Here is a 112,041-nt window from a genome sequence, read left to right on the forward strand (position 1 = left end):
TCGGGGGTGAGCCGCGGCATGATCATCCAGATCGAGCAGGCCCGCACCAACCCCAGCATCGGCACGGTCGTCCGTGTCGCCGACGCCCTCGGCCTGAGCATCGCCCGCCTGCTGGACTACGCGGACAGCCCCACCGTGCGCCTGGTCCCGGCGGACCGGGCGCTGCGGCTCTGGGAGACCCCGGCCGGCAGCCACGGCACCCTCCAGGCGGGAGCCGAGGCACCGGGCCCGCTGGAGATGTGGTCCTGGCGGATCATGCCGGGGGAGGGACACGACTCGGACCCGCACCCGGCCGGTACCACCGAGCTGATCAGAGTGGACGCGGGCGTCCTCACCCTCGTGGTGAACGGCGAGGAACACCTCGTCCCCGCGGGCGCCACCGCGAGCTTCGAGGCGAGCGGCCCCCACGGCTACCACAATCCGGGCCCCGAACCGGCCGAGATGACCATGGCGATCTCCGTGCCCGCGCCGCGCTGACTCCGGCGCGCACGGCGGCTGTTAGCGTGCGGGCATGCCCGCACCCATCGGCGACTTCGACGAAGCCCCGCCCGCCACCGAGCGTCTCGACCTCCTCGCGCCGCCGGTCGCCGCCGCCCTGCGCGCCTGGCCCGGCCCGGTCCCCGTCGAGCGGGTGCGGTACGTGGACACCGACCCGGCCAACGCCGACACCGCGGTCTTCGGTGAGGTCTACGGGGTGCCGCCCGAGCAGTCCGCCAACTGCGTCGTCGTCGCGGGCAAGCGGGGCCAGGACGTCACGCTCGCCGGCTGCGTCGTCCTCGCCCACACGCGCGCCGACGTCAACGGCCTCGTCCGCCGCCATCTCGGCGCCCGCAAGGCCTCGTTCGCCGCGATGGACACCGCGGTGGGCGAGACGGGCATGGAGTACGGCGGTATCTCCCCCATCGGGCTCCCGGACCGCTGGCCGCTGCTGATCGACGCGGCGGTGGCCATCACCCCCTATGTGGTGGTGGGCAGCGGGAAGCGGCGCGGCAAGCTGCTGGTGCCCGGCGAAGCGCTGGCCGCGCTGCCCGGCGCCGTCGTGCTGGAGGGGCTCGGCGGCTGAGCGGCCCACCGCGGCACGTCCAGCGACAACGCCGTCGAGTGCTCGGCGAACCCCATCGCCCGGTACATGCCCTCCGCCTCCGTGGTCGCGTGCAGGTCGACCCGGGTGACGCCCTGATCGGCGAACCAGCGCAGCAACGCCTCGGTCGTCGCCCGCGCGTAGCCCCGGCCGCGGTACGCCGGATCGGTGCAGACGTTGAAGACGAAGCCGAACCGGCCGGTCGGGTGCGAGGGCGCGGGCAGGCGCTGCTCGACCGTCCCGACCGCGCAGGCGGCCAGTCCCGTGCCGGTCTGCGCGTCAACCACGAAGGCGCCGAGGCGCGGGGCGGACGACTCCGCAGGCCCGGCGGCGAGCATCGACCGGACCAGCTCGGCTCCGGTCCGCTCCCAAGGCCCGGGCCGCGCATGGCCGTTCATCGCCTCGAACATCAGCCGCCGCAGCCGCATGAGTTCCGGCGCGTCCGCCGGTCCCGCGCTTCGTACCGTGTGCATGCCCGGACGGTAGCCGCCCGGCGGTCCACCGTCAGCCGGATTCCGGCACGTGGGACGCGGCTGCCCGCGCGCCGGGGCGGGACGGGCCGTCGCTTCCGCTCGCCCCGGCCGGCCCACCCACGCCTGCCCGCCCGGTCCGCTCGCCTCAGCCCGGTGACCCCGGCGGGTTCGTCCCGGCCGGCTCACCCGCGTCCGCTCGCCTCAGCCTCGTCACCCCGGCCGGTTCGTCCCGGCCTGCTCGCCTCGGCCCGGTGGCGCGCCTCAGCCCAGCCGGGGTATCTCGATGGCCGGGCAGCGGTTCATCACCATCTCCAGGCCGGCGCGGCGGGTGCGTTCGTACGCCGCCTCGTCGATCACACCCAGCTGGAACCAGACCGCCTTGGCACCGATCGCGACCGCCTCGTCCGCGACTCCGCCGGCCAGACCGGAGTTGACGAAGACGTCCACCACGTCGACCGGGAAGGGCATCTCCGCGAGTGACGCGTAGCCACGTTCCCCGTGCACCGTCTCCGCCTTCGGGTGGACCGGCACGATGCGCTTGCCGTACCGCTGGAGGGCCCGCGCCACGCCGTACGCCGCGCGCCGCTCGTTGCCCGAGAGCCCGACCACCGCCCAGGTGTCGCCGGTCGAGGTGAGGATCCGGCGCACGGTCTCGTCGTCCGCGTGCCGGTTTCCGTTGCCGTGAAGGCCCTTGCCCTCATGGCCGCGCCCGCCCCCGTGGCCTTGCCCCGGAACGCCCGCGTGTCCCTCCCGGTGTCCTTCTACCCCGCTCATGTCGTCCTCCAGCCCCGCGACCTCGTCCGTCGACCCCTCACGCCTGGAGAACGGACCGCGCGCCCCGGCCATTCCCGTCGCCGTGTCACCCGAAATGACGAATTACGCTGGGACGATGCAGGAGCAGTACGAGACGGTCGCCCGTGAGGGCGTGCATGAGACCGAGGTCAACCGGTCCCGCTTCCTCTGCGCGCTCGCGCCCGCCGCGACCGAGGCCGAGGCCCAGGACTTCGTCCGCCGGGTCCGCGCCGAACACCCGGGCGCGAACCACAACTGCTTCGCGTATGTCATCGGCGCCGACGCCGCCGTGCAGAAGGCGAGCGACGACGGCGAACCCGGCGGCACGGCCGGGGCGCCGATGCTCCAGATGCTGATGCGGCGCGACATCCGCTACGCGGTCGCCGTCGTCACCCGGTACTTCGGCGGTGTGAAACTGGGCGCCGGCGGGCTGATCCGTGCCTATGGCGGGGCGGTCGGCGAGGCGCTGGACGCTCTCGGCACCGTCACCCGGCGCAGGTACCGGCTCGGCACCGTCACGGTCGGCCACGCCCAGGCGGGCCGCCTGGAGAACGACCTGCGCTCCACCGGCCGCGCGGTGCGCGAGGTCCGCTACGGCGAGGCGGTCGCCATCGAGATCGGCCTGCCGGAGGCGGACGTCGACTCCTTCCGTTCCTGGCTCGCCGACGCGAGCGCCGGAACGGCGACGTTCGACCTCGGCGGGGAGGCGTACGGGACGGTCTGAGCCGGCGCGCGGCGCATGAGGCCCGGCGCGCGGCGCATAGGGCCCGGCGTCCGGCGCGCGGCGTGTTCGGTGTGCGTGTCCGGTGCCTCGCATACCGCGCGGGACGTCCAAGGACACTCTTCCTGCCCGTATTTCAGGCGCTATGTCCGAACCTGGCCCGCACTTCGCGGCGTTGCCGGCCCCGCTGTCGGACCCCGCCGATAGTGTGCGGATCATGCGGTTGCTGCACACCTCCGACTGGCACCTGGGGCGCTCCTTCCACCGGGTGAACCTCCTGCCCGCCCAGGAGGCGTTCGTGGACCACCTGGTGGCGACGGTCCGCGCCGAGCGGGTGGACGCCGTGCTGGTGGCGGGGGACGTGTACGACCGCGCGGTGCCGCCGCTGGCCGCCGTGGAGCTGTTCGACGACGCCCTGCACCGGCTCGCCGGGCTCGGGGTGCCCACGGTGATGATCTCCGGCAACCACGACTCTCCGCGACGCCTCGGCGTCGGCGCCCGGCTGATGGAACGGGCCGGGGTACACCTGCGGACCACGCCCGGCGGCAGCGCCACCCCCGTCGTGCTCACCGACCGGCACGGAGACGTCGCCGTCTACGGGCTCCCGTACCTCGAACCGGCCCTGGTGCGCGACGAGTTGGGCGCGACCCGGGCCGACCACGCCAGCGTGCTCGAGGCGGCGGCCGACCTGGTCCGCGCCGACCTGGCCACCCGTTCCGCGGGCACCCGTTCCGTCGCGCTCGCGCATGCCTTCGTCACCGGCGGTGTGCCCTGCGACAGCGAGCGGGACATCACCGTGGGCGGCGTGGCGGCCGTCCCCGCCGAGGTGTTCGCGGGGCTGGACTACGTGGCGCTGGGCCATCTGCACGGCTGCCAGAGGATCACCGAGCGCGTCCGCTACTCCGGCTCGCCGCTCGCCTACTCCTTCTCGGAGGCCGCGCAGCGCAAGAGCATGTGGCTGGTGGACCTCGGCCCCCGTGGCGAGATCGCGGCGGAGCGCGTGGACTGCCCCGTGCCGCGCCCGCTGGCCCGCGTCCGCGGCACGCTGGAGGAACTGCTCGCCGACCCGTCGCTGGAGCGCCACGAGGACGCGTGGGTGGAGGCGACACTCATCGACCCGTACCGCCCCGAGGAGCCGATGGCCCGGCTCACCGCCAGGTTCCCACACCTGCTCGCCCTCTCCTTCGACCCGCAGGGCGCCGAGGACGATCCGCTGACCAGCTACGCGCAACGCCTGCGCGGCCGCTCCGACCAGCAGATCGCCGAGGACTTCGTCGCCCACGTGCGCGGCACCGTCCCCGACGAACGCGAACGGGCCGTGCTGAACGAGGCGTTCGACGCCGTGCGGACGCGGGCCGTCGCGGACGAGGCGGTGGCGCCATGAGGCTGCACCGGATGACGATGACCGCGTTCGGCCCCTACCCGGGCGGTTGCGCGATCGACTTCGACGAACTGTCCACCGCCGGGCTCTTCCTGCTGCACGGTGCCACCGGCGCGGGCAAGACCTCGGTGCTGGACGCCGTCTGCTACGCGCTCTACGCGGGGGTGCCGGGAGCGCGGCAGGGCCTGCGCCCGCGCAGCGACCACGCCGACCCGGACGTCGTCACCGAGGTCGTGCTCGAATTCAGCGCGGGCGGGCGGCGGTTGGAGGTCACCCGCCGACCCGAGCAGGACCGCCCCAAGAAGCGCGGCAACGGCACCACCCTGGAGAGGGCGCACAGCGCGCTGCGCGAATACCTGCCGGGCACCGGCGAGTGGAAGGCGCTGAGCCGCTCGCACCAGGAGATCGGCGAGGAGATCACCCAACTGCTCGGCATGAGCCGCGAGCAGTTCTGCCAGGTGGTGCTGCTGCCGCAGGGGGAGTTCTCCCGCTTTCTGCGTTCCGACGCGAAGGACCGCGCAGAGCTGCTCGGCAAGCTCTTCGACACGCGCCGCTTCGAGGCGGTCGAGTCCTGGCTGAACGAACGGCGCAAGGAGGCCGAGGAAGGGGTCCGCGCGCAGGACGAACTCCTGGTGGCGCTCGCCCACCGCATGCGCCAGGCGGCCGGCGACCTCTCGACGCCGCCCACCGCGCCCGCCCCGAAGGCCGCCGCGTCCTCCTCCTCGGCCGCGATGGCCGCCGTGACCGCCGGTGTCCCGGCCGCCCGGGCCGCGACCGCCGACCGCACACGGCGTGCCGATGGGGCTGCCGAGGTCCGCTCCGCGGAGCCATGGCCCCTCCCCGGCCTGACGCCCGGCGACCCCGGCCTCGCGGACGACGTCCTGACCTGGGCCGCGATCACCCGGACCACCGCGCGCGAACGCCACGACATCGCCGCCCTCGCCCTCGACGCCGCCGAGCGGGCGCACCGCGAGGCGGAACGCGCGCTGGAGCGGGATCGCGCGACGGCGGAGCGGCAGCGGACGCTGGCCGAGGCCGAGGACCGCCTCGCCCGGCTGGACGACGAGCGTGACGCGTACGAGCAGGCGCGCAGTCGCCTCGAACGGGCCGCTGCCGCCGACCAGGTAACCCCGGCTCTGGAAGCGCTCGATCGTGCGGCGCGCGAGCAGCATCAGGCGTCCCGTCGGCTGCGGGACGTGCTCGCCGCGCTGCCGCCCGACACGCTGCCGCCTGACGCGGGGGAGCCGCCGTACGAGGAAGCGGGCCTCGCCGAACGGGAGCGCCAGGTGCGGCGTGAACTCGGCCGCCTCGAAGCCGCCCGCGACGCCGAGGCCCGCGCCGAGCGCCTCGCCGCCGAACGCGCCGGTCTGGAGCGCGAGACGTCCCGGGCCGAGGCGCTGGACCAGGACACCGCCCAGTGGCTGGCGGATTGGGACGCGCTGAGGGCCGCGCTGCGCCGCAGGCTCGATGACGCCCAGGAGGCGGCGACCCGTGCCGAGCAGTTGGCCGGCCGCCTGGAGCCTGCCCGCCGCCGTCTGCGGGCCGCCGCCGCCCGCGACGAACTGGCGGCCGCCGAACGCGCCGCGCGAGGACCGCTGCTCACCGCCCGGGAGACCGCGGCCGCCGCCCGCGAACGCTGGCTGGACCTGCGGGAGGCGCGGCTGCGAGGCATCGCGGCCGAACTCGCCACCGCCCTCGTCGACGGCGAGCCCTGCCCGGTCTGCGGCGGCGCCGACCATCCCCGTCCCGCCGTCCCCGGCGCCCACCGCGTGGATCCTGCCGTGGAGGAACGGGCGCAGGCCGCCCACGACCACGCCGAGGCCGAACGGGCTCGGCTGGAGGCCGAATTGGCGGCGCTACGCGAGCGCCGGGCCGCCGCGGAGAGCGAGGCGGGCGACGCCCCTGCCGACGAACTGGCCTCCCGCCTGGCCGCTTTGGAACGCGAGCACGCCGAGGCCCGCCGGGTGGCGGCAGGCGCGCACTCCGCCCGCGAGGAAATGGACCGCGCCGAGCGCGAGCATGCCCGGCGGCTGGACGAGCAGCGCGAGACGCAGGCCAGGGCAGCGGCGCGGCTCTCGCGGCGCGAGGCGCTGGACGGCGAACTCGCCGCGCTCGACGCCCAGGTGGCCGCGGCCCGGGGCGAGCACGGCAGCGTCGCCGAGCGCACGACCCGGCTGGAGTCGCTGGCGTCCGCGCTCTGCGAGGCGGCGGAGGCCGCGCGTGAACAGGCGTCGGCGGCCGACAGGCTCGCCGACGCGCAGCTGCGGCTGGCGGAAACCGCGCGCGAGGCGGGCTTCGCCGACCCGGGTCAGGCGGCCGAGGCGAGGCTGGACGAGACGCGCCGCCGCGAGCTGACCGCGCGCGTCCAGGAGTACGACAGGAGACGGGCGGCTGCGCAGGAGGTCGTCGCCGATCCGGCCGTGCGAGCCGCCGCTCAGCTGCCGCCCGCCGACCCGGCGGCCCGCCGGGGCGAACTGGACGCCGCCATCGAGCGGTTGCGCCGGGCGTCCGCCGCCGAGGCCGCCGCGGCCCAGCGCCGGGCCGAGCTGGACCGGCTCTCCGCGCAGGCGGCGCACCGGGCGGCCGGGACGGCGCCGCTGCGGGAGGAGCACGCCAGGCTGCGGCGGCTGGCGCAGCTCGCGGCGGGGACCTCCCAGGAGAACGAGCTGAAGATGCGCCTGGAGTCGTACGTGCTCGCCGCCCGGCTGGAGCAGGTCGCGGCAGCCGCGAGCGTGCGGCTGCGGCGCATGTCGTCCGGCCGCTACACGCTGGTGCACACCGACGCCAGGGGGCCGCGCCGGGTCAGGTCGGGGCTGGGCCTGCGAGTGGTCGACGCCTGGACCGGCACCGAGCGCGACACCGCGACGCTCTCCGGCGGCGAGACGTTCTTCGCCTCCCTGGCCCTCGCCCTCGGCCTCGCGGACGTGGTGACCGACGAGGCGGGAGCGGTGCGGCTCGACACGCTCTTCATCGACGAGGGCTTCGGCAGCCTCGACGACCAGACGCTGGACGAGGTGCTCGACGTGCTGGACTCGCTACGCGAACGCGACCGGGCGGTTGGCATCGTCAGCCATGTCTCCGACCTGCGCCACCGCATCCCCGTCCAGCTGGAGGTGATCAAGCACCGCCACGGCTCCTCGGTGCGCCACCGCACGGGCGCGGGTCACGCCGTCACCGGCAGCTGCTGAACCGCCCGGGCGGGCGCACGGCTCACCCCGAAGGCCCGCCTCGGTGGGCTCGTCACTGCGGCATGGCGGTCAGTTCGTACGCCCACAGCCCGTCGCGGTCGGCGACACGGGTGTATCCGGCGCGGGAGAGGACCGCCTGGGAGGGCGTGTTGGACGGCTCGGTGGTCGCCACGGCACGCCGCACCCCGGGCCTGCCCAGCGCCCAGCCGGACAGCAGCCGCAGGGCGTCGGTCGCCCACCCCGCGCCACGGGCCGACACCGACAGGTCGTAGCCGATCTCCACCTCACCGTCCAGCGGCGGGCCGTGGAAGCCGATGCCGCCCACCGCCACCTCGTCCTCGGCCCGCAGCACGCAGTAGACGCCCCACCCCGGAACGTAGGTGCCCGCGAGCACCGACTTCAGCACGATCCCGGCGGCGCCCACCGTCCCGTCACCAGGCAGGCCGTCGATCCAGCGCAGGCCCGCGGTCTCGCCGTCCGCGATCCGGGCCGCGTCCCGCGGCAGCACCTCCCACAGGACGACCCGCCCCTCGCGCAGCACCGTCCGCTCCGCCTCGTACGCATCCACCACGAAACACCCCCGTTTCCCCACCGCTGTTCAGACCCGCACCCGCCGCCCTGTCCGGCCGGGCACGGCGGCGGTCCACCGGATCGCGCCGCCGGGCCCGGCCGCGCGGTCACAGCCGCGACAACTCGTCGACCAGGTCGTCGAGACCCAGCGAGCCCTGCGAGAGGGCGGCCATGTGCCAGGCCTTCAGGTCGAAGTCCGCGCCGTGTGCCGCGCGGGCCGCCTCCCGGCCGGTGAGCCAGGCGCGTTCGCCCAGTTTGTAGCCGATCGCCTGACCCGGCATGCCCAAATAGCGGACCAGCTCGCTGTCCAGGAAGTCCGCCGGACGGCCGCTGTGCAGGCCGAAGAACTCGCGGGCCAGCTCCGGCGTCCACCGCTCACCGCCGGAACGGAACCCCGAGTCCTCGGGGATCGGCAGCTCCAGGTGCATGCCGATGTCGATGATGACCCGTACCGCGCGCATCATCTGCGCGTCCAGGTAACCCAGTCGCTGCCCGGGATCGGTCAGGAAGCCCAGCTCGTCCATGAGCCGCTCCGCGTACAGGGCCCAGCCCTCGAGGTTCGCGCTGACCGCGCCCAGCGACGCCTGGTAGCGCGAGAGCCGGTCGGCGACGAACACCCACTGCGCGAGTTGCAGATGGTGGCCCGGCACGCCCTCGTGGTACCAGGTGCTGACCAGGTCGTAGGTGGGGAAGCGGTCGCGGCCCAGCGTCGGCAGCCAGGTGCGGCCCGGGCGGGAGAAGTCCAGCGACGGCGCGGTGTAGTACGGCGCCGCGGCGCTGCCCGCGGGCGCGATCCGCGACTCCACTCGGCGCACCTGCTCGGCCAGGTCGAAGTGGGTGCCGTCCAGCTTGGTGATCGCCTCGTCCATCAGCCCCTGGAGCCAGTCGCGCACGGCGTCCACGCCGTCGACGGCCGGGCCCGCCTCCTCCAGGTAGGCCATCGCCTCCAGCGGCGTGGACCCGGGCAGCACCTTCTCCGCCTCGGCGCGCATCTCCGCGTCGATGCGGTGGAACTCCTGCCAGCCCCACGCGTACGCCTCGTCCAGGTCGAGGTCGGCGCCGGTCCACTCGCGCACCCAGCGCGCGTACCGCTCGCGGCCCACCGCGTCCGGGGCACCCGCGACCGCGGGGGCGTAGCTGTCGCGCAGCCAGTCCCGCAGGTCGCGGATGGCCCCGTTGGCCTCGGCGGCGGCCCCGTCCAGCTCCGTGCGCAGCGCCTCGGGGCCGTCCGCCACCAGGTCGGCGTACCAGCCGCGTCCCTCCAGCCACTGGCCGAACTGCTCGACGACGGTGGCGACCTGGCGCGGCCCCGCGAGCAGGCCGCGTTCGACACCCGCCTCCAGCGAGGCGCGGTAACCGGCCATCGCTCCGGGGACGTTGCGCAGCCGCCCGGCGATCACCGCCCAGTCGGCGTCGGTGGCGGTCGGCATCAAGGTGAACGACTCGCGCACCGCGTGGGCGGGGGAGTGCAGGTTGCTGACCGCGCGCAGTCCCTCCCCCGCCTCGTGCACGGCGAGCGAGGCGGTCAGGCGCTCACGCAGCAGCCTGCCGCAGCGTCGCTCGGCGTCGTCGCTCACGGCCGGTGCGCCGGGGCCCGCGGCCTCGGCGGCGTCCAGCTCGGCCAGGGTGCGCCGGGCGAGGTCGGCGACGGCTTCCAGGCCTTCGGGGGAGTAGTCGGGCAGGCGGTGGTCGTCGGTGCCCAGGCCCAGGTAGAGACCGGTGACCGGGTCCAGCTCGGCCAGGGCGTCGACGTAGCGGTCGGCGATGGCCCTCGGAAGCGCCGCGCCAGGAGCGCTCTCGGCGCTGTCAGGAGCATCAGGTGTGTCGGACATGAAAGCCATCCTGGTACGCCGGTGGGCCTCCCGTCGATCACTTTGGCGTTGATCAGGCGGCATCGATGACCCGGTCGGCGGGCGGGAAGAGGCCCGCTGCCCCAAGCGGAGTTCCGCAGTCCGGTGTTGAGGGCCGTCGCGGCCCGTGCGGCGCGGGCCCGGCGGTCAGCGTTCGCGGGTCGCGCGGTCGCCCGGACGCGCCGGTGCGGACGCGTCCCGGTCGCGCAGTGCCGCTGTGATCACCAGCGTGCCGTCCTCGACCTGGAAGTCCAGCGCCAGTCCGAGCCCGCGCATCGCGGCGACCATCGGGGTGTTGGCGGCCTTGGTCACCGCGTACACGGCACCGGCCCCGCCCTCGCGGGCCAGGGCGACCAGCCGCCGCAGCAGTTCGGCCCCGATGCCGCGGCCCTGCCACTCGTCCTCGACCAGTAGCGCCACCTCCGTCTCGTCGCCGTCCCACAGCAGGTGGCCGAGGGCGACCAGCCGCCCGGAGGCGGTCTCCACGGCGAGGGTGCGGCCGTGACGGGGACTGAGCAGATGCGCGAGGTAGCGTTCCGCGTCGCCCACGGGGCCGTGGTAGCGGCGGGTCAACGTGGTGGAGGAGCAGCGGTCGTGCATGGCGCGGGCGGCGGCCAGATCGCCGGGACCCGCTCGGCGCACGGTGATCTCGTTGCCCTCCGGCAGCGTCAGCACCTCACGGCGGCGCGGCACCCTGGGGCCGAGCCGTGCGTCCAGCTCGACCAGCGCCCGGGCCCGCGCGAACTCGGTCGGCGTGAAGGGCAGGTAGGGCCGCTCGACCACGACGGTGCCGCCGGACGGGTCGCGCAGCCGCAGCGAGAACGGCGTCAGCTCGCCCTCCGCGGGCGGCACCTTCCCGGGCTCGGCGGGCAGCGACCGTATCGTGCAGCGGCCCAGCAACTGGCGCAGTGCGAGCGGGAGTTCCGCCGCGTCGAGGGCGGTGCGGGTGGCGAGGGTGAGGACCCGGGTGGGGGTGTCCACCAGATCGTGGGCGTCGGCCCGCTCCAGCCAGGTGTCCCGGCCGCCCGCGGCGCCGACCGCGCGGGTGATCTCCTGGGCCGGCACCGCGGCGGGCACACGGATCAGGAACTCGTCGACGGTGCCGTCCGAGAGCGGGTGGGTCTGGAGGGTGAGGATGTCCACGTGCCGTTGGGCCAGCGCGTCGCAGAGCCTGGCGAGGCTGCCGGGCGTGTCGCGCACGGTGGTGCGCAGCCGCCACAGGGTCGTTCCACCGAGCACTCTGCTTACGGCGTCCGGCTCCTCGTGAGCGGCGGCGACGGGCAGGTCGGTGCCGGTGTCACCGGGCAGGCCCGTGGCGGTCGTGCCCGGCGGATCGGCGGGCGGCGGCGAATGGCCGTGGCGGCGTGCCCACCATGTGTGGAAGCCGGCGACGGACAGCAGCAGGACCGCGGAGACGGTGAGCAGCGCGGGGCCGCCCGGCCCGTGGGCCATGAGGTTCGCCGCGAGGTCGGCGGCGGCGACCGCGGTGAACACCGCCGCAAGTTCGACCGCTTCGCGCCGCCAGTGGTGCGCGGCGTGCCGGATGCGGCGGCGGCCGGTGGCCGTCGGGTGCGGGAATCGTGTCATGGGGCCCACCCTGCCCAAAACGTGTTGCGTGATCACGAAGGTTTCGTGACCGATGGGTTAAGCGGGGCACTTGTGGGATGGTTGCTCTTTTCCGTACCGTTCCCCCGGTTCTGCCGGGCGCCCGCCGAACCCGCCGGTGCGGGGCGGGAGTCGCGCACCGGAGCGGACGGCGACGAGGGGGACGTCGTCGCGTCGGCCGCCCGTGCGATGGTCGTCCCGTACCGCCGGACCTACGTCTTCCGCGGTGGCCGCCGCGGCGGGGAGAGCCCACGACCACCGGTCAGCGGGCGGCGTCCAGAATGACGCGGGCGACCAGCTGGGGGTCGTCGTTCATCGGCACGTGGCCACATCCCGGCAGCCGCACCAGCCGGGCGTGCGGGACCATCCGCTTCAGGCGCACGCCCTGCCGCCGCGGGAGCAGGCGGTCCCGGGTGCCCCAGGCCACCGTCACCGGCACCCGCGGCGGCACGGCTCCGGTGAAGGGCCGCTGCCCGCGGGCCGCGGCGAGCGTCGCCTCGAACCCGGTCGCCTCGCGCAGCGCCCGGGTCTCGGCCACCACCGCCTCCGGGGCCCTGCGGCCCGGGCGGGCGTAGACGCTGCCGACCAGGGCCGCCCGGCCCGCGCCGCTGCGGGCGAGCCGCTCCACGGCGGCGGGCGGCACCAACTGGGCGCCGCGCCGCATCGCCGACAGCACGGCGGACGCGTACCACCACTCGGCGTCGTTCCAGAAGCCGCCGGGGGAGAGCGCCGCGATGCCCCTGGCCCGTCCGGCGCGGGCGAGGTGCAGCGCGATCAGCCCGCCGAGCGAGTTGCCCGCAACGAAGGGCTGTTCGACGCCCAGCGCGTCGAACAGCGCACCGAGGACCGTGACCGCGCCGTCCATGGTGTACGGCACCGCATCGGGCTGCGCGGGGGAGGCGCCGAAGCCGGGCAGGTCGACCGCGAACACCTCGTGCCGCGCGGCCAGTTCGGCCATCACCGGGTGCCAGGCCTGGCGGTGATGCCCGATGCCGTGCAGCAGGACGAGCGGACTGCCGGCGCCGTGCCGTTCGTACGCCACCGTGAGCGCGGGAAGTCCCGCCGGGGTGACCTCGGCGTAGGAGGTGGGGGTGTCGCCGAGAAAGGCTGCGGCCGTACTCGTCATGCGCTGCTCCAGACAGGGTGCGTCGAGCACTGCGGGCTCGGTGGCGCGTGCGTGCGGACAGTGTCCGGCAGATCGTCCGCGGCGGGAACAGTGCGTCGTCCGCGTCCGCAGCGGCGTGCGGCAGGCCGGGTCCGGTTCGACACCCACATGGACGGTACCTCCCCTTTCGCGAACATCACATGAACGCTGTACGTGGTCGCTCGCCTGCGCGGCGTAAGGAATCGATGATTGGTCTTGACCAAGGAGAGGGGCCGTCCTATGGTCCCCTAGTAGTGAAACAACCCTTAATAAATAAGGGTGGATAAAGGCCCGGTACACGCCGACCGTGGAGGACAGGGTGGGGACCACGCAGCTTGAGGCGGCGCAGGAACCGAAGTACTGGCACCTGAGGACAGTCCTGGCGGACGCGCTGGACTCGGAGTTCACGGTGGGCGAAGTACTGCCCAACGAGCGGGACCTGGCGGCCCGCTTCGGCGTCGCCCGCGCCACGCTCCGCCAGGCGCTGGAGCAACTGGAGTTGGAAGGCCGCCTGCAGCGCCGTCGTGGCGTCGGCACCACGGTCGCGCCGCCGCGCATCGGCGTGGCGGTCGGCCCCACGCACGGCAGCTGGCCCGGTGCGGCCAACGACGCCTGGCGCACGATCGGGTGCGTCGAGGCCCCCGCCCCCGCCGCGGTGGCGAGCCTGCTGAAGGAGGGGCGCCCCGCCCACTCCCCGGCGGACATGGTGCACACCGTCCGCCGGGTGCGGATGTCACACGGCCAGCCGGTCGCCACCGAACTGCTCTACGTCCCGCGCGACAGCGTGCCCGGCCTGCCCGAGTTGCTGCCGCCGGCGGCGCACCCCCGGGCCGTGCTGCGGGAGTTGCACCGGCTGGAGCTGCAGGGCGAGGACCGCACCGTCGAGCTGGGCTCGGCGCGCGCCGAGGACGCCAAGCAGCTGGAACGGCTGCCCGGCGCCCCGGTACTCGTCGTCACCACGCGGTACGTCACCGGTGGCCGGGTCGGCGCGGTCGCCGTCGCCACCTACCGTGCCGACACCTGCCGCCTCACCTTCGGCGACACGGGTGCGGTGGAGATCACGCACCACGACAACGACGAGCGGCAGCAGGCCTCCTGACGAAGCACCGGATGGCGCAGGTGAGTTGACGAGGCGTCAGGAAAACGTCGGGGGCGAGACGTCAGGACCGGGCCGCGGCGGCCGGGTCGACCGCGAAGAGCTGTTCCTCCACGTGGTCGAGGGCGAGCCGCAGCGCCCCGGTCGCCACGACCTCCTCGCCCAGCGCGGACAGCACGACCCGCGGCGGCCGCAGGCAGTAACGTGCCAACTCCTCCCGCAGCGGCTCCACCACGCCGTCCATCCCGGTCGCCCAGCCGCCCAGCACGACGAGTTCGGGGTCGAGGGCGAGGGCGAGCGCGGCCACGTCGTGCACCAGCCGCCGCATGAAGCGCCGCACGGCCTCCCGCGCCCGCTCGTCGCCGTCCTCGGCCAGCGCGAACACCCGGGTCACCGCGGGCTCGTCCAGCGGGTCGAGCGGCGTGTCCGTGGTGGACAGCAGCCGCTCCGGCGTCGCCTCACGACCCAGCAGGTGCAGCGCGCCGATCTCACCCGCCGCGCCCCCGAACCCCCGGTGCAGCCGGCCGCCGATCAGCGAACCGGCGCCGGGGCTCAGCCCCGCCATCACGAACACCACGTCGTCGCTGCCCCGCGCGGCCCCCGACCAGTGCTCGGCGACCGCCGCGGCGTTGGCGTCGTTCTCCACCAGCACCGGGCAGCGGAACGACCGCCGCAGCCGCTCGCCGAGCCGCAGCCCCGTCCACCCGGGCATCGCCGTGCCCAGCGCCACGGTCCCGTCCGCCTCCACGATGCCGGGGCTGCCCACCCCGACCGCCCACAGCGTGCTACGGGCCACCCCGGCCTTGCGCAGCAGCTCGGCGACGGCGGAACGCGCCCGCTCCAGGCGCTCGTCGGCGTCCAGGGCCTCGTCCACCGGGTGGCCGTGCGAACCCAGCACCCGGCCGCCGAGGTCGGCGAGGATCACCCGCACCCGGTGCACACCGATCTCGACGCCCAGCAGGTGCCCCGCCTCCGCGTGGAAGCGGAAGCGGCGCGCGGGGCGGCCCTGGCGGCGCGTGTCGGCCGGTGAGCCGGGCGCCTCCACCACGAGCCCGGATTCCGCCAGCCCCTCGATGACGCCTTCGACGGTGGGCCGCGACAGGCCGGTGTCGTGCACCAGTTCGGTCAGGGTCCGCGGTTGCGCGTCGCGCAACACGTGCAGGACGACCGCCGAGTTGATCCTGCGGAGCAACGAGGGTTCCCCGCCGGTGAGCCGCACCAACGTCACGCCTCCTGACTGAGCGCGTACTTTCCGGACGCGTACGATCCGGTCCGACCGGTGCGCGTGTGGCCGGATCGTACCCGCACGCCCGCACCGCTGCGAGGGCGGCCGGTCCGCTCCCGACCCGCGTCGCCGCACCTCGCGCCACGAGCCATCCGTGTCGGGGGACGCGGGCCGGGGCCGGTGTCAGCCGTCCTCGGCCGCCAGACGCAGCCTGCGGAACTCCTCCGCGAGCGTGGCGGGCGTCCAGTGCGCGTTGAGGCCGCTGGGGTTGGGCAGCACCCAGATCCGGGTGTCGCCCAGCCGCCGTTCCTGAGGACCGACGCGCGCGCCGCGCTCGCCGAACGCCGTGCGGTACGCGGTGATGCCCGCGATCGCCAGCCAGCGCGGCCGGTGCAGCAGCACCCGGGCGGTTAGCAGCCTCCCGCCCTCCCGCAACTCCTCGTCGGACAGCTCGTCGGCCCGCGCGGTGGCCCGGGCGGCGACGTTGGTGATGCCCAGCCCGTACTCCAGCAGCCGCTCCTGCTCCGCGGGCGCCAGCCGCGTGGGCGTGAACCCGGAGGCGTGCAGCGCGGGCCAGAACCGGTTGCCCGGACGCGCGAAGTGGTGCCCGGTCGCCGCTGACAACAACCCCGGGTTGATTCCGCAGAACAGCACACGCAGCCCGCCCGCGATCACATCCGGAACGGTGCGGTCGCGGGCGGCCAGAAGCTCCTCGGGCGTCAGAGGATCGCCCCCGGCGCGTAGGCGGCCGCCCGCGGGTACCGCTCGGTGACCTCCTCGACCCGGCGCACGACGGCCGCCACCTGCTCGGATGCGGCCCCGGTGAACGACAGCCGGTCGGCCATCAGCCCGTCCAGCGCGGCCCGGTCCAGCGGGATCCGCTCGTCCTCGGCCAGCCGGTCCAGCAGCTCGTTGCGCTCTACGCCCTTCTCCCGCATCGCCAGCGCCGACGCGACCGCGTGCTCCTTGATCGCCTCGTGCGCCACCTCACGGCCCACTCCGGCCCGCACCGCGCCCATCAGCACCTTCGTCGTCGCCAGGAACGGCAGGTAGCGGTCCAGCTCCCGGGCGATCACCGCGGGGAACGCGCCGAACTCGTCGAGCACCGTCAGGAACGTCTCCAGCAGCCCGTCGAACGCGAAGAACGCGTCCGGCAACGCGACCCGGCGCACCACCGAGCAGGACACGTCGCCCTCGTTCCACTGGTCACCGGCCAGCTCCCCGGTCATCGACGCGTAACCGCGCAGGATGACGGCGAGGCCGTTGACCCGCTCGCAGGAGCGGGTGTTCATCTTGTGCGGCATCGCGGACGAGCCGACCTGGCCCGGCTTGAAGCCCTCGGTGACCAGTTCGTGGCCCGCCATCAGCCGGACCGTCTTGGCCAGCGACGACGGCGCCGCGGCCAGCTGCACCAGCGTGCTCACCACGTCGTAGTCGAGCGAGCGGGGATAGACCTGACCGACCGAGGTGAACGCCCTCGCGAAGCCGAGGTGCTCCGCGATCCGGTGCTCCAGCTCACCCAGTTTCGCCGCGTCCCCGCCGAGCAGGTCCAGCATGTCCTGCGCCGTGCCGACCGGGCCCTTGATGCCGCGCAGCGGGTAGCGGGACAGCAGGTTCTCGACCCGCTCGAACGCCACCAGCAGCTCGTCCGCGGCGGTCGCGAAGCGCTTGCCGAGCGTGGTGGCCTGCGCCGCCACGTTGTGCGAACGGCCCGCCATCACCAGCTCGGCGTGCTCGGCCGCCAGCTTCGCCAGCCGCGCCAGCACCGCCACCGTGCGGTCCCTGGCAAGCTCGAGGGAGAGCCGGATCTGCAGCTGCTCGACGTTCTCGGTCAGGTCGCGCGAGGTCATGCCCTTGTGGACCTGCTCGTGGCCCGCCAGGGCGTTGAACTCCTCGATGCGGGCCTTCACATCGTGGCGGGTGACCTTCTCGCGCTCGGCGATCGACGCCAGGTCGACCTGCTCCACCACGCGCTCGTAGTCCGCCAGCGCCTGCTCCGGCACCTCGATGCCCAGGTCCTTCTGGGCCCGCAGCACGGCGAGCCACAGACGGCGTTCCAGGATCACCTTCTGCTCGGGGGACCAGATGGTGGCGAGTTCGGCCGAGGCGTAGCGGCCGGCCAGGACGTTCGGGATGCGCGGCTTGGAGGTCACGTCTGCGAAGTCTACTGGGCCCGCGCCGGGCGTCCGCCCAGGCCAGCGCCCCGCCCCCGGCGGCCGGAGCGGCTACGGCTCGAGCGGCAGCAGCTCGGGCCGCTTGGCCGGCCTGCCGTCCCCGGAGGAACGGCCGGTCAGCCGCCTGCCGATCCACGGCAGCAGATGCTCCCGCGTGAAGCGCAGGTCGGCGCCGCGCCGTGCCACCCAGCCCGGCGGTACGAACGGCGGCAACGGCGCCCGCCAGTCCGCCTGCTCCGGCAGCCCGATCGCCTGCCCGACCGCCTCGGCGACCCGCAGGTGGCCTTCGGCGTTGAGGTGCAGCCGGTCCGCTGCCCACATGCGGGGGTCGCCCAGCACGGGGGCGCCGAACAGGTCGACCACCACCGCGCCGTGCCGCTCGGCCAGCGCGTCGATGTGCTCGTACAGCCGCGTCATCCTGGGCAGGAATCGCGTGGCCACCGGGCCCCGCCGGGCCGGGCTGCGCATCAGCACCAGCTGCCGGCAACTGGGCGCCAGCCGCACCACCGCCTCCTCCAGCCGTGCGCACACCTCCTCGACGTCGCACTTCGGCCGCAGGACGTCGTTCAGCCCGCCGACCAGCGTGACGAGGTCCGCCCCCATCGCCGCCGCGGTCTCGGTCTGCTCGTCGACGATCTGCCGGATGAGCTTGCCCCGGACCGCCAGGTTCGCGTACCGGAAACCGGGCGTGGCGGTGGCCAGGCGGGCGGCGAGCAGGTCCGCCCACCCGCGGTACGCGCCGTCCGGCAGCTCGTCGGACATGCCCTCGGTGAACGAGTCGCCCACCGCGGCGAAGCTGGTGAAGGCGGGGAGTGAGGTGTCTATCGGCATGGCAGACCGATCCTAACCGCAGCGCGTTCACGGCTTCGGGGGGCGTTCGAGGGCGGGGGCGAGCGGGGCCCGGGTGACCGTGGCCGCTCCTCGCGGGGCCCGCATGGCGTGCGGCTCGCGGGGTCGCACGGTGTACGCCGGTGGCGGCCGATCACCACACCCGGGGTATCAGGCGCGCCGTGGTCGCCGCGTACGACGTGTAGGCCTCGCCCAGCGACTCGGTGAGCATGCGTTCCTCCACTCGTATCCGGTAGCCCAGCGCCACCAGCGCGCAAGCGACCAGCAGCAACCAGGCGGCGACATTGCCGGACATCAGGGCAAGAGTGAGACCACCCAGCAGCATGCCGCTGTACGCGGGGTGGCGCACCCAGCGGTAGGGGCCGGAGCGGACCACCTGGTGGTCGTCCTGGATGTGCACCGTGCCCCGGAAGAAGCGGCCGAGGGCGACGATGGCCCACAACCGCAGGACTATGCCCGCCCAGGCCACCAGCAGGACGACCAGCCGGACCCCGGCCGACCCGGTCGGGTACGACAGACCGGGCACCGCGTGGGCGACCGGGCCTGCCAGCCGGCTGCCGCCACCTATCATCACCACGAAGAGCAGCAGACTCGGCCATTCCATTCGCTCTGTCCGTCGGCTGCGGGCCAACTGGCGGGCCTGTAAACCGATTTCGGCCGCGGCCCAGACCCAGAGCGTCCACGTGATCATCACACCCAGCGCGTGTGCCATGACGTCGCCTCCCATCCATGGGCGCCGACCGCCGCTGGTCGGTGCCGTCCGATGCGTTCCCGTGGCACGACCATGGCATTGGACCGGGAGGAGCGGTTCCACCCACGGGTGGAGATGAGGGTGGAGACCGCCGGGGACGGGGCCGCTGGCTTCTCCACCCAGGGAGGGAGCGGGGTCCGCTCGGCCAGGAGGAAACGGGCTGCGCTCGGCCCGGGAGGGGGCGGGGCTCGCTTGGCCCGGGAAAGGCGGAGGGGGACCGCGTGGCGCGGCGGAGGCGGTCCGCTCGGCCCGGGGGGGGAGGACCGGGTCTGCTCTACCCGGAGAGGACGGCCCACCCGGCCCAGGCGGAGGAGGCTGGCTACACGGCTCGGAGAGAGAGCGGGCCTGATTGGCTTGGGAAGGGAGCGCGGTCTGCTCGGCTCGGGACCCCTCGGACCGAGAAGAGGAAGCGGTCCGCTCGGCCCGGGGAGACAACCGGGCCCGCTCGGCCCGCGTTGGGGCGGGTTCTGCTCCCGCCCGGGCAGGAGTGGGGCCCCGTCCCCTTTCCCTCCCAGGTGGCAGCGGCACGCGGGGTGGTCCGCGAGCCGGTCTGTGGAGTGGGCTGCGAGGTAGGGCGCGGAGCCTCCGGCCGGGCCTACCCCTCCTCCGCTTCCTCCTCGCGCAGCCGGGCGATCACCGGGGCCATCGCCTCCATCGAGGGCTCCAGCACCGTGTAGTAGGAGAAGCCGAAACGCTCGCGGTGGGACCGCAGTTGGTCGACGATCGCTTCCACGCTTCCGTGCAGGAGCGTGGGGACCCGCAGCAGCTGGTCCTCCGTCAGATGCGGTGCGTACGGGCGCAGGCCCTCGATCGCTTCCGCGCGGTCGTCCGTCACCACGACCCGTTGGACGAGGATGTTGAGTTCGGGCATTTGCGTGCGGTCGCCGGCGAAGTCGAGGCAGGCACCGACACGTTCCTCTAGGCGGTCCGCGTCCAGCAGGCGCAGGCCACCGTCCGGTGCGCCCTCGACGTGCTCCGCGCCCGCGAACGCGGCGATGTCCGCGTGCCGTGCGGCCATCCGCAGCACCCGGTCCCCGTTGCCGCCGAGCAGCAGCGGAGGGTGCGGCTTCTGTTCCGGACGGGGGGTGTGCGCCGGGTCGCCGAGCAGCCGGTGCACCTCCTTCACCGTGCGCTCCAGGTGGTCCACCCGGCTGCCTCGGGTGCCGAACGGCAGCCCCGCGTCGTCGAATTCGGAGCGCACGTAGCCCGTACCGAGCCCCAGCTCCAGCCGGCCCGCGGTGAGCCGGTCCGTGGTCGCCACCTCGCGGGCCAGCAGCGCCGGGTTCCAGAAGCCGACGTTGAGGACGAACGTGCCGACCCTCGGGCGCGTGGTGGCCTGTGCGGCGGCCACGAGCGAGGGGAACGGCGCGGGCCAGCCCAGATGGTCCGGGACCAGCAGCACGTCATATCCCAGGGACTCGGCGTACTGGCACTTCGTCGCCCACTCCTGCCCGGATGCCGCTTCGAGGAAGTTGACCCCGAACCTGAACCGCCGCGCCATGTGTGTCCCTCCCGGTGCCATTCGTTGTTCGCCCGACTTCCGGTCCGTCCACCGGTCGTCCCCGTGGCGTCCGGCGGAGGAGATCGCACGCCAGGGGCAATTGTCAGTGGCGTGCGATAGACAGGTACCCAGTTGGGGCGTGCACGACCACGCGAGAACGGTCGAAGTGGCGCGCGCTCGCGTGACCGCGCCCTGGCCGTGGGGCACCTGCCGAGCGAACGCGGGTGTGCGAACAACGAGGTATGCCGGGGGTGAAGGACGATGGACATGACGGTGCCTCAGGACGCCCGTGTCTGGTTGGCGGCGAGGTTCGGTCCCTCGGCGCGGGAGTGGTGCGACGCGTTGCCGGAGCGCGTCGCCCTGCTGGCCGGGCGCTGGTCGCTGGCCCTGGGCGAGCAGTCGGGCGGTGGTACGTCCCGGGTCGTGCGCTGCCGCCTCGGGGACGGTACGAGCGCGTATCTCAAGCTGACCCCCGATCCTGACGTCGCCCGGCAGGAGGCGGAGGCGCTGCGCCTGTGGGATGGCGGTGGCCGCACGCCACGCCTGCTCGACGCCGCCCCGGCCGAGGGCGCCCTGCTGATGGCGGCGGTCGACAGCGCGGACGGCCGCGCCGCACGCACGCTGGCGGGGATCCTGGGCGAGGAGGCGGACGGTGACGGCGGGCCCGGAGACCGGACGGACGAGTGGATGAAGGACGTGGCCGCGCTGCTGGCGTCGTTGCGTGGGCGGACCCCGGGGGCGGGGACAGGGCTGCCGTCGCTCACCGAGCGGATCGGCTTCCTCTTCGAGCTGACCGCACGCCGGATCGACACGGCGCGGGCGACCGCGGCAGCGACAGCGGCGGCAGCAACCGCTGACGCGCAGGGGATGGCGCCGACGGAGGCGGCTCATGACACCGACCGGGGCGGCCAGGCGGTGACGCCGGAACTGGTCGAGGGCTGCCGACGCGCCGCGCTCGCGCTGGCCCGGTCGGGGCCCGCGTTCCTCGTTCACGGCGACCTGCATCCCGGCAACGTGCTCGACCCGGGCGGTGGTGCCGGGCTGGTCGCCATCGACCCGCGACCGTGCGTCGGCGATCCCGACTTCGACGTCGTGGACTGGGCGCTGGCCGGGGCGACCAGTGAGACCGCCGTGGACGACCGAATACGGCGGCTCGCAGACCTGGTGCCAGGGCTCGACGAGGCGCGAGTACGCGGCTGGTGCCGGGCTACCGCGGTGATCATCGCCGGTCCCCGGGCAGCTCGTGGTGCCCGCGATCCGCACACCCGGCTGCTGTTGGACCTCGCCGCCCTTGCCGATGCTAGCTGATGAGCGCTAGCTTGATGAGCATGGCCAAGACACAGTTGAACGTGCGGGTCGACGAGACGACTGCGCAGGCGGCCCGGGCCCGTGCCGGCGAGCGCGGGATCAGCGTCAACCGCTACATCGAGGAACTGGTCCGTGAGGACCAGGCGGAGAGCGGCCGGACGTTCGTCGAGGCTGCCGCCGACTTCATGAAGCAGTACGAGTCGGTGTTCGCCGAGGAGTTCGGCACCGAGCGTACGGAGCGCGCCGAGCGCCGCCCGAACGCGTTCCCCGACGCGGCGGACCCGGACGCCCCGGGTGGCCAGGACGGGGCGAAGCGGTCGCGCGGCGCCGGTGGGACGGCCTCGGGCGGTACCTCCGCGTGACGTTGCGCATCGACCTCGCCTGGTTGCTGATGATCGCGGAGCACAACATCCCGGGAGATCCCCAGGTCACCGACTGGGGTGCGCTGGTCGCCGCGGTGGCACGGCACGACGCCGAGATCTTCGACACGCCCATCTACCCCGACCCGCGCCTGCGGGCCGCGTCGCTGCTCCAACTTCTGGTGCATGTGCCGGCGTTGGAGCGGTCCAACGCGATGTTCGCCTGCGCGGTCGCTTATGGCTACCTGGTCGCCAGCGGAATGAAGGTGGTCACCTCGCCGGAGCAGGTGCGCGACCTGGCGCGGCTGGTCAAGGGCGGCACGGCGAACCTCGACCGCATCGCGGACGAACTGCGCGGCTGGACGGGCGGCAGCCAGAGCCAGGAGGCTTAGGAGCCTCCCATTCCCGCGCCCATCCCACCGTCCCGGGGTGCCAATCCCGTTCCCGTAGCCGCACATCGCGGGCGGGAGCGGGAGCCAGCGCCGCGCCCGCCGAGGTCGCCGCCCGCCGCTCGCGTGCCGCCGCCCCGCCCCTGCCTGCCCCCTCCGGCCGCTGAGAACCGCGCCCGACGCGTCTTCGCCCGCCGCCGAGAACCGCCCCCGACGGGCCTTCGCCCGCCCCGCCCCTCCACCGGTCCCGCGCTACCCCTCCGCCGAGACCTCCGCCTCCAGGGCGAACGCCTTCGCGTCCCAGCGCCCCTCCAGCGAGGGAGCCAGCCAGTTGCCCGCCGCGCGGCGGAAGGCGTCCGGGGGCAGCGCGCCCGCCCCCTGCGGCACCGCGCCCAGCAATGGCAGGCCGGTGACCGCGGGCAGGTCCGCCACGTTGCAGCGCTCGGCCAGGCCAGGGCGGTCGGGCCAGCTGCCGATCAGCATGCCGAGGCAGTCGAGCCCCCGGCGCCGCAGCTCTCGCGCGGTCAGTTCGCTGACGTTGAGCGTGCCGAGACCTGCCGTCGTCACGACGAGCAGCGGCGCGCCCATCAGCGCCGCGGCGTCGGCGAGCGTGGCGCCCTCGTCGTCGAGCCGGACCAGCAGCCCGCCCGCGCCCTCGACGAGCACGAGGTCGTGTTCCGCGGCGAGCTTGCCCGCGGCTTCCGCGATCCGCTCCGGCCGGACCGGGGCGAGCCCGGCGCGCCGCGCGGCCGTGCCGGGCGCCAACGGCTCGGGGAAGCGGGCGAGTTCCGCCGGTGTCACCGCACCGGCGAGCCGGGCCACCTCGGCGACGTCACCGGGCTCATCGAGGGCGACCCCGGTCTGCGCGGGCTTGAGCACGGCGACGTTTCGGCCGGCGCCCAGGGCCGTCGCCGCGAGCGCGGCGGTGACCACGGTCTTGCCGATCTCGGTCCCGGTCCCCGTGACGACGATCACCGGCATGTGGCGGCCTCCCGCTCCTCGTTCTCCGTGTTCTCAGAGTGCTCAGGGTTCCCGATGCCCTGGCGCGCGAGCCAGGCCCCCTGCCTCCGTGCCGCCCAGGCGGCGAGTGTCCCGTCCATCGCTCACGCCACCCGCGCCGCGGCCAGCACGCCCGCGCAGACTCGCGCCACGTCGTCGTCACCGGTGACGTAGGGCGGCATCGTGTAGATCAGGTCGCGAAACGGGCGCAGCCACACGCCCGCCTGGACCGCCGCCCGGGTCGCCGCCGCCATGTCCACCTCGTGATCGAGCTGGACGACACCGATCGCGCCCAGCACGCGCACGTCCCGAACCCCCGCGATCCCCGTCGCAGGGGCCAGACCCGCGCGCAGTCCGGCCTCGATCCGCCGTACCTCGGCCGCCCAGTCCTGGCCCAGCAGCAGGTCGAGCGAGGCGGCGGCCACCGAGGCGGCCAGCGGGTTCGCCATGAACGTCGGGCCGTGGGCGAGCACCGGCACCTCGCCCTCGCTGATCCCCTCGGCGACCCGTGAGGTGCACAACGTCGCCGCCATCGTCAGGTAGCCGCCGGTCAGCGCCTTGCCGACGCACATCACGTCCGGCGCGACCCCGGCGTGTTCGGCCGCGAACAACTCGCCGGTGCGCCCGAAGCCGGTCGCGATCTCGTCGAACACCAGCAGGACGCCGTGCTCGTCGCACGCCTGGCGCAGCACCCGCAGGTAGCCGGGGGAGTGGAAGCGCATCCCGCCCGCGCCCTGCACCACCGGCTCCACGATCACGGCGGCCAACTCGTCGGCGTGCCGCGCGATCAGATCCCGCAGGTGTGCCTCGTACGACGGGTCGGGCGCGCCCTCGTACCCGCCGGGAGGGGCGTCGGCGAAGACCTGCTCGGGCAGGACCCCGGACCACAGGTGGTGCATGCCGCCGTCCGGGTCGCACACCGACATCGGCTGCCAGGTGTCACCGTGGTAGCCGCCGCGCCAGGTCAGCAGACGCCGCTTGGCGGGGCTGCCGGTGGAACGCCAGTACTGCAGGCACATCTTGACCGCGACCTCGACCGAGACCGATCCGGAGTCGCAGAGGAAGACGTGGCGCAGCGGCTCAGGGGAGATCTCGACCAGGCGGGTGGCGAGCCGGACGGCGGGCTCGTGGGTGAGCCCGCCGAACATCACGTGGCTCATCCGCTCCAACTGGCCGTGGGCCGCCTCGTTGAGCACCGGGTGGTTGTAGCCGTGGATCGCCGACCACCACGACGACATGCCGTCGACCAGCTCGGCCCGGCTCCCGTCCGGGTCCACGACGCGCAGCCGCACGCCGCTGGCCGACTCCACCAGCAGCGGTTCGGACCGGCCGGGCATGGGCCCGTACGGGTGCCACACGTGCTCCCGGTCGAGCTTGAGCAGATCGGCCGGGTCGTACGACTCAGGCATTGGGCGCGAGATCCGTCCCCGCGCCCCGGCGGCGCACCGCCACGAGGTCGGGCCGCCCCGCGGAAGCCTTCTCGGCGGCGTCAGCTCCGGACGCGGTGCCCTCACCGGCGGAAGCCGCGACCCGCTCCTGGTCGCCGCACGTCCCGCGACCGCCGCCGTGCGAGCCGCAGACGCCACCGTGCGAACCACCGTCCTCGGCGTGCGATCCGCAGACGCCACCGTCCTCGGCGTGCGCACCGCAACCGCCGCCCGCGTGCGCCCCGCAGCCGGAGGCCGCGTCCGTGCCGTTCACCCGGTGCTCGGGCAGGGTCGTGGTTCCCGTGCCCTCCACCTCGAAGCCGGCGTCCGCGATCATGTCCAGGTCCGCCTTGCCCGCCTGGCCCTCACTGGTCAGGTAGTCGCCCAGGAAGATCGAGTTGACCAGGTGCAGCGCCAGCGGCTGGAGGGTCCGCAGGTGGATCTCCCGCCCGCCCGCGAGCCGCACCTCCACGTCCGGGCAGACGAACCGGACCATCGCCAGGATCCGCAGGCAGCGCTGGGGGGTGAGGGACCACTTCTCGGCCAGCGGCGTTCCCTCGAACGGGATCAGGAAGTTGACCGGTACCGAGTCCGGGTCCATCTCGCGCAGCGCGAACACCACGTCGACCAGGTCGGCGTCCGACTCGCCCATGCCCGCGATCAGCCCCGAACACGCCGAAAGCCCGGCCGCCTGCGCCTGCTTGACGGTCTCGACGCGGTCGGAGAAGTCGTGCGTGGAACAGATGTCGCCGTAGGTCGCCTCGGAGGTGTTGAGGTTGTGGTTGTACGCGTCGGCGCCCGCCGCCCGCAGCCGGTCGGCCTGGCCGTCGGAGAGCAGACCGAGGCAGGCGCACACCTCGACGCCTTCGTTCTGCTCCTTGATCGCCTCGATGGTCTTCGAGACCCGGTCCACGTCCCGGTCCGTCGGGCCGCGGCCGCTCGCCACCAGGCAGACCCGCTTGGCGCCGCCCGCGACGCCCGCGCCCGCCGCGGCAGCCGCCTCGTCCGGCTTCAGCCAGGTGTACTTGAGGATGTCGGCCTTGGAGCCGAGCCGCTGCGAGCAGTACGAGCAGTCCTCGGGGCACAGCCCGGACTTCAGGTTGACCAGGTAGTTGAGCTTCACCCGCCGCCCGAACCACTGGCGGCGCACCCGGCCGGCGGCGGCCACCACGTCGAGCAGTTCGTCGTCGGAGGTGGCCAGCACGGCCAGCGCCTCGTCGCGGGTCGGCAGTTCGCGCCGCAGCCCCTTGTCCACCAGCGTCTTCAGCAGGTCCATGGCGCCGATCTTCGCGCAGTGCACCGGTCCCGGCCAATGGCGGACCGCACAACACCCGGCCGCGAAGGTGTGTGTATCACCACATGCCGTTGCCGGGGCGCGGGCGGTTAGGTTGCCGGACATGACCCTCGACCCGCGCCCCGACGACCGACCGACGCCCCGGGCGCCACGGTCACCCTCCTGCGCCCCGGCCGCCCGGGACCCGTTCGGCTGGATCGACGAACGCGCGCGGGCCCGCCGCCGCAACGGCCTGGTGCGCACCCTGCGCCCGCGCGCGGCCGACGCCGCGCCGCTGGACCTGGCGGGCAACGACTACCTCGGCCTGACCCGGCACCCCGAGGTCGTCCGGGCCGCCGCCGACGCCGCCCTGCGCTGGGGCGCGGGCTCGACCGGGTCGCGCCTGGTGACCGGCACCACCGCCCTGCACGCGGAACTGGAGGCGGAGCTCGCCGCGTTCTGCGGCTTCGAGTCCGCCCTGGTCTTCGCCAGCGGCTACGCGGCCAACCTCGCCGCGGTCACCGCGCTGAGCGCGCCCGGCGGCCTCATCGTCTCCGACGCGGGCAACCACGCGTCGCTGATCGACGGCTGCCGCCTGTCCCGGGCGACCACCGAGGTCGTCGCGCACCGCGACCCCGACACCGTACGCAAGGCCCTGGGCGGTCACGAGGGCCCCGCGATCGTCGTCACCGACTCGGTCTTCTCGGTGGACGGCGACGCCGCGCCGCTCGCCCGCCTCGCCCCGGTCTGCCGCGCGGCGGGCGCCGCCCTGCTGATCGACGACGCGCACGGGTTCGGGGTGCTCGGCGAGGGCGGCCGGGGGGCGGCCTACGCGGCGGGGCTGGCGGGCGCGCCGGACGTGGTCTGCACGGTCACCCTGTCGAAGGCGCTCGGCAGCCAGGGCGGCGCGGTGCTCGGACCGGCGAGGGTCGTCGAGCACCTGGTCAACGCCGCCCGCACGTTCATCTTCGACACCGGCCTCGCGCCCGCCGCCGCGGCCGGGGCGCTCGCCGCGCTGCGGGTGCTGCGGCGTGAGCCCGGGCGAGCGGGCCGGGCGCACGGTGTGGCGCGGGACTTGTACGACAGGCTGACCGGCGCGGGCCTGGACGCGGTCGCGCCGGACGCCTGCGTCCTGTCCGTGCCGGCGCCCGCGCCCGATGCGGCGCTGCGGTGGGCGGCGGACTGCCGCGACGAGGGGCTGGCCGTGGGCTGCTTCCGGCCGCCGTCCGTGCCGGACGGCATCTCCCGGCTGCGCCTGACCGCGCGCGCCGACCTCACGGACGAACAGATCGACCGGGCGGTGGAGGTGATCGTCCGCACGGCGCCGGAGGGGGCCCGCCGCTGAACTCGGACGTCCGGCGCCCCGGAGCGAGCCCGCCCCTGAGCGCCGGCACACTGCCAGAGGGCCGCGCCGCCCCGCCGCCCGCGGGGGCGCGCGCCGGTCGGGCACTGTGCCCTGTAATGCGCTCTTTCGTCGCAGAGTTCACTGCTTCGAGGGACAGATATGACCATGGCTTGGCGGACCTCACCGTTCGGCGGCAGCATGGATGCCACTCCGGCGGGAGCAGCCGACGACGGTTGTGCCGCTGACATATCCGCCGCGACCCCGGGCCGCGCGAGGAGATGCCGACCGCCGGAGGACCGGAGCCGGCGGAAAAGGAACAGCCTCGCCATGGCAGACCATCAGGTAGCAGCCGTCACCTTGCCGAGCGATCCCGCCTCGGTGCGCGTCGCCCGCGACTACGTGGCGGGAGTCCTCGGCCAGTGGGGCCTTCCCGAGCGGGCCCCCGCCGCGGACAGCGTGCGGCTGATCGTCTCCGAGCTCGTCACCAACGCCGTGCAGCACACCTTCGGCCGCTCGCCGACGTTCACCGTCGACCTGAGGCTCGAGCGCGGCGAGCGGCTGCGCATCGGCGTGACGGACAGTCATCCACGCTGGCCGCAGCGGCTCCCGGCGGCCGTGCAGCAGGACAACGGCCGCGGCATGGTCATCGTCAGGTCGCTGACCGCGGAGTGCGGCGGCCGGATGTCGGTGACGCCCACGGCGGACGGCGGCAAGACGGTGTGGGTCACGCTGCCGTGGACCGTGGAGAGCGCGGCGCCGGACCGCCCTTGCCGGGAGGCGGCCGGTCGCGCGGCCTCGTCGGTGCCGGCACCGGCCACCGCACGGGGCGTCGGGCTGCTCGGCAGATCACGCTGACACCGGCCGCTTCGAGCGTGCACCGGAACGTTTCTTCCGAGCGGGTCCGAGGTCCGCGAGCGGGTCCGAGGTCCGCGCCGAACCCCGGTGTTCGGACTCGGGGCGCCGGGGCCGGGGCCGCGGTCCGAGCACCCGGCCCCGGTCCCAGCCCGAGCACCCGGCCGCAGACCCGGACCCGCCCCGTCAGCTGACCCGCCCGTACCAGACGCTGCGGGTCCAGATGCGTTCCAGCCGGACCCGTGCCCCGGTGTGCGGCGCGTGCCAGATCTTGTCGTCACCCGCGTAGACGCCTACGTGGTAGACGTCGTCGCCGTAGTGGAAGAAGACCAGGTCGCCGGGGGCCCGTGACGAGGCGGGAATGTGCCGGGTGCCGTCGTACTGCTCGGCGGCGGTCCGCGGCAGCCTGCGTCCGGCCTGGCGGAACGCGTAGAGCGTCAGCCCCGAGCAGTCGAAGCGGTACGGCCCGGTCGCGCCGTACTGGTACGGGGACCCCCGCTTGGCCGCCGCGACGTGCAGGGCTTCCATGGCCACGGCCGCCGCGTTCGCGGGTGGCGCCATCCCGGGCGCCAGCAGGCTTCCGGCCAGGGCGGCCGCGGTCAGCACCGCTGTCGTCCCGGTAAGGGAAAGTGCCCTGGCCAGGCATGCGGTGGGAGATATCGGCGCACTCATCGCGCACTCCTTCGTCGACCGCCTGCGAAGGAGTGCCTGTCGGGTTCGGGCAGGCGAAGAATGCCCGGCCGCCGTGGCGGCTTCACCCCAAGGGGTCCTCACGTCCTTCGGACGGACCCCGTACTGCTCGGGTCCTCCGCTCCTGCCGGCTGTGGCGTCGACCTGGCCTCCGGGCGCCGGCAGGACTCGGCGTTCGCCCGGAGCGCCCCGCCCCTTCGGCGGGGGCTTGTCGTCCCAGGGATGATTACGCACAAACCGGAAAAATCTCTAACGCAAAACGCCGTGTTCGTGTCTCTTTGTGATCGAATACGCGCCATTGGTAGTGGTGAGCGCCTGATCGCGGCTTCGGACAACCGCTGCGCCGACCGGGTGACGAGGGCGTGCCCCGCCGGGCCCACGCGGTCCGATCGAGAGGGCCACGCGCCCGCGGGGGGCGCGGGAGTTCCGGCGAGGCGGGCGCGGGACGGGACGATCACGAACGCGATCACGGCGCAACGCATCGGCAGTGCGTGACGGTACCCTGCTCGCGGGCCCGGACCGACGGCGGGCGCCGCGACCTCACGGAGGGTGGGCGTCCCTCCGGTACGGCCGGTGCGCCGACCCGCTCGCGGAGCCGGTCGCTCCGCAGGCCCGTGGTCCACCCGCCAACGGGCCCGGTCTCCGCCGCCCAACCCCGTACGGCCCCGGAGCCCGGAGCCTGGCTCCCGCGTTCGCACCGCCGCCCCTCAGCCGCCGTCCCCCTCGCGTTTCAGCCGCCGTCCCCCTCGCGCTCGGGTGTCTCCCGGGGGATCGAGGGGAGCGACGTCCGGCGTTCGCCGTCCAGGACGCGCAGCGCCCGCACCAGCGTCTCCCGGTGCACCTCGGTCTCGCCGCGTTCGTGCATCAGAGTGAGCGCGTCCCTGAGTGAGGCGGCCTGGCCCACCAGCGCCTGGGCGGCGCGCAGTGCGGCGTACGTGTTCGTGGCGCGGGCCGGGTTGGCGCGGCCCAGCAGATCGGCGAGGGCGAGGTAACTGTCGATGAACTGGCCCTCGGCGCGGGTCAGCGCGGGCATGGGTGGCAGGTCGGGGAGCATGCCGCGATCACCGGTCCTCGGAGGCCGTGAAGGCCTCGCCGTTCCCGGCGACCCGGTCCACCAGCCCGTAGGCGATGGCCTGTTGGGCGTCGAACACGGTCGTGTGCTCCAGGTCCGCGTGAACGCGGGCGCGCGGATGTCCGGTGTAGCGGGCGAGCAGGGTCTCGAACCGGTCGCGCCTGCGGAGCAGTTCGGCGGCGTGCGCTTCCAGGTCGGACGCCCGCCCGTGCAACGGCTCGTCGTACGAGGGCTGTTGAAGGGTGATGCGGGCGCCGGGCAGGACGAGGCGCCTTCCCGGCGTGCCGGCGGCGAGGAGCAGTGCCGCCGCGGGGCCCGCCTGCCCCAGACAGACCGTGCGGATGCCGCAGGACAGATGGCGCATCGTGTCGTGGACCGCGGTCATGGCGCTGAACGAGCCGCCGGGCGAGTTGACGCACAACTGGATCTCGCGGTCCGGCGCGTCGTGGTCGAGCCGGAGCAACTGGGCGATCAGGACGTTCGCCGAGGTGTCGTCGACGGGTGCTCCGAGCATGACCACCCGCCGCGCCAGCAGATGGTCGTAGGGACCGTCACCCTGCGGCGGCAGCGTGCCGACACCGGCCCGTGGCCCCGGTGCTTCGTCGCGCTCCGGTCGTGCGGGGTCTCCGGGACGTCCTGGCATGGGCGGCACCTCCGTGGTCTCGGTCGGGACGCGGTCCCGCGTGGGCGAGCGCGCGGCCCCCGCGAATGAAGTCCCTTGCGAAAGCAGCCCTCGCGAAAGCGGCTTCCGTGCGGCGGCCTTCGCGGAAAGCGACTCTGTGAAAAATGTACAGGATGTACGGTCCGTTATGATGGTGAGCATGGCCCACGAAGTCCCCGTGACACAAGCCCGCGCCGAGCTGGCCGAGCTGATCAACCGCGTCGTCTACGGCGGTGAGCGGGTCGTCGTCACCCGGCACGGCAAGCCGCTTGTCGCCCTGGTCTCCGCCGCCGACCTGCGGCGACTCGAAGACGACGAACAGGCCGACGGCGGCCGGGTGATCAGTTCCGTCTCCACCGTGGGATCGGCCGCGTCCGCTCCCGGCGAACGTCCGCGTTTCGGCATCGCCGCCCACCACGCGCCGCCGTCCCCGGAGGCCTGACTCCCGCCGTCCCGCCCCGGGGGGACTCCGCGCGCCACGCCGGCCGGAGGCTTAACGCTCGTGAAACCAGGCGGACGCGGATGCGTAATCACCCTGCAAAAACCTGGGAACCAGCAGGTCAAGCGGGGCTGGGCCAGGCGTACCGTGCATGGTGCAGTCATCCGGACACCCGGTGTGCGCACCCCTCACGCGCCGGCTCCCGACCCCCGTTCGCTGCGGGCGGGCCGTGCCCGATGACCCATGGCCCGTGAGCGGGACCGGGCAGGACCGAGCAGAACGACGTGAGGTGGTACGCGTGCGACTGACCCCGCATGAACAGGAGCGTCTACTGATCCACGTGGCGGCGGACGTCGCCCGCAGACGCCAGGAACGCGGTGTGCGGCTCAACCACCCCGAGGCGGTCGCCCTCATCACCTCGCACGTCCTCGAAGGCGCCCGGGACGGCCGCACCGTCGCGGAGTTGATGTCCTCCGGCCGCAAGGTGCTCACCCGTGACGAGGTCATGGAGGGCATCCCGGAGATGCTGTCCGACGTCCAGGTGGAGGCGACCTTCCCGGACGGCACCAAGCTGGTCACCGTCCACGACCCGATCGGGTGAACCGGCGGTGATTCCCGGAGAGATCCTCCACGCCGACGAGCCGGTGGTCCTCAACGAGGGCCGCCCCGTGGTCAGGCTCACCGTGCTCAACGCCGCGGACCGGCCGGTGCAGGTCGGCTCGCACTACCACTTCGCCGAGGCCAACCCGGGCCTGGAGTTCGACCGCGAGGCCGCCCACGGTCTGCGGCTGTCGGTCGCCGCCGGCACCGCCGTGCGGTTCGAACCGGGCCTGCCGGTGGAGATCGAACTCGTGCCGATCGCGGGCGAGCGCGTGGTGGCCGGACTGCGCGGCGAGACCGGCGGCCCCCTCGACGGCTGAGCCCGGGCGCCACCGGGCTCGGCCCCGTTCGCCCGCCCGGGCCGCTGCGGCTTACGGCCGACGAGGCGAACGATCGCGTTCGCCATGCCGAACACCCCATCGGGACAAGGGAACTGACGATGGCTCAACTAACCCGTGCCGCCTACACGGACCTCTTCGGGCCGACCACCGGCGACCGCGTCCGGCTGGCCGACACCGACCTGCTGATCGAGATCGAACGCGACCTGTGCGGCGGGCCCGGACGGGCGGGCGACGAGGCGGTGTTCGGCGGCGGCAAGGTGATCCGCGAGTCGATGGGCCAGTCCCGGGTGACCCGTGCCCAGGGCGCCCCCGACACCGTGATCACCGGCGCGGTGGTCCTTGACCACTGGGGCGTGGTCAAGGCGGACGTCGGCATCCGCGACGGGCGGATCGCCGGCATCGGCAAGGCGGGCAACCCCGAGACGATGGACGGCGTGCACCCCCGGCTGGTGATCGGGCCTGAGACCGAGATCATCGCGGGCGGCGGTCTCATCCTCACCGCGGGCGCGGTCGACGCCCATGTGCACTTCATCTGCCCGCAGTTGGTGGACGAGGCCCTGGCGGCCGGGGTCACCACGCTGGTCGGCGGCGGGACCGGACCTGCCGAGGGCAGCAAGGCGACCACGATCACCCCGGGCGCCTGGCACCTGGCCCGCACCTTCGAGGCCCTGGAGTCCTCGCCGGTCAACGTCGGGCTGCTCGGCAAGGGAAACACCGTCAGCGTCGACTCGATGTACGACCAACTCCTCGCCGGAGTCGTCGGATTCAAGATCCATGAGGACTGGGGTGCCACCCCCGCCGCCATCGACGCGTGCCTCACGGTGTGCGCGGCGACCGGCGCGCAGGTGGCGATCCACACCGACACACTGAACGAGGCTGGCTTCGTCGAGGACACCCTCGCGGCCATCGCCGGACGCGGCATCCACGCCTACCACACCGAGGGCGCGGGCGGCGGGCACGCGCCCGACATCATCACCGTGGTGTCCCGGCCCAACGTGCTGCCCTCGTCGACCAACCCGACCCGACCGCACACCGCCAACACCGTCGACGAACACCTCGACATGCTGATGGTCTGCCATCACCTCAACCCCGCCGTGCCGGAGGACCTCGCCTTCGCCGAGTCCAGGATCCGGCCCTCGACCATCGCGGCCGAGGACGTGCTGCACGACCTCGGCGCCATCTCGATCATCTCCTCCGACTCCCAGGCGATGGGCCGGATCGGGGAGGTGGTGCTGCGCACCTGGCAGACCGCGCACGTGATGAAACGCCGCCGCGGCGCGCTGCCCGGCGACGGCCGGGCCGACAACCGGCGGGCCAGGCGCTACGTCGCGAAGTACACCATCAACCCGGCGATCGCCCAGGGCATGGACGCCGAGGTGGGATCGGTGGAGGCCGGCAAGCTCGCCGACCTCGTGCTGTGGGAACCGGCGTTCTTCGGCGTCAAACCGCACCTCGTGATCAAGGGCGGCCAGGTGGCGTACGCGCAGGTCGGCGATGCCAACGCCTCCATTCCCACGCCTCAGCCCGTCCTCCCACGGCCGATGTTCGGCGCCACGGGACGCGCGCCCGCGGCCAACTCGCTCAACTTCGTCACCCCGACCGCGCTGGACGACGGGCTCACTGAGCGGCTGGGCCTGGGCAAGCGGTTCGCGGCCATCCGCGACACCCGCCCGGTCACCAAGGCCGACATGCGGGAGAACGACGCCATGCCCAGGGTGGAGGTCGACCCCGACACCTTCACCGTGCGGATCGACGGCGACGCGGTGGAACCCGATCCGGCCACCGAACTGCCCATGGCACAGCGCTACTTCCTCTTCTGATGGCGACCGCCCCGGGCGCGTCCGCCGCGCTCCTCGTGCTCGCCGACGGCCGCTTCCCGGCCGGGGGCCACGCCCACTCCGGTGGCGTGGAGGCCGCGGTGCGTGCCGGACGGCTCCATGACGCCGCCGCGCTGGAACGGTTCTGCCGCGGCCGCCTGCACACCTGCGGACTGGTCGCCGCGGGACTGGCCGGCGCCGCGGCCTGCGGATACGACCCGCTCGCGCTCGACGACGCGGCCGACGCTCGTACGCCGTCACCGGCCCTGCGCGCCGCCGCCCGCAGGCTGGGACGGCAGATGATGCGCGCGGCACGGGCCGCGTGGCCCTCGGCGGCCCTGGACGACCTGGCCGCGGCCCGCCCGCGCGGCGCCCACCAGCCCGTCGTTCTCGGCGTGGCCGCGGCCTCGGCGGGACTCGGCCCACCGGACGCCGCCCGCGCCGCCGCCCACGAGTCGGTGAGCGGACCGGCCACGGCCGCCGTGCGGCTGCTCGGCCTGGACCCGTTCGAGGCGACGGCGGTACTGGCGCGGCTGGCCCCCGAGGTCGACGCCGTGACCGCGCACGCCGTCCGCCTCGCGGAACGCGTCACGACGGAGGGGACCGACGCGCTCCCCGCGGCCTCGGCACCCCTGCTCGACGTCCTCGCCGAACACCACGCCGCCTGGCCCGTACGGCTCTTCGCGTCATGAGCCCCAGGCGGCAGGCGCCACCCCCGAGCGCCCCCATCCGTAAACCACCGATCGGAGCCACCGTGCACCTCGACCACCCCGAGACCTACCCCGAGCGCCACGCTCCGGCCCTGCACGCGCCGCACGCGCGACCCGGCGGGCGACGCCGCGCGCTGCGCGTCGGGTTCGGCGGTCCGGTCGGGTCCGGCAAGACGGCGACCGTCGCCGCGCTGTGCAGGCTGCTGCGCGACGAGTTGTCGATCGGCGTCGTCACCAACGACATCTACACCCGCGAGGACGCCGAGTTCCTGCTGCGCAACGCCGTCCTGCCACCCGAGCGGATCACGGCCGTGGAGACCGGTGCCTGCCCGCACACCGCCATCCGTGACGACATCTCCGCCAACCTGGAGGCGATCGAGGACCTGGAGGAGGCGGTCGGACCGCTCGACCTGGTGCTGGTCGAGTCCGGCGGCGACAACCTCACCGCGACGTTCTCCAGGGGGCTGGTGGACGCGCAGGCCTTCGTGATCGACGTGGCGGGCGGCGACAAGATCCCGCGCAAGGGCGGTCCCGGCGTCTCCACCGCCGACCTGCTGGTCGTCAACAAGACCGACCTCGCGCCGCTGGTCGGCGCCGACCTGGAGGTGATGGCCCGCGACGCCAAGGCACAACGCGGTGACCTGCCCGTGGTCTTCACCTCGCTCACCGGGGCCGACGGGATCGCGCCGGTGGCCACCTGGGTCAGGACCCGGCTCGCCGCCTGGACCGCGGCGGCGTGACCCCTCCCGTGCTCACCACCACCCCGGGCGCCGCCCCCGCAACGTACGCGGTGCCGCGTCCCACCCTCCCGCCCGGCGGCGTCCACGCCGGAGCCCGCGTCGTCGCCGCCCCAGACGGCCGGGGCGGCACCGCGCTGCCCGTGCTGGACGGCGGCGGCCCGTTCGCCCTGCGCCGTACGCGATCCGGCGCACCCTGGGCGCACGTCACCGTGGTCGGGGCGATGACCGCACCGCTCGGCGGGGACCGGCTGACGCTTTCCGCCGAAGTCCTCGCGGGCGCGAGGCTGCGGGTCGGATCGGCCGCCGCCACCGTCTCCCTGCCCGGTCGCGGCGGCGCCCCCGCGACGTACGACGTCGACCTGAGCGTGGGCGAGGGCGCCGAACTGCACTGGCTGCCCGAGCCGTTGATCGCCGCGGCCGGAAGCGACCTGACCGTGACCACCCGCGTCACCCTCGCCGCCGGGGCGCGACTGGTGTTCCGGGAGGAGCAGGTGCTCGGCCGGGCGGGGGAGCGGACCGGGCGGCTGGTGAGCAGGCTGACGGTGCGCAGGGCCGGGCGCCCGCTGCTCGACCAGGAACTCTCCTTCGGTCCGGGGGAGCCGGGGTGGTCGGGCCCCGCGGTCCTCGGCGGCTATCGGTCGGCCGGTCAACTGCTCACTGTGGCACCGGAGTTCGCCGAACGCGCGCCGGACGTACGGCTCCTGACGGAGGATCCGGGCGGGGGCGAGGGGGTGCTGACCCCACTGGCGGGTCCCGCCGCGCTGGTGACGGCCCTGGCGCACGACGGCCTGACGCTGCGTCGGCTGCTGGACCGGGGCCGGGCGGCCGCCGTGCCCGGCTCGGCGCAACCGGTCAGCCGGTCGGACGCCCCCGGCTCGTCATAGGGCGGACGCCTGGCCAAGCTTACGAAATGATGAAGAAACCTCTGTGTGGGCTGTGCGAATCCTGTGCGATGGAGAAAGGATCGCCCCGACACCGCGTGACCGCCCATGACCACGGCGGCACGCCGGCAAGGAGGGGAAAGTCCTTGAAACGCATCACCGTGCTGGGCGCCGTCGCCACCCTGCTCGCGGGAGCCGTCGCCACCGCCCCGGCCGGGTACGCGGCCGACCGCGGCGCGCCCGGCGTGGCCGAGGCCCGCGGGGCGGCCGTCGCCGCGGCCCGCGCCGCCGAAGCCGGAATCCACTGGACCGCCTGCCCGGCGGACTGGCAGCTCGCCGCGCCCATCCAGTGCGGCTGGGTGACCGTGCCGGTCGACTACGCGAAGCCGAACGGGCCCACCATCAAGCTCGCCGTCGACCGCGCGCGCAGCACCGGCACCAAGGCGCAGCGCCAGGGCTCGCTGATCTACAACCCGGGCGGCCCGGGCGGCTCCGGTCTGTCCTTCCCGCGCCGGACGACCACCCGGAACGCGATCTGGGCCGCCACCGCCAAGGCCTATGACTTCGTGGGATTCGACCCCCGCGGCGTCGGGCACTCCGCGCCGGTCTCGTGCGAGGACCCGGGGGCCTTCGCCAAGGCGCCCAAGCCCGACCCGGTCCCGCGCGACGCCGCCGACAAGCTGGCGATGCGCGGGACGGCCGCGCGGTACGCCGACGGCTGCCACGCGCGCGGCGGCAGGCTGCTGCCGTACCTGACCACGCCCGACACCGCCCGCGACATGGACGTCATCCGTGCCGCACTCGGTGACAAGAAGATCAACTATCTGGGGGTCTCCTACGGGACCTACCTCGGCGCCGTCTACGCCACGCTCTTCCCGACCCACGTACGCCGCCTGCTGGTGGACAGCGTGGTGGAACCCAGCCCCGACCACATCTGGTACCGGGACAACCTCGACCAGGACGTGGCGTTCCAGGGGCGATGGAACGACTGGGAGGACTGGGTCGCCCGGCACGACGCGAGCTACCACCTCGGCACCACCCGCGCCACCGTCGAGCGGCAGTGGCTCAAGCTGCGCGCCACCGCCGCGGCGCACCCGCTGGGCGGTGTCGTGGGCCCGGCCGAGCTGATCGCGTTCTTCCAGAACGCGCCGTACTACGACCAGTACTGGACGATCGTGGCCGGCGCGTGGAGCCAGTACGTGGCGGGCGACGCCAAACCGCTGGTCTCGGCCGCCACCCCCGCCGCGGCCGGGTCCCCGGGCGCGGTCGCCGCGGAGAACGAGAACGCCGTCTACACCGCGGTGGAGTGCAACGACGCCGCGTGGCCGAGGAGTTGGGCCGTCTGGGACCGTGACAACACCCGGCTGAACGCCCGCTATCCGCTCATGACCTGGCCCAACGCGGCGATGAACCTGCCGTGCGCCACCTGGCGCGAGCCGCAGCTCACCCCGCTCGACGTCCGGTCGCACGCGGGCCTGCCCGGTGTGCTGATCGTGCAGAGCACCCGTGACGCGGCCACCCCGTACCCGGGCGCGGTCGAACTGCACCGCAGGCTCGGGGGCTCGGAGATGATCATCGAGCGCGGCGCCGGGTCGCACGGCGTCACCGGCCTAATCAACCCCTGCGTCAACGACCGGGTCACCGCCTACTTCGTCGACGGCAGGCTGGACGGCCACGACGTGACCTGCGCCCCGCACGCCACGCCGCGACCCCCCGCCCGCACCGCCCCGAAGGCCAAGGCCGCCGACCTCCCGACGGCCGGCTGACCCCGGCCCCGCTCCGGCGCACGCCCCTTTTCCGAGGGCGTGCGCCGGAGCGGGCGTGAGGAACAAGGCCGCCGGAGCCGGTGGAACCGCCCAATATCCGCGGGTGCGGGCGACCTTGTTGCGGGAGAGTGGTATCGCGATATAGCTTAACTATGCGCCGGGTCAAGCGAGTCGGCGTCCATCGCTCACCCTGACCGAGGAGGCGCCGCATGTCCTCGACCGCCGTTCCGGCACCGGGTTCCGACTCCGGCTCCCCGGCCGACGTCGGTGCGCGGCGTCCGCGCCTGGCCAAGCTGCCCGGCGCCGCGCCCGACCTGCGCGCCTCCGACGAGGAGCGCGACCAGGTCGCGGGAATCCTCGCCGACGCGCTCGCCACCGGGCGGCTCGCGCCCGACGAGCACGCCGAGCGGCTCGAAGCGGTCTACGCGGCCCGCACCCGCGGCGAACTCGCGCCCCTCACCCAGGACCTGCCGGAGCCCGCCGAAGGCCGGACGGCGCTCGCCCGGCACCTCGACGCGGCGCCCGTGCACGCGGTGTTCAGCAAGATCCGGCGCGGCGGTCAGTGGCCGGTGCCGCCGGAGACCGTGGTGCGCTCGACCTTCGGCGCCGCCGTGATCGACCTGCGGCACGCCGTCTTCACGCGCCACGAAGTCGTCATCCACGCCCACTCGTTCTGCGGAAAGATCGAGATCCTGGTGCCCGACAACGCCCGGGTCCACGACACCGGCACCGCGCTGTTCGGCAAGCGCTCGTTGCCCGGTGGCAGGGAGGCCGAGGGCGACGACGGCCCGGTCGTACGGATCACCGGCCGCTCCCTCTTCGGTCACGTGCGCGTGATGCGCGGCGGCTTCAAGTGGCCGTGGCGGGAGTGGCGTTGAGCGCGTGCGGGGGCGGCATGCCCGCTTCCGCCGCCCGCGCCGCGCGCCCGGCGTGCCGTCAACCGCGCCGCTCGGCCAGCCACTCGTCCTCCGCCGCGTAGTCGAAGAGCGCGTCGCCGTACGAGGCCGCCATGTCCGGGAACGCCTCGCGCCAGTCGCGGTCGGCCAGCTCGCGGGTCATCCACTCCACCGTCGCGGGCATCGACTCCGCGTAGCCGGTGACCGCGCGGTAGCCCAGCTCGCGTTCCGCCGCGGTCATGTCGAGGACCATGGGGTACGGCAGCGCCCACGGGGTGTCGCCCACGTTCTCCCTCGGCGGCTTGCCGTCCACCAGCACCGTCTCGCAGGACCACCCCAGCGCCGCGTCCACCGCCGCGCCGATCTCCGCCACGGTGGGCGCCTGGGGATCGACCGCGTTGAGCACCCGCGCGCCGGGCCTGAGCGCGGCCAGCCGGATCAACTCCGCCAGGTTGGCGGTGTTCACGGTGTGGAAGCGGCTCTCACCGCGGTGGGCCAGCACCCGCACCCGGCGCTTGTCCAGCGCGCGCTGGACGAAATACAGCTCGCGCGGGGTGCGGCTGTGCGGACCGTGCACCGCGCCCGCCCGCAGCAGCGTCACCGGCAGCCGGTCGGCGGCCAGCAGGTCCCGCTCCAGCGCCACCTTGCGCGTCGCGTAGGTCGCCTCGCCCGGTTCCACCGTCGGCTGCGCCTCGGACATGGGCACCGGGTAGCGGGGCAGGCCGTCCGGCTCGTCCTGTGTGTCGAACCCACGGCCCCGCTCGTCCACGTAGACCGCCGCGCTGGAGACCACCACAGCCGAGCCGACCGCACCGGACAGCGCCGCCAACTGCCGTGCGTGCGCCGTCCCGTACGCCACGCAGTCCACCAGCACGTCGCAGCCGTCGCCCAGTGCCGACTCCAGCGCGCCCGGTTCGTCCCGGTCGAGCGCGACGGCCTCCACGCCGTCCGGCCAGGCATCGTCCCGCCGACCGCGCCGCGACGCCGCGCGCACCCGCCAGCCGTCGCGGGCCAGCGCGGCCACCGCCGGCCGTCCGATCTGCCCTGTCGCCCCGAGCACGAAGGCCGTGCCCGGCGTCCTTGTCGTCATCGCTGTGCCGGTCGTCCCCGGCGTCCCCGTCGTCATGGGGCCGACGCTACGCGTGGGGCGGGGGAGTGGGCCAGAGATGTTCGCCGTACGCTGATCCGTCGTCAGGGTGCGCCGTCAGGCAGAGCGGCGGAGCTTCGGGTGGGCGGCGCGTGCGGCGGCCAGTTCGGCCTTGACCTCGGTCGCGTACCGGTCGACGTACTCCTGCCCCGACAACTCCATGATGGCGTAGACGATCTCGTCCACCACCGACCGCAGCACGAAGCGCTCGTTCTCCATCCCGGCGAAGCGGGAGAAGTCCATCGGCTCGCTGAACCGGATCGTCACCCGGCGGATCCTCGGCAGCACCCGGCCGGGCGGCTGGATCTCGAACGTGCCGACCATCGCGCAGGGCACCACCGGCGCGCCGGACTTCAGTGCCATCACCGCCACCCCGGTGCGGCCCTTGTACAGCCGTCCGTCGTGCGAGCGGGTCCCCTCCGGGTAGACGCCCATCAGCTCCCCGCGCCGCAGCACCTTCAGCGCCTCCTCCACGGCCGACTGCGACGCCCTGCCACCGGTGCGGTCGACCGGGATCTGTCCCGCGCTGCGGAAGAACGCCGCGATCAGCGCGCCCTTGAGGCCCGGGCCCGTGAAGTACTCCTGCTTGGCCAGAAAAGTGATGCGGCGCGGGAGGATCGCGGGCATCAGGAAGTGGTCGGAGAACGACAGGTGGTTGCCCGCGACGATCGCCGCGCCCTCCTCGGGGACGTGCTCCAGCCCCTCGATCCGGGGCCGGAACAGCAGCCTCAGCAGCGGACCGAGGATCACGTATTTGAGGACGTAATAGAACACGGTCGGGCCTTCCCCTGTACGGCGGCGAACGGACGGGCGGCGGCGGGCCGGAAGCGGGCCGCCGCGCGGCGGCCACGCACAGTATTCCCCTCATCACCCCGGTGTAAGGCCCGGCGCGGACCCACGCGAACGCGGTCAGCGGCTGCCGACCAGTGCCGTGCCCCCGGCGAGCACCGCCAGCGTCGCCCAGCCCAGCCAGAGCCAGCCGCTGTCGCCCACCACGACCGTGTACGCGGTCACCAGCACCAGCATCGCCAGGGCCGCGGCCGTCATCACCCGCGTCGCACCCGTCATCCGCCGTCCCCCTTCCGCGCAGCACGAGGAAGACCCGCCCGGGCCCCGTACCGGAGCCGCGGAAACCATCGTCGCCCCGCAGCGGTCCCATCCGCTACGGGGCGACGATCGGCGAGGCGGGCCGGGAAGACCCGGCGGGGCACGGAGTCCGCGGTCAGCGCCCCCGGGCCTGGAGCGAGGCCAGATAGGCGTTGTACGCGACCAGCTCCTGGTCGCCGTCCCGGTCGGCCGCCCGGTCCTCGCGCTTGGCCTTGCGCTGCTCGGAGACGTACCACTGGAAGACCAGCGCGATCAGCACCAGCACCGACGGGATCTCGCTGAACGCCCAGGCGATGCCGCCCGCCAGGTGCTGGTCGGACAGCGCGTCGATGCCCAGCGACGCCGGCGGGTGCTCGTAGGTCTTCACCATCGGCTGCGAGGCCATCATCAGCGCGATGCCGAAGAACGCGTGGAACGGCATCCCCATGAACAGCTCCAGGATGCGCATCACGTGGCCCGGCCGGTGCGGGCCCGGGTCCACGCCCATGATCGGCCAGAAGAAGATCAGACCCACGGCGAGGAAGTGCACCATCATCGCGATGTGCCCGGCCCGGCTGCGCATCAGGACGTCGAACAGCGGGGTGAAGTACAGCCCGTACAGACTCGCGATGAACAGCGGGATGGTGAACGCCGGATGGGTGATCACCCGCAGGTAGCGGCTGTGCAGCAGCATCACCAGCAGCTCGCGCGGCCCCTTGCGCCCACGCCCGGCGGTCGGCAGCGCCCGCAGCGTCAGGGTGACCGGGGCGCCCATCAGCAGCAGGATCGGGGAGAGCATGCTGATGATCATGTGCTGCACCATGTGGACGCTGAACATCACCATGCCGTAGTCGTTCAGCTTGGTGCACATGGTGAGCGCGACGGTGAGCACGCCGACCGTCCAGACGATCGTGCGGCCCACCGGCCAGGAGTCGCCGCGCCGGACCAGCCGGGCCACCGCCCAGCCGTACAGCGCGAGCGCCAGCAGGCAGCCGACCAGGAAGAACGGATCGTCGCTGTACTCCAGCCCGCGGCCGAAGCTGAACGGCGGCAGGTTCATGGGCATGTGCATGCCCCCCATGCCGGACATTCCGTGCCCGCCGTGATCCATCCGCACTCTCCCGTCGCGCCAGCAGCCGGCGCACCCTGGATTGTGCCGATTCCGACCGGTGCGCCCGCACCAGAGTAGAACCGCCCCCGCCCGGGACTTCGGGCGGGGGCGGTCCTTCAGCCTCGGCGCGGCGTCACAGCACGCACTCGGCCTCGACGTACCGCTCGGCGGGCACCGTCTTGAGGTGGTCGACCGCCTCGGCCAGCGGCACCAGCACGATGTCGGTGCCGCGCAGCGCCGTCATCATGCCGAAGTCGCCGTTGTGCGCGGCCTCCACCGCGTGCCAGCCGAAGCGGGTGGCCAGCACCCGGTCGTAGGCGGTCGGGGTGCCGCCGCGCTGGACGTGGCCCAGGATGACCGGCCGGGCCTCCTTCTGCAGGCGGTGCTCCAGCTCCACCGACAGCTGCCGGGCCACTCCGGCGAACCGCTCGTGGCCGTAGATGTCGGTGCCGCCGCTGTCGAACTCCATCGAGCCCTCACGCGGCTTGGCGCCCTCGGAGACCACGACGATGGCGAACTTCTTGCCCGCCTCGAACCGCTTGCCGACCAGTTCGGTCAGCTCGTCGATGTCGAACGGCCGCTCCGGCACCACGATGGCGTGCGCGCCGGCCGCCATGCCCGCGTGCAGCGCGATCCAGCCGGTGTGACGGCCCATCACCTCGACGATCAGCACCCGCTGGTGGGACTCGGCGGTGGTCTTGAGCCGGTCGAGCGCCTCGGTGGCCACCATCACGGCGGTGTCGAAGCCGAAGGTGACGTCGGTCGAGGAGATGTCGTTGTCGATGGTCTTCGGCACCCCCACGATGGGCAGCCCGGCGTCCGACAGCAGCCGAGCCGCCTTCAAGGTGCCCTCGCCGCCGATCGGGATGATGGCGTCGAGCCCGAGGTCCGCCACGTGGCCGCGGGCGCGCTCCACGCCGCCGCGCAGGTGCTCCGGACGGACCCGGGAGGAACCCAGGATGGTGCCGCCGCGGGCAAGGATGCCGCCCACCGCGTCGAGGTCGAGCTTCCGGTAGTCGCACTCCAGCAGACCCTTCCACCCGTCGTGGAAGCCGATCACCTCGTCGCCGTGGTCGGCCACGGCGCGGTGCACCACGGACCGGATGACGGCGTTGAGTCCGGGGCAGTCCCCGCCGCTGGTCAGCACACCAATACGCATTGCTCTCGATACTCCCGCACTGCAACGTAACCAGCCGACCGGACGCCGTCGTCCGGATGGACCCCGCCAGCCTAACGGCAGGCGGACACCGCCGTCCCCAACCGCGGGCTCAGGCGGGCTGCTGCGTGGCCGCCGCGATCCGCTCGGCGCGCAGCGCCTCGTACCACTGCTCGTCGACCGGCGGAAGGGCGTGCACGTCCAGCGCCAGCTTCAGCAGCATGTCCGCGAACAGCGGGTTGCGGGCCATCACCGGGCCGTGCGCGTACGTGCCGAACACCGTGTCGCACCACGCGCCCTCGGTGCCGTCGCCCGTGCCGTTGCCGTTGCCGTACCGCAGCCGGGCCAGCGGGCGGGCGCTCGGGCCGATGACCGTGTTGCCCTGGTGGTTCTCGAACCCGGTCAGCGGCGGCAGGCCCAGCCGCTCGTCGACGTCGGCCAGGATGTCGCCGACGTGCCGCGGTCCGTCGTTGCGGATGCTGCGCACGTCCAGGATGCCCAGGCCCGGTTCCGGGCGGCCCAGGTCGTTGATGAACTCGGTGCCCAGGATCTGGTAGCCCGCGCAGACCGAGAAGACGATGGCGCCGTTGGCCACCGCGCGGTTCAGCCCGCCGTCGCGGCGCAGCCGTTCGGCGGCCAGCCGCTGCGGGCGGTCCTCACCGCCGCCGATCAGGTAGATGTCGCCGGAGGTGGGCACCGCCTGGTCGGACCGCACGTCGATCCGGGAGACGGGGATGTGCCGCTGCTGCGCGCGGCGCTCCACCACGAGGGCGTTGCCCTGGTCGCCGTAGGTGCTCAGCAGGTCCGGGTAGACCCACACCAGGCGCAGGCTGGTCTCGCTCATGCTCGCAATCCTTGCTGTCGGTGCGCTCGGGGTGCCGGGATCAGTTGCCCACGACGCGGCGCAGGTCCTGGAAGGCGGTGTAGTTGGCGATCACTTCGATCCGGCCGGGCGGCGCCGAGCGCACCGCCTCGTCCACGTCCGCGCAGACCCGGAAGTCGAGACCGGCGACCTCCAGGCGCACCGCGAGGTCCAGCTTGCGGTCGCCGATGACGAAGATCGGGTGCCCGGCCAGCCGGGTGTAGTCGACGTCCCACAGCCAGGAGGTGTCGGTGCCGTCCGCGCCGCGGGCGTTGACCGACAGCAGCACCGGTGCGGGCGGTCCGTCGATCAGGGAGAACGTCTCCAGCCAGCCCGCCGGGTTCTTCGCCAGCAGCAGCCGCAGGTCGCGGCCCTGGTACGGGACGACGTCGTAGCGTCCGGCGACCGCCTGGACCGCGTACATCCGCTCCAGCGCGACCTTGGGGGCGACGCCGAAGACCGCGGCGACCGCCGCCGAGGTGGCCGCGTTCGCCTTGTTGGCGCGGCCGGGCAGCTGCAACTGGATCGGCCAGGCGACCCCGTCCGGGGCGACGACGTAGTCACCGGACAGCGCCCAGGTCGGCGGCGGGCGGCGGAAGCCGCAGTCGCCGCAGTACCAGTCGTCGCCCGGCCGCTGGAGCACACCGCCGCAGGACGGGCAGGACCACGCGTCGTCCTTCCACTCCTGGCCCGCGGCGACCCACACCACGGTCGGGCAGGAGGAGGCGGCCCAGGCGACCAGCGGGTCGTCGGCGTTGGCCACCACCACCGCGTCGGTGCCGGACAGGCCCTCGCGCCAGCGCTCGGCGAGCATCCGGGTCTCCGCGGCGCGGTCGAGCTGGTCGCGCGAGAGGTTGAGCAGCGCGATGGCCTTCGGCGTGACGTCCCGGGCGACGCCGGCCAGGTACTTCTCGTCGACCTCGATCACGCCGTAGCGCGCGTCGGAACCGCCGGCCAGCGCGGAGGTGATGCCCGCGGGCATGTTGGCGCCCAGCGCGTTGGAGACCACCGGGCCCGAGGCCCGCAGCGCCTCGGCGATCAGCCTGGTGGTGGTGGTCTTGCCGTTGGTCGCCGACACCAGCACCACGTCCAGGTGGGTGGCGAGCCGGGCCAGCAGGTCGGGGTCGAGCTTGAGGGCCACCTTGCCGCCGATCACCGATCCGCTGCCGCGGCCCGCCGCACGTGACACCGCCGCCGCCGCCTTGCCCGCCGTCACGGCCAGCTTCGCCCGCGGCGACAGCGGCCCCGAGTTGCCTGCCATCGTCTTTCGATCCTCCTCGCGTCCGGCACCGCGCCTCCGTGCGTGCGGGCGCCACCGCCTGGCAGGGGTGGCGCCCACATGTCCGCCGTGACACCGCGCCGCGGTGCGGGGATGGTCCCCGCGCGTCGTGCCCGGCAGCGCCGGCGGGAGGCTTCGGTCACGGATCAGCCTATCGACTCCGCGGACCGGCCCCGCACCCGCGCCACGGCCGACCGCCGCCGCGGCGCCCCCGGAAGGCCCGCGCGGGCCCTCTACGCTTGCCGTCATGCGACTCGGCAGCATCCCCGGCAGTTCCGGCAGCGTACGGACGATGAGCCACTTCGGCGCACCGGTCCTGCACCGTGCGGCCGGACAGGTGGCGGTCTTCGACGACGCGCTGGCCGCGCTGGTCGAGGACATGTTCGCGACCATGTACGCGGCGGACGGGGTGGGGCTCGCCGCGCCCCAAGTCGGCGTCGCGCAGAGGGTGTTCGTCTACGACTGCCCCGACGACGAGGACCGCAGGCACCTGGGCCACGTGGTCAACCCCCGGCTGGTCGCGGCCGACGGCGAGCCGGTCACCGGGCCTGAGGGCTGCCTGTCGCTGCCCGGCGTCGAGGCGCCCACCCCGCGCTTCGACCGCGCCGTGGTCGAGGGCGTGGACCTGCGCGGCGCCCCGGTACGCGTCGAGGGCACCGGCTTCTTCGCGCGCTGCCTCCAGCACGAGTGCGACCACCTGGAGGGCACCGTCTTCACCGACCGGCTGCGGGGCCTGCGCAGGCGGCGGGCGCTGTGGGCGGGCCGCCGGGCCCTGCGGTAGGGGCGCGGCCAGGGCCGGGTCCCCGCGTGACCCGCGTAGAGCCGTGCGGTCACGCGGGCAGCAGGACGGTCAGAGGCCGGGGCCGCCGGGCATGTCGGCCGCCGCGGCCAGCCTGCCCCACAGCAGGTCGGCGAGGTGACGGACCAACTGCTCGCGGGAGCAGGGGCGTTCGCCCAGCCACCAGTCGCCCGCGGCGTGCATCATGCCGACGATCCCGTGCCCCCACACCCGGGCCAGCTCGTCGCCGCCAGGGCCGAGGTCGAGGCGTTCGGCGATGATCCGCGCGAGTTCCTCGCCGAGCCGGCGCAGCAGCGGTGCCGACTGGCGCCCGGCGTCGAAGCCCTTCTCGGTGTCCCCCGACTCCTGCTCGGTGGGGTGCATCAGGAAGCGGTAGACCTGCGGGCGGGCCTCGATCGCCGTCAGGTAGGCGTCCAGGGTCGCCTCCACCCGGTCGCGGCGGGCGTCGGCCGAGTCCAGCGCCGTGCGCAGGGAGACCAGCAGGGCGTCGGTGTGCCGCTTGGCGAGGGCGCGGTAGAGCCCGTTCTTGTCGCCGAAGTGCCGGTAGAGGATCGGCTTGGTGATGCCCGCCTCGGCCGCGATGGCGTTCATCGACGCCTCCGGGCCGTCGCGCAGCACGACGCGGTCCGCGGCCTCCAGCAGCTCCTTGCGGCGGCGCTCCGCCGCCCGCTGCTGGTCCGTGCGCTGGCTGGTCTGCACCCGAGCATCCCCTCCCACCGATTGGTTCCTTCGTCCGAGCCGATTTCGGCGGCTGAGCGAAACGTAACACTCCGCCGTACGGGTGCCGGTCGCCCGTGCGCCGAGTTGACAGGGCGTACTGGCCGGTAACACACTCGGGTCACGATAGGCGTTACCGTTAGTAACGTTGGAACGAGGCACCGCATCACCGCGCGTGGGCGGGTGGAGGGGACCATGGGCGACTTCGCGCTGGAACTCAATGACGACCAGAAGGCCGTACGCGACTGGATCCACGGGTTCGCCTCCGACGTGATCCGGCCGGCCGCCGCCGAGTGGGACGAGCGCGAGGAGACCCCCTGGCCGGTGATCCAGGAGGCCGCCAAGATCGGCCTGTACTCGCTCGACTTCTACGCGCAGCAGTACTTCGACCCGACGGGCCTCGGCATCCCGCTCACGATGGAGGAGCTGTTCTGGGGCGACGCGGGTATCGCGCTGTCCATCGTCGGCACCGGACTCGCCGCCGTCGGCGTCCTCGCCAACGGCACCGAGGAGCAGATCGGCACCTGGATACCGCAGATGTACGGCGACGCGAACGACGTCAAGGTCGCCGCCTTCTGCTCCTCAGAACCCGACGCGGGCTCCGACGTCGCCTCCATGCGCACCCGCGCGGTCTACGACGAGGCCAAGGACGAATGGGTGCTGAACGGCACCAAGACCTGGGCCACCAACGGCGGCATCGCGAACGTGCACGTGGTGGTCGCGGTCGTCGACCCGCACCTGGGCTCCAAGGGCCACGCCTCCTTCATCGTGCCGCCGGACACCCCCGGGCTGTCCCAGGGCCAGAAGTTCAAGAAGCACGGCATCCGCGCCTCGCACACCGCGGAGGTCGTACTGGAGGACGTGCGGGTGCCCGGCAGCTGCCTGCTCGGGGGCAAGGAGAAGCTCGACGAGCGGCTGGCCAGGGCCCGTGAGCGGGCCAGGGCGGGCAACGGCGAGCGGGTGAAGAACGCCGCCATGGCCACCTTCGAGGCCTCCCGCCCGGCGGTCGGCGCCATGGCGGTGGGCACCGCGCGGGCCGCGTACGAGGTGGCGCTGGACTACGCGAAGACCCGCGAACAGTTCGGCCGCCCGATCATCGACAACCAGGCGGTCGCCTTCCAGCTGGCCGACATGCGCACCCAGATCGACGCCGCGCGGCTGCTGGTGTGGCGGGCGAGCTGGATGGCCACCGCCGGGCGGCCGTTCACCGCCGCTGAGGGCTCGATGTCCAAGCTGTACGCGAGCGAGGTGGCCAAGAAGGTCACCGGCCAGGCCATCCAGATCCTCGGCGGCAACGGCTACACCCGCGAGTACCCGGTCGAGCGGATGCACCGGGACAGCGCCATCTACACCATCTTCGAAGGCACCAGCGAGATCCAGCGCCTGGTGATCTCCCGCACCCTGTCCGGCCTGCCGATCCGCTGACCCGGCAAAAGCCCGCCGTCGCCCCTCCGGAGGGGCGACGGAATCCCGCCAGTGGGCGGCCCGGAAAGGCAGAAATCCTCGCAACGGGCCGCTCGGTACGATTAGTTGTATCGCGCAGCCGTCCGTTATGCTCAAGGTGTCGGGCGCCGCTTCCCCCGTGCGGCGCCCGGCTTCTCTTTTCGGCCCGCGGCTTGGCCGCGACCGCCCCTCGTCTGGTTGAATGGGGACATGGCCAGCTTGATCGAGAACGCGACGGGTCGCACCGACCTCGAACCGTTCTGGCCGTCCCGGCAGGCCCACCACTTCGACCGGGAGTGTTGCCGCGCGTTCCCCGCGCGGCCCCGCGCCCAGCGCTGACCGGTACCGCACCGGCCGGCCCCATCGGCGCACCGGCACCGCGCGGACGTCCACCCGACGCCCCTTCGCGCGAAAGAGCCGAGACCATGTCGAACCTGTCGAACCTGTCCAACACCCAGTCCCTGCGCACCCCGGTCGCCTCCCGCCAGCGGCTGCGGGCCGTGCGGCCCGACGACGTCGTGCCGGTGCCCGACTTCCTGCCGCCCGGCGCCACCTGGATGCCCGCCCCCGGGCACGCGCTGCCCGCGCGGGCCGGCCAGCCGCCGATGGTCGGCTATCTCGTCCTGGTCCCCGCGGACCAGGCGCCGCCCGCCGCCACCGCCGCGGAGCGGATCGTCGAGGCGGTCGACGCGGTCCGCGACGACCCGATCCGGATCGACCCCGAGCGGCGCACCGCCGGCGTCGAGGGCCGTCCGCTGGACCTGACGTACCTGGAGTTCGAACTGCTGGCCCACCTGGTGGCGCATCCGCACCGGGTGCACACCCGCGACCAGTTGGTGACCACGGTGTGGGGGTACGGGCACGTCGGCGACGGCCGCACGGTCGACGTCCACATCGCCCGGCTGCGCCGCAAGCTCGGACCCGTCCACCGTTCCGGCATCGTGACGGTGCGGCGCGTCGGTTACAAGTACGCTCCCGTCAGCACCAGTTGACGCTCCGCGTCCCGCCCGCCCCGGGCGGAACGCGACCACGAGACGACCGGAAAGCGACGCGGAGGCGATCGCGACGCGACCGGAATGGGCGACAACGCGGTGGGAAGGCGCACATCACGTCCTCCCCGGGGAGAACCCGTGACCCCGGCGGTCTTCGGGCCGTTGGCGGTCGCGGGGCACCCCGGCCCTGCGTACCGCCCGTACCGACCGCGAAGGACACCCGGCCATGAACGCCACCAGCGACCCCGACCAGCGACTCGACACCGCCGCCCTCTCCGCCGAGGACGAGGACGACGCGGCACAGGAGCGGGACGAGCGGCCCGCCGCGTTCGTGCCCCGCCAGCCCCAGCGCACCGACGTTCGGCGACGGCTGATGGCGCTCAGGCGCTGGTGACCCGCTCACCCGGGCGGCGCGGCACAGGAGCGAGCCCGTAGCCTTGCACCGCGTTCACCCACGACGTGGAAGGCGAGGCGCCACCGATGCCAACAGACACCCCGCAGGGCGCGGCCGAGCGGAACCCGGCCGGCCACGACAGCCCCTTCGGGCCGCGGACCCTCCCTTACGGGGTCTTCAGCACCGCCGACGCCCCTGACCTGCGACGGGTCGGGGTCCGGCTGTACGACCGCGTGCTCGACGCCAGCGCGGCTGCCCGCGCGCTGGGCGCCGACGCCGAGGCGGCCCTGCTCGGCCACGCCACGCTCAACCCGCTGCTGGCGGCGGGACGTCCGGCCTGGGACCGGGTCCGCGCCCGGCTGACCGAATGGCTGACGGACGACCGCCACCGCGACGCGATCGAGCCGTTCTGGCTCCCGCTGGCCGACGTCACCTTGCACCTGCCCTTCGAGGTCGCCGACTACGTCGACTTCTACGCGAGCGAGCACCACGCGACCCGGGTCGGCGAGATCTTCCGCCCGAACGGCGCCGCGCTCACCCCCAACTGGAAGCACCTGCCCATCGGTTACCACGGCCGCGCGGGTTCGATCGTGGTCTCCGGCACCGAGGTCGTGCGGCCGTGCGGCCAGCGCAAGGGACCCGACGACCCGGCACCGGTCTACGGCCCCTCCGTGCGGCTGGACTACGAGGCCGAGGTGGGCTTCGTCGTCGGCACGCCGACGACAGCGGGCGAGCGGGTCGGCCTGGACGCGGTCGAGGACCACGTCTTCGGCGTCTGCCTGGTCAACGACTGGTCGGCGCGCGACATCCAGGCGTGGGAGTACGTGCCGCTCGGGCCCTTCCTGGGCAAGTCCTTCGCCACGTCCGTCTCGCCGTGGATCGTTCCCCTCCAGGCCTTCTCGGCGGCCCGGGTGGCGCCCCCGGCGCGGGACGTCGCGCTGCTGCCGTACCTGGACGACGCGAAGCTGCCCGAATGGGGACTCGACCTGCGGCTGGACGTCGCGATCAACGGCCAGGTGGTCGCCCGCCCGCCGTTCTCCACGATGTACTGGACGGTCGCCCAGCAGCTGGCCCATCTCACCGTCAACGGCGCCGTGTTGCGCACCGGCGACCTGTTCGCGTCCGGTACGGTCAGCGGCCCCGCCGACGACGAGCGCGGCTGCCTGCTGGAGTCGACCTGGAACGGCCGCGAGCCGCTCACCCTCCCCGACGGCTCGACCCGCGGTTACCTGGAGGACGGCGACGAGGTGACGATCTCCGCCTGGGCGCCGGGACCGGACGGCGGCCGGGTGGATCTGGGCGAGGTGACCGGCCGGATCGCCCCCGCGGCCGGGTGACCGCGCCGCCGCGTGATACGCAGGGTCCATGCGTGACAGCGACGGAACGAACGAGCCGTCCGCCGGCCAGGGCCCGGCGGCGTCCCTCGGGCAGCTCAGCGGCCAGCTCCACGCCGGTCTCGACCGGATGGAGCGGCTGCTGACGACCGCGGAGGGCGCCGCCGGGGCGGCCGAGGCGCCTACCGCGCGCACCGGTCCGCCTGCCTGGCGACGCGCCACGGTGCGCGAGCCGCGCTGGGCGGTCAGTTGCGCGCTGCTGGTCGCGGTGGCGGTGCAGTGGGCGCTGCCCGAACGGCTGACCTTCCACCCGCACTGGCTGCTGCCGCTGCTGGAACTGGTGTTGATGGCCGGACTGGTCGCGGTGGACCCGGCCCGCGAGCGGATGGGCGCGGCGTCGCTGCGCACCGCGAGCCTGGTGCTGACCGCGCTGGTCAGCCTGGCGAACGGGTGGTCGGCGATCTCACTGGTGCGCGGCCTGCTGCTGGGGACGGAGGGCGCTGACGCCGGACCGCTGCTGATGACCGGCGGCGGGATCTGGATCACCAATGTGATCGCGTTCGGCCTGTGGTACTGGGAGTGGGACCGCGGCGGACCGGCGAGCCGGGCGGCCGGGACGAGGCCGTACCCGGACTTCCTCTTCCCGCAGATGCAGGAACGCGAGCTGTCGCCCCCGCACTGGGAGCCGAACTTCGTGGACTACCTCTACCTGGCGTTCACCAACGGCACCGCGTTCAGCCCGACGGACGTGATGCCGATGTCGCGCTGGGCCAAGCTGCTGATGCTGGTGCAGTCGGTGATCTCGCTGGTCACCGTGGTGCTGGTGATCGCGCGGGCGGTCAACATCCTCAAGTGAGACCGCCCGCGCGATCACCGGGCCCGCGTCAGTAGCGGATGCTGCCGGGACGCAGATGGTGCGATTGCTGCGTTCGGGCGACGTCGCCGCCCGGCGTCATCGAGAACGAGCCGTTCTGCAGGGGCCCGGGGGTGTAGCCCCCGCTGTCGAGGGGCTGCGGGTTGGCGTTGTCGAACGGTTGTCCGTCCACGGTGACGCCGCTGAAGTCCAGCTCGTCGAAGGACGGGTAGCTCTGCGAGGGCGATTCGATGACCGCCTCGGCGCTGGCGTTCTGCGCCCCGAGGTTCTGGTCGGTGTGCTCGGTCCAGCCCTGGGTGTTGTCGGTCAGGGTCAGCGTGTAGTCGCCGCCTCCGTCGGACACCACGCTGGCGGTCATGCTGTCGCCCTCGGAGACCGGGTCGTTCCAGTAGACCGGGGCGGCCGGGTACATCTCGTACCACGCGGACAGCACGGGCTGCCCGCTGGAGCAGTCGGTCTGCACGCCGGTCTGCTCCACCGTCTGGGAGCCGTAGCCGTCCAGGCCGACCCACGGGGCGAACAGGTCGTCGGAGGAGTTGCAGGTCACCTGCGGTTCCGTCCAGCTGCCGCTGATGCTGCTGAACGAACCCTGCGCGACGTACCCGCCCCAGTTGCTGTCCTGGAAGCTCTTCGCGAACGGGGCGAAAGTGTGCGTCGCGGCGACGGAGGTGCCGGTGCCCACCGGTATCAGGGCGGCGGCGAGCAGCATCGCCGCTGCGGCCGTGCGGGTCCTGGACAGGTTCCGTCTGGCTGAATGCGTGGCCATGGGCCGAATCTCCTGTGGGGGAAGGAGGGATGGGTGGGGGCCGATCGGACCGGGGTTCATCGTGGGCGGGGCCAGGAGCGGCCTCAAGGGGATCCGCGGATCCGGAACCCGCCATGGCGAGAACATGACATGATGCGAACGGGTGACACGCACGGCCGGAAGGCAGTCATGGTGGTACCAAGCGGAAGCCGCGGGGCCCAGGGTGGCTGGCTCGAGGGCCTCGGCATCCCCGAACACGAACAGACCGCGTACTTAAGGGTCCTGGCCGCACCGCACCGCACCGCGGCCGAGCTCGCCGCCGAGCTGGGAACCACGGCCGAACGCGCCGAGCGGCTGCTCGCCGCGCTCACCGAACACGGACTAGTAAACCGGCACGACGGCGAGGGCGCACGTTGGTCGGCCGCCGCCCCCGACGTCGCGGTCGAGGCACTGCTGCTGCGCCGGGAGGAGGAACTGCTGCGCACCCGGGGCCGGGTCGCGGAGCTGATGCGGGCCTACCGGCGCGCCCACCGCCCGCACGCGGACGACCTGGTGGAGGTGGTCACCGGGCAGGCGGCGATCGCCGAGCGGTGGCGGCAGTTGCAGGACGGCGCCCGGCGCAGCCTCGCGATGTTCGACAAGCCGCCGCACATCGTCCGTTCCGATCCGGCCGTGGAGCACGCGCTGCTGGACCGCGGGGTGCGGGTGCGCGCGGTCTACGAGGCGGGATCGGTGAGCGCGCCGGGCCGCCTCGCCGAGATCAGGGAGGTCGTCGAGGCGGGCGAGGAGGCCAGGATGCTCCCCGAACTGCCCTGCAAACTGGCCGTCGTCGACGACCGCTGGGCGATGCTGCCGGTGGCCTCGGGCGCGGAACTGCACGGGGCGGTCCTGGTGCGCGCCTCCTCGTTGCTGGACGCCCTTTCGGGCATGTTCGAGGCGTACTGGCAGCGCGCGGTCAGGGTGCCGCAGGCGCGCGCCGACCGCGCGGAGCCGGACCGCAGGACCGAGCTGCTGACGCTCCTGTCGGCCGGGTTCACCGACGACAGCATCGCCAGGCAACTGGGCGTCTCCCCGCGCACGGTGCAGCGCTGGGTGCGCGAGGTCATGGACGCGCTCGGTGCCCGTACCCGGTTCCAGGCGGGCATCCAGGCCGCCCGCGCGGGGCTGTTGTGAACCGCCGTCACCGGGCCTCGCGTCCCGTTCTCACGGGGCCGTGCTTCCCGCCGCGGATTCCAGCGCCGAACGGATCGCGTCCGCGTAGACACCGGTGCCGGAGGGGCGCGGGTGGGTGTTGTCCGTCCACAACCGCTGCGGCTGCTTGGCGATGGCGTCGTGCCAGTCCACCAGCACCGTGCCCGGATGGGTGCGTACCGCCCGCCGCAGCGCCGAGTTGACCGTGGACTCCCATGACCGGGGCACGTAGGTGTTGATGAACGCGACCGTGCGGCTCGGGCCGGTGATGCGCAGGACGTCGGCGATGGTCGCGTCGGAGAAGTCGCCGTTCGTGCCGAGGCCGATCACCACCACGCGCCGCAGCTTGCCCTGGGCCGCCAACTGTCGCAGTACGTCCGGCGCCGCGTCCATCTGGCGGCCGACCTTGGCCACCACATCGATGCCCGGCATGGCCTGCTCCAGGGCGTCGGTGGACGCCAGCATGACGGAGTCCCCGATGGCGGTGATCTCGTCGCCCGGGACACCGGGGGCGTCGTGGGCGCCCGGGGCCGTCTTCGCCACGGCCGCGCGCCTGCCGCCCGTCATGTCCGCGGCCGCGGGGGCCGCGGACGTGTGCGGGGCCGCCGCGGCGGCGGCCCGCTCGCCCGCCGCGATCTGTGCTTCAAGGCCGGTGCTGGTGGGCGCGTGGCTGACGCCGATGCAGGCCACCGTGACCACGCCCGCCCCGGCGACCGCCATCGCCAGCGCCTGCCGGGGCCGCGCCTCGGCCCGGGCGACGAACCACCGCCGCGCCTGTGTCAGATAGCCGCGCACCCCCAGCCGGATCAGCGGCTCCTCCAGCACGCGGTAGGAGGTGACGGCGAAGACGGCGGTCAGCCCCAGCATCGTCACGCGCCCGGCGGCGGAGGCGGCGAACCCGGGGGCCACCCCGGTGAGGCAGGCGATGATCGGCCAGTGCCACAGGTAGATGCCGTACGACCTGCGGCCCACCCACACCAGCGGCCGTGCGGACAGCACCCGGGCGAACCGGCCGGGCCCCGCCGCGGCCACCGTGACCGCCACCGCCGCCACGCAGGACAGCGCGAGGCCGCCCTGGTAGACCGCGGCGCCCGTCCCGTCCAGCAGCCAGGCGGCGACCACGAGCGCCAGCAGCCCGCCCCCGCCGAGCGCGTCGAGGGCTCGCAGGTGCGTGCGCCCGCGCAGCGCGGTGGCCCGCGCGAGCGGCAGCACGAGGGCCGCCGCCGCGCCCAGCAGCAGACCGCCGCCGTGGGTGTCGGTGCCGTAGTAGACACGGGAGGTGTCGGTGTCCGGGGTGTACATCAGCGCCATCGCCGTGAACGACGCCGCCGCCAGCGCGAGGGTGACCGCAGCCTGGTCGCGCCGCCTGCGCAGGACGGCCATCAGGCACCACAGCAGCAGCGGCCACAGTACGTAGAACTGCTCCTCGACGGCGAGCGACCACAGGTGCTGGAGCACCGGCTTGCCGCCCACCCCGGTGAAGTACGCGTCGTGCTGGGCGATCTGCCACCAGTTGCTGCTGTACGTCAGCGCCGCCACCACGTTGCCGCGCAGCCCCGCGTAGGTGTCGCCGCCGGCCAGGGTCGCCGTGCAGGCGGCCAGCGTGAGCACCGCCCACATCGCCGGCAGCAGCCTGCGGGCCCGGCGGATCCAGAACGCGCCCAGCCGGAAGCGTCCGGTACGGGCGCGTTCCGCCGTGAGCAGGCTGGTGATGAGGTAGCCGCTGATGACGAAGAACAGGTCGACGCCGAGGAAGCCGCCGGGCAGCCAGGAGGCGTGCACGTGGTAGGTGACCACGGACACCACGGCCACCGCGCGCAGGCCGTCGAGACCGCGCACCCGGGTGGGGGCCTCGTGCGCCTGCCGGGCGGGCGGGGCTTCGGCGATCGACGTCGTTTCGGTGCTCATGGCCCCAATGTCGGTCCTGCGGGTACGGGTTCGCCGCAGGGCTGCCGCTGATTGCCGAGGGCCATGCGGGCCGCGGGCGGGCGCGTGGTGTGACGAGACGCACGTCAGGGCGGTGAGCGCGGAGGTGACGGCTCGTCACGCGGACTACCCGATCGTGTGATCGTCGGCGTGTCATGCTGGGTTTCGTGGGAAATCCGGCGGCCGTTGAACCGATCGGCTCGGCCGTCCGTATGACTGCCACGACGGGCCGCGTGTGCGGATCCCGTTGCCACCAGACCGGATTGGGCTTGTGGGGGAGTGTTCGATTCCGCTAGCTTCCTAACGCCACACCGCTCGGCAGGGTGGCGGACGTTTCCGCATGTCATGGGCATGTTTATGCCTCGCGTGCGCCGGAACTCCCGCCGCCCCGTGCCACCCCCACCCCGGGAGCGCCCCATACGCGACCGGGACCGCACGGTCCGAGTGGACGCATCCCGGGACAGCGCGTGGACCCGGCGCCGTGAGGGCGCGGGGGTGCTGTCCCCATCCCCCCCAGGGAGGGCCGTTCGTTGCACATATCGAACCCCGAGGCGCCGTCGCACCGCCGCAAGCGTGGCATGCGCAAGACCCTCGTCGCCGCCGTCTCGGCGGCCGCCGTGATCGGCGGGACCTACGCCATCGTCGCCCCCGCGGGCGCCAGCCCCGTGGCGCAGGGCGCGGTCGGGCCGCACGTCAGGAGACTGTGCTCGCAGCCCAGGCCGGGCATGATGGCCTGCAACGCGCTCCAGCGCACCGACATCGTGGCCAAGGCCGCCACCGCGATGGGCTCGAACGGAACCCCGTCCGGCTTCGGGCCCTCGGACCTCGAGAGCGCGTACAACCTGCCGACGGGCGGCGGCGCCGGCCAGACGGTCGCCATCGTGGACGCGCAGGACGACCCCAACGCCGAGCAGGACCTGGCCACCTACCGCAAGCAGTTCGGCCTGCCGGACTGCACCACCGCCAACGGGTGCTTCAAGAAGGCCGACGAGAACGGCGGCAGCAGCTACCCGACCGCCGACGCGGGCTGGGCCGGTGAGATCTCGCTCGACCTCGACATGGTCTCGGCCGTCGCGCCCGACGCGCACATCGTGCTGGTCGAGGCGAACTCCGCCAGCATGGACGACCTGGGCACCGCGGTGAACACCGCCGTCAAGCTGGGCGCGAAGTTCGTCTCCAACAGCTACGGCGGCCCCGAGGACGCCTCGGACACCCAGGCCGACAGCCAGTACTTCAACCACCCCGGCGTCGCCATCACGGCCTCCGCGGGCGACTCCGGCTACGGCGTCGAGTACCCGGCCGCCTCTCCGGGCGTCACCGCGGTCGGCGGCACGTCGCTGAAGAAGGACTCCAGCCAGCGCGGCTGGTCGGAGTCGGTGTGGAACACCAGCAGCAGCGAGGGCACCGGCTCCGGCTGCTCGACGGTCGAGACCAAGCCGTCCTGGCAGAAGGACACCGGCTGCGCCAAGCGCACCGTCGCCGACGTCTCGGCTGTCGCCGACCCCGCCACCGGTGTCGCGGTCTACGACAGCTACCAGTCCGGCGGCTGGCAGGTCTTCGGCGGCACCAGCGCGGCATCGCCCATCATCGCGGCGGTCTACGCCGACGCGGGAGCCCCGGCCTCCGGTGCCAACCCGGCGTCGTACCCGTACGCGAACACCTCGGCGCTCAACGACGTCACCTCGGGCTCCAACGGTGACTGCAACGGCACGTACCTGTGCACCGCGGGCAGCGGCTACGACGGCCCGACCGGCCTGGGTACCCCGAACGGCCTGAAGGCGTTCACCGCGCCCTCGGGCTCGACGGGCGGCGGCTCCACCGGGGGCGGTGGCTCCACCACCGGCTCGAACCGCACCCCGGGGCACCACCACAAGCCGCGCTGGTGATCCCGTAGCACCGCGAGCGACACGGGCCCCGACCACCTTCCCGGTGGTCGGGGCCTTCGGCGACCGGCGAACGAGCCGACACTTCGTCAGGCCCGGCGCGCGGGGAGGTGTGTGGCCGCGTGGGGAGGCGTGCGTGGCCGGTCCTGGTCGGTGGTGAATACACGCTTGGACGGTCTCGCGGCATCGGCGAACGGGTACGTATGTCCGGCTTCATCGGCTCATCGCACCCATGATGTGGTCACCCGTCAGTAAAGAAATCGGCATGTAGGTAAAGCATTTGATAGTAAGAATCAAACACACTTGTTCTGCTCATGACTTGACCGGTGGGATCCAGACGTCGCCTCGGCGACCCCACTCCACACAAGGAGAGTCCATGCGAAGAGCTCGTCCCCGGCAGCGTGCCGTGGTCGCCGCGGCCGGGGCCACCGCCCTTGCCGCCGCCGCCGTGATGTCCGCCACGGCAGGTGGGTCCGCGGTGGCCGCACCGGCCGCGAAGGTGCCGCAGACCAAGGCGGTTCCGGCCATCACGGGTCACAGCCTGGCCCGCAACGTCGGCAGCCCGCTCAGCATCGAGCAGTGCCAGGCCAAGTGGAAGATCAACTGCTACACGCCGCTGCAGTACCGTCAGGCGTACGACCTGAACCCGCTGTACCGGGAGGGCGTCACCGGCAAGGGCCGCACGATCGTCATCGTCGACTCCTTCGGTTCGCCGACCGTCCAGCACGACCTGGACGTCTACAGCAAGCAGTTCGGCATCAAGAGCACGAAGGTCGACGTCGTCAAGTGGGGCAAGGTCCCGCCGTTCGACCCGAAGAACTCGGACATGACCGGCTGGGCGGGAGAGACCACCCTCGACGTCGAGATGGCGCACGCCATCGCGCCGGACGCGAAGATCGTGCTGGTCGAGACCGCGGTCGCGGAGACCGAGGGCGTCACCGGCCTGCCGGAGATGATGTCCGCCGAGAAGTCGATGATCGACCACGGTGTGGGTGACGTCATCACGCAGAGCTTCGGAGCCACCGAGAACACCTTCCCGGGCTTCGCCGAGGGCGACTTCTCCAGCATCGACAACCTGCGCTACGCCTTCAAGGACGCGGCCAGGCACAACGTCACCGTGCTCGCCTCCTCCGGCGACGGCGGCGCGACCGACTCGACCGCCGACGGCAACGGGTACTACCCGTACCAGGTCAACTCCTGGCCGTCCTCGGACCCGCTGGTCACCTCGGTCGGCGGCACCCAGCTGCACCTGAACGACAAGGGGCAGCGCACCGCGCCGGACAGCGTCTACAACGACAACGGCGCCGGCGGTGGCGGTCAGTCCCACGTCTTCAGCCGTCCGTCGTTCCAGAACGGCGTCAAGAACGTGGTGGGCACCCGCCGCGGCACCCCGGACATCTCGATGTCGGCGGCCGTCAACGGCGGCGCCTGGGTGTACTCCAGCTTCGACCCGACCGCGGTCGGCTGGGACGTCTACGGCGGCACCAGCGAGGCCAGCCCACTGTTCTCCGGCATCGTGGCCCTCGCCGACCAGGTGGCCGGCCACCGGGTGGGCGACATCCACACCGCGCTGTACTCGCTGGAGAAGAAGTCCCCGTACTACAGCGGCATCGTGGACGTGAAGGACGGCACCAACAACAGCTACCAGGGTGTCACCGGCTACACCGCGGTGAAGGGCTACGACATGGCCACCGGCGTCGGCACCGTGGACGCCGCCCGCTTCGTGCCCGCCCTGGCGTGGGAGAGCTGGAAGCGCCACTGACACGCGACCACGAATCGCACGTCACCAGGGCCCGGCCCCCGACGGGGGCCGGGCCTTCCGGTTGCCCGCCCCGGTGGCACCGGGACGCTTGACGGCCGCGCCGACCAGCACGGTGTCGACCGACTGGATGCCCAGGCCGGAGATCTCCGCGCTGACGAAGCGGTAGAGCTCCTCCAGGTTCCGCGCCCAGACGGCCGCGTGCAGATTGGCGGGGCCGGTGGTGGCCAGCGCGCCGTGGACCGCGGGGTGCGCGGCCAACGCCCGGCCCGCGCGGTCCAGTTCGTCGGGCGGCACCCGCATCCACAGGTTCGCGTCCACCATGAGGCCCAGCCTGCGCGCGTCGACCACGACATGGGTGCGCAGCCGACCGCGCCCGGCCAGTGCCGCCACCCGGCGCCGTACCGTCGAGTCGGGCAGCCCGGTCGCGGCGGCCAGGGCGGCGGCGGGGGCGCGGGCGTCGTCGGCGAGCGCGTCCAGCAGGAGGCGGTCGGTCGCGTCGACTTCGCCCTCCGGCGCCGAGGGCCGCTCGGGGGTCAGCGCGGCGCGCTCGGCGGGCGTGAGGACGTCGTGCCGCCAGTCGAAGGCGTCCCGGAAGACGTGCAGCACGGCCGCCGCCGTCACGTCGGTCACCGCGGTGGCCCTGGGCAACTGCTCGAAGACCAGCCGGTTGCGCGGCCCCGGCCCGGCCAGCGCGACCGCGCTGATCTCGTCACCGGCCGCCGAGACGTCCACGAACGCGATGTCCTCGCGCGCCGCGAGCGCCGCGGTCACCGCGTCCAGCCGCCCGCGCAGCACCTTGACGCGCAGCAGCGTCACGCCGGAAGGATCCCGGTGCGCCGGCAGCGTGACCACTTTGACGATCCCGTCGGCCCGCAGCGCGGACCAGCGGCGGCGCACGGTGCGTGCTCCCATCCCCAGCACGTCGGCGGCGCGTTCGACGGCCAGCCGCCCGTCGCACTGGAGAGCCGCGACCAGCCGCTGATCGCGCTCATCGAGTATCCCGATCGCCGCTTCCCTGTCCATGAAGGCCATTTTCGCTCACTCAGAGGTCCGGCAAGACCGGGCGGTTCGCCTCACAAGGGAGGCTTGTCGCACCGGGAGGGGCCCGCACCGGGCCCGGTCCCGAGGCATCCGTACCGCTACCGATCCGGAGGTTTCCCATGACCGATGACGAACTGCTCGCGCCGATGACCGCGCTCGCCCGGCGAGTGGGCCGGGGACTGGTCGGCCGTCCGCTGCCGGAGCCGCGTCGCACGCCGGCCGAACTGGTGGCCGCGTTCGCCGCGGTGGACGCGCCCGTGTCGGCCCAACTGCGCGAGGAACTGAGCGAGTTGAGGCCGGTGGCGGCCTGGGCCGAGGAGTTGAGGACCGAACTGCCGGTCACCGGTGAGGCATGGGTGGTCGACGCGCTGGACGGCGCGGTGCAGTACCTGCACGGGATGCCGCACTGGTGCGTCAGCCTCGCGCTGGTCCGCGACCGAGTCCCGGTCGCCGCCGTGCTGTACGCGCCGTACCTGGACGAGACCTACGCCGCCGCGCTGGGCCACGGCACCACCCGGGACGGCGTACCCGTGACCCCCTCGGCCAAGACCGATCCGGCCGGCGCCCTGCTGGCCTTCGCGCACCCGCCGTTCGTCGCCGGGCAGCCCGCCGCCATCACGAGGGCGGGCCGGGCGCTGAGCGCGGTGCTGCCGGTGGTCGGCGCGGTACGCAACCTCGGGGCGACCAGCTGGCAGATCGCGGACGTCGCCGCAGGACGCCTGGACGGCTTCGTGTCGTTCGGGGTCGATGACGGCAACCTGCTCGGCGCCGCCCTGCTCGCCCGCGAAGCCGGGGTGCGGGTCACCGACACCACGGGGAGGCCCTGGCGAGCCGGCGCCGACGGCTTCCTGGCCGCGGCGCCCTGGTTGCACGGCCGTCTCCTGGAAGCCATCGGGGAACCGGACGCGGGCGGCGACCGCGGGGCGGCCGGCGCCTGCCTTCTCGCGGCAGGGTGAAGTCGGTACGTCGCTAAGTCGACTGACCCAGTGGCTGCCGGGGAAGGGCCGCGTACGGGTCGCGGCCTCGGACGGCCAGGGCGTAGCGCTCGACCAGGCGGCCCAGGACCCGGACGGTGGCGTCGATGTCCGCGGCCTCGACGTCGTGCAGGGCGTGGCGCAGCTTCTCCTGATGTGCCTCGCGCAGGCGGAGCAGGGCCGAGGTGCCCTCGGGCGTGATGCTGATGTTGCGCGCTCTGCGGTCCACCGGGTCGGGGGACCGCTCCACCAGGCCCTGTTCGTGGAGCTGGGCGACCTGGCGGGTGACGTGGGACGGCTCGACCAGCAGGCGTTCCGCCAGGTCTCCCACCCGGCAGATCCCGCCGTTCGCGGCCAGCGCCAGCAGCAGGTGGACGTCGGCGCGGCCGATCCTCACCCCGGCCTTGGCCTGGAGCCAGTCGTGCGCGGAGGGGCGGGTGAGCAGGTAGGACATCGCCGTCAGCACCTGCTGGAGTGCGGCCGTCGCGGCGTCGTCGGCGGGATCGGACATGCGAGGACTGTAGCGAGCGCGGGCCCGGCCGTCGTGACGCGTCCCCGGGTGAGCGGCGCGGCCGGGATGCGGAACCGGCCAACCTCGGTCCGGTGCTCACGGGGTCTATCCCCGTGCGGTGAACGGGAGTTAGCGTGACCGCGCAATTACTTGCCTTTGTTAGGTAACCGGTTGGCCGGTCGGAAGCGGGTCGTCCGCGGTGCGGGAGGCGAGGACTGACCACGCGACGCCCGCACCGGGCCGACGTCTGTGCCCCGTCAGCCGCACCCGCGTACCGCACCGTTCGTGAAGGAGCCGCAAGCCATGACGACCGCGCGACCCGTCACCCCGCTCAACTTCCCAGCCGAACGCGGCGGTTGCCCGTTCGCCCCGCCCCCCGCCTACGAGCGGGCCCGCGAGGAGGAACCGGTCAGCCAGGTCACGCTCTTCGACGGCACCCGCTGCTGGATGATCACCCGGCACGCGGACGTCAAGGCCGTCTTACGCGACCAGCGTTTCAGCGCCGACATCCGGCACCCGGGATTCCCGTTCATCAACGCCTCACGGCGAGCGTTGGTCTCCGGACAGCAGACCTTCATCCGGCTCGACGACCCCGAGCACGCCCGGCTGCGGCGGATGCTCACCGCCGACTTCATGATCAAGAAGACCGAGGCGCTCCGCCCGCGCATCCAGGGCATCGTGGACGAGTTCCTCGACCGCATGATCGCGCACGGTTCGCCCGCCGACCTGGTGACCGACTTCGCCCTGCCGATCCCGTCGCTGGTCATCTGCCTGCTGCTCGGCGTCGACTACGCCGACCACACGTTCTTCCAGGAACGCAGCCGGACCCTGCTGAACAACGAGGCCGCCGTCGATGACGTGGCGCGGGCCAGGGACGAACTGGTCGACTACCTGGCCGAGTTGGCGGAGCGCAAGCGCCGCTCCCCCGACGACTCGATCATCAGCCGACTGGTGGCGCGCGGCGAACTGACCGAGCGGGAGGTTGCCTCCACCGGCATGCTGCTGCTGGTCGCGGGGCACGAGACCACCGCCAACATGACCGCCCTGTCCACCCTGGTGCTGCTGCGCGAGCCCGAGCAGCTGACCAGGCTGCGGGCCCAGCCCGCACTGCTCAAGGGCGCCGTCGAGGAACTGCTGCGCTACCTCAGCATCATCCAGACCGGCCTGCCCCGGGTCGCCACCGAGGACATCACCATCGGCGGGCGGACCATCAGGGCCGGCGAGGGGGTGCTGTGCATGCTCGCCACCGCCAACCGCGACGAGGCCGCCTTCGCGGACGCCGGCCGGCTCGACGTCGCCCGCGAGGCGCGCCGTCACGTGGCGTTCGGCTTCGGGGTCCACCAGTGCCTCGGACAGCCGCTCGCCCGCGTCGAGTTGCAGATCGCGCTGGAGACCCTCTTGCGGAGGCTGCCGACGCTGCGGCTGGCCGTTCCGTTCGAGGAGATCCGCTACCGCGACGACATGGTGGTGTACGGCGTCCGCGAACTTCCGGTCGCCTGGTAGGGGTTGGCACGATGGCGGTGGCCCGGGGCGGCGCCCCGGGCCACCGGGAAGCCGGTCAGGAGGCCGGCCCGGCAGGCGGGTCGCCGTGGACCGCGTGCGCGTACAGCCGCGACAGGTCGGCGGTGAAGTAGGCGCTGTAGGAGATGTCCGGGGTGTCACCGCCGGTGTGGTAGCCGCCGATCACCCCGATCACCGCGAAGCCGTGGGACGCGCGCACCAGGAAGGGTCCGCCCGACGTGCCGTTCACGTAGCCCGCGCACCCGATCTCCAGGAAGTCGCCGGGCGCGTTCGGGTCGGTGCTGGTGTAACGGCGGGTGGACGACCAGCAGTCCAGCGGCTCGGGCCCGGTCGTGTCGCTGTAGCCGGGGTAGCCGACCAGCCGGACGGCGCGGTGGGCGTAGCCCGGATACGTCATCAGGTCGAAGCCGCCTACGACGTCCTGCACCTGGCGGCCGTCCGCGCGGGGCTCCAGCCGGGAGAGCGAGTAGTCCCAGCGGGCACCCTCGCCGGAACCCAGGGTGTAGTACCGCTGGTCGATGTAGACCGCCTCCACGGGGAAGACGCCGTAGGGCTTGAGACCGTCGTGGTACATCGGCACGAACGCCAGGTCCTTCTTCGCCCCTGCGTGGGTGAGGCAGTGCCCCGCGCTGATCACCAGGTCGCGCACCGGGCTGCGGACCACGGTGGCCCCGCAGGAGCGGTCCTGGTTCTGGCCGTCGGTCCAGAAGAACGTGCCGACCTGCGGCAGCCCGGGGAACGGGTGGCTCGGCGGCACCGGGACGGTACCCGCCCGGGACACCGGGCCGGGGACGGCGTCGTCCTGGGGCCGGGCCGAGCGCATGCGTCCCGCGGTCCAGTAGGCGTCGTCGGCGACGGCGGCGGAGCCACGGCCGTGCGGGCGTCCGGCGGCGTCGGCGGCGGGAGCCTGGGCAAGACAGGCCGTCAGGCCCAGCAGCAGGGCGGACAGGGCGGGCAACGCACGAGAGGAGCGTGAGCGGCGCATGGACTTCCTTCCGGCAGGCACGGACGGACGACGGCGTCGGGCGCGGCGCGAGACCCGGAGCGCACGGCCGGGGGAGCGGGGGACACGGAGTACGAGCACTCCGAGGCGTTCCGGGAATCGCGTTGTCAACTCACCATGTACACAGCGCCCTCGACAACACCGCCAACGCCGCGTGAACGCCCCCGGGCGCCCCACAGACGGCCTAGCGGCGACGGCCGGCCGGGGTCCCGCGACCGGACGACCGGCGTCGCGTCACGGCGGCCCGCCGCCTGCTGAGCGGCTGAATCACCCGTTCGATGGGCATGGAATGCTTGACATGCCGTCACCATTACCGCCACCCCGAGGGACAGGAAGCCCGGACAGACATGGTCAGAGCAGATCTGGAGAAGAACCCCGCCGAGGTCGCCGCGATGTTCGACGAGGTCGCGCTCGGCTACGACCGCACCCGCGCCCGGCTGTGGCTGGGCCGGATGAACAGCTGGGGACGCCGCATGGCGCGGGCGGCCGGTGCGCGGCCCGGCCGCCGGATCCTCGACGTCGCCGCGGGCACCGGGACGTCCGGTATGGCACTGACCGCCGAAGGTGCTTCCGTGGTGGCCTGCGACTTCTCCGAGGGCATGCTCGCGATCGGCCGGCGGCGCCACCCGGCCATGGACTTCGTCGTCGGCGACGGGCACCGACTGCCCTTCGCGGACGGCTCCTTCGACGCGGTCACCATCTCCTTCGGACTGCGCAACGTCACCGACCCCGAGTCGGTGCTCGGCGAGATGCTGCGGGTGACCCGGCCCGGCGGGGTGCTGACCGTCTGCGAGTTCAGCCTGCCGGTCACGCCGGTGCGCCGGGCCCTGTTCACCGCGTACCTGCGGTGGATCGTGCCGATGACCGGGCGCCGGGTGAGCAGCAACCCGGAGGCGTACGTCTATCTGGCCGAATCCATACGTGACTGGCCCTCCCCGGACCGTCTCGCGGGACGTATCGCCGCCGCCGGCTGGCAGCGGGTGCGCTGGCGTGCGCTGGACGGCGGCGTGGTCCACCTGCACACGGCGGTCGCCGGTCCTCGCGGTGGACGGCAGGAGGTTCCGGGCACGGGCGCGGGCACCGCGGTGGGCGCCGGGGTCAGCGGCGGGGCGGAACGTTCCGCCGGAGCGGCCGGGTAGCGGCGGCGCGGCTCGGTGGGCGGACCGCGGAGACGGGGGACGAGGACCGCGCGTTGCGCCGTGCGCGCTTCGCATTCACCTGTTCGAGCGGTCTGGCGCGACGCCGGACGAGGTCACGCGTTGGACAGGGTCCCCGCCGGTCACGGTTGGGGACAGCCACTGTTTTCGCGTGTGAAAGGACTTGAGAGCATGTCGCGTATCGCCAAGGCCCTCGTGGTGACCGCAGCTGCCGGAGCCGCCGTTTCCGGTTCCGCCGGGTTCGCCATGGCCGACGCCGGGGCCCAGGGCGCCGCGGTGCAGTCCCCGGGCGTCGTCTCGGGCAACGTCATCCAGGTGCCGGTGCACGTGCCGGTCAACGTCTGCGGTAACACCATCGACGTGATCGGTGTCCTGAACCCGGCGTTCGGCAACACCTGCGCCAACGGCTGAAGCCGCGCGGGGCGCTGACCCCGCGGCACAGGGCGGGCCGCCGCTGGCGGCCCGCCCTTCGTGTGTCCGCCCCCGGCGGCCCGCATCGACCGATCGGTCGATGCGCCGTCTCCACCGACCGCCGCCCACCCGTGGCCGTACGGCCGACCGCGGTGGCCGCCCGCCGGCCGGAGAGTGCGGCGCAGGCGGCGCCGCGCGACGCGGGCGGGGGGCGAACAGCCGTAATTGTAAGGAGTCTTGACAGTCCGTTGGTCTAGTCCAATCATGGTCCGCATTGCGCCGCTCCACGCGCTCTTCCACCCTGCTGGGAGCAGACATGATTCGACTCAGATCGATCCGGGCCGCCGCGACCGCGCTGGTCACCACAGCGGCCTCCGCCGGACTGCTCATGACCTCCGGGGGCGCCGCGCACGCGGCGGCGCCCACCCCGTTGCCCGCCCACGTCTTCGCCCCGTACTTCGAGGCCTACAACGGCGACAGCCCCGCCCAGCTGGCCTCCGCCTCCGGCAACAAGTACCTGACGATGGCGTTCATCCAGACCAACGCCAAGGGGTCGTGCACCCCGTACTGGGACGGCGACACCAGCACCCCCATCGCCTCGTCCACCTACGGCAGCGACATCTCCACCATCCAGGCGGGCGGCGGCGACGTCATCCCGTCCTTCGGCGGCTACGCGGCCGACGACGGCGGCACCGACATCGCCGACAGCTGCACCGACGTCTCCCAGATAGCCGCCGCGTACGAGAAGGTCATCACCACCTACAACGTCAGCCGCATCGACCTCGACACCGAGGACAACTCGCTGACCGACACCGCGGGCATCGACCGCCGCAACAAGGCCATCAAGGAGGTGGAGGACTGGGCGACGGCCAACAACCGCACCGTGCAGTTCTCCTACACCCTGCCCACCACCACCAGCGGTCTGGCGAGCAGCGGACTGGCCGTGCTGAAGAACGCGGTCTCCAACGGGGCGCGCGTCGACGTCGTCAACATCATGACGTTCGACTACTACGACGGCGCCACCCACGAGATGGCGAACGACACCGAGTCCGCAGCCGCCGGACTGGTCGGCCAGCTCGCGAGCCTGTACCCGGCGAAGACCCAGGCGCAGCTGTGGGCCATGGTCGGCGTCACCGAGATGCCCGGCATCGACGACTACGGCGCCGCCGAGACGTTCACCACCGCGGACGCGGCGACCGTGGAGAACTGGGCGGTCTCCAAGGGCATCAGCACCCTGTCGTTCTGGGCCCTCCAGCGAGACAACGGCGGCTGCCCGGGCACCGGCGGCTCCGACACCTGCTCGGGCATCAGCCAGGACCAGTGGTACTTCAGCCACACCTTCGAGCCGTTCACCAGTGGCGGCGGCGTCACCCCGCCGCCGGTCGGCAACGACTTCTCGGTCTCGGCGTCGCCCTCCTCCGGCTCCGTCGCCCCGGGCGGCACGGCGACCGCCACCATCGGCACCTCCGTCACCTCCGGCTCCGCGCAGTCGGTCGCTCTCACCGCGTCCGGCGCGCCGGCGGGCGTGACCGTCTCCCTCAGCCCCACCTCGGTCACCGCGGGCGGCTCCTCCACGCTGACCGCGACCGTCGGCTCCTCGGTGGCCGCGGGCAGCTACCCCATCACCGTGACCGGCACCGCCGCCTCCGGCAGCCACTCCGCCACCTACACCCTGACGGTCACCGGCTCCGGCACCGGATCGGGCTCGCTGACCAACGGCGGGTTCGAGAGCGGCAGCAGCCCGTGGACCTGCGCGAGCGGCAGCACGGTGGTCTCCACCCCCGTGCATTCCGGCAGCCACGCCCTCCAGGTCACGCCCACCTCCAGCACCACCGGTGAGTGCGACCAGTCCGTCACCCTCAAGCCGAACACCAGCTACACGCTAACCGGCTGGGTGCAGGGCTCCTACGCGTACATCGGCGTCAGCGGCGGGGCGACCGCCAGCACCTGGACGAACTCCAGCGGCTGGACCAAGCTCACCGTGCCCTTCACCACCGGCTCCTCCGGCACCGTCACGGTCTACGTGCACGGCTGGTACGGCCAGGGCGACGTCTACGCGGACGACTTCTCGCTCAGCTGACGACCGCGACCGGCACCGCCACCGAGGGCCCGCGGGGGAACGCTCTCCGCGGGCCCTCGGCACGTGCCCCCGCGCGCCCGGACGGGCTCCGTCCGGGCCCCCGTCACCCGGATGACGCAGCCTGCCGCAAGGCGTCGCGGCGCGCTCGGCGCACGCCCCCTGCCTCCCGCGAACGGCCCTGGCCCCGCGCGCCGAGCGCCCGGCTGGCGGACAATCTTCGCATCGACCACCGACGCGCCGTGACAGGAGGAGCCGAGGACCGGCCGGGGGCGACGACCAGCGGACGAGGGCAGGTGGATGACCGAACCGGTGGACAGCGCGACAGACGGTGCCGAACGCGGCGCCGCGCACGGCAGCGCCCCGCTGCTGGGTGGACGCCGGGTCCGCATCCACCACGCCGTACGCGCCGCCGCCGTGGCGGTCGCGGCCCTGCTGCTGCTCACCACCGGCGCGGGCGTGTGGCTGTACGTCCACCTCGACGGCAACCTGCACGGACTGCCGCTGTTCGGCGGCGCCACCGGAGACGCAGGACGCGAGAAGCCCGACGCGTTCGGCCGCACACCGGTCAACGTGCTGGTGATCGGCTCCGACGGCCGCGCCGACCCGGCCGACTGCGCCCTCGGCGGTGACTGCGGCCCGGGACAGAACGCCGACGTGGAGATGGTCGTCCACCTGTCCGCCGACCGGTCCAACGCCACCGTCATGAGCGTGCCCCGCGACACCATGGCCGACCTGCCCGCCTGCAAGGCCCCGGCCGGCGGCGGAGTGGTGGCGGCCCGCCGCGACCAGATCAACTCCACGCTGCGCTACGGCCCCGGCTGCACGGTCGCCGCCGTGCACGAACTCACCGGCATCCCCATCGACCACTTCATGATGATCGGCTTCGACGGGGTGGTCCGGATGTCCGACGCGGTCGGCGGAGTGGACGTGTGCGTGGACCAGGACGTCTACGACCCCTACTCCCACCTGAAGCTGGCCAAGGGCAGGCACACCCTCAAGGGGCTGGCCGCCCTGGAGTTCCTGCGCTCGCGGCACGCCTTCGGCGACGGCAGCGACCTCGGCCGCACCTACGCCCAGCACCTCTACCTCGGCTCGCTGGTGCGGCGCATGAAGGCCACCGGCACCCTGACCGACCCGACCACGCTCTACGGGCTCGCCGACGCGGCCACCAAGGCGCTCACCGTGGACACCGGCCTGGACAGCGTCCCCAAGCTGCTGGGACTGGCCGCCGACCTCAACAAGGTGCAGCCCTCCCGCGTCACGTTCACCACCATGCAGAGCGAGCCCGACCCGGCCGACCCCGGCCGCGTCGTGGTCGCGCCCGCCGCACAGGCGCTCTTCTCCGCCATCGCCGCCGACCGGGCGCTCACCACGTCGAACGGCGCCAAGTCCGCCGTGGCGAACGCGCTGCAGCGGGAGGCCGCCACGCCCGAGGCGATGGCCGACCTGGAAGGCCGGATCGCCCTGCGGGACCGCTCCGCGCGGGCCTCCACCGCGCCGCCCGGCGACGTCTCGGTCGCCGCGTACGCGACGTCCGCGCTGCCGGGCGGCAGCGACGACTCCGGCTACGACGCGCACGCCGAGACCGCCACGCAGGCCACCGGCTGCGCCGCGGTCAGCCCGTACCGGACGGTGACGGTGAACGGCGTGCCGATGACGCCGACCCAGGCGTTCACCGCGAGCCGCGGCGTCCCGCTGTCGGCCCCCTGACGACCGTCCCCGAAGCACCGGAGCATCCGCGGAAACGTCCCCACGGCGTTCACGCGCCGGACGCGTCGGTCTCACCCGGGCTCCACCGCGCCGCGCGAGCCTGCGGGCGTCGCCGCCGAGCCGCCCGGAACGGAACGCCCATGACCAGTGCACCCGCACCCGCCCGGTTCCGTGACGTGCCGGGCTGGTTCTTCCCCGCCGACCAGGTGCTCTTCGACTGGTTCCTGACCCGGCAGCACGCCCGGGGCGAGCGCGGCGACCTGCTGGAGATCGGCGTCTACCTCGGCAAGAGCGCCATCTTCAGCGGCTGCTACCTGGCCGAGTGGGAACGCTTCACCGTCTGTGACCTGTTCGACTCGCCCGCCGAGGACCGCCCCAACAGCGCCGAGATGGCCAAGTCCTACGCCACCTTGACCCGGCGCGCCTTCGAGGCCAACTACCTCGCCTTCCACGAGCGGCTGCCGCGGATCGTGCAGGGCCTGTCCTCCCTGGTCGCCACCGAGGTCCCGGACGCCTCCTGCCGCTTCGTCCACGTCGACGCCTCGCACCTGTACGACCACGTGCGCGGCGACATACTCCAGGCCCGCGCCAAGCTGCTTCCGTACGGCATCGTGGCCCTCGACGACTTCCGCGCCGAGCACTGCCCCGGCGTCGCCGCCGCCACCTGGGAGGCGGTGACCAGCGGCGGACTGCGGCCGGTCTGCGTCACCGGCACCAAGTTCTACGGCACCTGGGGCGATCCGGAGCCGGTCCGGGACGAACTGCTGGGCATGCTGGACAGCCGCCGCGACCTGTGGCACGAAGTCCAGTCGGTGGCCGGGGGACGGCTGATCAGGATCGACGGCAAGAAGGCCACCCCGCCGCGGCACCCCGCCGCCCTGCGCGTCGACGCCGCCGCCCCGCACCCCGCCTCCGTCCCCGGCCCGGCCGCCGCGGCACCCTCGGCCGACCGCCCCGTCCGCGGCCGTTCGCTGGCCGGACGACTGGCGGCACGCACCCTGCCGGGCCCCGTCGTCCGGGCCCTCGCCGGGCGCGCCCGCAGGTGACGTGGGGCGGCGGCGCGCACAAATCCACGTGATCCCGAGGCCGTTGGCACGTCGACGTGGCGGTCCGGCCGTTCGCCGGGCATGCTGCGGGGTGCACAAGGAATCCCCCCGTGGAATCCTGGCGGAGGAGGGACACTGTGGGAACGGCCTTCGCACTGCCGCTGCTCGGCCTCGCGTTCGCGGTCGCGGCACCGCGGATGCTCTGCCGTGCCCGCTGGCAGGACCGCGAACCGGTGGTGGCCCTGTGGATCTGGCAGTGCGTGGTGGCCGCCGTGCTGCTGTGCTTCGGACTGTCCCTGCTCGTCACCGCCGCCGCGTTGTGCCCGCCGCTGCGCGCCGACCTGTTCCTGCTCGCGCCGCGCGGGGTGCAGCAGGCGTACGGCCTGGCCACCGGCGGCGCCTGGCGCGGGGTGCTGGCCGCGGTCCTGCTCACCGGCGCCGTCCATCTCGTCCTGCACCTGGCCCGGGAGGCGCACCTCGCGCGCATCAGCCGCCGCAGGCGCTACCGGGAACTGCGCGCCGCCGCCCCCGCACTGCCGCGCGAGGCCTGTCCGGACACCCCGCGCAGGCTCGGGCGACGCGTGGAGCACGTGCTGGTCATGGAGAACCCGCGTCCGCAGGCCTGGTCCCTGCCGGTACCGCGCCACCCGCTGCAACTGGTGGTCTCCACCGGCGCGATGCGGCGGCTGAGCGCCGAACAACTCGACGCCGTGCTCGCCCACGAACGCGCCCACGCCCGGGCCCGCCACCACCTGCTCCTTCAGTCCGCCGGGGCGCTCACCACCGCGTTCCCCTCCTCCGCGCTCTTCGCCGCCTACGCCGACCGCTCGGCCCGGCTGGTGGAGCTGGCCGCGGACGACGCCGCAGCCCACCGGCACGGGCAGCTGGCCACCGCCCTCGCCCTGATCGACCTCAACGACAGCCGCGCGGGCCTGTCCAGGACCCCGCTGCCGGCCGGCTGGAGCCCCGGCACCCCGCCGCCGCCCCCCGTCGAGCAGATCACCGAGCGCGTCGACCGGCTGCTGACCGGGCCGCCCCGGCTGCGTCCGCTGCAACGGCTCAACCTCACCGCCGCCGGACTCGCCATCATCCTGGTGCCGGTGCTCGTCGCGCTGGCCCCGGGGCTGGGCGCGCTGTTCGCCGCGACCTGGTGAGCCCTCCGCCGCAACTCCCGGCACGGGCAAGGGGGCTCCGGCGCGATGGCTTACAGCCCCCTGTGGTACGTGTAGGTCGAACAGATCATTCCGCAATCCGGTGAACCGCCACAGCGACCAGGAGACGACATGAGCGACACCATGACCGCGGGCACGGTCACGATCACCAGCGGCGACGGCGAGGAGATCGAGGCGTACCTCGCCCACCCGGTCGACGCTCCGCACCGCGGCGGCGTGGTGGTCATCCACCACATGCCCGGCTACGACCGGTGGTCCAAGGAGGTCGTCCGCCGCTTCGCCTCCGACGGCTGGGCGGCGCTGTGCCCGAACCTCTACTCCCGTCAGGCGCCCGGCGCGAGCCCCGACGACGCCGCCGCGGCGGTGCGCGCCCTCGGCGGCGTCTCCGACGAGCAGCTGATCGCCGACGTCGAGGGAGCGATGCGCCACCTCAAGTCGCTGCCCGGGGCCAACGGCAAGGTGGGCGTCATCGGCCACTGCTCCGGCGGCCGTCAGGCGTTCCTCGCGGCCTGCTCGCTGCCGCTGGACGCGGCCGTGGACTGCTACGGCGCGTTCGTCGCCAAGGAGCCGGACGCGGGCTTCCCGCTCAAGGTCAAGCCGGTGCTGGGGCTCGCCGGGAACCTGTCCGCCCCGCTGCTGGGCCTGTTCGGCGCCGAGGACTCCTTCCCCGCGCCGGACGAGGTCGCCCAACTCGCCGCCGAACTGGAGCGGTTGGGCAAGGACCACGAGTTCCACACCTACGAGGGGGCCGGGCACGCCTTCTTCGCCACCGACCGGCCGAGCTACCGGCCCGAGGCCGCGGTGGACGGCTGGGAGAAGATCTACGGCTTCTTCGGCCGCCACCTGTCGGCCTGACCGCCCGGTCCCACCGCCGTCCACCCGTGTTCCGCAGGAGTCCGCCATGTGCACGTACCTGACCGAGAAGATCGCCCTCGAAGGCAGTGGCAAGGGCACCCCGGGCTGGTTCCCGGTCACCCAGGCCGCCGTCTACGTCGACCACCCCCAGCACCATCCGCAGGAGCACACCGTCAACATCGACTTCACCAACCCCGGGCGAGGTCCCTCCGCCCGGGTGGCGCTGGAGCTGACCGAGGAGGCCGCGCGCGACCTGGTGGACGCGATCCAGCGGGCGCTGGCCTCGGCCCCGGACGGGCTGGCCGCGGCCGGCCGCCGACCGGCCGCGGTGTGACCCCGGTTCAGCCGGAGATCTTGCCGAAGATCTTGGAGTAGGCGTAACCGGTGCCCTTGTCGTAGCCGTCGACCTCCCAGAAGGCCAGCTCCTGGACGCCCTTGGACGCGGCGAAGGCCTCCAGCGTCCTGGCGTCGGCCTGGGTGAAGTCCTCGTCGTCGTCGTTCTTCCCGGCGATCGGGGTGAGCCCGAGGCGCGCCCAGTTGCTCGCGGCGGAACCGCCGTAGAGCGAGGCGAGCTGGCCTTCGGTGGCGGTCGCGGCCGACTCGGCGTCCTTGAGGGCGTTCTCGCCGTCGCCGAAGTCCATGGTCATGATGTTGACCAGGTTGACCTTGACGCCCTTGCTCCTGGCGTCCTTGAGCAGGTTGAGGGTCGAGCTCTCCAGCCCGTCCGGGTCGACCGCCAGGGTGTAGTCGACCTGCACCGACGGGTCCTGCTTCTGGAGGGCCGCCAGGGCCTGGTCCCGGCGGGAGGTGGCGGCGGTGTCGCTCAGCGTCCCGCCCTCGATGTCGAAGTCGAGGCGGGTCACGCCGTACGTCTTGACGACGTTCGCGTAGGCGGCGGTCAGATCGGAGACCGACGTGCAGGTCTGCGCCAGCTCACCGCCCGACTCGCCGCCGAACGAGATGATGACGTCGCCGCCCGCCGACTTAAGGGACTTGACCTGCGAGGTGAACGCGCCCAGCGAGTCGCCGCCGTCCTCCCACTGCGGCGTACAGCCCGACTTGGGCGTCAGGAAGGCGAGCGTGTAGTCCTTCACCCCGCTGGCCTTCATGTCCTTGGCCATGTCACCGGCGTCGTCCCCGCTGATCTGGAGGTACGGGGCCGCGTAGTGGGCGGCGAACGCGGGGGACGCGGCGGGGGCGGCCTGCGCCGGGAGCGCACCGGCGACGAGACAGGCGGGGACGACTCCGGAGGCCAGCAGCGCGGCCGTCTTCAGTGACTTGCCCATGACAACCTTCCGTGGGGAGACGTCAATTAGGAAAGTTTCCTAACGACTTGCACGGGAGGATGGCCTTCGGCCACCGGCGTGTCAAGGGATCGCGCGGGCGCGGCCGGTGAACCGGCCGCGCCCGCGGTGGTGTTCGCACGCCTGCGGTGGTGACGGTGGCGGTGCTCGCGTTGGCCCGGGGAAGGCGGGGAGGCGCCCCCTCAGCGGCGAGTGCGGGTCATCGGGGGTCAACCCCCGGTTGCTCAGCGGTAGTTGCCGGTGTGACCGAGGCTGTAGCGGCCGGGCTGCGGGAAGAACGCCAGGCCGTGCGGGTTGGCGCCGACGGGGATGCGGGCCAGCAGACGGCCGTTGGAGGTGTCGAAGACGTACACCTCGTCGTTGTCCCGGCCGGAGAGCCACAACTGCCGTCCGTCCGCGCTGACCCCGCCCATGTCGGGGGAGCCGCCGCCCGGGATGGTCCACGTCGCCACCGACTTGCCGGCCCTCGGGTCGACCACCGAGACCGATCCCGCGTCGCGGTTGGAGACGTAGAGCAACTGCCCGTCGCGGCTGGGGTGGATGCCGTGCGCGCCCGCACCGGTGTGGATGTAGCCGACGCGCCGCAGCGTCTCCCCGTCGACCGCGACCAGCCCCGCGTCGTTGAGCGCCGCGACGTAGAAGGTTCGCCCGTCCGGGCCGAGCCTGATGTCCTGCGGCATGACGTTGCGGCCCAGCCTCAGCCGGTCGAGCAGCCGCATCGACTTCGTGTCGTACTTCAGCACGTCGCCCGAGAACTCGCAGGTCGCGAGGAAGTACGAGCCGTCCGCGGAGAAGTCGGCGTGGTTGACGCCCTGGCACGGCACCTTGACCGCCTTGCGCAGGGCCATGGTGTGCGGGTCGTAGAGGTCGATGCGGTCGTGCCGTTCGGCCATCACCACCGCCGCGCCGCCGTCCGGTGTGAAGTACAGGTTGTACGGCGCGTCCACCTCGACCGGCTTGCCGGGCTTGGCGGTTCGCGGATCGATCGGGACCAGCCGGTCGCTGCCGCTGGCGTCGACCCACAGCGTCCTCATGTCCCACGACGGCGTGACGTGCTGCGGCAGCTTCCCGACCTTGAAGTGCCCGACGACCTTGAAGGTTTTGGGATCGATGACGGTGACGGTGTCGCGGTCGGGATTGCGGGAGGGCGCCATGCCGTGCATGCCGGGCTCGCCGCTGTTGGGCACGTAGACCAGCTGCGGGTCCCCCTGCACGGCGGGGGAGAGCATGCCCGCGAGCGTGAAGCCGTACGTCCCGCCCAGCGCGGCGCCGGCCCGGGGCGCCATCGGGGGAGTGAACAGCCGCTGCGCCGCCGACACCAGGTTCCCCGGTCCCATCGGCACCTGGGTGGGCGTCAGCCCGGTCGGCGCCTGCGCCGCGGGCCCCGGCCGCCGGTCCGACACGGCACGGAACGCGCCGGACGTCGGGCCGACGGCGAGCGCGGTCGCAGCCACGCCGAGGGCGAGTGAGCACAGCAGTCCGGTCCGCACATGGCGCGCACGCACAGGGCATCCCTCCCGTCAGCGGTGGTTCCGGCGCGATGTGATCCGCAGCCAGAATCGGCGCACCGGGCGGGATCGGCGACTCGGGAGGGAGCGACTCGGCGTGTGTGGGGCCCGGTCGACAGGGGGGAATCGACCGGGCCCCGGGAGCCGGGCGGGCCGAGGGAGTCGCCCGCCCGACCTCCGCCTGCCCGGGGTCCGCGGACACAAACCGGCCCGATCCCGCCGGGCCCGGGAATCACCCATCCGAGGGGCGTGCGGCCGCGTCGCGGCACTGGGTCCACCCGGGTGAGCCGGCCGGCGCCGCGGCGGTCGGCGGCCGGGTGCCGGGCGCTCGTGGCGGCCGACGATCACGGTGCTAGGTTCGTGCGTCGTCCCGGCGGTGCGTCCGAGCCGCCGCGCGAGCCGTCAAGGAGCAGCCATGAGCGTCCGCGTCGAACGGCGAGGCCCCGTCACCACCGTCGTCCTGGCCCGGCCGGAGTGCCGCAACGCGGTGGACGGCGCCACCGCCGCCGCGCTGGCCGACGCGTTCCGGGGGTTCGAGGCCGACGAGACGGCCCGCGTCGCGGTGCTGTGGGGCGAGGGTGGCACGTTCTGCGCGGGTGCCGACCTCAAGGCGGTCGGCACCGAGCGCGGCAACCGGGTGGCGCCGGAGGGGGACGGGCCGATGGGGCCGACCCGGATGCGGCTGTCCAAGCCGGTCGTCGCCGCGGTCAGCGGGCACGCGGTCGCGGGCGGCCTCGAACTGGCCCTCTGGTGCGACCTGCGGGTGGCCGAACAGGACGCGGTCTTCGGCGTCTTCTGCCGCCGTTGGGGCGTCCCGCTGATCGACGGCGGCACCGTGCGGCTGCCCCGGCTGATCGGGGAGAGCCGGGCGATGGACCTCATCCTGACCGGCCGCCCGGTGCCCGCGCCCGAGGCGTACGAGATGGGCCTGGCCAACCGGATCGTCCCGCCGGGGCAGGCCCGCGCCGCCGCCGAGGCCCTCGCGGCCGACATCGCGCGCTTCCCCCAGGCGTGCCTGCGCGGCGACCGCGCCTCCGTCCTGGAGCAGCGCGGCCTGCCGGAGGCCGAGGCGATGGCGGCCGAACTCCGCCTCGGCCAGGCGGTGCTGGCGGAGGCGATGGACGGTGCGCGCCGCTTCAGCCGGGGCGCGGGGCGGCACGGCACGTTCGACGGGATCTGACCGGCTGACGCCACGTCAACCCGCCCCGGCGGCACGCCCGTTGACGCCCGCCTACCCGCCCTGCGTCCGCAGCGCGTCGCACGTCCCGCCGAGCGAGTCCTGCGAGATGAGCTTGCCGAGCGCGCCCGCGTGGGTCAGCGGGATCGGGCAGTGGCCGTCGTCCGCCCAGGCTGCCGCACAGCCCGGGGCCGCCGCCGCGGTCAAGACCGCCCCGGCGGCCATCAGGCCCGCCAGCACCCCCGTGAGCGCGCGCGGCATGCCCGCCGCGGGGCCCGGCAGCGCCCCGCCCCGTCGCGTCGCCCTCGGTGTCGTCCTCGTGCTCACCGGTCGTCCCCTTCCGCCGCGGACGGGGCCTGTCCCCGTCACACCAGGGGAAACGCGGCAGCGGCCGATGGGTCACCCCTGCGTGCGCGGCGCCGCCCGGTGTTGCGGGGCGGGACCTGCGCGCGCATGATCCGAGAAGAAGCGGCGCAAGAACGCGGGATCGCCCACTACCCGATTCTTAACAGAATCTTTAATATGGGCGTAACGTCTCATCTCGCTACACAGCGGATTCCCCGCAGCGGGTTGTTTCCGGCGTGAAGCCCGGCTGCCGGATATCGCTCCTCACCTCACCCGGTTCGGAACGAGGGGTGCACAGACCATGCAGACGCCGACCGAAGTAGCTCCACTCACCCCCAAGAATCCCGGCCTGAAGCGGGACATCGGGCTCATCGGGCTCATCTGGACCTCCGAGGGGTCCATCATCGGATCCGGCTGGCTGTTCGGCGCCCTGTTCGCCGCGCAGGCCGCCGGCACCGCGGCTCTCATCTCCTGGGCGATCGGCGCGGTGGCGATCATCATCCTGGCGTTCGTCCACGCCGAACTGGGCGCGATGTACCCGGTGGCGGGCGGCACCGCCCGGTTCCCGCACTACGCCTTCGGCAGCGCCGCGGGCGCCTCGTTCGGCTGGTTCTCCTGGTTGCAGGCCGTCACCGTGGCCCCGATCGAGGTCATGGCGGCGCTGGACTACCTGAGCGTGCACGCGCCCTGGGTGCAGTCGGGCAAGGACCACCTGACCGCCGGAGGCTACGGACTGGCCGTGGCGTTCATGGCGTTCTTCGTGGTCATCAACTTCTTCGGCATCCGCTGGCTGGCCAACACCAACAGCGCGGCCACCTGGTGGAAGGTCGCCATCCCGGTCTTCACGATCATCGTGTTCGCCTCGACGAACTTCCACGGCAGCAACTTCGGCACCGGCGGCTTCGCCCCGTTCGGCGCCGAGGGCGTGCTGTCGGCGGTGAGCACCAGCGGGATCATCTTCGCCCTGCTGGGCTTCGAGCAGGCCGACCAGCTCGCCGGTGAGAGTCGCAACCCCGCGCGCGACATCCCCCGCGCGGTCATCGGCTCCATCCTCATCGGCGTGCTGATCTACGTGGCGCTCCAGGTCGTCTTCATCGCCGCCCTTCCGCACAGCGCCTTCGCGCACGGCTGGGCCAACTTGGCGTTCAGCAACAAGGCGGGTCCGTTCGCCGGTCTGGCCACCACGGTCGGCCTGGGCTGGCTGGCCACCCTGCTGTACATCGACGCCATCGTCTCGCCGTCCGGCACCGGCCTGATCTACACCACGGCGACCTCCCGGGTCTCCTACGGCCTGTCCCGCAACGGCTACGTGCCCGCCGTCTTCGAGCGCACCACCAAGCGCGGCGTCCCGTGGTTCGGCATGCTGTTCGCCTTCATCATCGGGCTGATCGTCTTCCTGCCCTTCCCCACCTGGCAGAAGCTGGTCGGCTTCGTGACCTCCGCGAGCGTGCTGATGTACGCCGGGGCCCCGCTGGCCTTCGGCTGCCTGCGCAAGCAGGACCCGGACCGGCCGCGGCCGTACCGGCTGCCCGGCGGCATGTTCTGGTCGCCGGTGGCGTTCGTCGTGGCCAACCTGATCATCTACTGGGCCGGCTGGGACACCCTGTGGCGGCTGGGCCTGGCGATCCTCCTCGGCTACGTGCTGCTGGGGCTGTCGTGGGGCCTGAAGCTCAACCCCAAGACCATCCACATGGACTGGAAGTCGGCGCAGTGGCTGCCGGTCTACCTGCTCGGCATGGGCGTGCTGTCCTGGCAGGGTCGCTACTGCAGCACCGGCCCCGCCTCCAGTGCCGCCTGCGGCGCGCAGAACCACATCCCGCTGTGGTGGGACATCGTGATCATCGCCGCGTTCAGTCTCGCGATCTACTTCTGGGCCTTCTTCGTCCGGCTGCCGGACGAGGAGACGCAGGAGTACATCGGATCCGTCGAGGTCGTGCCGGTGGAAGGACACTGACCCAGGGTGAGGCCGCGGGCTTTCCGGATTCCCGGAGCCCGCGGCCTCACCCTCGCGCGCTCCGGATGCCGCCGGGGCGCAACGCGCGTCCAATAGGGGTACGAGGGCCGGCGGCGTCGCGCCGAGACGGCGGGCGTCCGGGCGGAGGAGGGTTGCCATGACAGCTGCTACACGCCTGCTGCGGGGCGTACCGCCGGAGTACCGCGACCGGATGATGGAGATGGCCCACGAGGTGGCCTTCGACCAGGACACCCGGATCTTCGAGGAGAACGGCACCGCCGACCGGTTCTGGGTGCTGCGCTCCGGCGCGGTCACCCTGGACCTGAAGGTCCCCGGCCGCCGTCCGGTGACCGTGGAGACGCTGGGGCCGGGCGACCTGCTGGGCTGGTCGTGGATGTTCCCGCCCTACCAGTGGGACTTCGGCGCGGAGGCGCTCAGCCCGGTGCGCGCCTACGAGTTCGACGGCGCCGACGTGCGGGCGGCCTGCGACGCCGACCCGGCCCTCGGCTACGCGCTGACCAGGGTCGTCGCCGAGATCCTCGCGCACCGCCTGGAGGCCGCCCGCACCCGGCTGTTCAACCTGTGACCGCCGCCGCGCGGCAGGCCCCGGGCGTTTGAACGGCGCGTCCCCGGCAAGCCGCACCGTACCGACCACGCGCAGACCGGACGGAGACCGCCATGGCCACGAAGCGAGATCTGGCGGAGTACCACCGCAAGCGCGACTTCGCCAGGACCAGGGAGCCGAAGGGCAACGACAGCGCGGGCCCGCGGCGCGAGGGCAAGGGCGACGGCGCCTTCGTGGTGCAGCTTCACGAGGCGAGCACCACGCACTTCGACTTCCGCCTGGAGGCCGACGGCGTGCTCAAGTCCTGGGCGGTCCCCAAGGGTGTCTCCCGCGACCCCGGCGACAAGCGGCTCGCGGTGCCCACCGAGGACCATCCGCTGGAGTACGGCGCCTTCGAAGGCGTCATCGCCGACGGGGAGTACGGCGCCGGGACGGTGATGGTGTGGGACACCGGCGACTACCGCAACCTGTCGAAACACCGCGGCGAGCAGGTCCCGCTCGCCGAGGCGCTGGACCGGGGCCACGCCGCGTTCTGGCTCGACGGCGACAAGCTCCGCGGCGGCTACGCGCTCACCCGGCTGCGGGACGGTGCCTGGCTGCTGGTCAAGGAACGCGACAAGCACGCCTCCTCGACCGGTTCGCCCCCGCACCCGCACCGCATGCGCTCGGCGCTCACCCGCCGCACCCTCGCCCAGATCGCCGCGGACGAGGACGCCGAGCGGTGAGCGGGCTCCTCGAAGGGCTGCCGCCCGCGCAGCGCGAGAGACTGCGCCCGGCCCGTGCCGCGTACGAGATCCGGCCGATGCTCGCCGTCCTGAGCGACCGGCGCTCCTTCGACGGGGACTGGCTCTTCGAACGCAAGCTGGACGGCGTGCGGGCGCTGGCCCACCGCCAGGGCGACAGCAGCCGGCTGACCTCCCGCAGCGGCAAGCCGATGTCGGCCACCTACCCGGAGATCCGCGAGGCGCTGGACGCACAGGACTGCCGGGACTTCGTGGTGGACGGCGAGGTCGTCGCGCTCGACCGGCAGGGCCGCACCAGCTTCGAACTTCTCCAGCGGCGCATGCAGCTGACCGACGCCCGCCGCGCCCGCGCCACCGGCGTCGCCGTCACCTTCTACGTCTTCGACCTGCTGCGGCTCGACGGGTACGACCTGACCGGGCTGCCGCTGCGCACCCGCAAGGCCCTGCTGCGCCGGGCCCTGAAGTGGCGCGAACCGCTGCGCTTCACCACGCACCGCAACGCCTGGGATCCCGCGTTGCTGGACGACGCGTGCGGCAAGGGCTGGGAGGGCCTGATCGCCAAACGAGCCGACGCCCGATACGTCGAGAAGCGGTCGGGCGACTGGCTGAAGCTCAAGTGCGCCGCCGGACAGGAGATGGTCGTCGGCGGTTTCACCGAGCCCGCGGGCAGCCGCACCGGATTCGGCGCGCTGCTGGTCGGCTACTACGCGCACGGGGCGCTGCGGTACGCGGGCAAGGTCGGCACCGGCTTCGACACCGCCACCCTGAACCGCCTGCGCCGCCGCCTCGACGGGCTGCGGCGGGCGAGTTCCCCGTTCGGCGAGCCGGTGCGCGAGAGCGGTGCCCACTGGATCGAACCGCAACTGGTGGCGCAGGTCGCGTTCGCCGAGTGGACCCGCGACGGCAAGCTGCGCCACCCGCGCTTCCTGGGCCTGCGCGACGACAAGCGTCCCGAAGAGGTGGTGCGGGAGCGCGCCGCGTGACCGGGGCGGTCAGCGACCGCCTCAGGAGGCCTTGCTGGAGGCCGTCTTCTTCGCCGCGGTCTTGGCGGTCTTCTTCTTCGCCGACCCGCTTCCGCTCGCGGACGACTTCTTCGCCGCCGCCTTCTTGCCCGTGGTCTTCTTCGCCGCCGTCCCGCGTCCGCCATCGCCCCCCCGTGAGGAGGCGGACTTCTTCGACGCGGCGCGCTTGGAAGCCGTCTTCTTCGCGGGCTTCTCCTCCGGTTTGCGGGCGCCGCTCGCCTCCAGGCTGGCCTGGAGCGCCGAGGTGAGGTCGATGACGTTGTCGGGCGCCTCGCGGGTCTGCGGCGACGGCGCGGGTCTGCCCTCCAGCCGGGCCGCCACCAGGGAACGCAGCGCCTCCTGGTAGTCGTCGTGCAGTTCTTCCAGGTCGAAGCCCTCGGAGAGGGTCTCCATCAGGCTGGCCGCCATCTTGCGCTCCTGGGAGCGGATGGTGACCTTGCCGCTGGGGCCCACCTCCGCGTCGGAGCGCACCTCGTCCGGCCAGAACATCGTGTGCAGCGCGAGCGTCTCGTCGTGGACGCGCAGCAGGGCCAGCGACTCCCGGGTGGAGATGGTGATCTTGGTGACCGCGGCCTTGCCGCCGTCCGCCAGCGCGTCGCGCAGCAGCGCGTACGGCTTGTCGGCGGCCGGGGAGGCGGGGCCCAGGTAGTAGGACGAGGAGAACATCAGCGGGTCGATCTCCCCGGCGTCCACGAACGCCAGGACGTCGATGACCTTCTTGCTGGGCAGCGGCAGGTCGGCCAGGTCCTCGTCGGTCAGCACGGCCTCCCGGCCCTCGTCGTCCTCGAAGCCCTTGGCCACGTCCGCGTAGGCGACCTCCTTGCCGCACTTCTCGCAGACCCGCTTCTGCCGGATGCGGCCGCCGTCCTCGGCGTGCACCTGGTGGAGCGGCAGCCGGTGCTCCTGGGTCGCCTTGTAGAGGGTGACCGGGATGGAGACCAGGCCGAAGGAGATGGCCCCTTTCCAGATGCTTCGCATGGGTTCGTCCCTTCGTGCGGGAAACCAGCGTATGCCGGGTGTGCCGCACCGGCAGGGCGGTGGCGGCGTGGGGGTGAACGCGCACCGCGAACGCGTCGGCGTCAGCCGCGGTCCGGCTCGCCCAGCAGCGCCGCGCAGCCGGTGATCAGCGCCTGGACGCCGAACCTGAAGCGCTCCGCGTCGTCCGTGCCGGAACCGGTCCGGGCCGCCGCGGCGATCAGCGGGAAGTCCTGCGGATCCAGCTCGGCCAGCGCCTGCGGCGAACCGGCCGCACCCGCCTCGTTGACCGGCGCGGAGGCCACCTCGGCTGCGGTGTGGGCGATGACGAAGAGGGAGAGCGTGTTGAGCGTGTCCACCGCCCGCCCGAGCGGCAGTCCGGCCGCGCGCAGCACGGTCAGGCCGCGTTCGACCGCGCGCAGCGTGCCCGGCGTGGCCGCGGGCCGGGTCGCCACCAGCGGCAGCACGCCGGGGTGGCGCAGCAGCGTGTTCCGCAGCGATTCCGCGTACGCGCGCATCGCGTCCCGCCAGTCCGCGCCGTCGTCGGCGGCGGGCAGCGCGATCTCGTCCACCGCCCGTTCCACGATGCCGTCCAGCAGGGCGTCCTTGTGGGGCACGTAGTGGTAGAGCGTCATCGCCTCCACGCCCAGCTCGGCGCCCAGGGCCCGCATGGACAGGGCCCGCAGGCCCTTGCGGTCGGCCAGCTCCAGGGCGGCGTCGAGCACGGACTGCCTGGTCAGCCCGGCGCGTTCACCGCGTCCGCGCTTGCGGCGGTCGGTCATGGGGCCTCCGGTCGGCTTGACATTCTTACGGCGTAAGAGCATCGTAGTCGCGCGTCGGACTCTTACGGCGTAAGAAGTGACGGGGGCAGGGGGATCCACATGAGCGTCGCGACGGGCAGGCCGGTCGGGACGGCTTCGACGGAAGCGAACAAGAAGGTCGTCAGCGACTTCCTCGCCGCCATCAACGAACGCCGCGTCGAGGACCTCTCGCGCCACATGGCGCACGACGTGGTCGACCACAACAAGGTCATCCACGGTGAGGCCGACGAACCCGGCGCCGCCTTCGAGGGATTCCGGCAGCAGATGGTCGCGTTCGGCGACGCGCGGATGGCGGCGCAGGAGCTGATCGCGGAAGGAGACCGGGTGGTGGCCCGCGTCGTCGCCACCGGCACGCACACCGGCACCCATCCGCGGATGCCGGAGCCGACCCGCCGTTCCTTCGAGGTCGAGCAGATCTGGGTCTTCACCGTGACCGGCGCCCGGATCAGCGAGATCCGCGCGGTCAGCGACCGGCTCGGGATGTTCCTCCAACTCGGCTGGGACTGGCCGACCGCCGACTGAGCGCGCGTCGCCCGCCACGGGGGAGCGGGCGGCGCACGGGGGTGGCGGGGGCGGAGCGTCGGCGACGGCGCCCCGCCCCCGCCACAGCCGTTCACGCGGCAGCGCGCCCCGGCGGGCTCACTCGGCGATGCCCCGGGTCAGCATCACCACGGTGACGAACCGCCGGTACAACCGCACCGGATCGTCGTCCGTCATGCGCACCGCCAGTCGGTCGTGCCGTTCGGCACCCTCGATCCAGGTGGCCATCTCGGCGAGGTCCGCGTTGCGGAAGCGCACGGTCAGCGTCGCGGGCAGCGTGATCCTGGGCGGCTCCGCGTCCGGCAGCCGCTCGATCGCGGCGCGGGCGGCCCGGCGGATCACCTCCCGCGCCTCCAGCGGGTGCAGGCTGTCGGCGGCGAAGCGGGAGACCGACGACTTCACCACCGCGCCCTCGACGCCGGGGCAGAACGGCAGCGCCTCCTCCAGCGTCGTGGCGTCCCCGGTGACCAGCACGACCGGGACCCCGTGACCCAGAGCCACCAGCGCGTTGATCCCGCTCTCGCCCGCCACCACCCCGTTCAGCCGCACCTCGCTGATCGCGGCCGGGTTGTAGGTGTGCGACAGCGCGGAGCCCTCGGACGACATCGAGCCGTGGTACGAGACGAAGAAGACCGCGTCGAACGAGGCGTCCAGACCCTGCATCATGTACAGCGGCTTGTGCCGCCCCGACAGGTAGCGGGCCCGGCCGGCCAGCGCGTCCGGGCGCAGGTTCGCCATCGTCGAGTGCGAGTCGTTGACCAGGAACCCGGTCGCGCCCGCCTCCTCGGCGCCCTGGATCGCGGCGTTGACCTCCTCCTGCAACAGCTCCCGGTAGTACTGGTACTCCGGGTCCGGCGCACGGCACTGCTCCCACGCGACGACGCCCGCGGTGCCCTCCATGTCGGAGGAGACGAAGACCTTCACAGCGTGCTCCTGGGGTGGATCTCGGGTGCGTCGGACGCCTCGGTCATCACCGCGTACGTGCTGCCCGCCTGGCCCGCCGCGCCGCCGTGCCGTCCGTCCGGGGTGAGGGCGAGCGCGCGCAGTTCGGCACGGAAGTCGTCGGGCAGGCCGGCCGCGTCCCGCAGCGCCGCCACGCACGCGTCGGCGGGCGCCGCGCCGCCCGCCATCAGGTCCACCACGGTGCGGGCGGTGCCGCCGCGCATGCTCAGCTCGCCGCGCCCGGTGCACGCGGCGCCACCGGCCCGCAGGTCGCACCAGTTGCCCGCGCCCGGCACCGCGGAATCGCCCACCCGCCCCGGGTACTTGTAGGGGTAACCGGACGTCGAGACGGCCACGCACAGCTCACCGGAGGCGTCGAGCGCCATGATGTTGATCGTGCCCCACGGGCCGTCGTGCGGTGCCAGGCGCCGGATCAGCTCCAGCGCGCTCGCCCGGTACCGCTGGTCGCCGTCGGTGGCCGCGGTGTCCTCGCCCTCCACCGCCTCGGCCGACTCGGCGAGCTGCTTGCGCCAGATCGCCCGCGCCTCCGCGGTCAGCAACTCGCCCTCCGCGAAGCCGCATTCGCGGGCGAACAGCGCCGCGCCCTCGCCGACCAGCAGGCTGTGCTGCGGCAGGCGCTCCAGCACGGCGCGGGCCACGGATATCGGGTTGGGGTAGCCGCGCAGCGCGGCGACCGCGCCGAACCTGCGGTCGGAGCCGGTCATGACGGAGGCGTCCAGCTCCACCTCGCCGCGCGCGTTCGGCAGTCCTCCGGTGCCGACGTAGTGGTCGGCCAGGTTGTCCTCGCAGGCGCGCATCGCGGCCTCCACCGCGTCCAGCGCGGACCCGCCCGAGCGCAGCACCCGCATCCCGAACGGCAGCCCGATCTCGCTGCGTTCGCTTCCGATGATCACTGGCGCGGTCATGGTCCTCCCGGCTCGTCGTGGGCGTGTTCCGCCGGCGAGTCTGGCACCTCGCGCCCGCCGGTGAACAGGGCCGTCACGGCCGCACGAGGTGCGCCACGCCGTCCAGGCCCACCGGTGGCAGGTACTCGCGCACCAAGGTCCGCTCCCACCACTGCCCGGTGGTACGCAACTGCCGCCAGGAGGTGAAGCGGTAGCGGTAGAGGCGGGCGCGGACGCGGACCGGCGGCCGGCCGGGGAACGGGTTGTGCCGCAGCAGCTTCAGCGTGGCGCGGTCACCGGCCAGCAGCCTGGCGACGAAGGGCAGGAACCACGGCTCCGCGTAACCGGGTGAGAGCGCGGCGAACCACATCAGCCAGTCCAGCCGCAGGTGGTACGGGGCCCACTGGCGCGGCAGCCGGCCGGGCGGACCCGGCTTGCCCTTGAAGCCGTACTCCCGCCAGACCGTCCCCGCAGTGATCTCGGTGTCCGCGGTGCCCTCCACCGCCACCTCCATCCGTACCCGGGTGATCGATCCGAACGCGCCGTAGGCGTTGACCAGGTGGAGGCGGTTGAAGGAGTAGTTCATGATCTGGCCGCGCGTGAACAGGTTGCGGGCGGGCCACCAGCTGAGCACCAGCACCCCGGCGGTGGCCGCCAGCACCAGGCCCTCGTACCAGCCGGGAGCGGCCGCCAGGACGGGCGGCCGAGGCAGCCCCAGGACACGCGCGGCCCGCGCGCCGTCGACCGCAGGGACGGCGATGACGATCGTCAGCCAGTTCAGCCAGGCGAAGTTGCCGGACGCCACCAGCCACAGCTGGGTGACGATCATGAAGCAGGCCGCCCACGAGGCGATGGGCTGCGGGGTGAACAGCAGTACGGGAAGGACGAGTTGGGCGACATGGTTGGCCGCGGTCTCCACCCGGTGCAGCGGCCGGGGCAGGTGGTGGAAGAACCAGCTGAGCGGTCCCGGCATCGGCTGGGTCTCGTGGTGGTAGTACAGGCAGGTCAGATCGCGCCAGCAGCGGTCCCCGCGCATCTTGATCAGCCCCGCGCCGAACTCCAGCCGGAACAGCAGCCAGCGCAGCAGCCACAGCACCGGCACCGGCGGCGCGGTGTGCGCGTTGCCCAGGAGGACCGCCAGCGTGCCGGTCTCCAGCAGCAACGACTCCCAGCCGAAGCCGTACCAGGTCTGGCCGACGTTGACGATCGACAGGTACAGCGCCCACATCGCCGCCCACATCAGCATCGACGCCCACAGCGGCACCGCGTCCGCCGCCCCCGCCACCACGGCCGCCGACAGCACGGCCCCGCCCCAGGCCACGCCCGCGAACAGCCGGTCGCTGTAAGCCCAGTGGAAGAGGCTGGGGGAGCCGCGGAACGGGACGCGGCGCACGAAGCGCGGTACCGGGAGCATCCCGTGCTCCCCGATCAGTGCCCGGAACTGGAGGGCCGCGGCGAGGAAGGCGATCGCGTAGATCGCGGCGAGGGCGCGCAGGAAGACCAGCCGGCTCAGCCAGTAGCCGGACTCCGTGAACCACCCCATGCAACCCGCTCCTCGGACGCCGGACTCCGCGCGGCCCATCTGTACCACTTCGTGCCACGGGGGCGAAGGACGCCGCGGCGCCCGGCGTGGGTGCGGCACCCGCGCCGTGCCTGTACGGTGCCTTCGCCGGTGCGCGGCGCGGCCGCCCGTACGACGCGCCCCCGTGACTGCGCGTCAGGCCGAGCGGTGCCCCGGCGCGAGGCCGCGCGGGACGGGACGGCATGATTCCGCGCATGACCGCACCCGTTCCCCACGACGATCTCCTCGCCCGGGTGGCCGACCGCGCCCGCCGCCGCTGCCCCGACATGCCGCCCCCGGTCTCCGAGCGGGCCCTCGCCGACGCCGAACGCGCCCTCGGCTTCCCGCTGCACCCGTTGCTGGCCAGGCTCTACCGGGAGGTGGGTGACGGCGGCTTCGGCCCCGAGTACCGCTTCTTCCGGCTCGACGGCAGCGAACCCGTCAGCGAGACGCACGGCCCGGTGACCCTCGCCTACCGGCGACGCCGCGAGCCCCACGCCAAGGACCCCGGGTGGTTCTGGCCCGAGGGCGTGGTGCCCGTGATGACCTGGGGCTGCGGGATGCTCGCCTGCGTGGACTGCCGCAGTCCCGAGGGCACCGTGCTGCTCTTCGAGCCCAACCCGGTCGACGGCGACTGGGCGGACGCGTGGTTCCTCGACGCGCACGGGCTCGCGCAGTGGCTGGAGACCTCGCTGAGCGGCCGGGGCTGGTACGCCTACCCCGGGGCGGACGACTCCTGGGCCGACCCCGAACAGGCGCTGTCGGAGGAGGAGTTGGACTCGGTGGACCTGCCCCGATGGGGAGCCGAGGCGCGCGCCCGCGCCGGGAGGGGGCAAGACTGACGGCGGCGGCGCGGGCGCGGGACCTCAGCCGCGGGCGCCCAGCAGGTGGTCCATCGCCAGCTGGTCCAGCCGCTCGAAGGCCATCCCGCGCCGGGCCGCCGCCTCGACGTCGAAGCCGTCGTCCCCCGCTCGCAGGTCCGCCACCGTCTCGCCGGGGGCCAGCGTGGGCACCGCCAACTCGTCCAGCCGGGAGGCGCGCAGCGCCTCGCGCACCTCGGGGTCGGCACGGAAGGCGGCGGCCCGCTCGCGCAGGATCAGGTACGTGCGCATGCAGCCGGCCGCCGAGTCCCACACGCCCTCGGGGTCCTCGGTGCGCGGCGGCTTGAAGTCGAAGTGCCGGGGCCCGGCGTACCCGCCCCGCTCCAGCAGGTCCACCAGCCAGAACGCCTGGCGCAGGTCGCCCGCGCCGAACCGCAGGTCCTGGTCGTACCTCGGGCCCGACTGGCCGTTGAGGTCGATGTGGAAGAGCTTGCCCGCCCACAGCGCCTGCGCCACCGAGTGCGGGAAGTTGAGCCCCGCCATCTGCTCGTGGCCCACCTCCGGGTTGACCCCGACCAGGTCCGGACGCTCCAGGCGCTCGATGAACGCCAGCGCGTGGCCGACGGTGGGCAGCAGGATGTCGCCGCGCGGCTCGTTGGGCTTGGGCTCGACCGCGAACCGCAGGTCGTAGCCCTGCTCCACGACGTAGCCGGTGAGGACGTCGAACGCCTCCTTCATCCGGTCCAGCGCCACCCGCACGTCCTTGGCCGCGCCCGACTCGGCGCCCTCCCGGCCGCCCCAGGCCACGTAGACCGAGGCGCCCAGCTCGACCGCCAGGTCGATGTTGCGCAGCGTCTTGCGCAGCGCGAAGCGCCGCACGTCGCGGTCGTTGGCCGTGAACGCGCCGTCCTTGAAGACCGGGTGCGTGAAGAGGTTGGTGGTCGCCATCGGCACCTTGAGCCCGGTGGCGTCCAGCGCCGCGCGGAACGCCTTGACGCGAGCCTCCCGTTCCGCCTCCGGTGCGCCGAAGGGGATGAGGTCGTCGTCGTGGAACGTCACGCCGTACGCGCCCAGTTCCGCCAGGCGCCGTACGGTCTCGGCCGGGTCGAGCGGCCGGCGGGTGGCGTCCCCGAACGGGTCGCGGCCCTGCCAGCCCACGGTCCACAGACCGAAGGTGAACCTGTCCTCGGGGGCGGGGGTGAAGGGGTGCGTCATCGACGGCTCCGGGAGATCGGTGGGACGAGGACGCGGGCGCCGTGTCGTCGGCGAACCCGCGCGAACCCTATTAGTAAACGCGAAAAACAAACTAGTATGCGGACCGCGCCCGGGGAACCCCCCAGGTCGTCCCGGCCCGCCGACCCGTCAACGTGAAGGAGACCCCCATGACGCACGGCCCCGTGGTCATCGGCGTCGACAGCTCGACCCAGGCCACCAAGGCGGTCGCCGTCGCGGTGGAGACCGGTGAGGTGCTGGGCCAGGGCCATGCCCCGCACACCGTCAGCGGCGGCGAGGGCCGGGAGAGCGACCCCGGCGAGTGGTGGCGGGCGTTCGCCACCGCCGTCGAGGCCACCGGGCACGCCGACCGGGCCGCCGCGGTCTCCGTCGGCGGCCAGCAGCACGGCCTGGTCGCCCTCGACGCGGCGGGCGACCCGGTCCGCCCGGCCCTGCTGTGGAACGACGTGCGCTCCGCGCCGCAGGCCGAGGAACTCACCGGGCGGCTGGGCGCGCACGCGTGGGCCCGCCGCGCCGGGTCCGTGCCGACCGCCGCGTTCACCGTCGCCAAGTGGGCGTGGCTGCGCGAGAACGAACCCGACGTCGCAGAACGCGTCGCGGCCGTGCGACTGCCGCACGACTACCTCACCGAACGGCTGACCGGAGCGGCCGTCACCGACCGGGGCGACGCCTCCGGCACCGGCTGGTGGACGCCGGACGGCTACGACGAGGACCTGCTGCGCGGCGTCGGCCTGGACCCGGCCGCGTTGCCGCGCGTGGTGCCCGCGGGCGAGGCCGCAGGCGAGGTGCGCGACGGCACGCCCCTGCGCCCCGGCACCCCGGTGGCCGCGGGCACCGGCGACAACATGGCCGCCGCCCTCGGCCTCGGCCTGTCACCCGGCGTCCCCGTGCTGAGCCTCGGCACCTCCGGCACCGTCTACGCGGTCACCCGAGGGCGCCCGGCCGACCCGAGCGGCACCGTCGCGGGCTTCGCCGACGCCGGAACCGACTGGCTGCCCCTGGCCTGCACCCTCAACTGCACGCTCGCGGTGGACCGGCTGGCCGCGCTGCTCGGCCTGGACCGGGAGGCCGTGGAGCCGGGTGGCCGCGCCGTCGTGCTGCCCTTCCTGGACGGCGAGCGCACCCCCAACCTGCCCCGCGCCTCCGGGCTGTTGCACGGCCTGCGGCACGACACCACCGCCGGCCAGCTCCTCCAGGCCGCCTACGACGGCGCCGCGCACTCCCTGCTGACCGCGCTGGACGACGTGTTGCGGGCGGGCGGCGAGGAGCCGGACCCGTCCGGTGAACTGCTGCTCATCGGCGGCGGCGCGCGCGGCGAGGCGTGGCGGCGCACCGTGCTGCGGCTGTCGGGGCGGCCGGTGCGGGTGCCGCGCGCCGGGGAACTGGTGGCCCTGGGCGCGGCGGCGCAGGCCGCCGGACTGCTGACCGGCGAGTCGCCCTACGGCGTCGCCCGGCGCTGGCGCACCGCCGACGGGCCGCTGCTGGAGCCGGTGGCACGGGACGAATCCGCCCTCGAACGGATCGCCGGTACGCTGTCCCGCGCCCGCGAACTGCTGACCGGACCCACGGACTGACCGGGCCCACGGGCTGAATGGCCCACCGGGCCGAACGGGCCACCGGCCGACCGGACCGTCCGGCGGGCGGGCATCCGGCGGGCGCGAGGACGAGGAGGACCAGGTGCCGCAGACCGAGGCCGCGCGGCCGGCCTCCCAGCAGGGCATGCGACGGCAGAACCTCGCCCTGGTGATGGGCGAGGTCGCCGCGGCGGGCCCGGTCTCGCGCGCCCGGGTCGCCGAGGCCACCGGCCTGACCAGGGCCGCCGTCTCCAGCCTGGTGGAGGAGTTGCGGGCCGCCGGGCTGGTCGCGGAACGCGGGCCCGCGCCCAGCGGACGCGTCGGCCGTCCCGGCAGCGATCTGGTGGTGGACGCGGAGGGGCCGGCCGGCCTCGGCCTTGAGGTCGGGGTGGGCCACCTGGGCGCGTGCCTGGCCGACCTCGGCGGCCGGATCCGCGCCTCGCTACGGGTCCCGGCCGACAACCGCCGACGCGCCCCCGAAGCCGTCCTCGCCCAACTCGCCGACGTCGCGGCCGAGGTGACGCAAGAGGCGGTGCCGCGTCCGGCGGGGGCCGTGGTCGCCGTGCCCGGCCTGGTGGGCACGGCCGAAGGGCAGGTCGCGCACGCGCCCAACCTGGGCTGGCGCCACGTGCCCGCCGCCGACCTGCTGCGCCGACGCCTCCCGGACACGCTGGCCGCGCTGCCGCTTGAGGTCGACAACGAGGCCAACCTCGGCGCACTCGCCGACCTGTGGTGCGGCGCGGGCGCCGCCGACGCCGTGCACATCTCGGCCGAGGCGGGCATCGGCGCGGCGCTGCTCGTCGGCGGCGCGATCTTCCGGGGCGCCTCGGGCTTCGCGGGCGAGCTGGGCCACGTCCCCGTGCGCCCTGACGGCCCGCCGTGCGCGTGCGGTGCGCGCGGCTGCCTGGAGCAGTACGCGGGGGAGGCGGCGGTGCTGCGCGCGGCGGGACTCGACGCCGCGACCGGCGACCCGGTGGCCGAACTCGCCCGGCGCGCCGAGCGGTCGGACGCCGCCGTGCTGGACGCCCTGGACCACGCGGGCGCCGCCCTCGGCATCGCGCTGGCGGGCGCGGTCAACCTCATCGACCCCGCCGCGGTCGTCCTCGGCGGCGCCTACGCGGAACTCGGCGCGTGGCTGCTGCCCGGAATGCGGCGCGAACTGGCCGCGCGGGTGGCGGTGCGTCCGTGGCGGCCGCAGACGCTGGCCCTGTCCGGCCTGGGCCGCGGCGGGCCGGTGCTGGGCGCCGCGATGGTGACCGTCCGGCGGATCGTCACCGACCCCGGCGGCTACGCGGCGGGCCGCACGGAGCGGTCCGCCTAGTCCGGGTCCTCCTCCCGCGCCAGGGCCGCGATCACCCCGCCCGCCAGGACCGCGCGGCGCTGCCGGAGCGACAGGCGGTGGTGCACGGCGTACTCCTCGTCGCGCGTCACGTTGCGCACCCGCAGCCGGGGTGGCGCGTCCGGCGCCATCGCGGCGTGCAGCCCGGTCAGCCGCAGGCGATCGTCCACCTCGACGCGGTCGTGGTCCGCCGGGTCGTCGAACTCCAGGGCCAGCACGCCGAAGTTGGCGAGGTTCTGCCAGTGGATCCGGGCGAACGACTTGGCCAGCACCGCCCGCAGTCCCAGGTAGCGCGGGGTGATGGCAGCGTGCTCGCGGGACGACCCCTGCCCCCAGTTCTCCCCGGCCACGATCAGGTGACCGCCGTCCTCACGCGTTTCGGCCGCCCGCCGGGGGTAGTCCGGGTCGAGCCGGGTGAGCGTGAACTCCGCGAGCCTGGGGATGTTGGAGCGGTACGGCAGCGCCTTCGCGCCGGCCGGGGAGATCTCGTCGGTGGACACGTCGTCGTCCGCCTTGAGCAGCACCGGCCCCTCCACGGTGTCGGGCAGCGGGTCGAGGTCGGGCAGCGCGGAGATGTTGGGCCCGCGCTCCAGCTCCACCCGTGCCGCCTCCCCGGCGGGCAGCGGCGCCTGGAGCATCGCGGTGTTGACGGACGCCCGGTCCGGCAGCCGCAGCGTCGGATACGGCACGTCGTGCGCGTCGGCCCACCGGCGCGGGTCGGTGATGACGCCGGTGAGGGCGGAGGCCGCGGCGGTCTCCGGGGAGCACAGCCACACCGCGTCGTCCTCGGTGCCGGAGCGGCCGGGGAAGTTGCGCGGGAAGGTGCGCAGCGAGTTGCGGCCCGTAGCGGGCGCCTGGCCCATGCCGATGCAGCCGAGACACCCCGCCTGGTGGATGCGGGCGCCCGCGGCGATCAGCGCGAACGTCGCGCCCGACCGGGTGAGGTCCTGGAGGATCTCGCGGGAGGTCGGGTTGACGTCGAAGCTCACGGAGTCCGCCGTCTGCCGCCCCTCGACCATCGCCGCGGCCACCGCGAAGTCCCGCAGTCCCGGGTTGGCGCTCGACCCGATCACCGCCTGCCCGATCGGCTCGCCCGCGGCCTCCCGCACCGGCACCACGTTGCCCGGAGAGGTCGGCCGGGCGATCAGCGGCTCCAGCGACGACAGGTCGATCTCCTCGTCCAGGTCGTACGCGGCGTCCGGCTCGGCGGCGAGCCGCGTGAAGTCCCGCGCCCGCCCCTCGGCCGCCAGGAACGCGTGCACCGCGTCGTCGGACGGGAAGACGGTGGCGGTGGCGCCGAGCTCCGCGCCCATGTTGGCGATGACGTGCCGGTCCATCGCGGTCAGCCCGGCCAGCCCCGGCCCGTGGTACTCGATGATCCGCTGGACGCCGCCCTTCACCCCGTGCCGCCGCAGCATCTCCAGCACCACGTCCTTGGCGCTCACCCACGGCGGCAGCTGTCCGGTCAGCCGTACGCCCCAGATCCGCGGCATCGTCACGTACAGCGGGCGGCCAGCCATGGCGAGCGCCACTTCGAGGCCGCCGGTGCCGATCGCCAGCATGCCGAGTGACCCGGCGGCGCAGGTGTGGGAGTCGGAGCCGATGAGGGTGCGGCCGGGGACGCCGAAGCGCTGCATGTGCGTCGGATGCGAGACGCCGTTGCCCGGCTTGGAGAACCACAGGCCGAAGCGCCGGGCGGCCGAGCGCAGGAAGACGTGGTCCTGCGCGTTGCGCTCGTCGGCCTGGAGGATGTTGTGGTCGACGTACTGCACGCTCACCTCGGTGCGCACCCGGTCGAGACCGAGGGCCTCCAGCTCCTGCATCACCAGCGTGCCGGTGGCGTCCTGCGTCAGCGTCTGGTCCACCCGCAGCGCGATCTCCTCGCCCGGCACCATGCGGCCGTCCAGCAGATGGTCGGCGATCAGCCGCTGCGCCACCGTCCCGTGCGCGTTCGTGCGGCCCTTGGTGCCTGAGGTGCCTGAGGTGCCGTCCATTCTCCGCTCCCGTGCTCGGCCATGTTGAACCCCGGCATTTCGGGTACCCGCAATCGCAGGAAGCACATGAATCGAGGTGACTGCGATGCTCCTCCTGGGGCTTCTCCTGATGGCCGCGACGGCCGCTTTCACCGGTCTGGTGATCGCCGACAACATCTCCGGCGGACCGAACTACAGCGTGTCGGTTCTGGGGAACCACATCGCGACGATGAACACGCTCGCCGCCTTCCTCGCCGGGCTCGCCCTGGCCCTGATCTTCTGCCTGGGCCTGGCGATGCTCTCCACCGGCGGGGCCCTGATGCGGCGGCGCCGCTCCAACCTGCGCGCGGCACGCAACGAGGCCGCGGGCGCCGCGGCGGAACGCGACGCGATGGCGGCCCGCAGGAGGCAGGACGCCACGGCCCCCTACCAGGGCGTGGACGACGGGACCGGCGGAGCCTCCCGCGCGGAACCGGTCAGTTCGGGCAGGCACGGCGGCACCCGCCACCGGCGACACCTGTTCGGCCACTGAGGCGCCACGCATCAGGTGCCGACGACGCCGGACGCCGCGCGACGGGGCCACCCTCGCGCGGCGCGCCGGAGCGCGGGGGAGCGTCGTACCCGCTCACACGGGACGCGATCACACGTGGCCGCATCGCACGTGGTCCCACGGCGCGACGCGATCGCACGACGCCGGCGCCGCGGATCACATGGCCGGATGGGCGGGGTGGTGCGTGGCGGACTCGATGTCGTCGGCGGCCTTGGCCAGCAATTGCCTGGCCAGGTCGTTGAGGGCACGGGCCGCCGCCAGTTCCTCGCCCACCTTGGTCTGCAACGGGTCGTGCGGATGGCGGCGGGCGTGCCCCTCGGCCCGCATCCGCGTGTCGTCCGGCAGGCGCAGCGACGCGGCGGTCCGCGTGTCCTTGTCGCCGTCCTCGCTGAAGTCCAGGTCGATGTGCCACTCGAGCGCTCGCATGGCGATCACCTTCTCCTCGCTTCACATCCAGGGTGCACCCGCGCCGGTTCGCCCCGGAACCGTCCCCGAACCTCAGGGGGAGATCATGGAACTCGGATTCCTCAGGCCGCTGGCCCACCCGGGCCCCTGGGCCTCGGTCTACCTGGACACCTCCCGGGCCGTCCAGGACGCCGCCAAGCAGGCGGAACTGCGCCGGCGCGCGGTGACCGAGCAACTCGTCGAACAGGGCGCCGACGCCCGCACCCGCGACGCGATCGTCGACCGGCTCGCCGCCGAGCCGGTCTCCGGCGCCCCCGCGGGCCGGGCGCTGTTCGCCGCCGACGGCGACGTGGTGGTGGACGTGCCGCTCACCGAGGCCCCGCCGGTCGTCGAGGCGAGCTGGGGCGCGCTGCCGCACGTCGCCCCGCTGCTCTCGCTGCACCGCGACGAGCCCGCCTGCGTGGTCGCCTACATCGATCACGACGGCGCCGACATCGAGCGCCGGGACGAAGGCGGTCGCAGGCCCGTCGGCCGTGCCCGGGGCCGCCGCTGGCAGGGCCGCGGTCACCGCAGCCTGCCGGCCGACCGCTACGAGTGGCACTACCGCAACCGGGTGGAGAACGCCTGGCACGAGACCGCCGAACTGATCGCCGGAGAGGTGGCCCGCCAGTGGGCACGCCACCGTCCCGAGATGCTCGTCCTCACCGGCGACCCGGGCGAACTGTCGGCGGTGCGCGAGCGCCTGCCGGAGCCGCTGCGCGACATCACCGTGGAGGCGGGCGGTGGCAGCCGGACCGCCCGGTCGAACGGAACCCTCGACCGCGAGATCGAACGGGCCCGCGAGGAGTACGCGGAACACCATCTGGACGAGGTGCTCGACCGGTTCGGCTCCGGGCGCGGGCGTCCCGGTGAACACGGCCGCTTCGGTCCCGACAGCTCCCCGGGCGACGCCGCCGAGGGCGTGCCGTCCGTGGTGGACGCCGCTCGCACCCACCAGGTCGCCACCTTGCTGATGCGCGAGGAGGCACCGGACGGCGGGCGCCAGGTGTGGATCGGGCCGGGCAACGACCAGGTCGGCGTCGAGCGCTCCGACCTGCGCGCCATGGGGGTGCGCGAACCGGTGCCCGCCCGGGCCGACGACGCCCTGCTGCGGTGCGCCGCCGCGACGGACGCCGAGGTGCTGACGGTGCCGCGCGAGGCGTCCCGGCCTGCGGGTGGCATCGGCGCGGTGCTGCGCTGGAGCGCGTGAGGCGCACGCGAGAGACGGGGCGGGCCCGGCACACGTCGCGTGTGCCGGGCCCGCCCGTTCGCCGATGGTTCGTCAGCCGGTGAACGCCGTCAGGCCGTTCGGGGTGCCGAGACCGGTCGGGCCGTCGTAGCCGTCACCCGCGTTGCACAGGTAGTCGTCACAGCTGCCGTTGGAGCCGGAGGTGACGTCGTTGAGCGCCGAGGTGTTGGCGTAGGGGAACGAGGCGGGGTTGCTGTCCGCGGACGGCGTGCCCGCGTCGGCGTAGACCGAGGCGATGATCGGGGAGGCGGCGCTGGTGCCGCCGACGACCTGCCAGCCGCCGGACTGGTAGCTGTCGTAGGTCGCGACGCCGGTGGCCGGGTCGGCGACCGCGGCGACGTCCGCCACCGTGCGGCCCGAGCAGTCCGCGTCGGTCTGCCAGGACGGCTTGGGCTCGACCGTCGAGCAGCCGGAGCCGGTGCCCTCGCCGCCGTCGGAGCTGCCCCACACCGTCTCGCTCCAGCCGCGCTGGCTGTCGTCCTGGGTGAGGCTGGTGCCGCCGACCGCCGTGACGTCCGGCGAGGCCGCCGGGTACTCGACGCCGTAGCCGGAGTCGCCCGCCGACGCGGTGATGACGACGCCGGGGTGGTCGAAGTACTGGCTGTCGGCCTGGGTGTCCGAGGAGTCCTCGGAACCGCCGTAGCTGTTGGAGACGAACTTCGCGCCCATGCTGACCGCCTGGTTCACCGCGGTGCCCAGGTCGTCCATGCCGGCGGAGTTCGCCTCGACCAGCAGGATGTGCGCGTTGGGGGCGATGGCGGAGACCATGTCGAGGTCGAGGGATATCTCGCCCGCCCAACCGGAGTCGGCGGTCGGGTAGTTGGTGCTGCCGTCCTGGTCGACCTTCTGGAAGCAGCCGTTGTCCGAGGTGCAGGCGGGCAGGCCGAACTGCTGGCGGTAGGTGGCCAGGTCCTGCTCGGCGTTGGGGTCGTCCTGGGCGTCGACGATGGCGATCGTCTGGCCCGCGCCGCCGTCGGACGGCAGGTTGTAGGCGCTCTGCAGGTCGGAGGGCCCGTAACCGGAGGGGGCGTCGTCGCGTCCGAGGGCCATCTTCTGCATGACGTCCGTGCGCACCAGCGCGTTGCAGGCCATCATGCCGGGCTTGGGCTGGGCGCACAGGCGCTTGACGTGGACCTTGTGCGCGTGGCCGGCCGGGGCGGCGGTGGCCGTCGCGGCGCCCGCCGGGCCCGCGGTGGCGAGGCCTGCGGTGACCAGTGCCGCGGCGGACACCACCGCGCCCGCGACGCGCTGGATACGGCGTCTGCGGGCAGGAGTCGAGGTGGACAAGGTGAGCCCTCCCTGTGGGGGGTCGGGGACCCAAGCGAGTGCCGTTGTGGGGCGGCGGGTCGGCGTGGTCCCGGGGGAGTGGGTGAAGTGGAACGCGTCGTGCGCGACCACCACCTTGCGACGTGAGCATGACAATGCTTGGCTGCTTGCCACCCCGCTCAGTGGTGTCTGACGGGAACGTAGCGGAGTCATGGGGTCCTCACAAGGTCCGCGGCGTACGGGAGTTGGGAGCCGTGCCGGGTAGGGTGGGGCGAATGGTGATCAACAGGACATGGGTCGCGGTGCGGTCGGCGGACGGTGCCGCCGCCGGCGCCGGGCACGCGATCCTCCACGCGCTGTCCATCGCCGGATCGATGACATGGGAGATCACCTGGGCCCTGGTGCTCGGGTTCGGGCTGTCCGCCGTCGTCCAGGCGGTCGTGCGCAAGTCCACCGTCGTGTCGCTGCTCGGCGACGACCGGCCCCGCACCCTCGCGCTGGCCTCGGCCTTCGGGGTCGCGTCCTCCTCCTGCTCGTACGCGGCCGTGGCGCTGGCCCGGTCGCTGTTCGTGAAGGGCGCCGACTTCACCGCGGCCATGGCGTTCGAGGTGGCCTCGACCAACCTCGTCGTCGAACTCGGCGTGATCCTGGCCCTGTTGATGGGGTGGCAGTTCACCCTCGCCGAGTTCGCCGGCGGCGCGGTGATGATCGTGGCTCTGGCGGTCGGCTTCCGGCTGCTGCTGCGGCCGGCGCTGCTGCGGGCGGCGCGGGCGCAGGCGGAGCGGGGGGTGGCCGGGGCGATGGAGGGGCACGCCGCGATGGACATGTCGGTGCGCCGGGAGGGCTCGTTCGCCCGGCGGCTGCTGTCCGGGGAGGGCTTCACCTCCGTCAGCCAGGTGTTCGTGATGGAGTGGGCGGCGATCCTGCGGGACATGCTGCTGGGGCTGCTGATCGCGGGCGCGGTGGCGGCGTGGGTGCCGGACGCGTTCTGGCGGACGTTCTTCCTCGCCGGGCACCCCGTGGTCGCCAAGGTGTGGGGGCCGCTGGTGGGGCCGGCGGTCGCCGTCGCCTCGTTCGTCTGCTCGGTCGGCAACGTGCCGCTGGCGGTGGTGCTGTGGAAGGGCGGGATCAGCTTCGGCGGGGTGGTCGCGTTCATCTTCGCCGACCTGCTGATCGTGCCGATCCTGTCGATCTACCGCAGGTACTACGGCGCCCGCACGGCCGCGTTCCTGCTGGGCACCTTCTACGCCGCCGCGGTGCTGGCCGGATACGCGGTGGAAGTGGTCTTCGGGGCGCTGGGGCTGGTGCCGGACCACAGCGGCGCGCGCGTTCCCACGCAGGGCGTCTCGTGGGACTACACCACGTGGCTCAACATCGTGTTCCTGCTGGTGGCGGGCGCACTGCTGACGCGGTTCTGGCGCAGTGGAGGGGCCGGCATGCTGCGGATGATGGGAGGCGGGCCCTCGCCGGACAGCTGCGACAGCCCACCGGGGTCCGGCTGAGGCTGGTGATCAGGCGCCCCCTGCATAGTGGGTCTATAGGCTGCTGTCATGTTGGATCTGCGTCATCTCCAGGTGCTGAGGGCGATCGCACGGGAGGGCTCGCTGGCCGGGGCGGCCCGCGCCCTGCACTACAGCCAGCCCACCGTCACCCACCACCTGGCCTCCCTGGAGTCCCACTTCTCGGCCCGGCTGGTTCGGCGCGGCTCGCGCGGTGCCACGCTGACCGAGGTGGGGGAGGCGCTGCTGCCGCACGCCGACGCCGTGCTGAGCCGGGTGCAACTGGCCGAGAAGGAGGTACGCGACCTGGTCGAGCACGGCACGCCCACGCTGCGGGTCGGCACCTTTCCCACGGCGGGCGCGCTGCTGCTCCCGCCCGCCGTGAAGACCCTGCGCGGCCAGGGCGTTGAGCTGTCGCTGACCGAGGGCGAACTCCCCGCGCTTCTGGACGGGCTGAGGTCCCGTCAGCTCCATCTCTCCCTGGTCTTCTCGCAACCCGGCGACCGGCTCGACCTGGAGGAGGACGTGGACGTCCACCCACTCCTCGACGACCCCCTGCTGCTCGCGCTGCCCGCCGACCACCCCTGCGCGGCGCGGGACCGCGTGCCGCTGGCCGCCTTGCGCGAGGAGGCCTGGATCGTCGGCACCACCGACTGGGACCCCTGCGACCGGCTGCTGACCTGGGCCTGCCGCCAGGTCGGTTACGAGCCGCTGCACGCGCTGCGCACCGACGACTACGGCGTCATCCAGGGCTTCGTCGCCGCAGGCGTCGGTGTCGCGCTCCTGCCCCGGCTGGCCCTCGGCTCGCCGCGTGACGACATAGCCGTCCGCCCGCTCGACGGACCACCGCTGGCCCGGCGGATCGCGGTCGCCATGCTGCGGTCGACCACGTCGCGCAGCGCCGCCGACCTGCTGGACGCCCTGCGTGCCCAGGCCGACCGCATCACGGCCGCCTGGGCACGCGAGACGGTCGCCCCACCACGGCCCGACGGCGCGTCAGGCGAGGCGTGACCAGCTCGAACGGCCGCAGCGGCAAGGGGACTTCACCGTTGCCTTTCACTGGCGCCGCACCACCACCGCCGAGTCGTCCACCGCGACCAGCGGCGCGACCCGCGCGTCTCCCGGCACTGCGCGCTCCGGCAGGTTGACGCGGTACCCCTCGCGTACGGCGTCCACGATCCGCGCCCCGGGGACCAGGGCGTGCCGGAAGCGGTGCGTGCCCTGGTCGGTGCGCGGATCGGGGAAGCGCGGCGCCCGCAGCAACGAGGCCCGCAGCGTGGTCGTGGTGCCCCCGGGCGGTGCTCCTTGATCCACGGAAGGGTGCTCACGGGACGTCGGCAGGACATACCACCCGTGTGATCCCACGGGAAGCCAAGTGCCGTGCGTCCTGCGCGAGTTCGGCCAGCACCGTGGTCGGCCGCAGGCCCGCCGCGGTCAGCCGGGCGAACGCCTCGAAGACCTCGCCGCCCGGCGCGCAGACCGACCGCTTCGTGGCGTCGGGCCCGACGTCGACCACCAGCGCGGTGGTCCGCGGGGCCGGACGGTGTTCGCGGCCCCGCCACCGCTCGACCAGCCCGGCCAGCGCCCGCCCGGCGGGCTTGACCTCGCGGTCGGTGGTGAGCAGGCCGAGGCCGTACTCCAGCTCGGGGAAGTCGGCGAGCGAGCGGTCCACGTCGTGCGAGCACCACCACGTCACCCCCCACACGTCCGCGCAGTCCAGCGCGGCCTGGACGGTCGCCGTGGTGAACTCGGCCGCCCGGCCGGCGGGGACGTGTGGCGCGGGCGCGCCGACCTCCTGCAACCACACCGGCCGGTGCGGTTCGAGCGCCCACGCCTTGGACAGCTCGATCAGGTAGGCGGCGTGGTGACGGGTGGCGGTGCCGTCGGGGCCGTGGCGTTGCGCGGTGCCGTTGAAGACCCAGGAGTGCACGGCGGTGGCCGCGCCCAGCCGTGCCGCCTGCGCCGGCGTGAAGGGGTGGTCGTCCTGGTACCAGGCGGCGTCGTACTCCGCGTGCAGGTGGAAGCGGCCCGGCGCGCCGGCCTCGCAGGCCTGGAGCATGCGGCGCAGCCAGCGCTCGGCCTGGACGGTGTCGATCCGGTCGGGGTCGGGGTGCGGGCCCGAGGAGAACTGGTTGACCTCGTTGCCGACCGTCATACCGAGGAAGTTGCGCTTGGCCGCCAGCGCCGAGGCGAGGGTGCGCAGCAACTCCTCCTCCGCGTCCACCACGTCGGGGTCGGTGAACATGTTGCGGCGGTGCCAGGTGCGGGTCCACGACGGCTGGAAGTCGAAGCTGGACAGGTGGCCCTGGAGCCCGTCCACCGCGACGTCGAGACCGCGTTCGCCCGCCGCGTCCACCAGCGCCAGCAGGTCTTCCACCGCGCGCGGCCGGATCAGGGCGCGGTTGGGCTGGAAGACCGGCCACAGGGGGAAGACCCGTAGGTGATCCAGGCCCAACGCGGCGATCGAGTCGAGGTCGGCGCGCACCTCGTCGATGTCGAAGTCGAGCCAGTGGTGGAACCAGCCGCGCGTGGGCGTGTAGTTGACGCCGAAGCGGGGGGATGTCATACGCCTCCTGTTCGGTTCGTACCGGCGGGCATCCACACCCAGATCAGGCCCATCACGACGACCGAACGGGAACAGGATGAAGACCGCCACCACCAGGACTCCCGGAGCCATGAACAGCCAGGGACTGGTGGGCAGTAGTTGCCTGCGGATGCCACGCGCTGGGGGCATGCGGTCACCTCGGTCTGCGGCGGCGAACGTCGGGCGCCGCCGGTGCGGCACCGCCGGTGTCGCACCGACAACCTGCCCCCACAGCTCGGGCGGTGTCAACGGATTCCCCGCAGCTGAAGGTGGCCCGCCCGGCGGGCACCTTGGGCGCCGAGTCGTTCTTCCTGCAACTGGTCTCCGGCATCCAGCAGGTGCTGGCGGAGCGTCAACTCGGCCTGCTCTTCCAGGTGGTGGAGGACGTGGAGGCCGAATGCGCCACCTAACGCCGCTGGTGGGCCGAACACCGGGTGGACGGCGTGCTGGTCGTCGATCCGCGCACCACCGACCCGCGGCCCGGGCTGCTGGACTCCCTCGGCCTGCCGACCGTCGTCACCGGCGGCACGGCCGACGTGGGCGCGTGGGATGCCACGGACGCCACTGACGGCGGTGACGCCATGGCCGCCTCCGGCCGGACCGCGTACCCCGTGACGTCCACCGTGTGGGCCGACGACGCCGGAGGCATGGCGTTTATCGCCGGGCATCTGCACGCCCTCGGCCACCGCCGCGTCGCGCACGTCGTGGGCCTGCCCGGGCCGGCCGCGCCGCTTGGCGGGGGAGCCGCCCGGGTGGCCCGGGTGCCCTCGCCCGAACTGGTCGTCCGCGAGAGCACCGCGCCCCCGCCGGGCCACTGACGCGCACGGGGACGGCGGGCGCCGGTCACGGACTCGTCAGCACGTCCGCCAGGTCGTAGCCCACCGGCTCCTCCAGCTGGGCGAAGGTGCAACTGGACGGCTCGCGGTCCGGGCGCCAGCGGCGGAAGCGCGCCGTGTGCCGGAACCGGGTGCCCTGCATGTGGTCGTACGCCACCTCGCACACCCGCTCCGGGCGCAACGGGATCCACGACAGGTCCTTGCGGCCGGTCCAGCGGCTCGGCGCGCCCGGCATCCGCCCGCCCGCGTGCGCCTCCTCGTCCGCCCACGCCTCCCACGGGTGCCCCGCCACCGACTCCATCCGCGACGGCTCCAGCTCGGTCACCAGCTCCTCGCGCCTGCGCATGGGGAAGGACGCGCTGACGCCCACGTGCTGGAGCCGGCCGGCCTCGTCGTACAGCCCCAGCAGCAGCGATCCCACCACCGGGCCGCTCTTGTGCAGCCGGTAGCCCGCGACGACGCAGTCCGCGGTGCGTTCGTGCTTGACCTTGACCATGACCCGCTCGTCCGGCCGGTACGCGCCGTCCAGCGGCTTGGCCACCACGCCGTCGAGCCCGGCCCCCTCGTACCGCCGGAACCACTCCTCGGCGACGGCCACGTCGGTCGTCGCGGGCGCCACGAAGACCGGATCGTGCGCTCCTGCCAGCGCCTCGACCAGCGCCGCCCTGCGCTCGCGCAGCGGACGCTCCAGCAGCGAGGCGTCACCGAGCGCCAGCAGGTCGAAGGCGACGAAGGACGCGGGCGTGCGCTCCGCCAGCGTCCGCACCCGCGAGTCGGCCGGGTGGATGCGCTCCAGCAGCGCCTCGAACTCCAGCCGCCCGCCCAGCGCGATCACGATCTCGCCGTCCACCACGCAGCGTCGCGGCAGCGCCCGCCGCAGCGCCTCGGCCAGTTCGGGGAAGTAGCGGGTCAGCGGTCTGCCGTTGCGGCTGCCGATCTCCACCTCGTCGCCGTCCCGGAAGACGATGGCACGGAAGCCGTCCCACTTGGCCTCGTACTGCATGCCCGGCGGGATGCGCGCCGCCGCCTTCGCCAGCATCGGCAGCACCGGCGGCATGACCGGAAGGTCCATGCCCCGATTGTGCGGCCGGCCGCCGGTGCCCGCCCGCCGGGAGGCGCCGCGCACGGGGCCGTCCTACCGTTGGGTCATGGCTGAGGCGATCGAGCTGACGGTCGGGGAACGCGTCGTGCGCCTGTCCAACCCGGGCAAGGTGTACTTCCCCGAGCCCGGCTTCACCAAGCTCGACGTCGCCCGGTACTACATCGCCGTCGCCGACGGTGTGCTGCGCGCGCTGCGCGACCGGCCGACGACGCTGGAGCGCTACCCGGACGGCGTCGGCGGCGAGTCGTTCTTCCAGAAGCGAGCCCCCAAGGGGCTGCCCGAGTGGATCCCCACCGGCCGCATCGCCTTCCCCTCCGGGCGCTTCGCCGACGAGATCTGCCCCACCGAGCCGGCCGCCGTGGTGTGGGCGGCCAACCTCGGCTGCCTGACCTTCCACCCCTGGCCGGTGCGCCGCCGGGACGTCGACCACCCCGACGAACTGCGCATCGACCTCGACCCGCAGCCCGGCACCGACTACGGCGACGCCGTGCGCGCCGCCGGTGAACTGCGCGGGCTGCTGGACGAGTTGGGGCTGCGCGGCTGGCCGAAGACCTCCGGCGGCCGGGGGCTGCACGTCTTCGTGCCGATCCGGCCGGAGTGGACCTTCACCCAGGTGCGGCGCGCGGCCATCGCGGTCGCGCGCGAACTGGAGCGCCGGATGCCGGAGCGGGTGACCACCTCGTGGTGGAAGGAGACCCGCGGCTCCAAGATCTTCGTCGACTACAACCAGACCGCGCGGGACCGCACCATCGCCTCCGCCTACTCCGTCCGGCCCCGCCCGCACGCCCCGGTCTCCGCGCCGCTGCGCTGGGAGGAGGTGCCGGACGCCCGCCCCCGCGACTTCGACCTGCGCACCATGCCGGAGCGGTACGCACGCCTCGGCGACGTCCACGCCGACATGGACGAGCACGCCTTCGGCCTGGAGGCGGCGCTGGAACTTGCCGCCCGCGACGAACGCGAACACGGGCTGGGCGACCTGCCCTATCCGCCCGACCACCCGAAGATGGCGGGCGAGCCGAAGCGCGTGCAGCCCAGCCGTGCCAAACACTGACCACCGCCGCGGACCGGCCGGGGCGCTCGACGCCTGGAGGACGCGCATGGCCGAACGGGCCGCCGTGCAGCGCAGGCTGCCACCGCTGCTGCTCACCAACCGCTCGCGGTGGCTCGTGACCTGCGCCTACCTGCTGATCGTGGCAGCGGTCGTCGCCGACGTGATCACCGGCCCGCGTTCGACCTTCTCGCCCCTGCTGGCCGCGGTGCCGGTGCTGGCGGCGACCTCCACCCGCAGGGCGTGGGTACCGCTGCTGAGCGGGGTGGCCGCGGTCGTGGTGGTGGGGGTGCTGGCGGCGCTCAACGGCGACGTGCCGACGGTGGTCCACGTGACCTCCGCCGTCACCGTGCTCGCGGTGACCTTCACCAGCACCGCCACCGTCGTGCTGGTGACCGCCCGCGAACGGGAGCTGGCCACCGTGCGGACGGTCGCCGAGGCCGCCCAGCAGGCGCTGCTGCGCCCGGTGCCGCCGCGCGTCGGCGGACTGCGGGTGGCGGTGCGTTACCTGGCGGCAGCCGCCGAGGCGAAGATCGGCGGGGATCTGTACGAGGTCGTGCGGACGCCGTTCGGCGTGCGGGTCCTCCTGGGCGACGTACGCGGCAACGGCCTGGCGGCGGTCAACACCGCGGCCGACGTGCTGGGCGTCTTCCGCGACGCGGCGCTGAGCGAACCCGATCTCGCGGACGTCGCGGGACGCCTCGACGCGGCGCTCGCGCGGCGGCCGGAGACCCGTGACCAGGCGACCGCCGAGTTCGTCACCGCAGTGCTGCTCACCTTCCCCGACGAGCGGCGGCCCGCCGAGATCGTCAACTGCGGCCACCCGCCGCCGCTGATCCGGCACGGCGGACGGGTGACCGAGGTGCGCCCGCCCGCGTACTGCCCGCCGCTGGCCCTGCTCGGCATGGTCGGCGGACGCTACCCGGTCAGCCCGCTGCGTCTGGACGGTGACGGGATGCTGTTGCTGTACACCGACGGGGTCTCCGAGGCGCGCGACGAACAGGGGCGCTTCTACCCGCTGGCCCCGCGGCTGGCGGGCATGGACGAGTCCGACCCCGACGCGCTCCTCGACCGTCTGCTGCGGGACGTGACGCGCTACGCGGGCGGCGGACTCGGCGACGACGCGGCGGTGCTCGCCGTGTGCCGGGAGCCGGCCCACCACGCGCCGTCCATCCTGCCCCGGCACGTCACGGGCCGCGCCCGCGACCAGGACTGAGGCCCGCCCTCAGCGTGCCGTCGCAGGCCCGGTGGACGTCACCGGGAGCCCGCCGGGGCGGCCGGGACCACCAGCGGGGTGCCGGTCTCCGGGTCCTCGATGACCCGGCACGGCAGGTCGAAGACGCGCTCCACCAGCTCCGCGGTCACCACGTCGCCGGGCGCGCCCTCGGCCACCACCTCGCCCGCTCGCATCGCGATGAGGTGGGTGGCGTACCGGGCCGCCTGGTTGAGGTCGTGCAGCACCGCGACCAGGGTGCGCTCCTGCTCCCGGTGCAGCCGGGCGCACAGGTCGAGCACCTCCACCTGGTGCGCGATGTCCAGGAACGTCGTCGGCTCGTCGAGCAGCAGCAGCGGTGTCTCCTGCGCGAGCGCGGTGGCCAGCCACACCCGCTGGCGCTGGCCGCCCGACAGCTCGTCCACGTAACGGCCGGCGAGACCGGCCACGCCGGTCGCCGCCATCGACTCGGCCACCACCCGCTCGTCCCGCTCCGACCACTGGCGCAGCAGCCGCTGGTGCGGATACCGGCCGCGGGCCACCAGGTCGGCGACCGTGATGCCCTCCGGCGCGGTGGAGCTCTGCGGCAGCAGGCCGAGGCGGCGGGCGACCAGCCGGGCCGGCAGCGAGGTGATGACCTCGCCGTCCAGGTGCACGGCCCCCCGCGAGGGCTTCAGCAGCCGGGCGAAGGCCCGCAACAGGGTCGACTTCCCACAGGCGTTGGGGCCCACGATGACGGTGAAGGACCGGTCGGGTATGGACACCGACAGCGCCTCGGAGATGACGCGGTCGCCGTAGCGCAGGGTCACCTCCCGTGCGGACAGCCGGGATTCGCCCGCGAAGGGCTCCTCGGCGGTCGTCGTGGGCGGAAGTCCGGTCGCGGTGTCCATAACGAGGGTTCCTTGTCCGTCCGTGCGTCTGCTGCGGTCGGCCGCCCGGAAGGGGGCCCGGCAAGGAAGTGTAGGCTAACCTAACTTGCACGGGGTGGGTCGTGTTGCTGTGCATCGCGCCGCCCCGACCCCACGGACCTGGAGGTACGCCCATGGCCGTCTCGGCCACCGCCACCCCGCTTCGAGCGGCCTTCCGCCTCTTCCCGGTCCGGGTGGAGCGGACCCGGCGGCTCACGCCGCACATGGTCCGCGTCACCTTCGCCGGTCCGTCCCTCGACGGGTTCCACAACGGCGGGTACGACCAGCGCGGGAAGGTGCTGCTGCCCAGGCCCGGGCAGCGGGAACCGGTGACGCCGCCGGACGCCGACACCCTCGGGTGGTACGAGGCGTGGAAGCGGATGCCGGCCGAGGACCGCCCGGTCATGCGGACGTACACCATTCGCGCGCAGCGTGCCGAACAGGCCGAAGTGGACATCGACTTCGCGCTCCATGGCACCCTCGGCCCCGCGTCGCGCTGGGCCGCCGAGTGCGCCCCCGGTGACCGCGTCCTGCTCTGCGGCCCGGCGCGGCCGGGTGCGGGCGGCGTCGACTTCCAGCCGCCCGCCGGAACCGGTCAGGTGCTGCTCGCGGGCGACGAGACCGCGCTGCCCGCCGTCGCCGCGATCCTGGATGCCCTGCCCGCCTCGCTGCCCGTCCGGGTCTTCGTCGAGGTCGCGGGGCCACGGGAGGAACAGCCGCTGTCCCGCGCGGCCGACGTGCGCTGGCTGCACCGCCACCACGGCTCGCCGGGCCTGCTGGAGGCGGTCCGCGGCGCCGAGCTGCCGCTTGACGCCCAGCCGTACGCCTGGCTCGCCGGAGAGGCCTCCGCCATCCGCGAGCTGCGCCGCCACCTGGTGGGCGAACGCGGGCTGGACAAGCGGTCGGTGTGCTTCAAGGGGTACTGGCGGGCGGGACTCACGGAGGACGATGCCTGACTTGCCGTCATGCTGCTTGCACAGCTGCTGATTTGGCCGCAGGTCGACGACCGGCGGTCGCCCCCGAACGCGGGGAGCGGCCGCCGGTCTCCGCGTCTCAGCCGCGCGCCCCCGACCACGCCTCCCACAGCGCCGCGTAGCGTCCGCCCGTGGCCACCAGTTCGTCGTGAGTGCCCTGTTCCACGATCCGGCCGCCCTCCATCATCAGGACCCGGTCGGCCCGTACCGCCTGCGTCAGCCGGTGGGCGACGACCAGCGCGGTGCGGCCCCGCAGGGCTCCTTCCGCCGCGGCCTCCAGAACCCGGGAGCCCGCGCTGCCCGCCTCCGCGGTCGCCTCGTCCAGCACCGCGACCGGCGGATCGGCCAACACCAGCCGCGCGAGCGCGAGTTGCTGCGCCCGCACCGGGGACAGGCGCATGCCGCCCTGCCCGACCCGGGTGCCGAGCCCCTCGGGCAGCTCCTCGGCCCAGGCCCGCGCGTCCACCGTCGCGAGCGCGTCCAGCAGTTCGGCGTCGGTGGCGTCCGGCCCGGCCAGCCGCAGGTCGTCACCGAGCGACCCGGCGAAGACGTGTGTCTCCTGGTTGACCAGCGCCACCGTCCGCCGTATCCGCCGCGCGGGCAGCTCGTCCTGCGGCACGCCACCCAGTCGCACCGTCCCCCCGGTAGGGCGGTGGACGCCCGCGACCAGCTTGGCCAGGGTGCTCTTGCCCGCGCCGGAGGTGCCGACCACGGCGACCCGCTCACCGGCGGCGATGTCGAGGTCGACCGGGCCCATCACCTGATGGCCCGTCACGTAGGCGTGGGTCACGCCGCGCAGCGACACCGCCGGCTGGGACGGCGCCATGGAGAGCGCGTCGGGCAGAGTCTCGTCGTCGTCACCGCCGTGCGCCCCACCGCCCTCCGGCATCCGGGCCAGTCCCACCACCCGTGCCGCCGCCGCGCCCGCCGACTGCACGTCGTCCAAGGAGGACAGCAGCCCGTTGAGGGGATCGAAGAGCCGCGCGAAGTACAGGGCGGCGGCGCTCGCCGTGCCCATGCCCACACCATCGTGCCGGGTGAGCGCGTAGCCGGCCACCAGCAGCGCGCTCAGGCCGGTCCACTCCGCGCCGTTGAGCTTGCCGAAGAAGCGGGTGCCGATGCGGGTGGACGCCAACGCCAGGTCGCGCACCTCGCGGGAGCGGTCCCCGGCGAGCGCCAGCCGCCGCGCGGTCAGCCGGAAGGCTCGCACGGTGCGGACGCCGTCCACCGACTCCAGGATGGTCTGGGCCTGCGCGCCCTGGGCCACCCGCTCGGCCCGCCGCACCGGCCGCGAGTGGCGCAGCAGCCACCTGACCGCGTACCACTGGAGCGGCACCACCAGCAGCGACGCCACGGCGAACCGCCAGTCGAGCAGTAGCAGCGCGACGAACGTCAGGGCGATCTGCAACGCGGCGTCCGCCAGTCGGGGCACCATCGCGCGCACCGCTTCTGCCAGGACCGAGACGTCGGCGCCGACCCGGGAGACCAGGTCCCCGGTGCCCGAGCGCTCCAGGAGCAGCGGGGTGGCCATCGCCCGCGACAGCGCGGTCTCCCGCAGGTCCGCGAGCATCTCCTCGCCGCCGCGCGCCACCAGGGCGTCGCCCCAGCCGCCCAGGACGGCCTGCGCGAGGCAGGCCACGGCGACGACGGCCACCGGCGTGGTCGCCGCGGAGACCTCGTGGCCGCCCGCCGTCACCAGGTCGACCACCCGGCCCAGCGCGCGGGGGATCGCCAGGCCCGCGAGGACGCCCGCGACCACCAGGGCCAGCGCGGCGAGCGGGACCCCGGGGCGCCTGCGTACCCGCTCCCACAGTTCGGCCCGCACCTCGGCGGAGGTGGCCGTGGGCAGCGACACCCGGTCGCTCACCGTCCCGTCGGCCCGTTCGGTCATGAGCGCGGTCATGCCATCACCGCCATGCGGTACGAGGAGTTGTCACGGGTCAGTTCGCTGTGGGTGCCCTCGGCCCGCACCTCGCCGTCGTGCAGGAGCACGACGCGGCCGCAGATCTGGAGCAGGATCGGGCTGGTGGTGACCAGCACGGTGGTGCGGCCCTCGCGCATCGTGCGCAGGCCCTCGGCGACCTTGGCCTCGGTCGCCGCGTCCACCGCGGTGGTCGGCTCGTGCAACACCAGCACCGGTGGATCGGCGGCCAACGCCCGTGCCAGCGCGACCCGTTGACGCTGACCGCCGGACAGGGAACGGCCGCGTTCACCGATCGCCGAGTCCGCGCCGTCCGGCAGCGCCTCGATCACCTGGTCGGCGTCGGCCGCGGCCAGGGCGGCGGCCACCCGCCCGGGGGGTGCGGTATCGGCGACGCTCGCCACGTTCTCCTCCACCGTGCCGTCGAACAGGTCGCCTTCGTGGTCGGCGACCACCAACGCGGCGCGCGCGTCGTCCAGTCGCAGCCTCGCCAGCGGCACGCCGTCCAACTCGACCCGGCCCGAATCCGGCCCGGCGCGCAGCGCCAGGACGTCCAGAAGCGCGGAGGCCTCGGCCGGTTCGGTGGCGGCGACGCCCAGCACGGTGCCCGCCGGAACGTGCAAGGACAGGGCCTTCAGCGGGCCGTGGGACAGCCCGACCAGCGTCAGTTCACCGGCGGCCGGGCCGGCGAGCGCGCGGTCGCCGCCGGTCACCGCGTACGGCGCGGCGAGCAGGTCCGCCAGCCGCTTGGCCGAACCCCGCGCCCGCGCCCGCAAGCTCATCGCACCGCCGAAGCGGCCGCTGGGCCCGACCAGGAACTGCGCGAGGCCGACGGATGCCACGAACTCGCCCACCGAGAGGGTCCCCTCGACCGCGAAGCGCGCGCCGACCAGCGTGACGACGGCCAGGAAGAGCCCGTTGAGCAGGAGCGTCACGCCCTCGTACCCGGCCTCCCAGCGGGCGGCGCGCACGGTCGCGGCGAGCGCGGCTCGGCTGGCCCGGCGGTAGCGGCGCGTTCCGGCCGGTTCCGCGCCGAGGCCCTTGAGCACGCGCAGCCCGCGCATCAGATCGGCGGCCGTGCCCGTGGCCCGCGCCACCTGCGCCTGTTCGGCGGCGCCGCGCGCGCTCAACGGCTTGGCCAGCGACTTCGTGGCCCACAGCAGCGGCACCAGGCCGGCCAGCACCAGCAGTCCCAACGGCACGGACGTCAGCAGCAGCGCCACGGCACCGAAGGCGAGCGCGGCGACCGCGCCGGCGCCCAGCACCCAGGAGCGGTTGCCGAGGGCGATGCGCAGGCTGTCGGCGGTGGCCGTGCTCAGCAGGGCACCGGAGTCCGCGGTGGGACCGGCGAAGCCGCGCGGGTCGAGGACGCGGGCGAGGGCGACCATCCGCAGGTCGTGCGCGGCGCCCTGGCTGCCGTGCCGGTTGCACCGCCCCCCCAGCCGCATCGCCACCGTCAGCACCAGGAAGAGCGCCGCCAGCAGCCCGATCCACAGCGCGAGGTCGGCGGGCCCGCCGCGCCGCACGGCGTGATCGACGACGGCGCCGATCATCACCGGTACGGCGGCTTCGCACATCTGGTGGATCGCGGTGAAGACCGCGGCGCCCACGATCCAGCGCCGCTGCCGGGCGTACGCCCAGCGCACGACGCCTTCCTCGGTGGGCTCGGGACCGGGCCCGGCGTCCCGGCGCGGAACGCTCCCGAGGCCCCGCCGCCGCTCCGGTATGCCCACCGGTTCCTGTTCCGCCTCGGCCGTGCCGGCTGTCATCCCACTCCTTGCCGCTTGGTCATCACATTCGGTCGGTCGTACGGCCTTGACATGCCAGATGATTGACGCTCCATCACATGGCTGGCACCGCTGTGCCCGTGGCCGGCGCGTCCGCCGAGGCCTTCACTTCCCACCGCGCCACTGCCGGGCCAGCAGGAACGCCAGATACACACCGCCGACCGCGCCGGTCGCCACCCCCACCGGGAGTTCCGAGGGAAACATCCGCTG

Annotated in this window: 105 protein-coding genes, 2 pseudogenes and 1 riboswitch (2 of these 108 running past the window's edge); of the genes and pseudogenes, 57 read left to right on the plus strand and 50 right to left on the minus strand. The window is 73.7% G+C overall.

Annotation, left to right across the window (positions count from 1 at the left end):
* Both CK485_RS10280 and CK485_RS10285 read left to right on the plus strand, forming a co-directional pair.
* Positions 1-477 carry the 3' portion of an XRE family transcriptional regulator gene (locus CK485_RS10280; protein WP_109449262.1) on the plus strand. It extends 96 nt beyond the left edge of the window, so 477 of the gene's 573 nt are visible here — the last part of the coding sequence; its start codon lies off the left edge, out of view; it ends in the stop codon at positions 475-477.
* Between the two features lie 34 nt (positions 478-511).
* A complete protein-coding gene (locus CK485_RS10285) occupies positions 512-1,063 on the plus strand; it encodes a YbaK/EbsC family protein (RefSeq protein ID WP_109449264.1) in 552 nt (183 codons plus the stop codon).
* Here the strand turns inward: CK485_RS10285 and CK485_RS10290 are convergent.
* Together CK485_RS10290 and CK485_RS10295 are read right to left on the minus strand one after the other, a co-directional pair.
* Positions 958-1,554 carry a GNAT family N-acetyltransferase gene (locus tag CK485_RS10290; protein WP_109449266.1) on the minus strand — a complete coding sequence of 199 codons (597 nt, stop codon included), beginning with the start codon at positions 1,552-1,554 and terminating at the stop codon, positions 958-960. The genes CK485_RS10285 and CK485_RS10290 overlap by 106 nt on opposite strands.
* A gap of 261 nt (positions 1,555-1,815) precedes the next feature.
* Entirely contained in the window at positions 1,816-2,202 is a 387-nt protein-coding gene (locus CK485_RS10295; protein WP_241968432.1) for a CoA-binding protein, read from the minus strand.
* A gap of 241 nt (positions 2,203-2,443) precedes the next feature.
* Between CK485_RS10295 and CK485_RS10300 the strand changes: the two genes are divergently transcribed.
* The 3 genes from CK485_RS10300 to CK485_RS10310 all read left to right on the plus strand — a co-directional run bounded on the left by CK485_RS10300 (position 2,444) and on the right by CK485_RS10310 (position 7,636).
* Positions 2,444-3,070: a YigZ family protein gene (locus tag CK485_RS10300; RefSeq protein ID WP_109449268.1), complete on the plus strand. Its 627-nt coding sequence runs from the start codon at positions 2,444-2,446 to the stop codon at positions 3,068-3,070.
* A 214-nt stretch (positions 3,071-3,284) separates the two neighbouring features.
* A complete protein-coding gene (locus CK485_RS10305) occupies positions 3,285-4,451 on the plus strand; it encodes an exonuclease SbcCD subunit D (protein ID WP_109452729.1) in 1,167 nt (388 codons plus the stop codon).
* Complete coding sequence (locus CK485_RS10310; protein WP_109449270.1) at positions 4,448-7,636, plus strand: SMC family ATPase; 3,189 nt, start codon at positions 4,448-4,450, stop codon at positions 7,634-7,636. Before CK485_RS10305 ends, CK485_RS10310 begins: the two co-directional genes overlap by 4 nt.
* Before the next feature lie 52 nt (positions 7,637-7,688).
* Here CK485_RS10310 and CK485_RS10315 read toward each other — a convergent pair whose 3' ends face one another.
* The 4 genes from CK485_RS10315 to CK485_RS10330 all read right to left on the minus strand — a co-directional run bounded on the left by CK485_RS10315 (position 7,689) and on the right by CK485_RS10330 (position 12,787).
* Complete coding sequence (locus tag CK485_RS10315) at positions 7,689-8,204, minus strand: GNAT family protein (RefSeq protein WP_199239306.1); 516 nt, start codon at positions 8,202-8,204, stop codon at positions 7,689-7,691.
* A gap of 109 nt (positions 8,205-8,313) precedes the next feature.
* On the minus strand, positions 8,314-10,038 hold the full coding sequence (locus tag CK485_RS10320; protein ID WP_109449274.1) for a DUF885 domain-containing protein: 1,725 nt from the start codon (positions 10,036-10,038) through the stop codon (positions 8,314-8,316).
* Positions 10,039-10,203: 165 nt separating this feature from the next.
* Positions 10,204-11,643: a GNAT family N-acetyltransferase gene (locus CK485_RS10325; protein ID WP_109449276.1), complete on the minus strand. Its 1,440-nt coding sequence runs from the start codon at positions 11,641-11,643 to the stop codon at positions 10,204-10,206.
* A gap of 280 nt (positions 11,644-11,923) precedes the next feature.
* Positions 11,924-12,787 (minus strand): alpha/beta fold hydrolase, encoded by an 864-nt coding sequence (locus CK485_RS10330; RefSeq protein ID WP_109449278.1) that lies wholly within the window; start codon positions 12,785-12,787, stop codon positions 11,924-11,926.
* 337 nt (positions 12,788-13,124) lie between these two features.
* On the opposite strand from CK485_RS10330, the gene CK485_RS10335 reads away from it, so the two are divergent.
* The gene (locus tag CK485_RS10335) at positions 13,125-13,904 is read left to right on the plus strand and encodes a GntR family transcriptional regulator (protein ID WP_109449280.1); all 780 of its coding nucleotides are present in this window, start codon (positions 13,125-13,127) and stop codon (positions 13,902-13,904) included.
* A 61-nt stretch (positions 13,905-13,965) separates the two neighbouring features.
* Here CK485_RS10335 and CK485_RS10340 read toward each other — a convergent pair whose 3' ends face one another.
* From CK485_RS10340 to CK485_RS10365, 6 genes are all read right to left on the minus strand, one after another.
* Positions 13,966-15,123, minus strand: coding sequence for an ROK family protein (locus tag CK485_RS10340; RefSeq protein ID WP_109452731.1), 1,158 nt, complete (start codon positions 15,121-15,123; stop codon positions 13,966-13,968).
* Positions 15,124-15,309: 186 nt separating this feature from the next.
* Positions 15,310-15,849 (minus strand): G/U mismatch-specific DNA glycosylase, encoded by a 540-nt coding sequence (mug, locus tag CK485_RS10345; protein ID WP_109449282.1) that lies wholly within the window; start codon positions 15,847-15,849, stop codon positions 15,310-15,312.
* Positions 15,846-17,279: an adenylosuccinate lyase gene (gene purB, locus CK485_RS10350; protein WP_109449283.1), complete on the minus strand. Its 1,434-nt coding sequence runs from the start codon at positions 17,277-17,279 to the stop codon at positions 15,846-15,848. Before purB ends, mug begins: the two co-directional genes overlap by 4 nt.
* Before the next feature lie 72 nt (positions 17,280-17,351).
* The gene (locus CK485_RS10355; RefSeq protein WP_109449285.1) at positions 17,352-18,131 is read right to left on the minus strand and encodes an SGNH/GDSL hydrolase family protein; all 780 of its coding nucleotides are present in this window, start codon (positions 18,129-18,131) and stop codon (positions 17,352-17,354) included.
* 151 nt (positions 18,132-18,282) lie between these two features.
* Positions 18,283-18,753, minus strand: coding sequence for an isoprenylcysteine carboxylmethyltransferase family protein (locus CK485_RS10360; RefSeq protein ID WP_241968267.1), 471 nt, complete (start codon positions 18,751-18,753; stop codon positions 18,283-18,285).
* Positions 18,754-19,495: 742 nt separating this feature from the next.
* Positions 19,496-20,401, minus strand: a complete 906-nt coding sequence (locus CK485_RS10365; RefSeq protein ID WP_109449287.1) for an LLM class F420-dependent oxidoreductase — start codon at positions 20,399-20,401, stop codon at positions 19,496-19,498.
* Between the two features lie 267 nt (positions 20,402-20,668).
* Between CK485_RS10365 and CK485_RS10370 the strand changes: the two genes are divergently transcribed.
* From CK485_RS10370 to CK485_RS10380, 3 genes are read left to right on the plus strand one after another with little or no spacing between them, the layout of a single operon-like run.
* The gene (locus CK485_RS10370) at positions 20,669-21,709 is read left to right on the plus strand and encodes an aminoglycoside phosphotransferase family protein (protein ID WP_158288199.1); all 1,041 of its coding nucleotides are present in this window, start codon (positions 20,669-20,671) and stop codon (positions 21,707-21,709) included.
* A 20-nt stretch (positions 21,710-21,729) separates the two neighbouring features.
* On the plus strand, positions 21,730-22,071 hold the full coding sequence (locus CK485_RS29535; RefSeq protein WP_241968268.1) for a hypothetical protein: 342 nt from the start codon (positions 21,730-21,732) through the stop codon (positions 22,069-22,071).
* The gene (locus tag CK485_RS10380) at positions 22,068-22,460 is read left to right on the plus strand and encodes a fic family toxin-antitoxin system, toxin component (protein ID WP_109449291.1); all 393 of its coding nucleotides are present in this window, start codon (positions 22,068-22,070) and stop codon (positions 22,458-22,460) included. The genes CK485_RS29535 and CK485_RS10380 overlap by 4 nt, the downstream gene beginning before the upstream one ends.
* Before the next feature lie 249 nt (positions 22,461-22,709).
* On the opposite strand, the gene bioD is transcribed toward CK485_RS10380, so the two are convergent.
* The 3 genes from bioD to bioB all read right to left on the minus strand — a co-directional run bounded on the left by bioD (position 22,710) and on the right by bioB (position 26,159).
* Positions 22,710-23,438 (minus strand): dethiobiotin synthase, encoded by a 729-nt coding sequence (gene bioD, locus CK485_RS10385; RefSeq protein ID WP_109449293.1) that lies wholly within the window; start codon positions 23,436-23,438, stop codon positions 22,710-22,712.
* 122 nt (positions 23,439-23,560) lie between these two features.
* Positions 23,561-24,865, minus strand: coding sequence for an adenosylmethionine--8-amino-7-oxononanoate transaminase (locus CK485_RS10390; protein ID WP_109449295.1), 1,305 nt, complete (start codon positions 24,863-24,865; stop codon positions 23,561-23,563).
* Entirely contained in the window at positions 24,858-26,159 is a 1,302-nt protein-coding gene (bioB, locus tag CK485_RS10395; protein WP_109452735.1) for a biotin synthase BioB, read from the minus strand. The genes CK485_RS10390 and bioB overlap by 8 nt, the downstream gene beginning before the upstream one ends.
* A gap of 121 nt (positions 26,160-26,280) precedes the next feature.
* Between bioB and CK485_RS10400 the strand changes: the two genes are divergently transcribed.
* Both CK485_RS10400 and CK485_RS10405 read left to right on the plus strand, forming a co-directional pair.
* Entirely contained in the window at positions 26,281-27,501 is a 1,221-nt protein-coding gene (locus CK485_RS10400; RefSeq protein ID WP_109449297.1) for an 8-amino-7-oxononanoate synthase, read from the plus strand.
* Positions 27,502-27,828: 327 nt separating this feature from the next.
* Positions 27,829-28,356, plus strand: a complete 528-nt coding sequence (locus CK485_RS10405; RefSeq protein WP_109449299.1) for an ATP-binding protein — start codon at positions 27,829-27,831, stop codon at positions 28,354-28,356.
* A gap of 183 nt (positions 28,357-28,539) precedes the next feature.
* On the opposite strand, the gene CK485_RS10410 is transcribed toward CK485_RS10405, so the two are convergent.
* From CK485_RS10410 to CK485_RS10420, 3 genes are all read right to left on the minus strand, one after another.
* Complete coding sequence (locus tag CK485_RS10410) at positions 28,540-29,025, minus strand: C40 family peptidase (RefSeq protein WP_109449301.1); 486 nt, start codon at positions 29,023-29,025, stop codon at positions 28,540-28,542.
* 4 nt (positions 29,026-29,029) lie between these two features.
* Positions 29,030-29,192, minus strand: a riboswitch (cyclic di-AMP (ydaO/yuaA leader).
* 581 nt (positions 29,193-29,773) lie between these two features.
* A complete protein-coding gene (locus tag CK485_RS10415; protein ID WP_109449303.1) occupies positions 29,774-30,097 on the minus strand; it encodes a hypothetical protein in 324 nt (107 codons plus the stop codon).
* 7 nt (positions 30,098-30,104) lie between these two features.
* Positions 30,105-30,758 (minus strand): ATP-dependent Clp protease proteolytic subunit, encoded by a 654-nt coding sequence (locus tag CK485_RS10420; RefSeq protein ID WP_109449305.1) that lies wholly within the window; start codon positions 30,756-30,758, stop codon positions 30,105-30,107.
* Positions 30,759-30,936: 178 nt separating this feature from the next.
* Between CK485_RS10420 and CK485_RS10425 the strand changes: the two genes are divergently transcribed.
* The 9 genes from CK485_RS10425 to CK485_RS10465 all read left to right on the plus strand — a co-directional run bounded on the left by CK485_RS10425 (position 30,937) and on the right by CK485_RS10465 (position 38,948).
* Positions 30,937-31,218 (plus strand): type II toxin-antitoxin system Phd/YefM family antitoxin, encoded by a 282-nt coding sequence (locus CK485_RS10425; protein ID WP_109452737.1) that lies wholly within the window; start codon positions 30,937-30,939, stop codon positions 31,216-31,218.
* Between the two features lie 295 nt (positions 31,219-31,513).
* Positions 31,514-31,816: an urease subunit gamma gene (locus CK485_RS10430; protein WP_109452739.1), complete on the plus strand. Its 303-nt coding sequence runs from the start codon at positions 31,514-31,516 to the stop codon at positions 31,814-31,816.
* A gap of 7 nt (positions 31,817-31,823) precedes the next feature.
* Positions 31,824-32,135 carry an urease subunit beta gene (locus tag CK485_RS10435; protein ID WP_109449307.1) on the plus strand — a complete coding sequence of 104 codons (312 nt, stop codon included), beginning with the start codon at positions 31,824-31,826 and terminating at the stop codon, positions 32,133-32,135.
* Positions 32,136-32,254: 119 nt separating this feature from the next.
* Positions 32,255-33,976, plus strand: coding sequence for an urease subunit alpha (locus tag CK485_RS10440; RefSeq protein ID WP_109449309.1), 1,722 nt, complete (start codon positions 32,255-32,257; stop codon positions 33,974-33,976).
* Positions 33,976-34,665 (plus strand): urease accessory UreF family protein, encoded by a 690-nt coding sequence (locus tag CK485_RS10445; RefSeq protein ID WP_109449311.1) that lies wholly within the window; start codon positions 33,976-33,978, stop codon positions 34,663-34,665. Before CK485_RS10440 ends, CK485_RS10445 begins: the two co-directional genes overlap by 1 nt.
* Positions 34,666-34,727: 62 nt before the next feature.
* A complete protein-coding gene (gene ureG / locus CK485_RS10450; RefSeq protein WP_199239307.1) occupies positions 34,728-35,423 on the plus strand; it encodes an urease accessory protein UreG in 696 nt (231 codons plus the stop codon).
* A gap of 50 nt (positions 35,424-35,473) precedes the next feature.
* Complete coding sequence (locus tag CK485_RS10455) at positions 35,474-36,307, plus strand: urease accessory protein UreD (protein ID WP_109452741.1); 834 nt, start codon at positions 35,474-35,476, stop codon at positions 36,305-36,307.
* A 143-nt stretch (positions 36,308-36,450) separates the two neighbouring features.
* A complete protein-coding gene (locus tag CK485_RS10460; protein WP_241968269.1) occupies positions 36,451-38,070 on the plus strand; it encodes an alpha/beta hydrolase in 1,620 nt (539 codons plus the stop codon).
* 209 nt (positions 38,071-38,279) lie between these two features.
* Positions 38,280-38,948: a DUF1707 domain-containing protein gene (locus CK485_RS10465; protein WP_109449317.1), complete on the plus strand. Its 669-nt coding sequence runs from the start codon at positions 38,280-38,282 to the stop codon at positions 38,946-38,948.
* Positions 38,949-39,006: 58 nt separating this feature from the next.
* On the opposite strand, the gene CK485_RS10470 is transcribed toward CK485_RS10465, so the two are convergent.
* The 7 genes from CK485_RS10470 to CK485_RS10495 form a co-directional block, all read right to left on the minus strand.
* Positions 39,007-40,026 carry an NAD-dependent epimerase/dehydratase family protein gene (locus CK485_RS10470; RefSeq protein WP_109449319.1) on the minus strand — a complete coding sequence of 340 codons (1,020 nt, stop codon included), beginning with the start codon at positions 40,024-40,026 and terminating at the stop codon, positions 39,007-39,009.
* A 144-nt stretch (positions 40,027-40,170) separates the two neighbouring features.
* On the minus strand, positions 40,171-40,887 hold the full coding sequence (locus CK485_RS10475) for a lysophospholipid acyltransferase family protein (RefSeq protein WP_109449321.1): 717 nt from the start codon (positions 40,885-40,887) through the stop codon (positions 40,171-40,173).
* Positions 40,888-41,022: 135 nt separating this feature from the next.
* Positions 41,023-41,181 (minus strand): hypothetical protein, encoded by a 159-nt coding sequence (locus CK485_RS29020; RefSeq protein ID WP_199239308.1) that lies wholly within the window; start codon positions 41,179-41,181, stop codon positions 41,023-41,025.
* A gap of 154 nt (positions 41,182-41,335) precedes the next feature.
* Complete coding sequence (locus tag CK485_RS10480; RefSeq protein ID WP_109449323.1) at positions 41,336-42,310, minus strand: cytochrome c oxidase assembly protein; 975 nt, start codon at positions 42,308-42,310, stop codon at positions 41,336-41,338.
* Positions 42,311-42,443: 133 nt separating this feature from the next.
* The gene (locus CK485_RS10485) at positions 42,444-43,469 is read right to left on the minus strand and encodes a 6-phosphofructokinase (RefSeq protein ID WP_109449325.1); all 1,026 of its coding nucleotides are present in this window, start codon (positions 43,467-43,469) and stop codon (positions 42,444-42,446) included.
* Between the two features lie 109 nt (positions 43,470-43,578).
* The gene (locus CK485_RS10490) at positions 43,579-44,310 is read right to left on the minus strand and encodes a glutamine amidotransferase (protein WP_109449327.1); all 732 of its coding nucleotides are present in this window, start codon (positions 44,308-44,310) and stop codon (positions 43,579-43,581) included.
* A 40-nt stretch (positions 44,311-44,350) separates the two neighbouring features.
* Positions 44,351-45,589 carry a MurT ligase domain-containing protein gene (locus CK485_RS10495; protein WP_109449329.1) on the minus strand — a complete coding sequence of 413 codons (1,239 nt, stop codon included), beginning with the start codon at positions 45,587-45,589 and terminating at the stop codon, positions 44,351-44,353.
* A 265-nt stretch (positions 45,590-45,854) separates the two neighbouring features.
* Between CK485_RS10495 and def the strand changes: the two genes are divergently transcribed.
* A complete protein-coding gene (gene def, locus CK485_RS10500; RefSeq protein WP_109449331.1) occupies positions 45,855-46,388 on the plus strand; it encodes a peptide deformylase in 534 nt (177 codons plus the stop codon).
* Positions 46,389-46,457: 69 nt separating this feature from the next.
* Here the strand turns inward: def and CK485_RS10505 are convergent, their stop codons facing one another.
* Positions 46,458-47,105, minus strand: coding sequence for a TetR family transcriptional regulator (locus CK485_RS10505; RefSeq protein WP_109449333.1), 648 nt, complete (start codon positions 47,103-47,105; stop codon positions 46,458-46,460).
* A gap of 213 nt (positions 47,106-47,318) precedes the next feature.
* Between CK485_RS10505 and CK485_RS10510 the strand changes: the two genes are divergently transcribed.
* From CK485_RS10510 to CK485_RS10525, 6 genes are all read left to right on the plus strand, one after another.
* Positions 47,319-48,548, plus strand: a complete 1,230-nt coding sequence (locus tag CK485_RS10510; RefSeq protein WP_109452743.1) for an acyl-CoA dehydrogenase family protein — start codon at positions 47,319-47,321, stop codon at positions 48,546-48,548.
* Positions 48,549-48,776: 228 nt separating this feature from the next.
* Positions 48,777-48,905 carry a hypothetical protein gene (locus CK485_RS30055; protein ID WP_275124604.1) on the plus strand — a complete coding sequence of 43 codons (129 nt, stop codon included), beginning with the start codon at positions 48,777-48,779 and terminating at the stop codon, positions 48,903-48,905.
* Positions 48,906-48,991: 86 nt separating this feature from the next.
* Positions 48,992-49,558 (plus strand): winged helix-turn-helix domain-containing protein, encoded by a 567-nt coding sequence (locus CK485_RS10515; protein ID WP_199239309.1) that lies wholly within the window; start codon positions 48,992-48,994, stop codon positions 49,556-49,558.
* A gap of 226 nt (positions 49,559-49,784) precedes the next feature.
* The gene (locus tag CK485_RS28745; protein ID WP_158288200.1) at positions 49,785-49,952 is read left to right on the plus strand and encodes a hypothetical protein; all 168 of its coding nucleotides are present in this window, start codon (positions 49,785-49,787) and stop codon (positions 49,950-49,952) included.
* An 86-nt stretch (positions 49,953-50,038) separates the two neighbouring features.
* The gene (fahA, locus tag CK485_RS10520) at positions 50,039-51,289 is read left to right on the plus strand and encodes a fumarylacetoacetase (protein ID WP_109449335.1); all 1,251 of its coding nucleotides are present in this window, start codon (positions 50,039-50,041) and stop codon (positions 51,287-51,289) included.
* Between the two features lie 28 nt (positions 51,290-51,317).
* On the plus strand, positions 51,318-52,142 hold the full coding sequence (locus tag CK485_RS10525; RefSeq protein WP_241968270.1) for a DUF1345 domain-containing protein: 825 nt from the start codon (positions 51,318-51,320) through the stop codon (positions 52,140-52,142).
* 28 nt (positions 52,143-52,170) lie between these two features.
* On the opposite strand, the gene CK485_RS10530 is transcribed toward CK485_RS10525, so the two are convergent.
* Entirely contained in the window at positions 52,171-52,926 is a 756-nt protein-coding gene (locus tag CK485_RS10530) for a G1 family glutamic endopeptidase (protein WP_109449337.1), read from the minus strand.
* Between the two features lie 168 nt (positions 52,927-53,094).
* Between CK485_RS10530 and CK485_RS30060 the strand changes: the two genes are divergently transcribed.
* Positions 53,095-54,078: a helix-turn-helix domain-containing protein gene (locus CK485_RS30060; RefSeq protein WP_275124605.1), complete on the plus strand. Its 984-nt coding sequence runs from the start codon at positions 53,095-53,097 to the stop codon at positions 54,076-54,078.
* 30 nt (positions 54,079-54,108) lie between these two features.
* Here the strand turns inward: CK485_RS30060 and CK485_RS10540 are convergent, their stop codons facing one another.
* Positions 54,109-56,004 (minus strand): acyltransferase family protein, encoded by a 1,896-nt coding sequence (locus CK485_RS10540; protein ID WP_109449339.1) that lies wholly within the window; start codon positions 56,002-56,004, stop codon positions 54,109-54,111.
* 596 nt (positions 56,005-56,600) lie between these two features.
* Here CK485_RS10540 and CK485_RS10545 point away from each other — a divergent pair.
* Positions 56,601-57,908, plus strand: a complete 1,308-nt coding sequence (locus tag CK485_RS10545) for a S53 family peptidase (protein WP_241968434.1) — start codon at positions 56,601-56,603, stop codon at positions 57,906-57,908.
* A 373-nt stretch (positions 57,909-58,281) separates the two neighbouring features.
* A complete protein-coding gene (locus tag CK485_RS10550) occupies positions 58,282-59,667 on the plus strand; it encodes a S53 family peptidase (protein ID WP_109449341.1) in 1,386 nt (461 codons plus the stop codon).
* Between the two features lie 21 nt (positions 59,668-59,688).
* On the opposite strand, the gene CK485_RS10555 is transcribed toward CK485_RS10550, so the two are convergent.
* Entirely contained in the window at positions 59,689-60,690 is a 1,002-nt protein-coding gene (locus CK485_RS10555; RefSeq protein ID WP_109452751.1) for an Lrp/AsnC family transcriptional regulator, read from the minus strand.
* 137 nt (positions 60,691-60,827) lie between these two features.
* On the opposite strand from CK485_RS10555, the gene CK485_RS10560 reads away from it, so the two are divergent.
* Positions 60,828-61,664: an inositol monophosphatase gene (locus tag CK485_RS10560; protein ID WP_109449343.1), complete on the plus strand. Its 837-nt coding sequence runs from the start codon at positions 60,828-60,830 to the stop codon at positions 61,662-61,664.
* Positions 61,665-61,677: 13 nt separating this feature from the next.
* Here the strand turns inward: CK485_RS10560 and CK485_RS10565 are convergent, their stop codons facing one another.
* Positions 61,678-62,193, minus strand: a complete 516-nt coding sequence (locus CK485_RS10565; RefSeq protein WP_109449345.1) for a MarR family transcriptional regulator — start codon at positions 62,191-62,193, stop codon at positions 61,678-61,680.
* Between the two features lie 303 nt (positions 62,194-62,496).
* Here CK485_RS10565 and CK485_RS10570 point away from each other — a divergent pair, with 303 nt between their 5' ends.
* Entirely contained in the window at positions 62,497-63,696 is a 1,200-nt protein-coding gene (locus CK485_RS10570) for a cytochrome P450 (RefSeq protein ID WP_109449347.1), read from the plus strand.
* 55 nt (positions 63,697-63,751) lie between these two features.
* Here CK485_RS10570 and CK485_RS10575 read toward each other — a convergent pair whose 3' ends face one another.
* Positions 63,752-64,699 carry a trypsin-like serine protease gene (locus CK485_RS10575; protein WP_109449349.1) on the minus strand — a complete coding sequence of 316 codons (948 nt, stop codon included), beginning with the start codon at positions 64,697-64,699 and terminating at the stop codon, positions 63,752-63,754.
* 365 nt (positions 64,700-65,064) lie between these two features.
* Here CK485_RS10575 and CK485_RS10580 point away from each other — a divergent pair, with 365 nt between their 5' ends.
* The 8 genes from CK485_RS10580 (at position 65,065) to CK485_RS10615 (ending at position 73,482) form a co-directional block, all read left to right on the plus strand.
* Positions 65,065-65,856 carry a ubiquinone/menaquinone biosynthesis methyltransferase gene (locus tag CK485_RS10580; protein ID WP_109449350.1) on the plus strand — a complete coding sequence of 264 codons (792 nt, stop codon included), beginning with the start codon at positions 65,065-65,067 and terminating at the stop codon, positions 65,854-65,856.
* A gap of 189 nt (positions 65,857-66,045) precedes the next feature.
* Complete coding sequence (locus tag CK485_RS10585; protein WP_109449352.1) at positions 66,046-66,285, plus strand: chaplin; 240 nt, start codon at positions 66,046-66,048, stop codon at positions 66,283-66,285.
* Positions 66,286-66,601: 316 nt separating this feature from the next.
* The gene (locus tag CK485_RS10590; RefSeq protein WP_109449354.1) at positions 66,602-68,365 is read left to right on the plus strand and encodes a carbohydrate binding domain-containing protein; all 1,764 of its coding nucleotides are present in this window, start codon (positions 66,602-66,604) and stop codon (positions 68,363-68,365) included.
* Between the two features lie 297 nt (positions 68,366-68,662).
* Positions 68,663-70,075 carry an LCP family protein gene (locus CK485_RS10595; protein WP_109449356.1) on the plus strand — a complete coding sequence of 471 codons (1,413 nt, stop codon included), beginning with the start codon at positions 68,663-68,665 and terminating at the stop codon, positions 70,073-70,075.
* A gap of 140 nt (positions 70,076-70,215) precedes the next feature.
* Positions 70,216-71,121, plus strand: coding sequence for a class I SAM-dependent methyltransferase (locus tag CK485_RS10600; RefSeq protein ID WP_109449358.1), 906 nt, complete (start codon positions 70,216-70,218; stop codon positions 71,119-71,121).
* Between the two features lie 137 nt (positions 71,122-71,258).
* A complete protein-coding gene (locus CK485_RS10605) occupies positions 71,259-72,275 on the plus strand; it encodes a M56 family metallopeptidase (RefSeq protein WP_109449359.1) in 1,017 nt (338 codons plus the stop codon).
* Positions 72,276-72,404: 129 nt separating this feature from the next.
* Positions 72,405-73,148, plus strand: a complete 744-nt coding sequence (locus CK485_RS10610) for a dienelactone hydrolase family protein (RefSeq protein ID WP_109449361.1) — start codon at positions 72,405-72,407, stop codon at positions 73,146-73,148.
* Between the two features lie 46 nt (positions 73,149-73,194).
* Positions 73,195-73,482: a DUF6295 family protein gene (locus CK485_RS10615; protein WP_109449363.1), complete on the plus strand. Its 288-nt coding sequence runs from the start codon at positions 73,195-73,197 to the stop codon at positions 73,480-73,482.
* Between the two features lie 7 nt (positions 73,483-73,489).
* Here CK485_RS10615 and CK485_RS10620 read toward each other — a convergent pair whose 3' ends face one another.
* Together CK485_RS10620 and CK485_RS10625 are read right to left on the minus strand one after the other, a co-directional pair.
* Positions 73,490-74,434, minus strand: coding sequence for a chitinase (locus tag CK485_RS10620; protein ID WP_109449365.1), 945 nt, complete (start codon positions 74,432-74,434; stop codon positions 73,490-73,492).
* A gap of 242 nt (positions 74,435-74,676) precedes the next feature.
* Positions 74,677-75,957 (minus strand): YncE family protein, encoded by a 1,281-nt coding sequence (locus CK485_RS10625; RefSeq protein ID WP_241968271.1) that lies wholly within the window; start codon positions 75,955-75,957, stop codon positions 74,677-74,679.
* Positions 75,958-76,375: 418 nt separating this feature from the next.
* Here CK485_RS10625 and CK485_RS10630 point away from each other — a divergent pair, with 418 nt between their 5' ends.
* The gene (locus CK485_RS10630; RefSeq protein WP_109449367.1) at positions 76,376-77,140 is read left to right on the plus strand and encodes a crotonase/enoyl-CoA hydratase family protein; all 765 of its coding nucleotides are present in this window, start codon (positions 76,376-76,378) and stop codon (positions 77,138-77,140) included.
* Between the two features lie 51 nt (positions 77,141-77,191).
* Here the strand turns inward: CK485_RS10630 and CK485_RS10635 are convergent, their stop codons facing one another.
* Positions 77,192-77,464 (minus strand): hypothetical protein, encoded by a 273-nt coding sequence (locus CK485_RS10635; RefSeq protein ID WP_109449369.1) that lies wholly within the window; start codon positions 77,462-77,464, stop codon positions 77,192-77,194.
* Positions 77,465-77,783: 319 nt separating this feature from the next.
* On the opposite strand from CK485_RS10635, the gene CK485_RS10640 reads away from it, so the two are divergent.
* The 4 genes from CK485_RS10640 (at position 77,784) to ligD (CK485_RS10655) (ending at position 81,727) form a co-directional block, all read left to right on the plus strand.
* The gene (locus CK485_RS10640; RefSeq protein WP_109449371.1) at positions 77,784-79,436 is read left to right on the plus strand and encodes an APC family permease; all 1,653 of its coding nucleotides are present in this window, start codon (positions 77,784-77,786) and stop codon (positions 79,434-79,436) included.
* A gap of 157 nt (positions 79,437-79,593) precedes the next feature.
* Positions 79,594-80,022 (plus strand): cyclic nucleotide-binding domain-containing protein, encoded by a 429-nt coding sequence (locus tag CK485_RS10645; protein WP_109449373.1) that lies wholly within the window; start codon positions 79,594-79,596, stop codon positions 80,020-80,022.
* Positions 80,023-80,114: 92 nt separating this feature from the next.
* A complete protein-coding gene (locus tag CK485_RS10650) occupies positions 80,115-80,726 on the plus strand; it encodes a DNA polymerase ligase N-terminal domain-containing protein (protein WP_109449375.1) in 612 nt (203 codons plus the stop codon).
* Positions 80,723-81,727, plus strand: a complete 1,005-nt coding sequence (gene ligD, locus CK485_RS10655; RefSeq protein WP_109449377.1) for a non-homologous end-joining DNA ligase — start codon at positions 80,723-80,725, stop codon at positions 81,725-81,727. Before CK485_RS10650 ends, ligD (CK485_RS10655) begins: the two co-directional genes overlap by 4 nt.
* Positions 81,728-81,748: 21 nt before the next feature.
* On the opposite strand, the gene CK485_RS10660 is transcribed toward ligD (CK485_RS10655), so the two are convergent.
* Both CK485_RS10660 and CK485_RS10665 read right to left on the minus strand, forming a co-directional pair.
* Positions 81,749-82,744 carry a Ku protein gene (locus CK485_RS10660; RefSeq protein WP_109449379.1) on the minus strand — a complete coding sequence of 332 codons (996 nt, stop codon included), beginning with the start codon at positions 82,742-82,744 and terminating at the stop codon, positions 81,749-81,751.
* Between the two features lie 101 nt (positions 82,745-82,845).
* A complete protein-coding gene (locus CK485_RS10665; RefSeq protein ID WP_109449381.1) occupies positions 82,846-83,523 on the minus strand; it encodes a TetR/AcrR family transcriptional regulator in 678 nt (225 codons plus the stop codon).
* A gap of 99 nt (positions 83,524-83,622) precedes the next feature.
* Between CK485_RS10665 and CK485_RS10670 the strand changes: the two genes are divergently transcribed.
* Positions 83,623-84,084: an ester cyclase gene (locus tag CK485_RS10670; protein ID WP_109449383.1), complete on the plus strand. Its 462-nt coding sequence runs from the start codon at positions 83,623-83,625 to the stop codon at positions 84,082-84,084.
* Between the two features lie 117 nt (positions 84,085-84,201).
* Here CK485_RS10670 and CK485_RS10675 read toward each other — a convergent pair whose 3' ends face one another.
* The 3 genes from CK485_RS10675 to CK485_RS10685 all read right to left on the minus strand — a co-directional run bounded on the left by CK485_RS10675 (position 84,202) and on the right by CK485_RS10685 (position 87,492).
* Positions 84,202-85,026 (minus strand): M55 family metallopeptidase, encoded by an 825-nt coding sequence (locus CK485_RS10675; protein WP_109449385.1) that lies wholly within the window; start codon positions 85,024-85,026, stop codon positions 84,202-84,204.
* A complete protein-coding gene (locus CK485_RS10680; RefSeq protein WP_109449387.1) occupies positions 85,023-85,970 on the minus strand; it encodes a N(4)-(beta-N-acetylglucosaminyl)-L-asparaginase in 948 nt (315 codons plus the stop codon). Before CK485_RS10680 ends, CK485_RS10675 begins: the two co-directional genes overlap by 4 nt.
* Before the next feature lie 73 nt (positions 85,971-86,043).
* On the minus strand, positions 86,044-87,492 hold the full coding sequence (locus CK485_RS10685; RefSeq protein WP_109449389.1) for a lipase maturation factor family protein: 1,449 nt from the start codon (positions 87,490-87,492) through the stop codon (positions 86,044-86,046).
* A 233-nt stretch (positions 87,493-87,725) separates the two neighbouring features.
* On the opposite strand from CK485_RS10685, the gene CK485_RS10690 reads away from it, so the two are divergent.
* On the plus strand, positions 87,726-88,352 hold the full coding sequence (locus tag CK485_RS10690) for an SMI1/KNR4 family protein (RefSeq protein ID WP_109449391.1): 627 nt from the start codon (positions 87,726-87,728) through the stop codon (positions 88,350-88,352).
* 24 nt (positions 88,353-88,376) lie between these two features.
* Here the strand turns inward: CK485_RS10690 and xylA are convergent, their stop codons facing one another.
* A complete protein-coding gene (gene xylA / locus CK485_RS10695) occupies positions 88,377-89,546 on the minus strand; it encodes a xylose isomerase (protein ID WP_109449393.1) in 1,170 nt (389 codons plus the stop codon).
* 167 nt (positions 89,547-89,713) lie between these two features.
* Here xylA and xylB point away from each other — a divergent pair, with 167 nt between their 5' ends.
* Positions 89,714-91,138 carry a xylulokinase gene (xylB, locus tag CK485_RS10700; RefSeq protein ID WP_109449395.1) on the plus strand — a complete coding sequence of 475 codons (1,425 nt, stop codon included), beginning with the start codon at positions 89,714-89,716 and terminating at the stop codon, positions 91,136-91,138.
* A gap of 145 nt (positions 91,139-91,283) precedes the next feature.
* Positions 91,284-92,459, plus strand: a complete 1,176-nt coding sequence (locus tag CK485_RS10705) for an ROK family transcriptional regulator (RefSeq protein WP_109452755.1) — start codon at positions 91,284-91,286, stop codon at positions 92,457-92,459.
* Here the strand turns inward: CK485_RS10705 and CK485_RS10710 are convergent.
* Positions 92,456-94,471, minus strand: coding sequence for an aconitate hydratase (locus CK485_RS10710; protein ID WP_109449397.1), 2,016 nt, complete (start codon positions 94,469-94,471; stop codon positions 92,456-92,458). The two genes, CK485_RS10705 and CK485_RS10710, sit on opposite strands and share 4 nt — an antisense overlap.
* 85 nt (positions 94,472-94,556) lie before the next feature.
* Between CK485_RS10710 and CK485_RS29550 the strand changes: the two genes are divergently transcribed.
* Positions 94,557-94,982 (plus strand): hypothetical protein, encoded by a 426-nt coding sequence (locus tag CK485_RS29550; RefSeq protein ID WP_241968272.1) that lies wholly within the window; start codon positions 94,557-94,559, stop codon positions 94,980-94,982.
* A 174-nt stretch (positions 94,983-95,156) separates the two neighbouring features.
* Here the strand turns inward: CK485_RS29550 and CK485_RS10720 are convergent, their stop codons facing one another.
* Positions 95,157-95,426, minus strand: coding sequence for a DUF1876 domain-containing protein (locus CK485_RS10720; protein WP_109452757.1), 270 nt, complete (start codon positions 95,424-95,426; stop codon positions 95,157-95,159).
* Between the two features lie 85 nt (positions 95,427-95,511).
* Between CK485_RS10720 and CK485_RS10725 the strand changes: the two genes are divergently transcribed.
* The gene (locus CK485_RS10725; RefSeq protein WP_109452759.1) at positions 95,512-96,654 is read left to right on the plus strand and encodes a hypothetical protein; all 1,143 of its coding nucleotides are present in this window, start codon (positions 95,512-95,514) and stop codon (positions 96,652-96,654) included.
* A 72-nt stretch (positions 96,655-96,726) separates the two neighbouring features.
* Here the strand turns inward: CK485_RS10725 and CK485_RS10730 are convergent, their stop codons facing one another.
* The gene (locus CK485_RS10730; protein ID WP_199239310.1) at positions 96,727-97,980 is read right to left on the minus strand and encodes a S53 family peptidase; all 1,254 of its coding nucleotides are present in this window, start codon (positions 97,978-97,980) and stop codon (positions 96,727-96,729) included.
* 254 nt (positions 97,981-98,234) lie between these two features.
* Between CK485_RS10730 and CK485_RS10735 the strand changes: the two genes are divergently transcribed.
* Both CK485_RS10735 and CK485_RS10740 read left to right on the plus strand, forming a co-directional pair.
* Positions 98,235-99,461, plus strand: a complete 1,227-nt coding sequence (locus CK485_RS10735; RefSeq protein ID WP_109449399.1) for a permease — start codon at positions 98,235-98,237, stop codon at positions 99,459-99,461.
* Between the two features lie 48 nt (positions 99,462-99,509).
* Complete coding sequence (locus CK485_RS10740) at positions 99,510-100,469, plus strand: LysR substrate-binding domain-containing protein (RefSeq protein WP_109449401.1); 960 nt, start codon at positions 99,510-99,512, stop codon at positions 100,467-100,469.
* On the opposite strand, the pseudogene CK485_RS10745 reads toward CK485_RS10740, so the two are convergent.
* Together CK485_RS10745 and CK485_RS10750 are read right to left on the minus strand one after the other, a co-directional pair.
* Positions 100,402-100,748: pseudogene (locus CK485_RS10745) on the minus strand (hypothetical protein); the annotation flags it as partial. The gene CK485_RS10740 and the pseudogene CK485_RS10745 overlap by 68 nt on opposite strands.
* Before the next feature lie 34 nt (positions 100,749-100,782).
* Entirely contained in the window at positions 100,783-102,024 is a 1,242-nt protein-coding gene (locus tag CK485_RS10750) for a glycosyl hydrolase (RefSeq protein ID WP_109449403.1), read from the minus strand.
* A 287-nt stretch (positions 102,025-102,311) separates the two neighbouring features.
* Between CK485_RS10750 and CK485_RS10755 the strand changes: the two are divergent.
* A pseudogene (locus CK485_RS10755) lies at positions 102,312-102,767 on the plus strand (hypothetical protein); the annotation flags it as partial.
* A gap of 118 nt (positions 102,768-102,885) precedes the next feature.
* Here CK485_RS10755 and CK485_RS10760 read toward each other — a convergent pair.
* Positions 102,886-103,950: an ATP-dependent DNA ligase gene (locus tag CK485_RS10760; RefSeq protein WP_109452763.1), complete on the minus strand. Its 1,065-nt coding sequence runs from the start codon at positions 103,948-103,950 to the stop codon at positions 102,886-102,888.
* A 76-nt stretch (positions 103,951-104,026) separates the two neighbouring features.
* Here CK485_RS10760 and ligD (CK485_RS10765) point away from each other — a divergent pair, with 76 nt between their 5' ends.
* Positions 104,027-105,031: a non-homologous end-joining DNA ligase gene (gene ligD, locus CK485_RS10765; RefSeq protein WP_109449405.1), complete on the plus strand. Its 1,005-nt coding sequence runs from the start codon at positions 104,027-104,029 to the stop codon at positions 105,029-105,031.
* A gap of 46 nt (positions 105,032-105,077) precedes the next feature.
* The gene (locus CK485_RS10770) at positions 105,078-106,244 is read left to right on the plus strand and encodes a PP2C family protein-serine/threonine phosphatase (RefSeq protein WP_109449413.1); all 1,167 of its coding nucleotides are present in this window, start codon (positions 105,078-105,080) and stop codon (positions 106,242-106,244) included.
* A gap of 38 nt (positions 106,245-106,282) precedes the next feature.
* Here CK485_RS10770 and CK485_RS10775 read toward each other — a convergent pair whose 3' ends face one another.
* Entirely contained in the window at positions 106,283-107,131 is an 849-nt protein-coding gene (locus CK485_RS10775; RefSeq protein ID WP_109449415.1) for an ABC transporter ATP-binding protein, read from the minus strand.
* 152 nt (positions 107,132-107,283) lie between these two features.
* Here CK485_RS10775 and CK485_RS10780 point away from each other — a divergent pair, with 152 nt between their 5' ends.
* A complete protein-coding gene (locus tag CK485_RS10780; RefSeq protein WP_109449417.1) occupies positions 107,284-108,105 on the plus strand; it encodes a siderophore-interacting protein in 822 nt (273 codons plus the stop codon).
* 97 nt (positions 108,106-108,202) lie between these two features.
* On the opposite strand, the gene CK485_RS10785 is transcribed toward CK485_RS10780, so the two are convergent.
* The 3 genes from CK485_RS10785 to CK485_RS10795 form a co-directional block, all read right to left on the minus strand.
* The gene (locus tag CK485_RS10785) at positions 108,203-110,026 is read right to left on the minus strand and encodes an ABC transporter ATP-binding protein (protein WP_241968273.1); all 1,824 of its coding nucleotides are present in this window, start codon (positions 110,024-110,026) and stop codon (positions 108,203-108,205) included.
* Complete coding sequence (locus CK485_RS10790; protein ID WP_109449423.1) at positions 110,023-111,813, minus strand: ABC transporter ATP-binding protein; 1,791 nt, start codon at positions 111,811-111,813, stop codon at positions 110,023-110,025. Before CK485_RS10790 ends, CK485_RS10785 begins: the two co-directional genes overlap by 4 nt.
* 123 nt (positions 111,814-111,936) lie before the next feature.
* On the minus strand, positions 111,937-112,041 hold the final stretch of the coding sequence (locus CK485_RS10795) for an iron chelate uptake ABC transporter family permease subunit (protein ID WP_241968274.1). The gene runs 1,002 nt beyond the window's last position; 105 of the gene's 1,107 nt are visible here — the last part of the coding sequence; its start codon lies beyond the right edge, outside the window — the gene reads right to left on this strand; the stop codon is at positions 111,937-111,939.

The sequence above is a fragment of the Streptomyces sp. ICBB 8177 genome (assembly GCF_003144095.1).
Classification (GTDB): Bacteria; Actinomycetota; Actinomycetes; order Streptomycetales; family Streptomycetaceae; genus Streptantibioticus_D.

Bases quoted from the DNA above. Each gene is read 5' to 3' on its own strand.
- CK485_RS10285 (WP_109449264.1), top strand. From the start codon at position 512: ATGCCCGCACCCATCGGCGACTTCGACGAAGCCCCGCCCGCCACCGAG.
- CK485_RS10290 (WP_109449266.1), bottom strand. From the start codon at position 1,554: ATGCACACGGTACGAAGCGCGGGACCGGCGGACGCGCCGGAACTCATG.
- CK485_RS10300 (WP_109449268.1), top strand. From the start codon at position 2,444: ATGCAGGAGCAGTACGAGACGGTCGCCCGTGAGGGCGTGCATGAGACC.
- CK485_RS10305 (WP_109452729.1), top strand. From the start codon at position 3,285: ATGCGGTTGCTGCACACCTCCGACTGGCACCTGGGGCGCTCCTTCCAC.
- CK485_RS10310 (WP_109449270.1), top strand. From the start codon at position 4,448: ATGAGGCTGCACCGGATGACGATGACCGCGTTCGGCCCCTACCCGGGC.
- CK485_RS10320 (WP_109449274.1), bottom strand. From the start codon at position 10,038: ATGTCCGACACACCTGATGCTCCTGACAGCGCCGAGAGCGCTCCTGGC.
- CK485_RS10325 (WP_109449276.1), bottom strand. From the start codon at position 11,643: ATGACACGATTCCCGCACCCGACGGCCACCGGCCGCCGCCGCATCCGG.
- CK485_RS10330 (WP_109449278.1), bottom strand. From the start codon at position 12,787: ATGACGAGTACGGCCGCAGCCTTTCTCGGCGACACCCCCACCTCCTAC.
- CK485_RS10355 (WP_109449285.1), bottom strand. From the start codon at position 18,131: ATGCCGATAGACACCTCACTCCCCGCCTTCACCAGCTTCGCCGCGGTG.
- CK485_RS10360 (WP_241968267.1), bottom strand. From the start codon at position 18,753: ATGGAATGGCCGAGTCTGCTGCTCTTCGTGGTGATGATAGGTGGCGGC.
- CK485_RS10365 (WP_109449287.1), bottom strand. From the start codon at position 20,401: ATGGCGCGGCGGTTCAGGTTCGGGGTCAACTTCCTCGAAGCGGCATCC.
- CK485_RS10370 (WP_158288199.1), top strand. From the start codon at position 20,669: ATGACGGTGCCTCAGGACGCCCGTGTCTGGTTGGCGGCGAGGTTCGGT.
- CK485_RS29535 (WP_241968268.1), top strand. From the start codon at position 21,730: ATGGCCAAGACACAGTTGAACGTGCGGGTCGACGAGACGACTGCGCAG.
- bioD (WP_109449293.1), bottom strand. From the start codon at position 23,438: ATGCCGGTGATCGTCGTCACGGGGACCGGGACCGAGATCGGCAAGACC.
- CK485_RS10390 (WP_109449295.1), bottom strand. From the start codon at position 24,865: ATGCCTGAGTCGTACGACCCGGCCGATCTGCTCAAGCTCGACCGGGAG.
- bioB (WP_109452735.1), bottom strand. From the start codon at position 26,159: ATGGACCTGCTGAAGACGCTGGTGGACAAGGGGCTGCGGCGCGAACTG.
- CK485_RS10400 (WP_109449297.1), top strand. From the start codon at position 26,281: ATGACCCTCGACCCGCGCCCCGACGACCGACCGACGCCCCGGGCGCCA.
- CK485_RS10405 (WP_109449299.1), top strand. From the start codon at position 27,829: ATGGCAGACCATCAGGTAGCAGCCGTCACCTTGCCGAGCGATCCCGCC.
- CK485_RS10410 (WP_109449301.1), bottom strand. From the start codon at position 29,025: ATGAGTGCGCCGATATCTCCCACCGCATGCCTGGCCAGGGCACTTTCC.
- CK485_RS10415 (WP_109449303.1), bottom strand. From the start codon at position 30,097: ATGCTCCCCGACCTGCCACCCATGCCCGCGCTGACCCGCGCCGAGGGC.
- CK485_RS10420 (WP_109449305.1), bottom strand. From the start codon at position 30,758: ATGCCAGGACGTCCCGGAGACCCCGCACGACCGGAGCGCGACGAAGCA.
- CK485_RS10425 (WP_109452737.1), top strand. From the start codon at position 30,937: ATGGCCCACGAAGTCCCCGTGACACAAGCCCGCGCCGAGCTGGCCGAG.
- CK485_RS10440 (WP_109449309.1), top strand. From the start codon at position 32,255: ATGGCTCAACTAACCCGTGCCGCCTACACGGACCTCTTCGGGCCGACC.
- CK485_RS10445 (WP_109449311.1), top strand. From the start codon at position 33,976: ATGGCGACCGCCCCGGGCGCGTCCGCCGCGCTCCTCGTGCTCGCCGAC.
- CK485_RS10465 (WP_109449317.1), top strand. From the start codon at position 38,280: ATGTCCTCGACCGCCGTTCCGGCACCGGGTTCCGACTCCGGCTCCCCG.
- CK485_RS29020 (WP_199239308.1), bottom strand. From the start codon at position 41,181: ATGACGGGTGCGACGCGGGTGATGACGGCCGCGGCCCTGGCGATGCTG.
- CK485_RS10480 (WP_109449323.1), bottom strand. From the start codon at position 42,310: ATGGATCACGGCGGGCACGGAATGTCCGGCATGGGGGGCATGCACATG.
- CK485_RS10485 (WP_109449325.1), bottom strand. From the start codon at position 43,469: ATGCGTATTGGTGTGCTGACCAGCGGCGGGGACTGCCCCGGACTCAAC.
- CK485_RS10490 (WP_109449327.1), bottom strand. From the start codon at position 44,310: ATGAGCGAGACCAGCCTGCGCCTGGTGTGGGTCTACCCGGACCTGCTG.
- CK485_RS10495 (WP_109449329.1), bottom strand. From the start codon at position 45,589: ATGGCAGGCAACTCGGGGCCGCTGTCGCCGCGGGCGAAGCTGGCCGTG.
- def (WP_109449331.1), top strand. From the start codon at position 45,855: ATGCGACTCGGCAGCATCCCCGGCAGTTCCGGCAGCGTACGGACGATG.
- CK485_RS10510 (WP_109452743.1), top strand. From the start codon at position 47,319: ATGGGCGACTTCGCGCTGGAACTCAATGACGACCAGAAGGCCGTACGC.
- CK485_RS30055 (WP_275124604.1), top strand. From the start codon at position 48,777: ATGGCCAGCTTGATCGAGAACGCGACGGGTCGCACCGACCTCGAACCG.
- CK485_RS10515 (WP_199239309.1), top strand. From the start codon at position 48,992: ATGTCGAACCTGTCGAACCTGTCCAACACCCAGTCCCTGCGCACCCCG.
- CK485_RS28745 (WP_158288200.1), top strand. From the start codon at position 49,785: ATGAACGCCACCAGCGACCCCGACCAGCGACTCGACACCGCCGCCCTC.
- fahA (WP_109449335.1), top strand. From the start codon at position 50,039: ATGCCAACAGACACCCCGCAGGGCGCGGCCGAGCGGAACCCGGCCGGC.
- CK485_RS10525 (WP_241968270.1), top strand. From the start codon at position 51,318: ATGCGTGACAGCGACGGAACGAACGAGCCGTCCGCCGGCCAGGGCCCG.
- CK485_RS10530 (WP_109449337.1), bottom strand. From the start codon at position 52,926: ATGGCCACGCATTCAGCCAGACGGAACCTGTCCAGGACCCGCACGGCC.
- CK485_RS30060 (WP_275124605.1), top strand. From the start codon at position 53,095: ATGGTGGTACCAAGCGGAAGCCGCGGGGCCCAGGGTGGCTGGCTCGAG.
- CK485_RS10540 (WP_109449339.1), bottom strand. From the start codon at position 56,004: ATGAGCACCGAAACGACGTCGATCGCCGAAGCCCCGCCCGCCCGGCAG.
- CK485_RS10545 (WP_241968434.1), top strand. From the start codon at position 56,601: ATGCGCAAGACCCTCGTCGCCGCCGTCTCGGCGGCCGCCGTGATCGGC.
- CK485_RS10550 (WP_109449341.1), top strand. From the start codon at position 58,282: ATGCGAAGAGCTCGTCCCCGGCAGCGTGCCGTGGTCGCCGCGGCCGGG.
- CK485_RS10555 (WP_109452751.1), bottom strand. From the start codon at position 60,690: ATGGACAGGGAAGCGGCGATCGGGATACTCGATGAGCGCGATCAGCGG.
- CK485_RS10560 (WP_109449343.1), top strand. From the start codon at position 60,828: ATGACCGATGACGAACTGCTCGCGCCGATGACCGCGCTCGCCCGGCGA.
- CK485_RS10565 (WP_109449345.1), bottom strand. From the start codon at position 62,193: ATGTCCGATCCCGCCGACGACGCCGCGACGGCCGCACTCCAGCAGGTG.
- CK485_RS10570 (WP_109449347.1), top strand. From the start codon at position 62,497: ATGACGACCGCGCGACCCGTCACCCCGCTCAACTTCCCAGCCGAACGC.
- CK485_RS10575 (WP_109449349.1), bottom strand. From the start codon at position 64,699: ATGCGCCGCTCACGCTCCTCTCGTGCGTTGCCCGCCCTGTCCGCCCTG.
- CK485_RS10580 (WP_109449350.1), top strand. From the start codon at position 65,065: ATGGTCAGAGCAGATCTGGAGAAGAACCCCGCCGAGGTCGCCGCGATG.
- CK485_RS10585 (WP_109449352.1), top strand. From the start codon at position 66,046: ATGTCGCGTATCGCCAAGGCCCTCGTGGTGACCGCAGCTGCCGGAGCC.
- CK485_RS10590 (WP_109449354.1), top strand. From the start codon at position 66,602: ATGATTCGACTCAGATCGATCCGGGCCGCCGCGACCGCGCTGGTCACC.
- CK485_RS10595 (WP_109449356.1), top strand. From the start codon at position 68,663: ATGACCGAACCGGTGGACAGCGCGACAGACGGTGCCGAACGCGGCGCC.
- CK485_RS10600 (WP_109449358.1), top strand. From the start codon at position 70,216: ATGACCAGTGCACCCGCACCCGCCCGGTTCCGTGACGTGCCGGGCTGG.
- CK485_RS10610 (WP_109449361.1), top strand. From the start codon at position 72,405: ATGAGCGACACCATGACCGCGGGCACGGTCACGATCACCAGCGGCGAC.
- CK485_RS10615 (WP_109449363.1), top strand. From the start codon at position 73,195: ATGTGCACGTACCTGACCGAGAAGATCGCCCTCGAAGGCAGTGGCAAG.
- CK485_RS10620 (WP_109449365.1), bottom strand. From the start codon at position 74,434: ATGGGCAAGTCACTGAAGACGGCCGCGCTGCTGGCCTCCGGAGTCGTC.
- CK485_RS10630 (WP_109449367.1), top strand. From the start codon at position 76,376: ATGAGCGTCCGCGTCGAACGGCGAGGCCCCGTCACCACCGTCGTCCTG.
- CK485_RS10640 (WP_109449371.1), top strand. From the start codon at position 77,784: ATGCAGACGCCGACCGAAGTAGCTCCACTCACCCCCAAGAATCCCGGC.
- CK485_RS10645 (WP_109449373.1), top strand. From the start codon at position 79,594: ATGACAGCTGCTACACGCCTGCTGCGGGGCGTACCGCCGGAGTACCGC.
- CK485_RS10650 (WP_109449375.1), top strand. From the start codon at position 80,115: ATGGCCACGAAGCGAGATCTGGCGGAGTACCACCGCAAGCGCGACTTC.
- CK485_RS10660 (WP_109449379.1), bottom strand. From the start codon at position 82,744: ATGCGAAGCATCTGGAAAGGGGCCATCTCCTTCGGCCTGGTCTCCATC.
- CK485_RS10665 (WP_109449381.1), bottom strand. From the start codon at position 83,523: ATGACCGACCGCCGCAAGCGCGGACGCGGTGAACGCGCCGGGCTGACC.
- CK485_RS10670 (WP_109449383.1), top strand. From the start codon at position 83,623: ATGAGCGTCGCGACGGGCAGGCCGGTCGGGACGGCTTCGACGGAAGCG.
- CK485_RS10680 (WP_109449387.1), bottom strand. From the start codon at position 85,970: ATGACCGCGCCAGTGATCATCGGAAGCGAACGCAGCGAGATCGGGCTG.
- CK485_RS10685 (WP_109449389.1), bottom strand. From the start codon at position 87,492: ATGGGGTGGTTCACGGAGTCCGGCTACTGGCTGAGCCGGCTGGTCTTC.
- CK485_RS10690 (WP_109449391.1), top strand. From the start codon at position 87,726: ATGACCGCACCCGTTCCCCACGACGATCTCCTCGCCCGGGTGGCCGAC.
- xylA (WP_109449393.1), bottom strand. From the start codon at position 89,546: ATGACGCACCCCTTCACCCCCGCCCCCGAGGACAGGTTCACCTTCGGT.
- xylB (WP_109449395.1), top strand. From the start codon at position 89,714: ATGACGCACGGCCCCGTGGTCATCGGCGTCGACAGCTCGACCCAGGCC.
- CK485_RS10705 (WP_109452755.1), top strand. From the start codon at position 91,284: ATGCGACGGCAGAACCTCGCCCTGGTGATGGGCGAGGTCGCCGCGGCG.
- CK485_RS10710 (WP_109449397.1), bottom strand. From the start codon at position 94,471: ATGGACGGCACCTCAGGCACCTCAGGCACCAAGGGCCGCACGAACGCG.
- CK485_RS29550 (WP_241968272.1), top strand. From the start codon at position 94,557: ATGCTCCTCCTGGGGCTTCTCCTGATGGCCGCGACGGCCGCTTTCACC.
- CK485_RS10720 (WP_109452757.1), bottom strand. From the start codon at position 95,426: ATGCGAGCGCTCGAGTGGCACATCGACCTGGACTTCAGCGAGGACGGC.
- CK485_RS10725 (WP_109452759.1), top strand. From the start codon at position 95,512: ATGGAACTCGGATTCCTCAGGCCGCTGGCCCACCCGGGCCCCTGGGCC.
- CK485_RS10735 (WP_109449399.1), top strand. From the start codon at position 98,235: ATGGTGATCAACAGGACATGGGTCGCGGTGCGGTCGGCGGACGGTGCC.
- CK485_RS10740 (WP_109449401.1), top strand. From the start codon at position 99,510: ATGTTGGATCTGCGTCATCTCCAGGTGCTGAGGGCGATCGCACGGGAG.
- CK485_RS10750 (WP_109449403.1), bottom strand. From the start codon at position 102,024: ATGACATCCCCCCGCTTCGGCGTCAACTACACGCCCACGCGCGGCTGG.
- CK485_RS10760 (WP_109452763.1), bottom strand. From the start codon at position 103,950: ATGGACCTTCCGGTCATGCCGCCGGTGCTGCCGATGCTGGCGAAGGCG.
- ligD (WP_109449405.1), top strand. From the start codon at position 104,027: ATGGCTGAGGCGATCGAGCTGACGGTCGGGGAACGCGTCGTGCGCCTG.
- CK485_RS10770 (WP_109449413.1), top strand. From the start codon at position 105,078: ATGGCCGAACGGGCCGCCGTGCAGCGCAGGCTGCCACCGCTGCTGCTC.
- CK485_RS10775 (WP_109449415.1), bottom strand. From the start codon at position 107,131: ATGGACACCGCGACCGGACTTCCGCCCACGACGACCGCCGAGGAGCCC.
- CK485_RS10780 (WP_109449417.1), top strand. From the start codon at position 107,284: ATGGCCGTCTCGGCCACCGCCACCCCGCTTCGAGCGGCCTTCCGCCTC.
- CK485_RS10785 (WP_241968273.1), bottom strand. From the start codon at position 110,026: ATGACCGCGCTCATGACCGAACGGGCCGACGGGACGGTGAGCGACCGG.
- CK485_RS10790 (WP_109449423.1), bottom strand. From the start codon at position 111,813: ATGACAGCCGGCACGGCCGAGGCGGAACAGGAACCGGTGGGCATACCG.